This window comes from Marivita lacus (genome assembly GCF_014637725.1).
GTDB lineage: Bacteria > Pseudomonadota > Alphaproteobacteria > Rhodobacterales > Rhodobacteraceae > Marivita > Marivita lacus.
In genome coordinates this window covers 732,820-848,162 of sequence record NZ_BMFC01000001.1, presented here as the reverse complement: position 1 = coordinate 848,162, position 115,343 = coordinate 732,820, and the positions used below count along the sequence as shown (strand labels likewise).

107 protein-coding genes, 2 tRNA genes and 2 pseudogenes (2 of these 111 only partly in view) are annotated in these 115,343 nt (G+C 58.8%); 55 read left to right on the top strand and 56 right to left on the bottom strand.

Annotated elements, in window-relative coordinates; all coding sequences use genetic code 11:
- From IEV82_RS04110 to IEV82_RS04100, 3 genes are all read left to right on the top strand, one after another.
- A protein-coding gene (locus tag IEV82_RS04110) for a LysR family transcriptional regulator (RefSeq protein ID WP_188480662.1) crosses the window boundary here: on the top strand, positions 1-451 show its 3' portion. The gene continues 461 nt to the left of window position 1, outside the view; 451 of the gene's 912 nt are visible here — the last part of the coding sequence; its start codon lies beyond the left edge, outside the window; it ends in the stop codon at positions 449-451.
- 180 nt (positions 452-631) lie between these two features.
- Positions 632-1,615 (top strand): TAXI family TRAP transporter solute-binding subunit, encoded by a 984-nt coding sequence (locus IEV82_RS04105; RefSeq protein WP_188480661.1) that lies wholly within the window; start codon positions 632-634, stop codon positions 1,613-1,615.
- Between the two features lie 150 nt (positions 1,616-1,765).
- A complete protein-coding gene (locus IEV82_RS04100; RefSeq protein WP_188480660.1) occupies positions 1,766-4,039 on the top strand; it encodes a TRAP transporter permease in 2,274 nt (757 codons plus the stop codon).
- Positions 4,040-4,110: 71 nt separating this feature from the next.
- Here IEV82_RS04100 and IEV82_RS04095 read toward each other — a convergent pair whose 3' ends face one another.
- Complete coding sequence (locus IEV82_RS04095) at positions 4,111-5,103, bottom strand: aldo/keto reductase (RefSeq protein WP_188480659.1); 993 nt, start codon at positions 5,101-5,103, stop codon at positions 4,111-4,113.
- 270 nt (positions 5,104-5,373) lie between these two features.
- Between IEV82_RS04095 and IEV82_RS04090 the strand changes: the two genes are divergently transcribed.
- Complete coding sequence (locus tag IEV82_RS04090; RefSeq protein ID WP_188480658.1) at positions 5,374-6,813, top strand: site-specific integrase; 1,440 nt, start codon at positions 5,374-5,376, stop codon at positions 6,811-6,813.
- A gap of 139 nt (positions 6,814-6,952) precedes the next feature.
- On the opposite strand, the gene IEV82_RS04085 is transcribed toward IEV82_RS04090, so the two are convergent.
- Positions 6,953-7,420 carry a hypothetical protein gene (locus tag IEV82_RS04085; protein WP_188480657.1) on the bottom strand — a complete coding sequence of 156 codons (468 nt, stop codon included), beginning with the start codon at positions 7,418-7,420 and terminating at the stop codon, positions 6,953-6,955.
- Positions 7,417-7,812 (bottom strand): hypothetical protein, encoded by a 396-nt coding sequence (locus IEV82_RS04080; protein WP_188480656.1) that lies wholly within the window; start codon positions 7,810-7,812, stop codon positions 7,417-7,419. Before IEV82_RS04080 ends, IEV82_RS04085 begins: the two co-directional genes overlap by 4 nt.
- Before the next feature lie 371 nt (positions 7,813-8,183).
- Here IEV82_RS04080 and IEV82_RS04075 point away from each other — a divergent pair, with 371 nt between their 5' ends.
- Positions 8,184-8,981: a hypothetical protein gene (locus tag IEV82_RS04075; RefSeq protein WP_188480655.1), complete on the top strand. Its 798-nt coding sequence runs from the start codon at positions 8,184-8,186 to the stop codon at positions 8,979-8,981.
- A 31-nt stretch (positions 8,982-9,012) separates the two neighbouring features.
- On the opposite strand, the gene IEV82_RS04070 is transcribed toward IEV82_RS04075, so the two are convergent.
- Positions 9,013-10,323: a MobA/MobL family protein gene (locus IEV82_RS04070; protein ID WP_188480654.1), complete on the bottom strand. Its 1,311-nt coding sequence runs from the start codon at positions 10,321-10,323 to the stop codon at positions 9,013-9,015.
- A gap of 216 nt (positions 10,324-10,539) precedes the next feature.
- On the opposite strand from IEV82_RS04070, the gene IEV82_RS04065 reads away from it, so the two are divergent.
- Positions 10,540-10,887 carry a hypothetical protein gene (locus tag IEV82_RS04065; protein WP_188480653.1) on the top strand — a complete coding sequence of 116 codons (348 nt, stop codon included), beginning with the start codon at positions 10,540-10,542 and terminating at the stop codon, positions 10,885-10,887.
- A gap of 211 nt (positions 10,888-11,098) precedes the next feature.
- Here the strand turns inward: IEV82_RS04065 and IEV82_RS04060 are convergent, their stop codons facing one another.
- The 4 genes from IEV82_RS04060 to IEV82_RS04045 are packed head-to-tail and all read right to left on the bottom strand — an operon-like array spanning position 11,099 to position 18,469.
- On the bottom strand, positions 11,099-11,818 hold the full coding sequence (locus IEV82_RS04060) for a M48 family metallopeptidase (protein WP_188480652.1): 720 nt from the start codon (positions 11,816-11,818) through the stop codon (positions 11,099-11,101).
- On the bottom strand, positions 11,808-14,879 hold the full coding sequence (locus IEV82_RS04055) for a type I restriction endonuclease subunit R (protein ID WP_188480651.1): 3,072 nt from the start codon (positions 14,877-14,879) through the stop codon (positions 11,808-11,810). The genes IEV82_RS04060 and IEV82_RS04055 overlap by 11 nt, the downstream gene beginning before the upstream one ends.
- A gap of 42 nt (positions 14,880-14,921) precedes the next feature.
- Positions 14,922-16,037, bottom strand: a complete 1,116-nt coding sequence (locus IEV82_RS04050) for a restriction endonuclease subunit S (RefSeq protein WP_188480650.1) — start codon at positions 16,035-16,037, stop codon at positions 14,922-14,924.
- Entirely contained in the window at positions 16,034-18,469 is a 2,436-nt protein-coding gene (locus tag IEV82_RS04045; protein WP_188480649.1) for a type I restriction-modification system subunit M, read from the bottom strand. The genes IEV82_RS04050 and IEV82_RS04045 overlap by 4 nt, the downstream gene beginning before the upstream one ends.
- Positions 18,470-19,022: 553 nt before the next feature.
- Between IEV82_RS04045 and IEV82_RS04040 the strand changes: the two genes are divergently transcribed.
- Complete coding sequence (locus IEV82_RS04040) at positions 19,023-19,811, top strand: hypothetical protein (RefSeq protein ID WP_188480648.1); 789 nt, start codon at positions 19,023-19,025, stop codon at positions 19,809-19,811.
- A 249-nt stretch (positions 19,812-20,060) separates the two neighbouring features.
- On the opposite strand, the gene IEV82_RS04035 is transcribed toward IEV82_RS04040, so the two are convergent.
- The 5 genes from IEV82_RS04035 to IEV82_RS04015 form a co-directional block, all read right to left on the bottom strand.
- Positions 20,061-20,711: an MAE_28990/MAE_18760 family HEPN-like nuclease gene (locus IEV82_RS04035; protein ID WP_188480647.1), complete on the bottom strand. Its 651-nt coding sequence runs from the start codon at positions 20,709-20,711 to the stop codon at positions 20,061-20,063.
- Positions 20,712-21,818, bottom strand: a complete 1,107-nt coding sequence (locus tag IEV82_RS04030) for a DUF262 domain-containing protein (protein WP_188480646.1) — start codon at positions 21,816-21,818, stop codon at positions 20,712-20,714.
- Between the two features lie 441 nt (positions 21,819-22,259).
- The gene (locus tag IEV82_RS04025) at positions 22,260-22,913 is read right to left on the bottom strand and encodes a DUF2461 domain-containing protein (protein ID WP_188480645.1); all 654 of its coding nucleotides are present in this window, start codon (positions 22,911-22,913) and stop codon (positions 22,260-22,262) included.
- 427 nt (positions 22,914-23,340) lie between these two features.
- Complete coding sequence (locus IEV82_RS04020) at positions 23,341-23,514, bottom strand: hypothetical protein (protein WP_188480644.1); 174 nt, start codon at positions 23,512-23,514, stop codon at positions 23,341-23,343.
- Between the two features lie 216 nt (positions 23,515-23,730).
- A tRNA-Leu gene (locus IEV82_RS04015) sits at positions 23,731-23,816 on the bottom strand.
- A 151-nt stretch (positions 23,817-23,967) separates the two neighbouring features.
- On the opposite strand from IEV82_RS04015, the gene IEV82_RS04010 reads away from it, so the two are divergent.
- Positions 23,968-24,948, top strand: coding sequence for a complex I NDUFA9 subunit family protein (locus IEV82_RS04010; protein WP_188480643.1), 981 nt, complete (start codon positions 23,968-23,970; stop codon positions 24,946-24,948).
- A 50-nt stretch (positions 24,949-24,998) separates the two neighbouring features.
- On the opposite strand, the gene IEV82_RS04005 is transcribed toward IEV82_RS04010, so the two are convergent.
- Together IEV82_RS04005 and IEV82_RS04000 are read right to left on the bottom strand one after the other, a co-directional pair.
- A complete protein-coding gene (locus IEV82_RS04005) occupies positions 24,999-25,253 on the bottom strand; it encodes a DUF6455 family protein (RefSeq protein ID WP_188480642.1) in 255 nt (84 codons plus the stop codon).
- A 78-nt stretch (positions 25,254-25,331) separates the two neighbouring features.
- Positions 25,332-26,051: a M48 family metallopeptidase gene (locus IEV82_RS04000; protein WP_188480641.1), complete on the bottom strand. Its 720-nt coding sequence runs from the start codon at positions 26,049-26,051 to the stop codon at positions 25,332-25,334.
- A gap of 130 nt (positions 26,052-26,181) precedes the next feature.
- Here IEV82_RS04000 and IEV82_RS03995 point away from each other — a divergent pair, with 130 nt between their 5' ends.
- From IEV82_RS03995 to IEV82_RS03985, 3 genes are all read left to right on the top strand, one after another.
- Positions 26,182-26,421, top strand: coding sequence for a DUF8831 family protein (locus IEV82_RS03995; protein WP_188480640.1), 240 nt, complete (start codon positions 26,182-26,184; stop codon positions 26,419-26,421).
- 175 nt (positions 26,422-26,596) lie between these two features.
- Complete coding sequence (locus IEV82_RS03990) at positions 26,597-27,175, top strand: nitroreductase family protein (protein WP_188480639.1); 579 nt, start codon at positions 26,597-26,599, stop codon at positions 27,173-27,175.
- A complete protein-coding gene (locus tag IEV82_RS03985) occupies positions 27,160-27,897 on the top strand; it encodes an EI24 domain-containing protein (protein WP_188480638.1) in 738 nt (245 codons plus the stop codon). The genes IEV82_RS03990 and IEV82_RS03985 overlap by 16 nt, the downstream gene beginning before the upstream one ends.
- Here the strand turns inward: IEV82_RS03985 and IEV82_RS03980 are convergent.
- Together IEV82_RS03980 and mce are read right to left on the bottom strand one after the other, a co-directional pair.
- Positions 27,827-28,123 (bottom strand): DUF1467 family protein, encoded by a 297-nt coding sequence (locus IEV82_RS03980; RefSeq protein WP_188480637.1) that lies wholly within the window; start codon positions 28,121-28,123, stop codon positions 27,827-27,829. The genes IEV82_RS03985 and IEV82_RS03980 overlap by 71 nt on opposite strands.
- Before the next feature lie 35 nt (positions 28,124-28,158).
- Positions 28,159-28,563, bottom strand: coding sequence for a methylmalonyl-CoA epimerase (gene mce / locus IEV82_RS03975; protein WP_188480636.1), 405 nt, complete (start codon positions 28,561-28,563; stop codon positions 28,159-28,161).
- A gap of 125 nt (positions 28,564-28,688) precedes the next feature.
- On the opposite strand from mce, the gene IEV82_RS03970 reads away from it, so the two are divergent.
- On the top strand, positions 28,689-29,405 hold the full coding sequence (locus IEV82_RS03970; RefSeq protein WP_188480635.1) for a response regulator: 717 nt from the start codon (positions 28,689-28,691) through the stop codon (positions 29,403-29,405).
- Positions 29,406-29,448: 43 nt separating this feature from the next.
- Here IEV82_RS03970 and aspS read toward each other — a convergent pair whose 3' ends face one another.
- On the bottom strand, positions 29,449-31,227 hold the full coding sequence (aspS, locus tag IEV82_RS03965) for an aspartate--tRNA ligase (protein WP_188480634.1): 1,779 nt from the start codon (positions 31,225-31,227) through the stop codon (positions 29,449-29,451).
- Between the two features lie 40 nt (positions 31,228-31,267).
- A complete protein-coding gene (locus IEV82_RS03960; protein WP_188480633.1) occupies positions 31,268-31,444 on the bottom strand; it encodes a hypothetical protein in 177 nt (58 codons plus the stop codon).
- A gap of 79 nt (positions 31,445-31,523) precedes the next feature.
- Between IEV82_RS03960 and carB the strand changes: the two genes are divergently transcribed.
- On the top strand, positions 31,524-34,856 hold the full coding sequence (gene carB, locus IEV82_RS03955; protein WP_188480632.1) for a carbamoyl-phosphate synthase large subunit: 3,333 nt from the start codon (positions 31,524-31,526) through the stop codon (positions 34,854-34,856).
- Between the two features lie 109 nt (positions 34,857-34,965).
- Here carB and IEV82_RS03950 read toward each other — a convergent pair whose 3' ends face one another.
- Genes IEV82_RS03950 through IEV82_RS03920 form a run of 7 tightly spaced genes read right to left on the bottom strand, consistent with a single transcriptional unit; the run spans position 34,966 to position 42,687 of the window.
- Positions 34,966-36,408 carry an alkaline phosphatase family protein gene (locus IEV82_RS03950; protein ID WP_188480631.1) on the bottom strand — a complete coding sequence of 481 codons (1,443 nt, stop codon included), beginning with the start codon at positions 36,406-36,408 and terminating at the stop codon, positions 34,966-34,968.
- Positions 36,405-37,328 carry a sugar phosphate isomerase/epimerase family protein gene (locus IEV82_RS03945; protein WP_188480630.1) on the bottom strand — a complete coding sequence of 308 codons (924 nt, stop codon included), beginning with the start codon at positions 37,326-37,328 and terminating at the stop codon, positions 36,405-36,407. The genes IEV82_RS03950 and IEV82_RS03945 overlap by 4 nt, the downstream gene beginning before the upstream one ends.
- Position 37,329: 1 nt before the next feature.
- A complete protein-coding gene (locus IEV82_RS03940) occupies positions 37,330-38,211 on the bottom strand; it encodes an ABC transporter permease (RefSeq protein ID WP_188480629.1) in 882 nt (293 codons plus the stop codon).
- Complete coding sequence (locus IEV82_RS03935; RefSeq protein WP_188480628.1) at positions 38,208-39,140, bottom strand: ABC transporter permease; 933 nt, start codon at positions 39,138-39,140, stop codon at positions 38,208-38,210. The genes IEV82_RS03940 and IEV82_RS03935 overlap by 4 nt, the downstream gene beginning before the upstream one ends.
- Complete coding sequence (locus IEV82_RS03930; protein WP_188480627.1) at positions 39,137-40,093, bottom strand: ABC transporter ATP-binding protein; 957 nt, start codon at positions 40,091-40,093, stop codon at positions 39,137-39,139. Before IEV82_RS03930 ends, IEV82_RS03935 begins: the two co-directional genes overlap by 4 nt.
- Complete coding sequence (locus IEV82_RS03925; RefSeq protein ID WP_188480626.1) at positions 40,090-41,067, bottom strand: ABC transporter ATP-binding protein; 978 nt, start codon at positions 41,065-41,067, stop codon at positions 40,090-40,092. Before IEV82_RS03925 ends, IEV82_RS03930 begins: the two co-directional genes overlap by 4 nt.
- Before the next feature lie 54 nt (positions 41,068-41,121).
- Complete coding sequence (locus IEV82_RS03920; RefSeq protein WP_188480625.1) at positions 41,122-42,687, bottom strand: ABC transporter substrate-binding protein; 1,566 nt, start codon at positions 42,685-42,687, stop codon at positions 41,122-41,124.
- 666 nt (positions 42,688-43,353) lie between these two features.
- Here IEV82_RS03920 and IEV82_RS24160 point away from each other — a divergent pair.
- The 8 genes and pseudogenes from IEV82_RS24160 to IEV82_RS03885 form a co-directional block, all read left to right on the top strand.
- A pseudogene (locus tag IEV82_RS24160) lies at positions 43,354-43,677 on the top strand (ATP-binding cassette domain-containing protein); the annotation flags it as partial.
- 45 nt (positions 43,678-43,722) lie between these two features.
- A complete protein-coding gene (locus tag IEV82_RS24155; RefSeq protein ID WP_444543186.1) occupies positions 43,723-44,304 on the top strand; it encodes an ABC transporter ATP-binding protein in 582 nt (193 codons plus the stop codon).
- Positions 44,297-45,580, top strand: a complete 1,284-nt coding sequence (locus IEV82_RS03910; RefSeq protein ID WP_188480623.1) for an ABC transporter substrate-binding protein — start codon at positions 44,297-44,299, stop codon at positions 45,578-45,580. Before IEV82_RS24155 ends, IEV82_RS03910 begins: the two co-directional genes overlap by 8 nt.
- Before the next feature lie 65 nt (positions 45,581-45,645).
- Entirely contained in the window at positions 45,646-46,515 is an 870-nt protein-coding gene (locus IEV82_RS03905) for a carbohydrate ABC transporter permease (protein ID WP_188480622.1), read from the top strand.
- Positions 46,512-47,342, top strand: coding sequence for a carbohydrate ABC transporter permease (locus IEV82_RS03900; protein WP_373285166.1), 831 nt, complete (start codon positions 46,512-46,514; stop codon positions 47,340-47,342). The genes IEV82_RS03905 and IEV82_RS03900 overlap by 4 nt, the downstream gene beginning before the upstream one ends.
- Positions 47,343-47,351: 9 nt before the next feature.
- Positions 47,352-48,170 (top strand): sugar phosphate isomerase/epimerase family protein, encoded by an 819-nt coding sequence (locus IEV82_RS03895; protein WP_188480621.1) that lies wholly within the window; start codon positions 47,352-47,354, stop codon positions 48,168-48,170.
- Between the two features lie 702 nt (positions 48,171-48,872).
- Entirely contained in the window at positions 48,873-49,859 is a 987-nt protein-coding gene (locus IEV82_RS03890) for an ABC transporter substrate-binding protein (RefSeq protein WP_188480620.1), read from the top strand.
- A gap of 42 nt (positions 49,860-49,901) precedes the next feature.
- Positions 49,902-51,575 (top strand): ABC transporter permease, encoded by a 1,674-nt coding sequence (locus tag IEV82_RS03885; protein WP_229747653.1) that lies wholly within the window; start codon positions 49,902-49,904, stop codon positions 51,573-51,575.
- Positions 51,576-51,579: 4 nt separating this feature from the next.
- Here IEV82_RS03885 and IEV82_RS03880 read toward each other — a convergent pair whose 3' ends face one another.
- Positions 51,580-52,614, bottom strand: coding sequence for an ABC transporter ATP-binding protein (locus IEV82_RS03880; RefSeq protein WP_188480619.1), 1,035 nt, complete (start codon positions 52,612-52,614; stop codon positions 51,580-51,582).
- Between the two features lie 172 nt (positions 52,615-52,786).
- Between IEV82_RS03880 and IEV82_RS03875 the strand changes: the two are divergent.
- A pseudogene (locus IEV82_RS03875) lies at positions 52,787-52,879 on the top strand (IS5/IS1182 family transposase); the annotation flags it as partial.
- A gap of 49 nt (positions 52,880-52,928) precedes the next feature.
- Here IEV82_RS03875 and IEV82_RS03870 read toward each other — a convergent pair.
- A complete protein-coding gene (locus IEV82_RS03870; protein ID WP_188480618.1) occupies positions 52,929-53,570 on the bottom strand; it encodes a flagellar hook capping FlgD N-terminal domain-containing protein in 642 nt (213 codons plus the stop codon).
- A gap of 5 nt (positions 53,571-53,575) precedes the next feature.
- Entirely contained in the window at positions 53,576-54,964 is a 1,389-nt protein-coding gene (locus tag IEV82_RS03865) for a hypothetical protein (protein ID WP_188480617.1), read from the bottom strand.
- A 262-nt stretch (positions 54,965-55,226) separates the two neighbouring features.
- Between IEV82_RS03865 and IEV82_RS03860 the strand changes: the two genes are divergently transcribed.
- From IEV82_RS03860 to IEV82_RS03845, 4 genes are all read left to right on the top strand, one after another.
- The gene (locus IEV82_RS03860; RefSeq protein WP_188480616.1) at positions 55,227-56,498 is read left to right on the top strand and encodes a flagellin N-terminal helical domain-containing protein; all 1,272 of its coding nucleotides are present in this window, start codon (positions 55,227-55,229) and stop codon (positions 56,496-56,498) included.
- A gap of 66 nt (positions 56,499-56,564) precedes the next feature.
- Positions 56,565-56,936 carry a flagellar biosynthesis regulator FlaF gene (gene flaF / locus IEV82_RS03855; protein WP_188480615.1) on the top strand — a complete coding sequence of 124 codons (372 nt, stop codon included), beginning with the start codon at positions 56,565-56,567 and terminating at the stop codon, positions 56,934-56,936.
- A complete protein-coding gene (gene flbT, locus IEV82_RS03850; protein WP_188480614.1) occupies positions 56,933-57,337 on the top strand; it encodes a flagellar biosynthesis repressor FlbT in 405 nt (134 codons plus the stop codon). Before flaF ends, flbT begins: the two co-directional genes overlap by 4 nt.
- Positions 57,334-58,155, top strand: a complete 822-nt coding sequence (locus IEV82_RS03845; protein ID WP_188480613.1) for a DUF1217 domain-containing protein — start codon at positions 57,334-57,336, stop codon at positions 58,153-58,155. The genes flbT and IEV82_RS03845 overlap by 4 nt, the downstream gene beginning before the upstream one ends.
- Before the next feature lie 14 nt (positions 58,156-58,169).
- On the opposite strand, the gene IEV82_RS03840 is transcribed toward IEV82_RS03845, so the two are convergent.
- Entirely contained in the window at positions 58,170-59,516 is a 1,347-nt protein-coding gene (locus IEV82_RS03840) for a FliI/YscN family ATPase (protein ID WP_229747652.1), read from the bottom strand.
- Positions 59,517-59,590: 74 nt separating this feature from the next.
- Here IEV82_RS03840 and IEV82_RS03835 point away from each other — a divergent pair, with 74 nt between their 5' ends.
- From IEV82_RS03835 to IEV82_RS03795, 9 genes are all read left to right on the top strand, one after another.
- A complete protein-coding gene (locus IEV82_RS03835; protein ID WP_188480612.1) occupies positions 59,591-59,974 on the top strand; it encodes a FlgB family protein in 384 nt (127 codons plus the stop codon).
- A 10-nt stretch (positions 59,975-59,984) separates the two neighbouring features.
- Positions 59,985-60,374, top strand: a complete 390-nt coding sequence (flgC, locus tag IEV82_RS03830; RefSeq protein ID WP_188480611.1) for a flagellar basal body rod protein FlgC — start codon at positions 59,985-59,987, stop codon at positions 60,372-60,374.
- Between the two features lie 24 nt (positions 60,375-60,398).
- The gene (gene fliE, locus IEV82_RS03825) at positions 60,399-60,686 is read left to right on the top strand and encodes a flagellar hook-basal body complex protein FliE (RefSeq protein ID WP_188480610.1); all 288 of its coding nucleotides are present in this window, start codon (positions 60,399-60,401) and stop codon (positions 60,684-60,686) included.
- Positions 60,687-60,691: 5 nt separating this feature from the next.
- Positions 60,692-60,961, top strand: coding sequence for a flagellar biosynthetic protein FliQ (locus IEV82_RS03820; protein WP_188480609.1), 270 nt, complete (start codon positions 60,692-60,694; stop codon positions 60,959-60,961).
- Position 60,962: 1 nt separating this feature from the next.
- The gene (locus tag IEV82_RS03815; RefSeq protein WP_188480608.1) at positions 60,963-61,676 is read left to right on the top strand and encodes a flagellar hook-basal body complex protein; all 714 of its coding nucleotides are present in this window, start codon (positions 60,963-60,965) and stop codon (positions 61,674-61,676) included.
- A gap of 10 nt (positions 61,677-61,686) precedes the next feature.
- The gene (gene flgG / locus IEV82_RS03810) at positions 61,687-62,472 is read left to right on the top strand and encodes a flagellar basal-body rod protein FlgG (RefSeq protein ID WP_188480607.1); all 786 of its coding nucleotides are present in this window, start codon (positions 61,687-61,689) and stop codon (positions 62,470-62,472) included.
- A gap of 11 nt (positions 62,473-62,483) precedes the next feature.
- Positions 62,484-62,891: a flagellar basal body P-ring formation chaperone FlgA gene (flgA, locus tag IEV82_RS03805; RefSeq protein ID WP_229747651.1), complete on the top strand. Its 408-nt coding sequence runs from the start codon at positions 62,484-62,486 to the stop codon at positions 62,889-62,891.
- Between the two features lies 1 nt (position 62,892).
- Positions 62,893-63,624 (top strand): flagellar basal body L-ring protein FlgH, encoded by a 732-nt coding sequence (gene flgH, locus IEV82_RS03800; protein ID WP_188480605.1) that lies wholly within the window; start codon positions 62,893-62,895, stop codon positions 63,622-63,624.
- A gap of 116 nt (positions 63,625-63,740) precedes the next feature.
- Complete coding sequence (locus tag IEV82_RS03795; protein WP_188480604.1) at positions 63,741-64,145, top strand: flagellar basal body-associated protein FliL; 405 nt, start codon at positions 63,741-63,743, stop codon at positions 64,143-64,145.
- Here IEV82_RS03795 and IEV82_RS03790 read toward each other — a convergent pair.
- The 7 genes from IEV82_RS03790 to ubiE form a co-directional block, all read right to left on the bottom strand.
- Positions 64,142-64,558 (bottom strand): hypothetical protein, encoded by a 417-nt coding sequence (locus IEV82_RS03790; RefSeq protein ID WP_188480603.1) that lies wholly within the window; start codon positions 64,556-64,558, stop codon positions 64,142-64,144. The genes IEV82_RS03795 and IEV82_RS03790 overlap by 4 nt on opposite strands.
- Entirely contained in the window at positions 64,545-65,627 is a 1,083-nt protein-coding gene (locus tag IEV82_RS03785; protein WP_188480602.1) for an EscU/YscU/HrcU family type III secretion system export apparatus switch protein, read from the bottom strand. The genes IEV82_RS03790 and IEV82_RS03785 overlap by 14 nt, the downstream gene beginning before the upstream one ends.
- Positions 65,624-66,391: a flagellar biosynthetic protein FliR gene (locus IEV82_RS03780; protein ID WP_188480601.1), complete on the bottom strand. Its 768-nt coding sequence runs from the start codon at positions 66,389-66,391 to the stop codon at positions 65,624-65,626. Before IEV82_RS03780 ends, IEV82_RS03785 begins: the two co-directional genes overlap by 4 nt.
- 2 nt (positions 66,392-66,393) lie before the next feature.
- The gene (flhA, locus tag IEV82_RS03775) at positions 66,394-68,478 is read right to left on the bottom strand and encodes a flagellar biosynthesis protein FlhA (RefSeq protein WP_188480600.1); all 2,085 of its coding nucleotides are present in this window, start codon (positions 68,476-68,478) and stop codon (positions 66,394-66,396) included.
- Positions 68,478-69,089 (bottom strand): transglycosylase SLT domain-containing protein, encoded by a 612-nt coding sequence (locus IEV82_RS03770; RefSeq protein WP_229747650.1) that lies wholly within the window; start codon positions 69,087-69,089, stop codon positions 68,478-68,480. The genes flhA and IEV82_RS03770 overlap by 1 nt, the downstream gene beginning before the upstream one ends.
- Before the next feature lie 128 nt (positions 69,090-69,217).
- Complete coding sequence (gene ubiB / locus IEV82_RS03765; RefSeq protein ID WP_188480599.1) at positions 69,218-70,750, bottom strand: 2-polyprenylphenol 6-hydroxylase; 1,533 nt, start codon at positions 70,748-70,750, stop codon at positions 69,218-69,220.
- Position 70,751: 1 nt separating this feature from the next.
- Positions 70,752-71,504 (bottom strand): bifunctional demethylmenaquinone methyltransferase/2-methoxy-6-polyprenyl-1,4-benzoquinol methylase UbiE, encoded by a 753-nt coding sequence (gene ubiE, locus IEV82_RS03760; RefSeq protein ID WP_188480598.1) that lies wholly within the window; start codon positions 71,502-71,504, stop codon positions 70,752-70,754.
- Between the two features lie 84 nt (positions 71,505-71,588).
- Here ubiE and mutM point away from each other — a divergent pair, with 84 nt between their 5' ends.
- From mutM to IEV82_RS03715, 9 genes are all read left to right on the top strand, one after another.
- On the top strand, positions 71,589-72,440 hold the full coding sequence (mutM, locus tag IEV82_RS03755) for a bifunctional DNA-formamidopyrimidine glycosylase/DNA-(apurinic or apyrimidinic site) lyase (RefSeq protein ID WP_188480597.1): 852 nt from the start codon (positions 71,589-71,591) through the stop codon (positions 72,438-72,440).
- 65 nt (positions 72,441-72,505) lie between these two features.
- Positions 72,506-73,282, top strand: coding sequence for an enoyl-CoA hydratase (locus IEV82_RS03750; protein WP_188480596.1), 777 nt, complete (start codon positions 72,506-72,508; stop codon positions 73,280-73,282).
- 156 nt (positions 73,283-73,438) lie between these two features.
- Positions 73,439-73,702: a 30S ribosomal protein S20 gene (gene rpsT / locus IEV82_RS03745; protein WP_188480595.1), complete on the top strand. Its 264-nt coding sequence runs from the start codon at positions 73,439-73,441 to the stop codon at positions 73,700-73,702.
- 472 nt (positions 73,703-74,174) lie between these two features.
- The gene (gene dnaA / locus IEV82_RS03740; RefSeq protein ID WP_229747649.1) at positions 74,175-75,557 is read left to right on the top strand and encodes a chromosomal replication initiator protein DnaA; all 1,383 of its coding nucleotides are present in this window, start codon (positions 74,175-74,177) and stop codon (positions 75,555-75,557) included.
- Positions 75,558-75,711: 154 nt separating this feature from the next.
- Positions 75,712-76,830 (top strand): DNA polymerase III subunit beta, encoded by a 1,119-nt coding sequence (gene dnaN, locus IEV82_RS03735; RefSeq protein ID WP_188480594.1) that lies wholly within the window; start codon positions 75,712-75,714, stop codon positions 76,828-76,830.
- A gap of 29 nt (positions 76,831-76,859) precedes the next feature.
- Positions 76,860-77,969: a DNA replication/repair protein RecF gene (gene recF / locus IEV82_RS03730; RefSeq protein ID WP_188480593.1), complete on the top strand. Its 1,110-nt coding sequence runs from the start codon at positions 76,860-76,862 to the stop codon at positions 77,967-77,969.
- A gap of 107 nt (positions 77,970-78,076) precedes the next feature.
- Complete coding sequence (gene gyrB, locus IEV82_RS03725) at positions 78,077-80,494, top strand: DNA topoisomerase (ATP-hydrolyzing) subunit B (protein WP_188480592.1); 2,418 nt, start codon at positions 78,077-78,079, stop codon at positions 80,492-80,494.
- A 173-nt stretch (positions 80,495-80,667) separates the two neighbouring features.
- Positions 80,668-81,897 (top strand): acyl-CoA dehydrogenase family protein, encoded by a 1,230-nt coding sequence (locus IEV82_RS03720; protein WP_188480591.1) that lies wholly within the window; start codon positions 80,668-80,670, stop codon positions 81,895-81,897.
- A 35-nt stretch (positions 81,898-81,932) separates the two neighbouring features.
- Complete coding sequence (locus tag IEV82_RS03715; RefSeq protein ID WP_229747648.1) at positions 81,933-82,916, top strand: phosphotransferase; 984 nt, start codon at positions 81,933-81,935, stop codon at positions 82,914-82,916.
- Positions 82,917-82,936: 20 nt separating this feature from the next.
- On the opposite strand, the gene IEV82_RS03710 is transcribed toward IEV82_RS03715, so the two are convergent.
- From IEV82_RS03710 to leuC, 7 genes are all read right to left on the bottom strand, one after another.
- A tRNA-Pro gene (locus IEV82_RS03710) sits at positions 82,937-83,013 on the bottom strand.
- Positions 83,014-83,099: 86 nt separating this feature from the next.
- On the bottom strand, positions 83,100-84,080 hold the full coding sequence (locus tag IEV82_RS03705) for a DMT family transporter (RefSeq protein ID WP_188480589.1): 981 nt from the start codon (positions 84,078-84,080) through the stop codon (positions 83,100-83,102).
- Positions 84,081-84,100: 20 nt separating this feature from the next.
- Complete coding sequence (gene leuB, locus IEV82_RS03700) at positions 84,101-85,207, bottom strand: 3-isopropylmalate dehydrogenase (RefSeq protein ID WP_188480588.1); 1,107 nt, start codon at positions 85,205-85,207, stop codon at positions 84,101-84,103.
- Positions 85,208-85,264: 57 nt separating this feature from the next.
- Complete coding sequence (locus tag IEV82_RS03695; protein WP_229747647.1) at positions 85,265-86,188, bottom strand: endonuclease/exonuclease/phosphatase family protein; 924 nt, start codon at positions 86,186-86,188, stop codon at positions 85,265-85,267.
- Positions 86,189-86,229: 41 nt separating this feature from the next.
- The gene (locus IEV82_RS03690) at positions 86,230-87,066 is read right to left on the bottom strand and encodes a hypothetical protein (protein WP_229747646.1); all 837 of its coding nucleotides are present in this window, start codon (positions 87,064-87,066) and stop codon (positions 86,230-86,232) included.
- Between the two features lie 315 nt (positions 87,067-87,381).
- A complete protein-coding gene (leuD, locus tag IEV82_RS03685) occupies positions 87,382-87,987 on the bottom strand; it encodes a 3-isopropylmalate dehydratase small subunit (protein ID WP_188480586.1) in 606 nt (201 codons plus the stop codon).
- Positions 87,987-89,390, bottom strand: coding sequence for a 3-isopropylmalate dehydratase large subunit (leuC, locus tag IEV82_RS03680; protein WP_188480585.1), 1,404 nt, complete (start codon positions 89,388-89,390; stop codon positions 87,987-87,989). Before leuC ends, leuD begins: the two co-directional genes overlap by 1 nt.
- 273 nt (positions 89,391-89,663) lie before the next feature.
- On the opposite strand from leuC, the gene IEV82_RS23875 reads away from it, so the two are divergent.
- The 4 genes from IEV82_RS23875 (at position 89,664) to IEV82_RS03665 (ending at position 94,684) form a co-directional block, all read left to right on the top strand.
- Positions 89,664-89,795, top strand: a complete 132-nt coding sequence (locus tag IEV82_RS23875) for a hypothetical protein (protein ID WP_268236085.1) — start codon at positions 89,664-89,666, stop codon at positions 89,793-89,795.
- Positions 89,796-89,855: 60 nt separating this feature from the next.
- On the top strand, positions 89,856-91,190 hold the full coding sequence (locus IEV82_RS03675) for a mechanosensitive ion channel family protein (RefSeq protein ID WP_188480584.1): 1,335 nt from the start codon (positions 89,856-89,858) through the stop codon (positions 91,188-91,190).
- A gap of 69 nt (positions 91,191-91,259) precedes the next feature.
- On the top strand, positions 91,260-92,438 hold the full coding sequence (locus tag IEV82_RS03670; protein ID WP_188480583.1) for an acetyl-CoA C-acyltransferase family protein: 1,179 nt from the start codon (positions 91,260-91,262) through the stop codon (positions 92,436-92,438).
- A gap of 101 nt (positions 92,439-92,539) precedes the next feature.
- Positions 92,540-94,684, top strand: coding sequence for an ATP-binding protein (locus tag IEV82_RS03665; RefSeq protein ID WP_188480582.1), 2,145 nt, complete (start codon positions 92,540-92,542; stop codon positions 94,682-94,684).
- Here the strand turns inward: IEV82_RS03665 and yaaA are convergent.
- The 3 genes from yaaA to IEV82_RS03650 all read right to left on the bottom strand — a co-directional run bounded on the left by yaaA (position 94,669) and on the right by IEV82_RS03650 (position 97,915).
- Positions 94,669-95,448 carry a peroxide stress protein YaaA gene (gene yaaA, locus IEV82_RS03660; RefSeq protein ID WP_188480581.1) on the bottom strand — a complete coding sequence of 260 codons (780 nt, stop codon included), beginning with the start codon at positions 95,446-95,448 and terminating at the stop codon, positions 94,669-94,671. The genes IEV82_RS03665 and yaaA overlap by 16 nt on opposite strands.
- A 36-nt stretch (positions 95,449-95,484) precedes the next feature.
- Positions 95,485-97,539: a DNA helicase RecQ gene (recQ, locus tag IEV82_RS03655; protein WP_188480580.1), complete on the bottom strand. Its 2,055-nt coding sequence runs from the start codon at positions 97,537-97,539 to the stop codon at positions 95,485-95,487.
- An 82-nt stretch (positions 97,540-97,621) separates the two neighbouring features.
- Positions 97,622-97,915, bottom strand: coding sequence for a YggT family protein (locus IEV82_RS03650; protein WP_188480579.1), 294 nt, complete (start codon positions 97,913-97,915; stop codon positions 97,622-97,624).
- A gap of 137 nt (positions 97,916-98,052) precedes the next feature.
- Between IEV82_RS03650 and IEV82_RS03645 the strand changes: the two genes are divergently transcribed.
- From IEV82_RS03645 to arfB, 6 genes are all read left to right on the top strand, one after another.
- A complete protein-coding gene (locus IEV82_RS03645; RefSeq protein WP_188480578.1) occupies positions 98,053-98,604 on the top strand; it encodes a thioesterase family protein in 552 nt (183 codons plus the stop codon).
- A 54-nt stretch (positions 98,605-98,658) separates the two neighbouring features.
- Positions 98,659-99,999 (top strand): MFS transporter, encoded by a 1,341-nt coding sequence (locus tag IEV82_RS03640; RefSeq protein ID WP_188480577.1) that lies wholly within the window; start codon positions 98,659-98,661, stop codon positions 99,997-99,999.
- Positions 99,996-100,919, top strand: coding sequence for a penicillin-insensitive murein endopeptidase (mepA, locus tag IEV82_RS03635; protein WP_188480576.1), 924 nt, complete (start codon positions 99,996-99,998; stop codon positions 100,917-100,919). The genes IEV82_RS03640 and mepA overlap by 4 nt, the downstream gene beginning before the upstream one ends.
- 6 nt (positions 100,920-100,925) lie before the next feature.
- On the top strand, positions 100,926-101,771 hold the full coding sequence (locus tag IEV82_RS03630; RefSeq protein WP_188480575.1) for an esterase-like activity of phytase family protein: 846 nt from the start codon (positions 100,926-100,928) through the stop codon (positions 101,769-101,771).
- 91 nt (positions 101,772-101,862) lie between these two features.
- Positions 101,863-102,492 carry a queuosine precursor transporter gene (locus IEV82_RS03625; RefSeq protein WP_188480574.1) on the top strand — a complete coding sequence of 210 codons (630 nt, stop codon included), beginning with the start codon at positions 101,863-101,865 and terminating at the stop codon, positions 102,490-102,492.
- A gap of 261 nt (positions 102,493-102,753) precedes the next feature.
- Positions 102,754-103,176: an alternative ribosome rescue aminoacyl-tRNA hydrolase ArfB gene (arfB, locus tag IEV82_RS03620; RefSeq protein ID WP_188480573.1), complete on the top strand. Its 423-nt coding sequence runs from the start codon at positions 102,754-102,756 to the stop codon at positions 103,174-103,176.
- Positions 103,177-103,207: 31 nt separating this feature from the next.
- On the opposite strand, the gene IEV82_RS03615 is transcribed toward arfB, so the two are convergent.
- From IEV82_RS03615 to argH, 4 genes are all read right to left on the bottom strand, one after another.
- Complete coding sequence (locus tag IEV82_RS03615; protein WP_188480572.1) at positions 103,208-105,832, bottom strand: TIGR02302 family protein; 2,625 nt, start codon at positions 105,830-105,832, stop codon at positions 103,208-103,210.
- 36 nt (positions 105,833-105,868) lie between these two features.
- Entirely contained in the window at positions 105,869-107,134 is a 1,266-nt protein-coding gene (gene lysA / locus IEV82_RS03610; RefSeq protein ID WP_188480571.1) for a diaminopimelate decarboxylase, read from the bottom strand.
- Between the two features lie 117 nt (positions 107,135-107,251).
- Positions 107,252-107,569, bottom strand: coding sequence for a DUF2834 domain-containing protein (locus tag IEV82_RS03605; protein WP_188480570.1), 318 nt, complete (start codon positions 107,567-107,569; stop codon positions 107,252-107,254).
- A gap of 169 nt (positions 107,570-107,738) precedes the next feature.
- Positions 107,739-109,130: an argininosuccinate lyase gene (argH, locus tag IEV82_RS03600; RefSeq protein WP_188480569.1), complete on the bottom strand. Its 1,392-nt coding sequence runs from the start codon at positions 109,128-109,130 to the stop codon at positions 107,739-107,741.
- Between the two features lie 23 nt (positions 109,131-109,153).
- On the opposite strand from argH, the gene IEV82_RS03595 reads away from it, so the two are divergent.
- Positions 109,154-109,720, top strand: coding sequence for a TlpA family protein disulfide reductase (locus tag IEV82_RS03595; RefSeq protein WP_188480568.1), 567 nt, complete (start codon positions 109,154-109,156; stop codon positions 109,718-109,720).
- Positions 109,721-110,172: 452 nt separating this feature from the next.
- Here the strand turns inward: IEV82_RS03595 and IEV82_RS03590 are convergent, their stop codons facing one another.
- The 5 genes from IEV82_RS03590 to acsF form a co-directional block, all read right to left on the bottom strand.
- Entirely contained in the window at positions 110,173-111,489 is a 1,317-nt protein-coding gene (locus IEV82_RS03590; protein ID WP_188480567.1) for a UDP-glucose dehydrogenase family protein, read from the bottom strand.
- Between the two features lie 135 nt (positions 111,490-111,624).
- Positions 111,625-112,074 carry a c-type cytochrome gene (locus IEV82_RS03585; RefSeq protein WP_229747645.1) on the bottom strand — a complete coding sequence of 150 codons (450 nt, stop codon included), beginning with the start codon at positions 112,072-112,074 and terminating at the stop codon, positions 111,625-111,627.
- Between the two features lie 106 nt (positions 112,075-112,180).
- Entirely contained in the window at positions 112,181-113,395 is a 1,215-nt protein-coding gene (hemA, locus tag IEV82_RS03580) for a 5-aminolevulinate synthase (RefSeq protein ID WP_188480566.1), read from the bottom strand.
- A complete protein-coding gene (gene puhE / locus IEV82_RS03575; protein WP_188480803.1) occupies positions 113,385-114,203 on the bottom strand; it encodes a putative photosynthetic complex assembly protein PuhE in 819 nt (272 codons plus the stop codon). The genes hemA and puhE overlap by 11 nt, the downstream gene beginning before the upstream one ends.
- 93 nt (positions 114,204-114,296) lie before the next feature.
- Positions 114,297-115,343 carry the 3' portion of a magnesium-protoporphyrin IX monomethyl ester (oxidative) cyclase gene (gene acsF / locus IEV82_RS03570; RefSeq protein ID WP_188480565.1) on the bottom strand. It continues 105 nt past the right edge of the window, so only the last 1,047 of its 1,152 coding nucleotides appear in the window; its start codon lies beyond the right edge, outside the window — the gene reads right to left on this strand; it ends in the stop codon at positions 114,297-114,299.

The following is a 115,343-nucleotide window of genomic DNA, read 5'->3' as shown; positions in this document are numbered from 1 at the left end:
GCGGCTTGTCTACCATCATCTATTCTATGAAACGGCAGTTGTTGCCGTGCCGGAGGACCATCCGCTGGCAACAAGAAAAACCGTGACGGTCGAAGACATGGCGGATGCGCCCTTGATCGTACCCGAACGCAATTCACGCCCCCACAGCCATGACCTGACGATGAAGCTGTTCCTCGAAGCGGGGCTCACCGCGCGGGTTGCGCAGATTGCAGAGGAAAAGCAGACCATTGTCAGCCTGGTCAGCACGGGTATCGGTCTTGCCATCGTCCCACGCTGGGCGTCGCGTCTGGCAGTCGGTGGCGTCAGCTTCGTTTCGCTTGAACTGCCCGAGTCTGCGCGCAACCGTCTCGCCCTGTCCGCCGTCTGGGTTCGGGATGCCCGTCACCCGGCCCGGGACGCGTTCCTGAACGTGCTCAAGAACCGGCTTTCTGCGCTTGCGCAGACGGCTTGAGGCAGTCAAAAAACTTACTATTCAAATTTATTGAATAATTAAACCCCGCCAAGTTGGGGTCTTTTACCTTGAATTGATGATTTGCTTGCCTGTAGCCTTACGCCACGCGTCGCGGACCAATCCGCTATGGGACGCAAAATCAAAAAAGCGCCCGAAGAACGCACATAGTGGAGGAAAACAATGAAATTTACTACTTTGACAGGGACCGTCGTGGTTGCTGCGTTTACCGCGACGATGTCCGTCGCCCAGGATCGTGCAGGCTGGCCTGACAGCTTTACCGTTGGCACAGGGTCGCAAGGCGGCACCTATTTCGGCTACGGCTCTGGTTGGGCCGGTATCGTCGCGGACGAACTTGGCGTATCTGGCGGTGCCGAAGTGACCGGCGGCCCGATGCAGAACATGGCGCTGGTGCACACCGGCGACCTGCCCTTCGGCATGACAACAATGGGTCCTGCAGCGGAATCCATTGCCGGTTCGAACCCGATTGCCCCCGGTCTTCCGATGACCAATGCCTGTGCGATGTTCCCGATGTACCAGACGCCGTTCTCGGTCACGGCACTGTCGTCGTCCGGCATCACATCGATCTCCGACATCCCGGACGGAGCGCGTATTGGCTTTGGCCCTGCAGGGTCGACATCCGACACGTATTTCCCGCGCATGATGGAAGAACTGGGCGTCAACTTTGATCGTCGCAATGGCGGCTGGTCCGACCTTGGGGGCCAGCTTCAGGACGGTCTTCTGGACGTGATCGCCTTTGCAGCCGGTGTTCCTGTGCCTGCCGTGTCGCAGCTCGAAGTGCAGACGGATATCAACATCATCGAGTTCACCGAAGAAGAGCAGGCGCAGATCACTGCAGCCTTCCCGGTCGCGAATTTCGACATCTCGGCGGATGCCTACACAACACTCGAAGCGCCTGCACGGTCCGTGTCGATGTGGAACTTCGCAATCGCGAACTGCGATCTGCCCGAAACCTTCGTCTATGAAGTGGTAAACGCGGTCATGTCCGACAACGAGCGGATGGTGAACACGCACCGCGCGGCACGCTCGACTCTCCCGGAGTTCTGGGATCGCAACACCGTCATGAAGTGGCACCCCGGCGCGGCCCGGTGGTTCACCGAAAATGCGGGCGCATCGATCGGTGCCGACATGATCCACGGTGGATGATGACACATGATTTTCGAACGATGGGCCTCTTTCGTTCGAAAATCCTGATCAATCAGAACCGCGCCCCACTTGCGGGCGCGGTTTTCTTTCAATGATGGTCTTGCAAAGGTAACGTTCAGATCACCGAGGCCATCACCCGGGGAGGACACGATGACCGATTCCAAGAACCAGCTGGCCGACGACCTCATCCTAGCCGAAGGCGTGGATGAGGAGCCGATCGAGAGCAACCGGCGAATCTTCTCGGGGCGCGCCTACCTCGTGATGGCCGCGCTTTCGACGATTTATGCCGCGTTCCACATGATTGCTTTGAACGGGGTGTCAATTTCAGACTGGACCGGCATCGAAATCCCGATGCTTCCGCAATTCCCGTTGGAGACATGGAATTTCCGTATCGTTCACATCTCAGGTGCGCTGGCTCTAGGTTTCCTTCTGTTCTCGGCGCATACCTTTGCCGATGATGACACCCCGCAAAAGCAAACCCGTCTGCTGTCGATCGTGGCCCTGGTCCTGGCCATTCCGGCGCTGATCTCAGGTTTTACGGCATCGGGCTATCACGCGATGATCAACTCGGGCACCCTGCCGCAAATGGGCGGGCTGACCACATGGGCCGCCTTTCCCGGAACCGAGATTTACGCAAGCGAAGTCTGGTGGTTCGGCACACCGCTGCTGATCGCCACCTTCGGCGCCATCGTGACCGGTTGGGTCGAACGCCGCGAGCGCGAGGTCTTTGCAGCCTCGGATATCGTACTTGCGATCTGTGCCATCGTCATCGCAATCTACCTGATCGCCATTTACGGCACCGCTGCGCGCAACTCGGTCGGCACGCCGTTTGTGCCGATTGGTGTTGCTTTCGCTGCCACCGCTGGCTCTGCGTTGATCCTTGAGTTGACGCGGCGCGTGGCCGGCTTGGCCCTCGTGATCATCACAGGTATTTTCCTGCTCTACACATTTGTGGCGCACCTGCTGCCGGGCATTCTTGCCGTGCAAAGCGCCTACAGCTGGCAGCGGTTCTTTGGCCATGTCTATTCGGATGCCGGTATTCTTGGCCCGACCACTGCCGTGTCCTCGACTTACATTATCCTGTTCATCATCTTCGCGGCCTTCCTGCAGGCGTCAAAGGTGGGCGACTACTTCGTGAACTTTGCCTTCGCCGCAGCCGGCCGGGCCCGCGGTGGCCCGGCAAAAGTGGCAATCTTCGCCTCGGGTCTCATGGGCATGATCAACGGCACATCGGCGGGCAACGTGGTGGCGACCGGATCGCTGACCATCCCGCTGATGAAGAAGGTCGGCTATCACAAGAAGACGGCAGGTGCGGTCGAGGCGGCCGCATCGACCGGTGGTCAGATCATGCCACCGATCATGGGGGCAGGCGCTTTCATCATGGCCGAGATCACCGGCATTCCGTATCAGGAGATCGCCATCGCGGCGATCATCCCGGCGATCCTCTACTTCGTGTCGGTCTATTTCATGGTCGATTTCGAAGCGGCAAAGCTCGGCATGCGCGGAATGCGCGAGGACGAGCTGCCGAAGTTCAACAAGCTTGTGCGGCAGGTTTATCTGTTCATTCCGATCGTAATCCTGATCGCCGCTCTCTTCATGGGCTACTCCGTGATTCGGGCTGGCACGTTGGCTACGGTCGCGGCAGCGGTCGTGTCATGGTTCACGCCGCACCGAATGGGACTTCGGTCCATCCTCAAGGCGTTCGAACTGGCGGGGATCATGTCGATCCAGATCATCGCGGTCTGCGCCTGTGCGGGCATCATCGTGGGTGTGATCTCACTCACCGGGGTCGGCGCTCGCTTTTCGGCGGTGCTGCTGGACCTTGCCGGTGTGAGCCAGCTTCTGGCGCTGTTCTTTGCCATGTGTATCGCCATTCTGCTGGGCATGGGGATGCCGACCACGGCGGCCTATGCCGTTGCTGCATCAGTTGTCGCACCGGGTCTTGTGCAGCTTGGCATCCCGACGCTGACCGCGCATTTCTTTGTGTTCTACTTTGCGGTTCTGTCGGCCATCACACCCCCCGTGGCGCTGGCCAGCTATGCGGCGGCGGGGATCTCGGGTGCGAACCCGATGGAAACATCGGTGGCCTCGTTCAAGATCGGCATAGCCGCGTTCATCGTGCCCTACATGTTCTTCTACAACAGTGCCATCCTGATGGACGGAACATGGTTGGAGGTGATCCGTGCTGGCGTTACCGCAACGATCGGGGTCTTCCTGCTCAGTTCGGGCGTACAGGGATGGTTCCTTGGCGGTCGGTCAGTCTGGTTCCTGAGGGTCGCGTTGATCCTGGCCGCGTTGTTCATGATCGAAGGCGGGCTGATCACCGACCTGATCGGCATCGGCATCGCGGTGGGCACCTATTTCATCCAGAAAGTGCTGCATCCGCGCCCCGATGCGGTCATCCCTGTCAGAGGCGCCGACTGACCACAGATGACATCAACGAGAAAGGCCGGGCAGTGTTGCCCGGCCTTTCTCCATTCCGCAGGCTGTGCGCATCAGCAATACCCTTCCGGCCCGTTCCATTGAGCCTCGGAGTAACGGTCTCCATGCGCCCAACCCGCGGGAAGAATGCCTTCGATCTCTCTCATCATCTCAGGCGTCAGAGTCACTTCAGATCCTGAAACACATTCCGCGAGATGCTCGGGGGAGCGCGTTCCCGGGATCGGTATGATGTGCTCTCCACGTGCCAGACACCATGACAGCGCAAGCGCGGTCGCCGTCGTTCCATGATCGCTGGCATAGGCCTGAAACGCCTTGGCATAGGGCAGGTTGAACCCGAAATTCGGCTCCAGGAAGCGCGGATTGTTCTTGCGAAAATCCTTGTCGAGGAAGGTTGCAGGATCGGGGAGCACGCTCGACACCATGCCACGCGCGAGCGGCGAATACGCCACAAGTGTCACGCCCAGCTCACGGCAGGTCTGCAGCATCCCGAGGTCGGGCTGACGCGACCAGAGGGAATATTCACTTTGCACCACGTCCACCGGCCCGACTGCCGCGGCACGACGCAGCGAGGCAGGCGCGATTTCGGAAAATCCGATGCCCCCGATCTTGCCCTCGGCCTTCAGGGCCAAAAGGGTTTCCATGACCTCTTCGATTTCAAGATCCCGGTCGCGACGATGGACATAAAAGAGATCGACATGATCGATACCCATGCGAGACAGCGATCCCTCCAATTCGGAGCGCAGGTAATCCGGCTTGTTGTTGAAGCCGCGATTCCCGTGTTCCTTGTCGCGCCAGATGCCCGCCTTGGTGGCAATCGTGAAGCTCGACGAATCCCCTTTGAGAAACGAGCCGATGACCGCTTCCGAGATGCCGAGCCCGTAGACATTTGCCGTATCCAGTAGGTCGATCCCGAAATCGCGCGCAGCGCTGAGCGTGGCGTGGGACTCCGCCTCTGTGGTAGCGCCGTAGAAGCCGCCAAAGCTCATGCAGCCCAGCCCGATTTCCGAGACCAGCTTTCCCGATTGCAGCAAGCGTCTTTTCTTCACTGACCCATCCCCATCGTGATACCTGCGGCACCTGTCCGCGCGCGGATATCATCACGACAGGACCGAAAGGGAAACCCCGATCAAGACCATTCAGGCGGGTCAGATGATGTTCGGGGAAAGTGGTGCCCAGGAGACGCAAGCCTCTGGACTACAAGGTTTTTCCGTCCGGGCACATAAGTTCCCAGATTCTCGGAACAAACCGCTCCTCCCTCTCACGGGCGGGGTTCCTGAGAAACGCTCCATTGTGGAGCACTTTGTGGGTCAGTCCAAATGCCAAAGAATAGCAAAACCCCAGGCCTCAAGCTTCGAGGCACCGTCTACTATATCCGGGTCCGCGTCCCGGTTGCCTATGCCGACATCGAGCCGCGAAAGGAGGTTTTTCGGTCGCTCGATACGAGTGATCCAGTCGTTGCCCAAGCTAAGTGCGCCAATGCTCGGCTTGCTCTGCGGCTCGAGTGGGATGCGGCACGCGCTGCCGAAAAGGCCGATGTGCGGGCAGTTTTCGATTCATCAACCGAACTTCTGCGTTCGTGGGGTATGACGTTCAGTCCGATGAAGGACCTGCTCCATGGCGAAATCGACCAGTTGCTGGAACGGATCGAGAAGATCGCCAATATCGATCCGTCCTGCGCAACAGTGCCGGCATTGCTCGGAGCCGTCGATCTTCCTGATCATACGTTGAGCGAGATGGCCGAACGTATGCCAGAATTGAAGAAGGCCGAGATACGCGCGAAAAACGCACGTCAGAGACGCGAGTGGTGCGGGAACTTCACCCGAGCGGCAAAGGATTTCGCCGCGGAGATCGGAGAGCGGACGATCATGACAATCTCAGAGCAGGATGCCACAAACTACTGGGAATTTTGGAAGAAGCGGGCGCGTGAAGACGTCACGCCCAATTACGCGAACAAGCAGATCCGCTATGTCAGACAGATGATCGCCGCCCACTTCGAGGACATCCGCATGCCGGTGAGTAAGCGAGTCAACCCCTTCAAGGGGATGAGCGTATCAAAGAACGCATATGATTCTGCTGACAACGAGCGCTCGAAGCTGTCGCTCCCAGAAAAATGGATCAGAAACCGTTTGGTCGGCGGGAGAATCTTGGAACCGTTCAACCAGGAGGCCTCCGATATTGCAATCGTTGCAGCTGTCTGTGGGTGCAGGGCATCGGAGATTTATGATCTGCCGGCGGAGGATATTCACCTCGACGACCCCATCCCGCATCTGAGCGTCCGCGTCGTCTTAGAAGGCCCTGATGTTCGCGAGATCAAGGGAGCGTCCTCGAAGCGAGATATTGTCCTCCTCGGACCGGCGCTCGATGCTATGCGTCGGCATCCGAAAGGCTTCCCGAGGTATCGTGGGAAGGCCAGCTACTCTGGGAATGTGAACAACTTCCTACGCGAGAATCGCCTCTTCCCGGAGCTCCCGGCGGACTCAGAGGGAAAGTTCGTGATCAGCGGCACCCGACATTCTTTTGAAGACCGCATGAAAGTTGCGAAGATCCTAAACGAGGAACGGGCATTTATGATGGGGCACTCTATCGGCAAGGTCCGTGGTCGCCCTGTTTACGGCAGCAAGCTGGCTTTGCCCCTAAGGGCCTTATATCAGGAAATGATTACGTTCCCGACGGAAAGCTGGGTGCCGCGTCCGCGGGCGTTCCTGCGGAAGGAGATTGATCGCCTGCTCGAAGAACAGGGACATCTCCTCGAGTAATTCAGCCGCGTCAATTGGCGTGTCGACTGGAGCAGCAGGGAGATGATGATCGACACGCCAGCCTCCGGTGATCCTCCCGGAGGCTGGGACCTTTCGGGTCCTCAAGGGGCGGCGCCCCAAGAAGGGGCGCCGCCTTGGATCAAATGTCCAGCAGCTCATCCGCGACGCGCAGGGCACGCACGCCGTAGAGAACCGCAATGATCGCTTCTCGAACGCTTTGCAGATCATTAGCGCACCGGATGAGCGCATGGGTTTCATCGTCCGCGTAGAGGACTTCGTAGCCGCCACGATTGTGGTTTTCGTCCGCCTCCCACCCGATATACATCTCGGACTTGATCTTCGCGGCGAGCGATCCAAGAAACGTGCCCAGATCATCGGCGAATGCGCCTTCGAAGATCTCGGCTTTCTCGAGTCGTCGAGCGATATCCTGCGGAAACGTCCGCCGCGCCGGTGGCCACGCCGGTATGACGGTATCGCGTAGCCCGGCGGCGGCAATCTCTGCTTCGGCAATGGCGGAAGCTACGAGGCCGATCAGCAGATTGTTCGTCATCTCGGTTCCACCGAAGAGATCGGCGTTGCGGGCGGCAGATACATTTCTCGCACTCATGCTGCCACCTGCTGTGCGAAGACTGGCTCCAGCGAGCGACAATAGGTAGCCCGCACGTCGTCGAGCCCGTCTGCGAGCAGGCAAATCTCCTCGACGATTGGACTTGCAGTATCGAGCATCGCAAAGCGCGCGGCTTCGATCCGATCGGGATCGTGCACGTTCTCGAGCATCAACAGATCGATCAGGTCGTCGAGAGCCCGCATCGTGCGCCGCGTCGGTGTGCCAGGCGTGTCGAAGTCGTCGAGGACAGACTGCGCCAATCGAACGCCAGGCTGGCCGCCCAGCAAAGCGGCTGCATTCAGGAGCGCCTCCCTGTGATCTGCTGCGAAAGCCCGCAAGGAATCGAGTGCAACTGCTTGTCCGTTGTTGTCGTTTTGGATGAAGTCGAACATGGTATTTCTCCCAGTTTTGGAGTTTCCGGCGCGTTGGCCGGGTCAAGCGTTCGTTCGACATCCTTTTCCGTCTTATACCGCGTCTCGGTCCTTCCCATCGCGTCGGCTCTCGCAATGAGGAGCCGACGCGATGGGAAGGGCCAGCCCTCCTTAATTTTCTTGCTGATCTCTCAGGGCATCCTGGTCCGGACCTTGGCGACACTGAGCTTCAGGTCGGCGATAGAACGTGTCTGCTGTTCACACGGCCCCGGATTGACCGGTCGGCGGCAACCGACGCGATCGGCCAACAAATCTCTCTTGGTAAGTTTTTTCTTCCGGGCCTCGGGCGCCGTTACAACATACCGATCACCAGTCATTCAATGGAGATCAAGATGATCCTAAGACCTTCCAAATCGCCTCGCCTGCTGTCCACCGCTGCATCTGTGGCAGCATACGAAATCCGCGATGCCATTCGCGATATGCCGCTGAAGGAGTTGGAGCAGTTTGTCTGCCCCCTTTCCGGTTTCTCGATCGGCGTGCTGACTCAGGTCAAGTTCAACGACGATGGCGACTTCCAGAGCGTAAGCTTCGAAATTTCAGCCAAACCGGAGGAAATTCACGCCGATGAATTTCACTGTTACGTTTCCATAATCCGAGGATACTGGAAAATCGAACATGAGCTCGGAGAGGCTGCGGAAGATTTCTGGTTTAAACGCGAGGCGAATCTCCGGGCCAGCCTATTCGGCCGGGAGTTGGTTGGAATGAAGACCGAAGAGCTGGCAGCCGTGTCCCGATATCACAATAAACTACCCCCGGGCTTTCACGCGAAAGACCTCAATGATGCACTGCTGATCGCGTTGGCAAGTCGTGAACGAGAAGCTCGAAAAAATGACTCCAATCACGAAGAAATTTCGGCTTGGGAGAAATTGGAGCCGACGAAAAAAATTCTGGCGGACGAAGCCAAAGATGCGATCATGTGGTGGGAAAGTCTAACAGAATCTGATCGAAAACACCTTCCCGCCTATGATTACCGAACTATCACATGCGAGGCGCGCGCGATCTTCACATATCGGGACTTCATGGAGCAGAGGCGAGAAGTGTTGAAACAAAAAAATGTTGAGCTGGCATTCATCAATTCCGCGTTCCCGTTGAAAACGAGCTATTCTTCTCGAGCGAAGGTAACGGCGTAGGATGAAGAGTTGGGGCGCAGGATATTTCAAACTAACCTGCGCCCTTGAGCCGAACCCTCATTTTCTCTTTCCTGCGAACCCTGATCCGCTGTCCAGTCGCTGCGACAGTGTCGGGGTTCTCATATTCCTCCGGATCGATGTCTTGTTCGAATTCGTCCTCCTGCTCTTGGTCACTTTCGGGTTTAACGGGCGGAGACGAGCCCTGGTGATCATGTGTGCCGACAGCGTCTTCAGACGGCGCCTTGGCAGTATTTGCCCACACAATTGCTGCGTCGTAGCCCTCGCTTGGCGACGTTGTAAGATCGATCGAACCCGCTTCGTCCACTGCCTGACGTTTGTCTTGCTCCGTCTGGGCGTGGACTATCCGCACGGTATCTGTGTCGCGTTGCTTCTTGCGCTCGGCCTCGCGCGCAGCCGCAATCTTCTCGGAGCGCCCTGAGAGACGCGCCTTCTTTCTTTCCAGCGCACGAAGTGTCAACCAGCACGCCCAACGTTCCTCATTGCGGGCCTGCGCCTGCTCACGCTTGATAGCGGCCATTGGCATCCGCTGCGTGACGTCGTCACCAGCAGCACGTGCCTTTTGCGTCGTTCGCGGGCCAAGGTGATCTTGCGACTCCAGGCCCTCTGGTGCATCGCCAGCCTCCGCCATTGCCTTGTAAGATCGAAGATCGATCCTGGCATGCGAGCCGTTCCGCGCAAGCGCCTGGTTCGTCCTTCGCTGCCACTCGGCACGAATCTTGAGAAGCATCTCAGGGCCGGTCTTCAGATCGTCGAGCTCACGCGTTTTTTCTCCAAAGGCTCCTGTGTCGCGGTCTACTTTTCGCGTCGTGAACCTGATGTGTGCGTGAAAATTGCGGTTCGTCATCGCCGGATCGAACAATGCGTTGTGGAGTTCCTGTAGACCTTCCGCTGAGTGGCGATCGCGCCAGAGGCGCTTGCCCTCGATCGCATTGTTAAAGTTCGGCGCGTGGACCACATAATGCACCGCGACATGAAATTCGTCCCGCAACCAGCACGAGAATCCTTTGACGAGCCTGTGCTGTTCGGCGAGCGGCAGCTCAGCGGGCAGTGCCGGGCGAAGTTCCCGCGCCACCCTTGCGTTCCTCTTGATCTCCGCTTTCTCAGCGGCATTCCAGAGGTCTTCCGCGCTTTTCTCCCATCCAACCAGCCCCTCGGAGATGAGGCCGACCGCTGAACGGTAGTTGTAGCGGCGGCCCGTGCGTTCGTCGGTCATGCTCGTCCGCGCGGCGTAGGCGGCAGCCGCGACCGAGGAGCGCCCATCGGCGCGAGAGATGACGAGTAGCGGGCAATGGCTCGCCGGGTGGATGCGTTTGGGTTTCATGCATCGGAAGATCGCGCCTTCGCGTGGTCTTCGCTACTCGAGGCTCGCTGCCCAAGCGCGCAGGCAATCGAAGATTGCGTAACTGCGCCCTTGCCTTGCGCCGCGGGCCTTGCGGGGTCGCCCGACAAGTCCGGAAATTTCTTCATCGAATGAGGTGCGACCCACCGGGGTAGACACGATTTCCTCTTCGTCAATCATGCAACCAAAGGAACGGACATGTCGAAAATCAATAATCAGATTGCGAAGATCGAGAATGAGATGGCGCAGCGACGCAATCGCCTGCGGGATCTAAAGGCTCAAGCGACCAAGCAGGATCGCAAAGACGATGCGAGGCGAAAAATACTCTACGGTGCGGCCTATCTGGCAGCGCTGCCATCGCTCAGCGAGGACGCCCAAAAGCGCAGCCTTGAGCGCATCGAGGCGTGCATCACGAGGCCGAAGGATCGTGAATTCTTGGGCTTGGAACCGCTGAAGAATACGAACAGTGATAGCAAAATCTCCGAGGGCTCAGACAAGGAAGTCACAGCGGACTTGCCCTTCGTCAATCCCACCGGCACCGAATGATGTCACGCGCGTCGGACGAGCTTTCCCTGATCGGCCCGACACTCATGGAGGTGTCGCACTTTCTCCTGAAGTAGCTTCGCAGCAGATGCTTGAGCATCGGGTTGCTCCATCAGCCCAAGTATTAGCGGGGACCAAATACAATCTTGTTTTCCTTGATAGAAGGCAAAAAATCTGATGCCGTACTTTTCACATTGCGCGTTTTCCGCTTATGTCACTCCACCCAAGCCGCAAGTGGAAGTTCATTCAACTCTTGTCGAACATTTCTCCAGCGGGGGAGTTCCCTGTCCATGACGTCAGTAAACTTGCGATCATGCTTGGGCGAAACCAGGTGAGCGAGTTCATGCACGATGACGTAGTCAATGGCCCGCTCCGGTTTTTTTGCAAGCTCAGAGTTCAGCCAGATAATCCGTTTGTCGGCATTGCAGCTTCCCCACTTGGTTTTCATAGGGCGGATGCCCCATTTTCGCGGCCGTGCATCTATACGCGCAGACCAGTATTCGACACGCGGCGCAGACCATCTTCGGAGTTCTGCTTTCATCCAAGCCTCCATCCAGCGGCGCAACTGTTCCGGATCGCTGCCTTCGGGAACATTCAGCCGCAGTCTGTCACTGCCCTGCCTCGCGAACCGATGAACCTTCTTGTCCCATTCCTGAACTTCCAGCCGGATCGGCCTGCCAAACAGGTAATGCGTTTCTCCGGAGACATGGCGACGTGGTGGCTGTCGCTCTTGCTTTTGGAACTGCGCCTGCTTCCGTTTGATCCAAGGCATCCGTGTTAGAACGGCAAGCCGGACCGCGTCGTCGCTCAAGTGCTCTGGGACAGCGACCCTAACGCGCCCCTGGGGCGGGTAGCACCCGATATGCAAGTTCTTTATCTTCTTGCGAACGATCTCGACGTCGATATCGCCAATTTGCGACACTTCAGTATTCACTCTGGTATTTCAGGATCTCGAAGATCCGCTCCACTGTCTCCGGGTCATCAAGAACCTGCTCAAGGCAGCGTCTGACCTTTCTTTCTTTCATCGCATGGTCGCGCCAACCGAAGGGTGCTGTCTCACGCACAGCGCGATCAACCGCAAGGGATGCAGCTTCATCCCTGTCGAGGTTGTCGAATAGGGCTTTCTGACCAGCGCTCTTGACGGACGTGGGATAATCATTGCCGTGTCCTGTTTTCACATCACGAACCAGCGCCGCAATTCGCTCGAGATATTCGGCATATTCAAGGGCGTCTTCCCGCCGCTGCCGGACAAGATCGGTCAACAGCTCAGACATCTTTTCATAGAAGCGAGGGTTAACCGGTGTTTCCTCGATGATCAGCTTTCGAACGTTGTTCTCTATCGCCTCGGCCACGTTTTCGCGCTTGCGTTTCGAAGCTGCCGGCAGATCATTCACAGCATCGGCACCCTTGCTCTCTACCAAGTCAATGAGGCTGATGTCGTCGAGATGTGAAATAATCTGCGAGTCGTCTGCACGGATGTAGTTGTCGATCAGGTGCCGCATTGCCGGCTCATAGAGCTTCATGTCCACAGCGTCGCCGCTGTGCAGCCGGACCGCATCCCTGATCCCGATGGCGCGCTCCACTTCGCGGCGATGTTCTCCCAACTCCAGATCGTTGAAACTGGAACCCTCCGGTTCGGCTGCGATATTGGCGTAGGCCCGGGCATAACGGCCAGCGATCTTGTAGAGTGCCTGACGCCGGCGAGCTTTCTCTTCGGCATCGGGATCGTTTTCAATGCCTTGCGGGCTTGAGTAGTAGGCAAAGATCTCGTCATCGGATTTGGGCTGTTCCACACTGTCCATGAGGCCCAGCCAAGCGTCGCGTGCAATCCGCAGATCCTCGTCTGCCTGCTCGGCGCGGTCAGTGATCAGCCCTTCCACATCCTCCTTGTCGAAGGCATCGAAGGCTTCCGATGTATAGTCGTCCACAGCGCTCTCGATGTTCCGGAACAGGTCCTTGTAGTCGACGATATAGCCGAAATCCTTGTCGTCCCCGTCGAGGCGGTTCACCCGGCAGATTGCCTGGAACAGCCCGTGGTCACGCATCTGCTTGTCGATGAAGATGTAGGTTGCGGTCGGCGCGTCGAAGCCGGTCAAGAGACGGCTGACGACGATCAACAGCTTCATACGCCCCGGCTCTTTCTTGAAAAGCCGAAGCGACTCCTCCTCGTAATCCTCCTCCGAGGTCTCGCCCAGGAGGTCTGTGTAGACGCGGTGCACATACTGCTTCTCGGTCTCGCCCATCCCGGTCTCTTCGCCGGTGATCTCGGGCGCCGCGCGCTTGTAGGAAGTCACGATCGCGCATTTGTCGGCCAGCACGGACCCGGACTTGCGGAAGATCTCGAAGAACTTGCAAGCCTCGGGGATCGACCCCGCCACCAGCATGGCGTTTCCCATGCCTGCATTCAGGCGCGGCTTCATCTCCATATCCATGATGATGTCGTTGGCGATCTGCTCCAGCCGGTCGCGGCTCGACAGCACCCGTTGGAGCGTTCCCCAGCGTTGTTTGAGTGTCGCCTTGGCGATCGGCGTCAGGCCCTTTGTCTTCGCCTCGAACCAGGCGTCGATCTTGCCCGGGGCGCTGATCCGCTGGTCGATGTCGCGCGCCTCGTAGCGCAGGTCCAGCACCACGCCATCCTCAACGGCCTCGTCGAACCGGTAGGGCTTGCCTATATAGGGGCCGAAGGTCTCCAATGACGTTTCCTTGTCGGATTTCAGCAGCGGCGTGCCGGTGAAGCCGATGAACATAGCCTCGGGCAGCACTTGCCGCATGGCGCGCGCCAGCTTGCCCGATTGCGTGCGGTGCGCCTCGTCGATGAAAACGTAGAAATCACCGACAGGCGCGCCGATCTTGGCGCTCTGGATGTCCGAGATCATCTCGGCCATCTCGGTTTCCTCGCGCTTGCCGAACTTGTGGACAAGCGAGCAGACCACGCGGTCGGTCGGATCGGCCAGTGCGGCCATCAGGTCGGTGCCTGAGCGCGCACGGCGCACCTTGTCGCCAGTGCCGCCGAAAACGTCCTCCGAGATCTGGCGGTCGAGTTCCTTGCGGTCGGTAACGATCAGAATGCGCGCATCCGGTTGCGCCTCCCTGATCCAGCGCGCCAGCATTACCATGATCAGGCTCTTGCCCGAGCCTTGGGTTTGCCAGATGATCCCGCCCTCATGCGCCCGCACACGCTCCTGCGCGGCCTTCACGGCGAAATACTGGTTCACGCGGGCGATCTTCTTGATGCCGCCATCGAACAGGGTGAAGTCGTGGATCAGTTCGAGAAACCGATCCGGCGCCATCATCTGCGTCACGTCCCGGTCGAGGCGGGCGGTGATCACGCTCTTTTCCTTCCAAGCCAGCCAGTAGGGCTGTGGTGTCAGGATCGGGGCGTAGCGCAGTCCCTCGCTGTCATTCCCGGCGAAGGTAATCTGCACGGTGGTAAAGAAGTTCCGAATGAACTCGGGCCGCTGGTTGTCGAGCGTCTGGCGGATGCCTTCGCCGACGCCGACGGTGGATTTCTTCAGCTCCACCGTGCCAAGGGCGATGCCGTTGACGTAGAGCACCAGGTCGGGGCGCTTGTTCCAGGCCTTGGCGTCCTTGCCCTTGATGGCGACTTCTTCGGCGATCCCCATGTCATTGGCGGCCGGGTCTGCCCAGTCGATGAAGCGGACGGTGACGGGGGCCTCGCCCGGGCCGGGGGCGACAGCCACGCCGTAGCGGAGCATCTCGTAGAAGCTCTGGTTGGCCTCGTAGAGCTTGGTGCCCTCCATCCGCGCCTCGCGCTTCAGCAGCGTGATGGCCTGGGTGACGATCTCGAGCGCGTAGCCACGGGAGAGGAGCCAGGGGCGCAGCAGGTCCTCCTCGATATTGGTATTGCCCTCGCGTGTCTGCCAGTCGCCGAGGTAGCGCCAGCCGAGGCCGCCCATGGTGCCGGACCTGTCCCCGCACAGCAGGTCGATGACCCGGTATTGCGCCTTGCGCTCCGCCTCGCCGATCTTGCTCATGGAAACCTCTCCGCCCCGAAAATCACTCGTTGAAAAATGCCATCAGACCAGCCTGATCCGTCCGGTCAAAAGATTCTGCATCATGCCCTCCTTCAACTGCCGAGCTTTTTCGAGCCGGGTTCCGAGGGCCTCGATCTCGGCGTCGATGTCGGCAAAGACTTCCGCAATGGCTCGCTGTTCGTCGAGGCTCGGAAGCTTGAAGGCATGCTCAAAGGTGCGCCGCACCAAGACGAAAGGCTGGCCTGTCCCGCCCTTCACCCAGAAGTCCTCTTCATTCAGAAACAGGAATGCGAAGTCAGGGTCCAGTGTCGGTTTGCAGCGGACTACATGGGTATTCGCGATTGCGGTCCAACGGCCGCAGGCGCGAAAGGATTTCCCGCAACGCGACCCAACGGCCGACACGATAATCGCGTCTCCATTTTGTTCGTAGAAGTCGAGCATGAGGTCAGGCCCAGACGCGGTAAATGCTGGAAAATTGCCCGTCCTCCCTGATGCTTGTAGGGTTCCCTTGATCAGTGAGGAGTTACCTGCGCCATGAGTTGTGTGCTCGCTTAGTTGAGTGGTAACCCACTCCCCCGAGAACCCCGGAAGGCGGCGTTTGGCGGTCAGGAGGTCCTGCATCGCGCCCTGTTTGATGAGCCGCTTCTTGGCGATCAGCCGCTCCAGCCCCTCGATCAGCGCATCCGCATCCGAAAGCGCCTCGGCGATGGCTTCCTGTTCTCTGACGTTTTCGGGAATGAGGATTTCATAACTGCCAGCCTGTGGCCCGGTGAGCTGCGGTACACCAGTCGATTCAACCGCGAACTCAACTTGGGAATTGAGATATTCGGCAAGGTAGCGACCGTCGAACTGCGCGTTGGGCCAAACCACAAGCAATCGTCCAATCGCCGTAAACGGCTTTGATCTGAACTGAGAGAACCCGAGGGTTCCCCTGGCTGTGATGGTCAGGGCGCCAGCGGGATGCTTGGAAGTGGATGAGTAGCTATGGAATGCCTTCCGCTCTATGGCATTCGCATAGACCGGAAATGGATGTCGATCGGTCTCAACTGGCGAAGCCGTTTCGACATCGTAGTCGCCACCTGCCGTTATCCTCGCAAGTTCTCTAAGCTGAATGACGCGCCAGCCGCTGGGCGCCTCAAGCTCTGCCAAACTACTCATTGCGCGTAGCCCATTGCTGCAAGGTGAGCTTGCACACGCCCTTCGGCGTCTTTCATCATATTGATAGCCTCCGGCAAGGTGTGCCCATACCGCTCCGTCAGCACCCGCACCCTTGCCGTCAGTTGTTCCGTCCGAGCCTCGATCTCGGCTTCGATAAGTTCGGCGATGTCGGTCAGCCATTTGTCATCCACGATCAGCGCGCGGATCTCTTCCTTGGTCAGCTCTGGGTATTTCTTCAGCGTGGCCTTGGTCAGCGCCTCCTCGGCCTCCTTCACCGTCTTCTTCGCTGCCGTCTCGGCCGTCATCAGCTTGGCCACCTGCTTCAGAAGCTTCGCTTCCTCGGGCTCGGCCTCACCGGATTTCTGCCGCGCCTTGACCGAGGCCGCGGTCAGCTTGCCCGCCTCGGTCAGCGTTTCGGCCAGCAGCCCACCCTCAACGTCATGTTCCTCGACCAGTTCCTCGATCTCCCGGCCCAGTTCTTCGGCCTTCGCCTGTGCATCGTCCAGCGCCTGCTGCATCTCGGGGAAGAACCGCGCGACGATCAGCCGGGGCGGGATGACATCGGCCACGAGACGGACCTTGTTCACGGTCAGGTCGGCCTCTTCCAGCCATTTGACCTTGTTACCATCGACCTCCTTGCGCGCCTCGCGCAGTTCCTTCGCAGCCTCCCATCCATCGTGGGCGATGATGAAGACATCGTCCTGCATGGTCTTGGCCCAGTAGGACATGAGCCGCTGATAGGCCTCATACTGGTCGATCAGTGGCGCCTCGGCGAAGCGGGTCAGCATGTCCTCGGCAATTGTGTGGATCAGGTCCTTGGGCTTGTCGCCGACCTGGATGCCATCCATGAGCGGCGCGTTCTGCCCGGCCCAGCCGTCGAGGATGACATTGACACCGTCGCGGAAGGCGCCGAACTCGGGGTGGTTGCGTATCGTGGTGCGGACCTCCTCCGGTTCGACCAGCGGATCGGAATAGCCCGGGCGCGGGTTCGGCCCGAACAGCGTGGCGCGGATGCCCGGCATGACCTCCCAGAAATCAGCCAAGAGGTCGATGTCCCGGTTCGGGACGCCGCCTTTCAAGTGCGCCTCGATATCCTGGAGATCCTCTGGGTCGGAGCCGTCGATGTAGCGCGGGATGTTCAGGTTGAAGTCATTGCGCGTGATCTCGGCGAAGGGAACGAGGCGGGAGTAGCCCTTGATCTCGGCCTGACGGGTGTAGGCATCGGTGATCTTGTGGATGTCGCGCTCGCGCAGGCGGTTCTTGTTGCCATCCTTGGTGAAGCCGCGCGAGGCGTCGATCATGAAGACGGGGCGCTCGGCCTGCGCCTGCGATTTGTCGAGCACGATGATCGAGGCGGGGATGCCGGTGCCGTAGAACAGGTTCGCCGGCAGGCCGATGATCGCCTTGATGTAGCCGCGCTTGAGGATCTTCTCGCGCAGCTCGGCCTCCTTGTTGCCGCGAAAGAGCACGCCATGGGGCAAGATGACCGCGCTGGAGCCAGTGGCCTTCATGGAGCCGAGGATGTGCAGCAGGAACGCGAAGTCGCCGTTCTTGTCGGGCGGCATGCCGAGGTCGAAGCGCCCGAAGCGGGCGTCGCTGGTCAGGCCCGAACCCCAGGCCTTGGCCGAGAAGGGCGGGTTGGCGACGACAAAGTCGAAGGTCTGGAGTTCGGTTTCGGAGGCCTTGAACTGCGGCTCGCCGATGACGTCGCCCTGGGCAATCTCGGCATCCTCGCGCCCGTGCATGATCATGTTCATCTTGGCGAGGCCGCGGGTGGTGATGTCCATTTCCTGACCGTAGATGGTCAGGGGGATGTCGGCGGCATCGGCTGCCTTCAGAAGCAGTGAACCCGACCCGCAGGTTGGGTCATAGACGGTCTGCTTTGGGCTGGTCGCACGGCTGACCCCAGCGACTGCGGCGACTACGCGTGAGACCTCAGCTGGCGTATAGAACTGACCTTTGCTTTTGCCGGACTCGGTGGCGAAGTTACGCATCAGGTATTCGTAGGCGTCGCCGAGGATGTCATCGCCATCCGCCCGGTTGCGGCTGAAGTTCAGTTCCTCGCGGCTGAAAATGTTGATCAACGCAGTGAGCGTGGTGATCATCTTGGTACCACGTCCGAACTTCTCGGTGTCGTTGAAGTACGCGCGGTCAATGACGTTCTTGAGGTCGTTGGCTTCGGCGATCCCGGCGATGGCCGTGTCGATGCCTTCGCCGATGTCCTTGGTGCCGCGCAATTTTCGGAGGTCATCGAAGGAGCAGCCATCGGGCACTTCGATCAGCGCGTCCGGCTTCCCTGCGCGGTCGGAGACGTATTTCACGAACAGCAGTGTGAGGATGTAGTCCTTGTAGAGCGAGGCATCCATCCCGCCCCGGAGCTGGTCGCAGCTGTCCCACAGTGATCGGTATATGTCGGATTTCTTGATTGCCATGCTCTGCCCCAGAATTTCATTGTGGCGAAGCCTCTACCACGCCCTTCTAATTTTTCCCCATATGATCGAGGAAATTGCAGCAATTCAAGTCACGTGGAAGATCGTAAGAACAGTTCTTTGCACATGGCAGCTCGAAACCGCCGCGCGAGATCCCCAACCGCAAACCTCACCGTCGAGGGGTCGGCCGAGGCAAGTTAACCTCGTCACGCCTGTTCTACCGTGATGGACGCTTTCTTGGGGGTTCTTGGGGTTCCTGAGGTTCCAAGAGGTTCTCGTTTTTTTTTACCTTACAATTTCATAGCTTTGCGTATCGCACCCCGACAGTCGTCCGGATTTCTTAGGCAATATTTCCGGTTTTTCCGGCACATTCACGAAAATTTCGTCCAGCGCGCCGGTATCGACGGACGGAAACCGGCGCGTTTCAGCCGAGGACACGCGCCGATCAGACAATTTTGCGGTGGTTCCAGACATTCCTGCGGGGTCGCGAGCACATTTTTTTCTTCCGACAGCCTGAACTCGGACCGATCTCCCTCCTGACAAACGGAGAGAGCACATGTCAAAGCCCACAGAATACCTCATGCCAGAGAAATTAGTCGCGCTGGTCGAGCAAGCCAAGCCATCGTTGGGTCTATTACGCTTGTTTCACGCTTGCTACGCATACGTTGATCGAAATCCTCTTCTCGCGATCAACCTGGTGGCACTGACCGGAAAGCCAGCTTGCAGAGCAAGATGTTCGGATCTCTCAGCTATTACAGGCTCGCCAGGGGCCAAAAGCAGCACCTGGGTCACTGAGGTCGTCGAAGATGATGGATGGAAAGCGCTTTTCTCAAGGCTTGAAATTGACCCCAGTGGAATGGAGTTGTCATTCAAGTTCACACCAAATGTCGGCCAAGCCGCTCATAGAGGATCAGACAAGATAATTTTTGCAATGGTCGATGGCGAAGAGATCAGGAAAATCAGTTCCGCAAATGAAGCCCTGTTTTATATTAGAGCCGTTATGGTGAATCAAGCCGATTGGCCTGCTTTTGACATTCCTGGGATCTGCCCAGACAGCGCCCCTTGGACTGACAACCGTAAAAAGGCATGGCTTCGAATTGCGGCTCGGGTCAGCGAAAGAACAGGTCAGCATTACGTGATCATACCTCTACGCCATCCCTTGACCCGGAAGATCGTCCGGGTGCGCGTGAAAGCTGTCACCGGCTGGTCCCGATGGTCCCCAGGCTACCTTTTCCCTCGTCTGCCGTGCCCGCCCGTGGCCATAGTCAAGGATGGGTCCTATGTTTCTTTGAAGAACGGCGAGCTACGAGAGATGGTCAAATGGACTCGAGTGGAAGGACCTTAGAAGAACATTCCCAAACTTGTAGCAAAAAGTCATATCGCTTTAAGAGCCGGAGCTGAACGCGTTTTGCGCCATCGACTTACCGTTGTCGCCATTGCTGAGCCTCACCTACAGGTTGGCCGCCATGCCAACGTGGAAAACCGTTACGACGCATCGCACTCCACGAAGGGCGGAGAGCCGACCTTCGCTGCGCTCCGCTTTAATGACTGCAATGCGAAAGCTTTCCCGACGCTCGCCCGCTGTTGGAGGTGATCATGCTTCCTTTTGTAAATAGGAGTCTGTTGAGGCGCAATTTTCCACATCAGTTTTAAACCATCGCATTAGCATGATTACATCATCGTAAGTTTCCAAAAAGGAATCTCTTTCCACAGGAAGAAATTGACCATGCGCGATCTCATTTCGTCTGGCAAGCAAGGCCTCATCTATGAGATTGAAATACGGTTCGTACTTGCTTTCTGAAACTCCTGTTGCGGACAAAATGCTCAGAAATCTCTTACCATTAAGATTTGAACCCGTATCAACCTCTGTGGAGAATAAAAGCGGCTCGTCAGAGATCATCTTCTTAATTATGTCGCGGTAAACCCTTAGACCGAATACGTGATCTCTCGTCTTAGACAGCTCATCAATATCCCGCTTCACTGCAAGATAGGCAAAAGTGTCCGCGGCAACGGAAAACTTTGCCTTTTTGAAATTGACGTACTCCAAATAGTAGCTTGCACTTTTTTTAATGAAGCCTTCCCAATGAGCGTACAGCATGGAGATTCCCGCCCTAATGTAGGCGGATTCGGCTATATCTTTAGCCCCCATGATCTGCCTTCTTAGAAAGGAAAGCTCATGTATTCTCCAACTCAATTCTCGGTCGAGCGATTCTTGGAGGATGGCCAGCGTTCTAATCTTCACCATTTAAGGGCACATGAAATCTTTTGCCATGGGAAGTAGGTTTGCAAGCCTGGTAGTACCGCGAGTGCCGCCTCCCGAATTTGTCTTGAATACTTCGTCTTGCCAAAGCTCCCGAGCTCTACGCTGAACAAATTGGTCGGCATTGTCGTCGCCAAGCAGTTCAATGGCTTCGATGTTCTGATATACTCCATGTCCGATCACCTCAAAGACAGACATTAGGAACTTACCTCGGAAGTTCTGACCATCCCACCTTCTAAAAGAGGAGTCCCCAAGTGCTCGGTTGAGGATCTTAAATGATCGATTGAAGCGATCCGCTACAGAATCCCGATCAAGCGTCTGGCTTTCGGCCAATTTCAGGAGCGCCCGATCGAGATACTCGTGCACGTCAAGCCGCTTATTATATGGGATTTCAGAGAATGAAATAATCCGTAAAGCCAGCTCGACGCTCATTTGAGATTCTACTGCTGTTTCGGTTTGCGCGGTTACTGTCGTGAAGTCAGGGTTAATGGATAGTGCCTTGATCCACGCAAAGAAAGATGGATCGATCATCACCGCTACGCAATTTCGTATTTCTTGTTCAGATAGGCTCGCACCGCCTGTGTTCAATCTCTGAAAGAGCTCGAATTTTGCTGTTGCGTCACTTTCGGGCTGAAGAATCTCGACACGAATTCGAGATCTCTTGATCTGAATCTGAAGGGAGCCGCCCAATCCGTCATCTGAATCTTCGCTGGTTGGCTCCCATTTTTTTCCCGAAAGTGAAGGTAAGTAGGTTGTCCCTTCCAGAACCAATTCTCCAAGCTCTTCTGCCCGTTCACCCTGTAGTATCCCCATCATCTGGAAAATCGTTGATAGTCTTTGAAGGCCGTCTATCAACTCCCATACATTGTCTTCGCCTTGATATACAAACACCGGTGGAATTGGGATTCCAAGGAGCAAAGATTCAACAAAACGAGTTTTTCGTGTTTCGTCCCATCGAAACAGCCGCTGGTACTCAGGGTCGATTCGAAGCTCGCCATCTCGATACAAATTCGCTATCTCGCCTACCGACATCTCATAGCCGTCAGCTCGGATTTCTTTTCGCGCGATTGCGACTTCGTCAGCTAAGCTCAATTTATTTCCTCAATCAGTTTGCAGTGCTTAAGTGTTTGGCCGAGTGGCGATTTTTCGACCGTCCCTCGGCCTTCAAGAAGCGAAGCACGCTTCCCGAAGTTACATTGTGCGTCCTTAGTAGCCGGTTTGAAGTTGAGAGCCAAGCAACAGTGAATGGGTTGAGTCCTGAGCGGCTTGACCGGCAGGTGACGACTATCAGTTGTGTTGTGACTGGATGATCCACGGTTTGCTCAGAACGGCATCGGACGTGGAACGCATGAATGCCAAGTCGATTGATGGCCGATTGTTGACGCCAGACACAACGACCGGGACGACCTTCTGTTGTGAGTTGGGTGGAACCGGAAGTTAGTTATGGACAGCTTGAATGACCGCTCAGGGCCGGGAGTGATTGCTGATGGCAACGATAAGACCGCGATTACATGAAAAAGTCTGCCCGTTTAATCAGTCAAAGTATCGTACCAGCGGGCTGGCAGAGCGGAAGATATTAATCAACAGATCAATCACATCGTCGTTCAGAAGAAGCGCGTCTGACAGGTCTTTGCGACACCCCAAGCCAACCATTTTCAGATAGGGCGCTGCCGGATCGCTACGGTCAAATCCGTCTGGCACAGCCCCCAACGCCTTTCGTGTGCCAACCCCGTCTGGGAACACCTCGACGAACTCAGGTTCGGTCACGACGTCGTTCAGGCCATGCGGGTCATCGACCAAACGTGAGCGTAACCTTGCAAGGGCTGTCTTGGAGGGTTGAAAAAGCCCCGCCCCAGCGTGGCAATTCCCGGGTTCGATATGAAGGTAATATCCAACGTCTTCGGCAGGGTGACCTGCGTTAACGAACACATCAACATCCGTGCGGTACAGGCCAGGCCCGACGCGATCGCGCGCCTCCTGAAAGAATTTTGAGTAGCTTTGCCTGGGATTGAACTTTGCGTCAGCCACGGAAGGATCAAAGCGATTAGCATAGTCGTGCAGTGTTATGGCGATGCCCGCGAAATTGCGCAGAGCGTCATCGCGTTCCTCGCGGTGTGCATCCATCCAGGCTTTGCGGTTGTTCTTTGCGAGATCTGCAAGGAACATAAACGTTTCTGGCTCTACCATGGGCGCTGCTCCTTTTTCGCAGCTACCTCAAGGCTTACCTGCGTTTCGATTGTATCCTTGTAGGGTCAATTTAAAAGAACAGCCATGGACATGTTGGGCAACCGCTATGCTCCTAAAGGTCCGCTTCTGAGGCTTCGGAACGTGCCTTGTCGATTAAGCCGTTTGCGTACAAAGGGCCGGTCATGTCACAAGTATCCATGCTGCCTCCGCGAGGCTCAGCGTCATCGCACGCGTCGACTATGCCGTGCCGACGACAAATTTGGTGCCGCGACTAACACGACTGACCACCCCCAGAACGACAAACCCCGCCGTTTCAGACGGAGTCTCATCGTTGGGGTCCGGTCCGCGTCAGAGACCGACATTGCCGTCGGCATTGGTGATCTCCTGCTGTTCTTGAGTGAAGTAGAGGACGCATATCTCAGCGGTGCTATGCCGCATCCGCGATGATGCGGGCATAGTCGTCATCCAAGTTTTTTCTGGCTGCGATTTCTGCCTCGAGCTTCAAGACGACCGGGACGTATTTTCGACCGTCCGTCCGTGCGCGGACAATTAGTTTCATAACATCACGAAGATGCTCCAGCTTTTCGATCGAGACCTGCATGGCCTGCTCCCATAGTTGTTGATGGGAGGGACTTCGGACCGTTTGAAAAATTACGGAAACTGACGCGGCTCTGCCGCCAGCCTCGGACAAATTTTCGAAACATGTCGGGTCAAGGACGTGCAAAGAACGCGTGTGGAGCGTTTTGTGTAGCAGTTTTCGGAAGAAAGTCTGCAAAACATCAAGAAATCGAAGTTTTTGTTGTTTTTCGCTTGACTTTGGTGCCCAGGAGAGGACTCGAACCTCCACGGCCTTGCGGCCACTGGCACCTGAAGCCAGCGCGTCTACCATTCCGCCACCTGGGCAGGTGTCGTGAAGCAGGCGTGTAATCCTGTCCCGAAAGGGTGTCAACGGGGTTTTGTCAGCTTTTGAGGGTTGCTTTGCGGCAATCCAACACCTTGCCCGTAAGTGGCGACGGGGATACAGGTCAGACAAGCTATGACCGGGAGCAATCACATGTCGAAACTCGTCACGATCTACGGCGGCTCGGGGTTTGTCGGGCGCTATATTGTACGTCGGATGGCCAAGCTAGGTTGGCGTGTTCGCGTTGCCGTGCGGCGACCAAACGAAGCGCTTTTCGTGAAGCCTTACGGCGCGGTTGGCCAGGTTGAACCGATCCTGTGCAACATCCGCGACGACGCCAGTGTCCGCTCCGCGATGCAGGGCGCCGATGCGGTGATCAACTGTGTCGGTATCCTTGCAAAAAACGGCAAGAACACCTTTAAGGCCGTGCAGGCCGAGGGTGGCGCACGCGTGGCCCGGCTTGCGGCAGAGGCTGGTATTTCGACCCTCGTTCACGTGTCGGCCATTGGTGCCGACATGAAAAGCGAAAGCGACTACCAGCGCACCAAGGGCGAAGGCGAGGCGGCGGTGCTGAAGCATATGCCGAACGCCGTGATTCTGCGCCCCTCGATCGTGTTCGGGCCGGAGGATGAGTTCTTCAACCGCTTTGCGGGCATGACCCGGCTCGGGCCAATTCTTCCCGTTGTCGGTGCCGAAACGAAATTCCAGCCGGTTTATGTGGACGATGTGGCGCAGGCTGCAAGCATGGCTGCCACAGGGCAGGCCGCTCCGGGCATCTACGAGCTTGGCGGGCCTGACGTGAACACGTTCCGCGAGCTGATGCAGGAGATGCTCAAGGTCATTCGTCGCCGTCGGCTGGTTGTGAACATCCCGTTCTTTGCCGCGACCATCATGGGAGCCCTGTTCGATTTCGCCAACACCCTCAGCGGGGGGTTGATCCCGGCCATGGTCACCCGCGATCAGGTCAAGAACCTGCGCAACGACAATGTCGTGTCCGATGGCGTGAAAACCTTTGCCGATCTGGGGATCAAGCCTGTCGCGTTGGAAGCCGTGCTCCCCGACTACCTGTGGCCGTTCCGCCCCTCGGGTCAATATGCCGAGATCAAGGAAAGCGCCAAGAACCTGCGGACCTGAATTGGGGCTCGCAGCACCGCTTTAGCGCCGAGGCGTTCAGGCTTCTTGGGTCAGTCGGAAGCCAATTGGTCGAACAGAGCCCCGTTTCTGCAGTAATCGGGCAGGTTTAGCTGTGGTCCCGCACTGTTCAGAAGGCATTTGCAGGCGGTCGGCTGGGTACAGCCGAGGCAAAGGTTCACCGCCTGTTCGAATTGATCTTCCGAGAAGTCAGCGCGCAGAATCATCTCTTGCAGGTCAAGACCCTGACGGTCGGCCATTCCAAGAACAAGTTGCGTGTGCGCATCGCGTTTCGACGTAAAGGACATGACAAGGCTCCCCATTGTACTGTCTCAAGGGTAACTTGTGCTGCCACCTTCAGCCTTGATTCAGGTCAAATGCGGCTGTCAGAGCCCCGCAGCCGTCCGTCGCACGATGTCCATGCGGGCCGCATTGGGTGGGTGGGTGCCAAGGAACCGATTGCCTGGATCGGGAATCCTGTTGAAGAACTGCGCGCCCCGGATGGGGTTGTAGCCGGCACGGGCAGTGATGATCGTGCCAAGTTGGTCAGCCTCGAGTTCGAAATCCTTGGAATAGGTCCTCGCTCCGAGCGATGCCCCGATCTCTTCTGCGGATTGCACCACGGTTGCATCCCCACCGCCCAGCGCGACCAGTCCCGACAGGATCACGGCTCCCACGGCAGCGTTCTGCTGTGTGCGACCCAAGTGACCCAGCACGTGATGCGCCGCTTCGTGCCCCATGACGAACGCCAGTTCATCGGCATTGTCCACCGACGCGATCAAGGCGAGGTTGAAGGCAAGAATCGGACGGCCGGTGCGATCGACGGTCTGGAACGCGTTTGGCGGCATCCCCGGGCGATCATCCACAACGATCTGGAAGTCGCAATTGGCCGCAGGCGCGCGTTGACGGCATTCGCGTTCGGCCACGGGTTCCACGGTTTGTACGACGGCCACGAACTGCCTCGCGGCGATGCTGGCCCGGTTGCGCGCATCCTGATCCGAAAGCTGTGCAGGGGCGCTTTGCGGACGCGGTTGAACCTGCGACGCCGGTGCCGGAACATCACATGCCGCAAGGGCAAAAAAGGCCAAGAGAACGAGCCGACGCATCAAGACACTCCCTGTCATCAAGACACTTGAACTAAGGTCATCCTGACTGTCCTGCCAGCCCTGAATTTTCACCGGTGGATTTCCGCAGATGCCCTTGGCTTTTGCCGAAGCGTCGCGTTAGGCTTTGGTCATGTTTAGCATCGAACACGAATTCGACTCGACCGTGGTGACCCTTGTTGACGAAGGCGAAAGCCCGTTGCAGGAGGACGTCATCGTGAACGGGTTCGAAGAATGCATCACCGTTGAACAGTACGATCCACGCACGGACCGGGTGAACAGGATCACCTTTTCGATGTCCCAGATGCGCGACCTCGCTGCGTCCTTGTCGCTTCCTGAAGGCGTCTATTCCCGCGCTGACACACAGGGTTAAAACAGCCCGAAGTTCTTGCAGGCACATGAATATGGCATCGCGATGATTGTGATCGTCGTGATCTCAGTTTCGAGCTTGGCAAGGCTGTTCTTTGACAGGCTTTCAACTTATCACCCTCAAAGATATTCTTGGTGCACAGGATTGCATGGGTGCGACCGACGATGAAGGAGACGTGATGCCTGACGTGAACAATGCCGTGATGGAGTTTTTGCACACGCGACGGTCCCGTCCGGCAAAGCTCCTGCAGGCGCCAGCACCGGACCGGGAGGCTCTCAAGCCAATTCTCACGGCGGCTGCGCGGACACCGGATCATGGCAAACTCGAACCCTGGCGTTTTATCGTGCTTGAAAAACCCGCGCTTGACCGTCTTGCCCGGGCGGTTGACCATTGTGGGGCAGAGACCGGTCGGTCCGAGGAAGACATCGCAAAGGCGCGACAGCAATTCGCAGACAGCCCGCTTTGCGTCGCGGTGATCGAGGTGCAAAAACCATCCGAAAAAATCCCCGCGATCGAACAGACCTATTCGGCGGGCGCGGTCTGCCTTGCCCTGCTCAATGCGGCACTGGCTTCGGGTTGGGGCGCAAATTGGCTCAGCGGCTGGCCCTCGCATGACTGCGACTTCTGCCAATCGGCCTTGGGCCTTGTCGACAATGAACGCGTCGCAGGATTCATCCACATAGGCACCGCCTCGGCCGTGCCGCCCGAACGGCCCCGCCCAGATATCGACGCCATCACGACATGGCTCGACACGTGATCCTGCGAAGCTTTCTGCTGACCCTCCGCCAGTTGGGCGACCCTCGCTTCCGCAAGGTGCTGTTCCTGGGCATCGGCCTTGGCTTTGCGCTTTTGGTGGCGTTTTTCGCCGCGTTGATGTGGCTCCTGAGCGCATCTCTCGGACCAGAGTCAACCTTGCCGTTCATCGGCAACGTGACTTGGCTCGACGACCTGCTCAGCTGGACCGCGTTCATCTCGATGCTCGTTCTGTCGGTGTTCCTGATGATCCCGGTCGCATCGGCCATCACGTCGATGTTCCTCGACGATGTCGCCGACGCGGTGGAGGAACGGCACTACCCGCATCTGCCCAAGGCAGATCGTGTGCCGTTCTGGGACGCCCTGCGTGACACGGTGAACTTTCTTGGTGTTCTGATCGCCGCAAATATCTTTGCCCTGATCCTCTACGTGATGTTCCCGCCCTTCGCGCTGTTCATCTTCTGGGGTCTGAACGGGTTCTTGCTGGGCCGGGAATATTTCACGCTTGCCGCGATGCGGCGTGAAGGGCGTGCTGGTGCCAAGGCCCTGCGCAAACGCCATGCGGGAAAGATCTGGATCGCGGGCACCCTGATGGCGATGCCGTTGTCGCTACCGCTTGTGAACCTCGTGATCCCGATCCTCGGCGCGGCAACCTTTACCCACCTGTACCACCAAATTCGGGCGCAGGCCCCATCCGGCCAAAGAAGTCCAGATCGCGCACGGTGATCCAGCCGGACAAGATGATCCCGGCGATGACGATCCACAGGCCAATGCTGACAAACGTGGTGATCCAAGCTTTTTTCCTGAGGTTGTGAACCTCGGGAGACCCGGCATGCGTACCCGGGACGACTTGACCTAGATCGCCTTGCGTCTGCAACCGGATCGGAATGACGATCAGAAAGACCATGAACCAGATCACGGCGAATAGAACGATGGCAGAGGTGATGGACATGGGCGCGCTCCTTTACTCCCCTATGTGGGGTCGAGTCAGACTTGTTCCAGTTCCACGAGGCATCCATTGAAATCTTTTGGATGCAGGAACAGCACAGGCTTGCCATGCGCACCGATCTTTGGAGTACCATCGCCCAGAACACGCGCGCCGGTCTCTTTGAGATGGTCGCGGGCCGCGATGATGTCATCGACTTCGTAACACACGTGGTGAATGCCGCCCGACGGGTTCTTTTCCAGGAAACCGGCAATGGGGCTGTTTTCACCGAGCGGGTAGAGCAGTTCGATCTTCGTGTTGGGCAACTCGATGAACACCACGGTCACACCGTGATCGGGTTCGTCCTGCGGCGCGCCAACTTTTGCGCCCAGCGCAGTGCTGTACTGGTTCGACGCCGCTTCGAGATCGGGCACGGCAATCGCCACATGGTTCAAACGTCCAATCATGTTGTCTCTCCGTCCTGAGTTTCGCGGCTTATCCCCCGAGCGATATAATCAGACAAGAGGGCCGGGCGCATTAACGCCCTGTTAGCCTCACCCGCGCCAAAGTGAAGCGACTCATGGAGGGCGAAATGATTGATGATGACGCATTGAACCACCTGCAGCGACCAACAACGACACGACCGCTGCTTGGGCTGACCGTCCTTGCGGTCGAAGACAGCCTGTATGCCTGTGACGCGCTTCGCCTGATGTGCCTGCACAGCGGCGCACGCCTCAGGCGAGCCGATTGCCTGAAATCTGCGCGGCGTCATCTGCAGGTCTATCGACCCTCAGTGGTAATCGTCGATATGGGCCTGCCGGATGGCAACGGTGCCGAACTGATAGACGAAATGCGCAATGCCGTGCCACGGGTCGGCGTGATCCTCGCCTGCAGTGGCGATCCCTTTGCCGAAGACCTCGCCTATGCCGCCGGCGCAGACGGGTTTCTGGCCAAGCCGGTGGCAAATCTCGGCACGTTTCAGAACGCGATCCTGCAGCAACTGCCACTTGGTGCCCGGCCAAGCGGCCTACGCCCCATACGCAGCGACACGATCCAACCCGATCTTGTCGCGTTCCGAGAGGACATGGCCTATGTCGCTGAAATCTTGGGCAAGCCAGTCGATGCGCGGGCCATCGGCTACGTCACATCCTTCGTACGGGGCGTTGCCCTGACGGCCGAAGATGCGGCACTCGAACACGCGGCTTCAGACCTTGCACTTGCGCATTCACAGGGCGCACCGACGATTGGCCCTGTGTCCCGGTTGGCAGGATTAGTTCAATTGCGGGTGCAGGATGCCATCGCGATGTAAGGAAAAAGGCCGCTCTGGTCAGAGCGGCCTTTTGCTTCGACGATCAATTTTCTTTTGGAAGCACACGCAGACCCAGCTCCATGAGCTGATCGCTGGTCGCATCCGACGGCGCGTTCATCATGAGGTCTTCGGCGCGCTGGTTCATCGGGAACATGATGACCTCACGGATATTCGCCGTATCGGCCAGCAACATGACCATCCGGTCGATGCCCGCTGCACATCCGCCGTGGGGCGGAGCGCCAAAACGGAACGCGTTGACCATGCCACCGAACCGCTTGCGCACTTCTTCTTCGCCATATCCGGCCAGTTCGAACGCCTTGAACATGATCTCGGGCTTGTGGTTCCGGATCGCACCCGAAACCAGCTCGTAGCCGTTGCAGGCAAGATCGTACTGATAGCCCAGAACATCAAGCGGATCGCCCTTGAGCACATCCATACCGCCTTGCGGCATGGAGAACGGGTTGTGGCTGAAATCGACCTTGCCGCTTTCCTCATCTGCTTCGTACATCGGGAAATCGACGATCCACGCAAAGGCGAACCGGTCCTGTTCAGTCAGACCAAGCTCATTGCCGATCACGACGCGGGCGCGACCCGCGACCGCTTCAAAGTTTGACGGCTTGCCACCAAGGAAGAACGCGGCATCCCCGACCCCAAGGCCAAGCTGCAGGCGGATCGCCTCGGTACGTTCCGGACCGATATTCTTGGCCAGCGGCCCGGCAGCCTCCATGCCATCATCGCCGTCGCGCCAGAAGATATACCCCATGCCGGGCAGACCATCTTTCTGGGCAAAGGCATTCATTCGGTCACAGAATTTCCGGCTGCCACCACCGGGGGCCGGGATCGCGCGGATTTCAGTGCCGTCCTGTTCCAGCAGTTTCGCGAAGATCGCAAAGCCGGAATCACGGAAATGATCGGACACGACTTCCATCTTGATCGGGTTACGAAGGTCAGGCTTGTCGGTGCCATACCAAAGCGCCGCATCGCGATACGAGATTTGCGGCCAGACGGAATCCACCTTGCGACCGCCGCCGAATTCTTCGAACACGCCCTGCATGACGGGCTGGATCGTGTCGAAAATGTCCTGCTGGCTGACAAAGGACATTTCCAGGTCCAGCTGGTAGAAATCCGTCGGCGACCGGTCGGCGCGCGGGTCTTCGTCGCGAAAGCAGGGCGCGATCTGGAAATACTTGTCAAAGCCACTGACCATGATGAGCTGCTTGAACTGCTGCGGCGCCTGCGGCAGCGCATAGAACTTGCCGGGATGCAGTCGGCTCGGAACAAGGAAATCGCGCGCGCCTTCCGGGCTTGAGGCGGTGATGATAGGCGTCTGAAACTCGCGGAAATTCTGCGCCCACATTCGTTTGCGGATCGACGACACCACATCCGAGCGCAGCGTCATGTTGCGCTGCATCGCCTCGCGGCGCAGGTCGAGGAAGCGGTAGCGCAGGCGTGTTTCCTCAGGGTATTCCTGATCGCCGAACACGATCAACGGCAATTCTTCCGCGGCACCCAGGACTTCCATGTCACGGATGAAGACCTCGACCTCACCTGTGGGCAGCTTCGGGTTCACAAGGCTCGCATCACGCGCCTTAACTTCACCGTCGATACGGATACACCATTCAGAGCGGAGTTTTTCCACATCCGAAAACACCGGGCTGTCCGAATCGCACAAAAGCTGTGTGACGCCGTAATGGTCACGCAGGTCGATGAACAGCACACCGCCATGGTCCCGGATGCGGTGCACCCAGCCAGACAGGCGGACGGTCTGGCCAACATCGGCCTTGGTCAGATCGGCGCAAGTGTGGCTGCGAAAGGCGTGCATGTCGGATTCCCAATTCTGTATAGGTTTCAAGTCGCCCGGCTCAATGATGCAGGTTGCCGCAAAAGTCCAGCCATAGCGTGGGAATCGGCACGTCATGCGTGGCTAATGTGAACTGGCCAGCAGAAGAATGGCGACCGCAAATCGTGATTGGGCGGAACACCACTGGTTCAAATGAACGCTGCGGAAAAAACAGGGCTTCAATAGGCTTGAACGTCACCCGCGCATGTCTATAACCCGCTGGAATTTGCCCGCCGGGACAGCACCCGGCACGGATCCGCGCGAAACGAGGTGACCCAATGCCCAAACGTACCGATATCAAGTCAATCATGATCATCGGAGCAGGGCCCATCGTTATCGGCCAGGCTTGCGAATTCGACTACTCTGGCGCACAGGCCTGCAAGGCTCTGCGCGAAGAAGGCTACCGTGTCATCCTCGTGAATTCCAATCCTGCGACGATCATGACCGATCCCGGACTGGCCGACGCCACCTATATCGAACCGATCACGCCCGAGATCGTCGCGAAGATCATCGAACAGGAACGCCCCGACGCGTTGCTTCCGACGATGGGCGGCCAGACCGGGCTGAACACGTCCCTCGCGCTTGAAGAGATGGGCGTCCTCAAAAAATTCGGCGTCGAGATGATCGGCGCCAAGCGGGAGGCCATCGAGATGGCCGAAGACCGCAAGCTGTTCCGTGAAGCGATGGATCGCATCGGGCTGGAAAACCCGAAGGCGACAATCATCACTGCACCGAAGAAGGCCAATGGCAAGCCCGATCTTGACGCAGGCGTTGCCATGGCCCTCGCAGAGTTGGAGCAAATCGGCCTGCCTGCCATCATCCGGCCTGCCTTCACCCTCGGTGGCACAGGCGGTGGCGTAGCGTATAACCGCGAGGATTTTGTCCATTTCTGCCGGTCCGGCATGGACGCCTCTCCGGTAAATCAGATCCTGATTGATGAATCACTGCTGGGTTGGAAAGAATTCGAGATGGAAGTCGTCCGCGACAGCGCCGACAACGCCATCATCGTCTGCGCCATCGAAAACGTCGATCCGATGGGCGTGCACACCGGCGATTCCATTACTGTCGCACCTGCCCTGACGCTGACCGACAAGGAATACCAGATCATGCGCAACGGTTCGATCGCCGTGCTGCGCGAGATCGGCGTCGAAACAGGCGGATCGAACGTCCAATGGGCCATCAACCCGCAGGACGGGCGCATGGTCGTGATCGAAATGAACCCGCGGGTCAGCCGGTCCTCCGCACTGGCGTCCAAGGCGACCGGTTTCCCGATTGCCAAGATCGCGGCCAAGCTGGCCGTTGGCTACACTCTCGACGAGCTGGACAATGACATCACCAAGGTGACGCCCGCGTCGTTTGAGCCGACCATCGACTACGTGGTCACCAAGATCCCCAAATTCGCCTTCGAGAAATTCCCTGGCTCCGAACCCCACCTGACGACGGCGATGAAATCGGTGGGCGAGGCGATGGCGATTGGCCGGACCATTCACGAGTCGCTGCAAAAGGCGTTGGCCTCGATGGAATCCGGCCTCACCGGGTTCGATGAGGTTCACATCGAAGGAGCTCCCGAGAAATCCGCCGTCATCAAGGCGATCAGCCAACAGACCCCGGACCGGATGCGCACGATCGCGCAGGCCATGCGTCACGGCCTGTCCGATGACGACATTCACGCGACAACCATGTACGATCCCTGGTTCCTCGCGCGCATCCGAGAGATCGTGGAAACCGAAGACGAGGTGCGCGCAAGCGGCCTGCCTGCCGACGAGGCGGGCATGCGCGCGCTCAAGATGCTGGGCTTTACCGATGCGCGGCTTGCAACACTGACCGGCACAACGGAAAAGCAGGTGCGTGCCCGTCGTCTGAACCTGAACGTGAAAGCCAGCTTCAAGCGCATCGACACATGTGCTGCGGAATTCGAAGCGCAGACGCCGTACATGTATTCGACCTACGAAGCCCCGATGATGGGCGAAGTAGAATGCGAGGCACGGCCCAGTGACAGAAAGAAGGTCGTCATTCTGGGCGGTGGCCCCAACCGGATCGGCCAAGGGATCGAGTTCGACTATTGCTGCTGCCACGCCTGCTTCGCCCTCACCGAGGTCGGCTACGAAACGATCATGGTCAACTGCAACCCGGAAACCGTTTCAACCGATTATGACACTTCCGACCGCCTGTATTTCGAACCCCTGACATTCGAGCATGTGCTCGAAATTCTGCGGGTCGAACAAGAGAACGGAACGCTGCATGGCGTGATCGTCCAGTTCGGTGGTCAGACCCCGCTCAAGCTTGCCCGCGCGCTTGAGGCCGAGGGAATTCCGATCCTCGGCACCACACCGGATGCAATCGATCTTGCAGAAGATCGCGAGCGTTTTCAGGCACTTGTGACGAAACTGGGGCTGAAACAGCCGCATAACGGCATTGCATCGACCGGCGCACAGGCCATGGCCATCGCCGAAGACATCGGTTTCCCACTGGTCATCCGTCCGTCCTACGTTCTTGGCGGTCGTGCGATGGAAATCGTCCGGGACATGGGGCATCTTGAACGCTATATCAACGAGGCTGTTGTGGTCTCGGGTGATAGTCCGGTCCTGCTCGACAGCTACCTGTCCGGCGCCATCGAACTTGACGTCGATGCGCTCTGTGATGGCACGCGTGTCCACGTGGCCGGCATCATGCAACATATCGAGGAAGCCGGCGTGCACTCCGGTGACAGCGCCTGTTCGCTTCCGCCTTATTCGCTGTCTGACGATATCCTTGAAGAGATCAACCGCCAGACCGAAGCTCTCGCGCTAGCGTTGAACGTCGTTGGCCTGATGAACGTCCAGTTCGCGATCAAGGATGGCGAGATTTACCTGATCGAAGTGAACCCGCGCGCATCTCGCACCGTGCCCTTTGTCGCCAAGGCGACGGACTCGGCCATTGCGTCTATCGCGGCGCGGGTGATGGCGGGCGAACCGCTGACCAACTTTCCGATCCGCGATCCTTATCCCGAGAACGCGGACTACGACACGGTTTTGCCGCTTGCGGACCCGATGACTCTCGCGGACCCGATGATGCCGTGGTTCTCGGTCAAGGAGGCCGTCCTTCCCTTCGCCCGCTTTCCAGGTGTGGATACGATCCTCGGGCCCGAAATGCGGTCCACCGGCGAAGTCATGGGCTGGGATCGCTCCTTCCCGCGCGCCTTCCTCAAGGCACAGATGGGTGCGGGAAACCACTTGCCGTCATCGGGTAATGTGTTCTTCTCGATCAAGAATTCCGACAAGACGGATCAGTTGGCCGAAACGGCCCGCATTCTGGTTGAACTGGGGTTCACCATCGTGGCAACTTCGGGAACCGCGAAATTCCTGTCTGAACATGGCATAGATTGTGAGATCACCAAGAAGGTCTATGAAGGCCGCCCGAACATTGTGGACGTGATGAAGGATGGCGGGATCGATCTGGTCATGAATACGACCGAAAGCGCTGCCGCAGTCGAAGACAGCCGGGAAATCCGCTCGGTCGCGCTCTATGACAAGATCCCGTACTTCACCACAGCAGCCGGCGCACATGCCGCCGCGCTTGCGATGAAAGCACGGGAAGAGGGCGAACTGGTGGTCAAACCGCTGCAATCGTAGCGAAGTTGATGCCCGGCCAATCCAGTCCAACAGAGGGGTAACGCCATGTCGCTGGATGGCCGCAGACCCTGTGACCCGCTGAATTTGCAACCACAGTGGACTAGCCCTGCTACGCGCCCGCCGGTACCCGCCCCCCATAGTCGAGGTAGACGCGACCGTTGACCTTGTTCCTGTGCAGCTCTTGGCAGAACGCGCCACGGCTCTCACGGAAGGTTTCATGTTCAATGCCGCTTTGGCATGGTTCATGAACCGCCAAGGCTGCACCGGATGATGGCATGTCCACTCCGAGCAGCGCAGCCACGGTTGGGGCGATATCTACCAGGCCCACAGGTTTGGTATCCATGCCTGTCCGTCCATCCGGTGTCCCGATCACAAGCGTCGTGTTCATCTCGTGTCGGTTCAGCCCGCCATGCATCCCACCCCCAACGTCCACGCCCGCGATCAGACCGCCCTGCCCCGGCAATCCCCACGGATCAGCGTCATCCGAGGACCGCATCAGGAAAAACAGGTCGGGGCTGCGCTGATGTCCGTGGTGGACCAGCGACATGGGAAACGTACCCGGCAAACTGCCTGCAAGGGTTTCTTTGGCGAAGACCATGCCGATGTCCTCGCGAGACATCAGCCAGTCACACGCCGCCGAGACCAAGCCCATATCCCCATCGAGGCTACGCAATTCGCCCATGTTGCCACGGGTCAGCGCAAGGCGGTGGGTGGCATCGGGTCGGTGACTGGCGGGCAATCCATCGGCTTGCATTTCGCCCGTGATATCGGTCTGGCTGGTTGTCGTGATCTGGCCATGATCGGACATGGCGATGACCGCCGTGCGGCCTTCCATACCGTCAATGGCATCCAGGATATCGCCGAAGACCCTGTCGGCGGCGAGCATGACAGCGAGCGATTGTTCCGACCCAAGCCCGTAGTGATGCCAGGTCGTGTCGGGCTCCGGCAACCACAGCAGCGCAACCTCAGGGCCATCCTTGGTCAGGGCCATGTCGAGAAACGCGCGCCGCGCATAGTCGATCGTGTCGAATTTCGGCACATCCTGCGCAGGCAGCGGGCCAAGGGACGCAATCGCACGGCGCGCCGCCTCAGGTGTCTTCGTCGAAGCTTCTCCGTGAATGGAAAACGTCCAGTGCCCATGTTCCGCGACATCATGGTTCACCAGGTAGGACGATCCTGCTGACCCGGCATGCACCGCCCCCATGCGCAAACCCTGTGCGGCAAGCGCGTGGCCGAGGCTGACGCTCGTCACAACTTGCCCCTCGGCTGCCTTCAACTGCGACAGGTGATCGAAATTCGACGTGTCCAGAGGCGCGCCCTGTACGACGTTCGGCATGTGAAAGGCGTTGTTGACGATCCCGTGCACGCCCGGCCATTGCCCTGTGGCAAACGAAGTTGTCGCCACGCGGGTCATCGATGGGAAGACCGATCGCGCCTCGCGGAACCACAGGCCCCGGTTCGCGAAGGCCTCGAGGTTGGGCATCCGGCCCGCGATCATGTCTGGTCGCAACCCGTCGAAGACGATGATGACGACCCGATCCACCTGTTTCATGACTGTGCTCCGTTCACCGCGTCCGCAAAGGCCTTGGCATCAGAAAGCGTCTGCGCTTCTGCATGCGCGATGAAGTTCGTCTTGATCTCGATGACAACACGGGTGCCGGGGCGCACGGGAAGGGCTGCGGCCAGTGCATCGAAATCGACACGCCCGTACCCTTTGGGAGCGTGCATATCGCCCGTTCCAAAGAAATGCTGCTCATTTCGGCTTCCGGTGGGAAAACTCGCGGGCAGCCCGGTGCTGTCGGAAAAATGGATATGCCCGATCCAGGGGCCAAGCGCGATGCAAGCCTCCAGCATGTCGAACCCCCAAAGCCCCGCGCCCTGTTGCGCGTGGCTGATGTCCAGACAGGCGATCACGGCGTCATGATCGAGCCGCGCAAGTTGTTCAGCCAAGAAGCGCGGATCGAGCGAATAGGACGTTTCCTGTCCCGCAATCACCCGCGGATTGGGCGAGATGTTCTCGTAGGCGATCTGCACACCCAGCGCTGCGGCGCGGTCAGCGACCGGGCCAAGTTGATCCAATTCAAAGGCATAAAGCGCGGATTTCCGATCAACCCAAGTCTGCGGGTGTACCCGACCGGGATGCAGAACGACAGCCTTGGCCCCGATCTCGGCGGCCAGTTCCATCGATACAGTCGCAGCAAGCGACATGATATCGGCATGGGCCTCGTCCATAAGGTTGATGGCGATGGGGGCATGCATCGAATAGGCCAGATCATAGCGGGACAGGATCTCGCGCACCTCTGCCACGCGTTCCGGGATCAGCCGACAATCCACCACCGCGTCCAGCCCGACAGCGGTGATCTCGGCGCCGGTGCAGCCGATATCGACCATATGCGCCAGCCGTCGGTCCAAACGGCTCAGGTCACCATCGGCCATGCCGGTATTGAACCCGGTCGAAATGATATGGGTCATGTCAGTCCTCCAAAGACGGATCGAGCTTGCCGCGCAGCCAATCGCCCAGGATCGACATGCTCAGCGTGATGAAAAAGATGGTCAGGCCGGGCACAACGGCCAGCCACCAGGCGTTGATCAGATAGTCACGCCCCTCGCCCAGCATCTGGCCCAGCGATGTCATCGGCGGACGGATACCAAGGCCGAGGAAGGACAGCGATGTCTCGAAAAGGATGGTCGACGGGAAATTGACCGTCAGCTGCACCAGCAAGGGACCTGCGATATTGGGCAGGATGTGACGCAGATAAATCCAGCTGGGTCGCGCGCCCAGGCCACGCACCGCAAGGGCGTAGCCCTGTTCGCGCGCAGACAGCACAAGACCACGCGTGATCCGGGCATAGGTCTCCCAGCCATACAGCGCCATGATGGCGATGAAGATCACCATCGAATTCCCCAGAAAGGCAAGGATGGCCAAGGCGATGATGAACCACGGCATGGCGGCCTGAAAATCAACCAGACCCATGATCCCTTCGTCCCAGATCCCCCCCTTGTGCGCCGCCAGAAAGCCAAGCGCCACGCCCAGCACAGCCCCAAGACATGTGCCCAAAAGCGCGAGAAGCATCGAGGTTTGCGTTCCGACCAGAAGCCGTGAGAACAGGTCGCGGCCCAGGGTGTCGGTGCCTGCCGGATGTATCCAGGTGCTGCCTTCCAGCGGCACGGGTGGGGCCATGCGGTTCAGCAGATCGATGTGGTCAAAGGCGTAGGGCTGCACAACCTGCGCAAAAACCATCACGAACAGCATCAGCGCCATGAACCCGCCAGCGAGCAGCACAGTAACCGGAGTGTTCGAAAGCCGCCGGATCAGGCTGAACCTGCGACCATGTACAAGGCTGGTCGCAGTCATCGGGCACCTGCCTTTGCGCCGACGCGCACTCTTGGATCAAGCCAGCCATAGGCCAGATCGGTCAGCATATTGGCCACAACCATCGTGAAGGCGAGCAGGATCATGATGCACTGAACCACCGCAAGATCGCGCGCCGCGACGCTGCTGGTCAAAAGCCGTCCGATGCCGGGCCACGCGAAAACTGTTTCGGTGATCACCGCTCCGCCCAGCAATTCACCAACCTTGAAGCCAAGGATGGTCACCACTGGAATCGCGGCATTGGGCAACGCATGCAGGTTCACCCGACGCAGTGGCCCCGCACCTTTGGAGCGGGCGGTGCGCATGTAGGATTTGTTCAGGACGTCGATCATCGAAGACCGCGTGTAGCGCGCAAATTGCGCAGCGAAGCTGATCCCGAGGGTCGCGGCAGGCATGATCAGATGCGCCCAAGTGCCGGACCCGGAGGACGGCAGCACCCGCAGGTTCAATGAAAAGACGAGGATCAGAAGGATGCCGAGAAAGAAGTTCGGCATGGAAAACCCAAAGACCGACACCGCCATCACGACCCGGTCGATCCAACTGTCCCGGTACAGGGCGGCAATGATGCCCAGCGGGATGCCGATGGCCAACGAGATCAAAAGCGCGGTCCCGGTCAGCAGCGCGGTTTTTGGCACCCGGTCCCAGACCAGTTGAAACGCGTCCAGATTGTTGCGGAACGAGATCCCGAAATCACCCTGAAGCAGCGCACCGAGATAGCTCCAGTATTGGACCATGATGGGCCGGTCGAGCCCCCAGAGCTGACGATAGAAGTCTCGCGTCGCCTCGTCGATATCGTCGGGCAGCAGAACCAGCGTCGGATCACCCGACAGGCGCAGTACGAAAAAGACAAACGTGACCACCAACCAAAGGGTGGTGATGGCCCGCAGCGTCTTGGTCAGGAGCCAGATCATCCGAACGGCTCCGAAACAAGGTGACAGGCCACACGACGTTCGGCGACGCGGCGAAGCTCCGGTGCCTCCTTGCGGCAGTGGTCAACAGCAAGGGGACACCGTGGATGAAACCCGCATCCAGCCGGTGGATCGGCAGGGTTGGGCGGATCGCCCACCTCCAGCCTTATCGCGCGGCGCGTGGACGGATCAGGCTTTGGCGCAGCGTCAATCAGCACGCGTGTGTAGGGATGCTTGGGATCGGCAAACAGCTGGTCGCGCGGGGCGTCTTCGACAATGCGCCCCAGATACATGACCGCGACCCGGTTGGAGATATGCCGAACCACGCTCAGGTCATGGCTGACGAACACATAGCTCAGGCCGAAATCGCGCTGCAAATCCATCAGCAGATTCACGATCTGCGCCTGAATGGACACATCGAGAGCCGAGACAGGTTCATCCAGCACGAGGATCTCAGGCTCAAGCGCAAGGGCACGGGCAATGACCACACGCTGCAACTGGCCACCGGACAGTTCATGCGGGTAGCGGTCGGCCATAGCACCGAACAAACCCACCGCCTGCAAGGCGCGTTCGGCGCCGTCAAGCGGCAGGCCGTGGATGTGCAAAGGTTCCTCGACTTGCGTCCGCACGCTCATACGCGGATCAAGCGCACCCGCCGCATCCTGGTAGACCAGCTGCATCCGCCGACGCAGCGCACGCCACTCGGTTTCGGATACGCCAAGTGTTTGTTGCCCCTGAAGAGTGAGAACGCCCCGGTCTGCCGGGATCAACCCCAACAGCAACCGCGCCAAGGTGGATTTGCCGCAACCGCTCTCACCGACGATGCCAAGGGTCTCACCCTTGTTCAGGGTAAGGGTCACGCCATCGACCGCAAAAAAGCTGCGCGGTTTGCGCAGAAAACCTGCGCGCCCAACCTGATAGCTGCGGGCAAGATCGGTCGCTTCGAGATAACTCATGCGAAAACCCTCTTGGTCTTGACGGGGGCGGGAAGAACGTGGTGACAGGCCACACCTGCGTGCACGGTCGGGTCCACATCTCGGCAGAGCGCGCTTGCCTTGCCACAGCGCGGCGCGAAGGCGCAGCCTTGCGGCAAGGCGTCGATCGGGGGAACCGTACCGTCGATGGTGGTGAGCCGTACGCTCTGCCCTGTGGCGCCGGGCAACGCGCTCAGCAGGCCCTGCGTGTAGGGATGACGCGGTGCCGCAAACAGGCGGGCGACAGGTGCGATTTCGGCCATGCGACCCGCATACATCACAGCGACATCGTCGGCGCTTTGGGCCACAAGGCCCAGATCATGAGTGACGAACAGCACCGCCATGCCGAGGCTGTCACGCAGGTCTGAAATCAGGTCGATGATCTGCGCCTGGAGCGTGACGTCGAGGGCGGTTGTCGCTTCATCGGCGATCAGAACGCGCGGGTTGCCTGCAACCGCCAGCGCAATCATGGCGCGCTGGTTCATGCCGCCGGAAAACTGGTGCGGGTATTCGCGGGCGCGGCGTTCCGGATCGGGCAGACCGACGCGGCCCAGAAGGCGGATCGCTTCCCGGTCGGCTTCGGCACGGGTGGCACCTTCACGCAGGCGCACCGCTTCGGCCACCTGCCAGCCGATGCTGCGCACGGGGTTAAGACCCCCGGTGGCATCCTGAAACACGCTCGCGACGTGACGGCGCCGCAACTTTTGCGCCTGTGCCTCTGGCATCGTTGCCAGATCGGCACCTTCGAATTCGATCGAGCCCGCGCTGATGCGGGCGCGCCGGGGCAGAAGACCGGCGATGGCCAGGCACGACATGGATTTCCCGCAACCCGACTCGCCGACAAGGGCCAGCGTTCGACCCGGTTCGACCCTTAGGGAGACCCCACGAACGGGGCGCACTGCAGTGCCGCGGCGCCGTTCGATGGTCACTTCCAAATTGTTGACGGTGAGACCCATGTGCATTCCCGAATGATTGAGGACGGCCCCAATGCGGGACCGTCCGGGGTCACATCATTCGCCAATGCGAAGATTGTACGGGCGCAGGTCCATGTAATAAAGGCCGTAGGGCTTCCACGTGATGTCCTTGCGCATGGCGTAGGTTTCCAGCGGGTTGTAGAGCATCGTGCCCGGCGCTTCGTCCATCCAGATGTCCAGCGCGCCGCGGTAAGCCTGTTTGCGTTCATCCCAATCGGTGGATGCCACGATCACGTCGTGCAGCTCGTTGAACTCTGCCGGCGCGTCCCAGGCGCGGTCCGGAGACTGCTTGTTGTTCTGCACCTCGGAATCCGCACCCCATTGCGGGACGAACGATCCGGTGGGATCAGGCATGCGGTGCGTGTTCGACCAAGGACGGATATGCACGGTGCCTTCGGGATCGGTCACCTGGCTGAAGTTCTCGACCGGGTCCAGCTTGACGTTCAGGCCAACAGCTTTCCACATCTGCTGCATGGCCTGCGCGGCTTCGGTGGACAGCAGGTAGTAATTCAGCGGGAACTTGTAGACGATTTCCTCGCCGTTATAGCCAGCCTCGGCGAGCAATGCCTTGGCCTTTTCCGGATTATATTCGAACTCCGGGTAGTCCTCGATCCACATGGTGTAGGCCGGAAGCTGGTGACCATTGGGCGTGTAGTTCTTGTCCGCCCAGAGCGCCTGACGCAGCAGCGCACGGTCGATCGAGAGCGACAGCGCCTGACGCACGCGTTTGTCCTCGAGCGGGCCAGCGGTGTAGAAAACCAGCATGTGGGTGTTGTCCAGAACGATCTGTTCAACCTTGAGATCCTCGTAGGATTCGATGGTTGGAATCTGGTCTGGCGGGATGTTGACCGAGATGTCGTATTCACCCGACACAAGACCGGCAATCCGTGCGGACACTTCGGGAACCTGAACAAAGGTCACCGACTTGGCCGCTGGCTTGCCACCGAAATAGTCATCATGCGACGCAAGGCGGATGTATTCGCCTTCGACCCATTCATCCATCTTGTAGGGGCCAGTACCGACGGGATTGCGGGCAAAGGCGTCCTTGCCAACGGTCATGTAGTTCTTGGCGTTCACGACCCAGAAGGCGTAACCTGCAAGGCGCTGTTCCAGAAGGATGTCCGGCTCTTTCGAGACGACACGCACCGTGTACTTGTCGACCGGTTCGATATGCGACACGCTCAGCATGAAGCGACGCGCGGCACCGATCAGCGGGCTGTTTCCGTGGCCGCGACCCGGATTGAGCGAAAACACGACGTCATCCGAGGTCAGTTCGGAACCGTCGTGGAATTTGACACCTTCGCGAAGCTTCAGCTCGAGTATGCGATCGTCGATACGCTCCCAGCTTTCGGCAAGACCCGGAACGAGCTTGGATGCTGTGCCCGACCCATCGGCCAGGAAATCGCGGCGAATGAGGCTGTCATACATCGAGTAGGTGATGCGGACGGCAACGTTGCCCATTTCCTCGATGCCTTCGAGGCTGCCGGGTAGATTGTTGACGGCAACGACCAGATCGGGCCGCGTGTCGTCCTGTGCCATGACGGGCGCGGCTGTCAGAGTGACAGCAGCAACCGCAACGGCCTTGATGATGCTTTTCAGCATGGTGGTTTCCCCCAGAGGTTCGGTTTGGTGGTGATGGTGGTGTGCGCGTGTTCCGTCCTGACCATCCCGCAGACGGTGGTCGAAGAGTTCAAAGCGAGCCTTGTTTGATGGATCCCGTGTCGGGACGTCACGGCAGGACATGCGCGGTCGACATCTTCGTACGGTCGTTCGGTCAATTCCAAAGACGCGGGGACAAAGAATGCCTCTTGGCAAGACGCAAGATCGTCAGCGTCACAGAGACGGAACCGCGTGCCTGAATTTTGCGATATCAAGTGCCCAGTCACGGTGATTCATCCGAATGAATGTGTCAGCCTCACTGTCCACCCTCTTCGGTAACGAGAGTTCGAAACACATATGAACCTTTGATGACATCGGTGCTGGGACCGTCGATTGGGCGGAACCGAAGTTCTGAAAGGTCGAACCACCGGCTGAGATGCGCGGGCGCTCTCGGCGCTCTCGCGGTCAACCGAACGCTGTCACCATCGTGTCACATGCGTTCACTAGGTCGAGAGTGAAACCGAGTCAGGCCCGCATGTCATGCACATCACGTCTTCGCCCACGCATTCTGCAGGCGGCATCACGCTGCGTGGGCTTCAACGCCGTTTCGAGACATCCACCGCGTTGGACGATGTGTCCGTAAACCTGCCATCGGGTCGATTTTCGGTTCTCCTTGGTCCATCCGGCTGCGGGAAATCAACACTTTTGCGGCTGATTGCCGGGCTGGACACGCCGACCGCCGGGCAGATTTACGTCGATCAAACCGAAATCACCGCGTTGCCCCCATCGCAGCGCAACCTGTCGATGGTATTCCAATCCTACGCGCTGTTTCCGCATCTGAGCGTGGCCGAAAATATCCTGTTCGGCCTGTCGGTGCGCCGCGTGGCCCGCGCAGAGCAGCAGGCGCGGCTCGACCGGGTCGCGTCGATGATGGGATTGACCGACCTTCTTGCGCGGCGTCCTGCGCAGCTTTCTGGCGGTCAGCAGCAGCGTGTCGCACTGGCGCGTGCCGTCATCTCGGATCGTCCGATTTGCCTGATGGACGAGCCTCTTTCGAACCTCGATGCCAAACTGCGCGCCGAGATGCGCGTCGAAATCAGGGCGCTGCAACAGAGGCTGGGCCTGACGATGGTCTATGTCACCCATGATCAGGTCGAGGCGATGACAATGGCGGATCATATCGTGGTCATGAATCAGGGTCGGGTGCAGCAAGTGGCAAGCCCGCGTGATCTCTATGAAAACCCCGCGAATACCTTTGTGGCCCGGTTCATCGGCACACCGCCCATGAACCTGATTCCGGTCGCCTGCCTCGCCGAACCCGGCGCGCTGCCAGAAGGTGGCATGGTGGGAATCCGTCCAGAGGACATCGTGCTTGATCCAAAGGGCCTGCCTGCCCGGCTGGTGGGCGTGGAATATCTTGGCGCCGATCAACTGGCCGCCTTCGAGATCGGACCCGACGATCACCGGGTGCGTGTTCTGGTGCGTGTTCCTGCGCGCCATGCCTTGCCGGCGGACGGCCATGCCTTGGCATGGCCAGACAGCGCCGAGCATGTCTTCGGGCCTGATGGCCTGCGCCTTTCAGCTCTTCTTTCCCCCCTCAAGGAGCCTTCCCATGCTTGAACGACTTCGACTTGCCGCATCGACCTGCGCGGTTGCCCTGACACTGGGCTCTGCTGCGCAGGCCGTTGAACTGGAGTTCTATTTCCCCGTTGCCGTTGGTGGTGGCGCGGCCGAGATCATCCAGAAAATGACCGATGACTACATGGCGCAAACGCCCGACGTCACGATCAACGCGGTCTATAGTGGCAGCTATGCCGACACGACCACACGCGCAATCACCGCGTCACGCGGTGGCAACGCGCCGCAGCTTGCGATCCTCCTGTCGGTCGACCTCTTCGCACTGCTCGACGAAGAAATGATCCTGCCATGGGACGATTTCATTCCCGAAGCCGAGCAGGACGCGTTCTTCGGCGGCTTTTTTGACTCGTTCATGCGCAACAGCCAGACCGACGGAAAGACCTGGGGCATCCCGTTCCAGCGCTCCACACCGGTGATGTATTACAACAAGGAAGCCTTTGCTGCGGCTGGCCTTGACCCCGAAGCTCCGCCCGCCACCTGGGACGAACTGGTCGAGATGGGCAAGACCCTGACGGTGACCGATGCCAGCGGAACCGTGACACAATGGGGCGTGCGGATCCCGTCCTCTGGTTTCCCGTCCTGGCTCTTTACGGGGCTGGTTGCGTCGAACGGTCAGGACGGTCTGGCGAATGATGCCGGCACCGAGGTCTACTTCGACACGCCCGCCGTTGTCGAAGCGCTCGATTACCTGGTGTCCCTGTCGCGCGATCACGGCATCATGGAGCCGGGTATCCTTGATTGGGGCGCAACCCCGCGCGCCTTCATGGACGGTCAGACCGCCATCGCTTGGACAACCACGGGCAACCTGACCAACATCCGCACGAATGCTCCGTTCGATTTCGGTGTCGCGATGTTGCCCGCCAAGGAACGCCGCGGTGCGCCGACAGGTGGCGGCAACTTCTACCTGTTCGATGGCTCCACCCCTGAACAGCTTCAGGCGGCTGTCGATTTCGTCCGTTGGGCCACAGAACCCGCACAGGCCGCGCAATGGTCGATCGACACAGGCTATGTCGCGCCTCGCGCAGACACTTGGGAGACCGAGATGATGCAGGCCTACGCACAAGAGGTTCCCGGTGCGCTGGTTGCGCGTGATCAGCTGGAATACGCGGTTCCGGAACTGTCGACCTACCAGGGTCCGCAGGTGACGCAGATCATCAACGACAATATCGCGGCAGCGATTGTTGGTGACAAGACACCGGCACAGGCAATGGCCGATGCGCAGGCAGCGGCAGACGCCATTCTGTCAGCCTATCGTTAACCCTCGTATCTTCACCAAAAAAAGGCGGCCCAGACTTGGGCCGTCTTTCGTTCAAGGACAAATAAATGCACCGAGACTGGGGTCATGCTGCACTTCTGCTTTTGCCAGCGATGGTGCTGCTGTTTGCCTTCACCCACATGCCCGCGATCCAGACCGTGATCGACAGCTTCTGGTCGACCCCGCGCGGTCGTCGCCCCTCGGTATTCGTGGGGGACGCGAATTATCGCCGGATGCTGGCCGATCCGATCTTTCTGAAGGCAATGAGCAACAACGCGGTTTACGCGGCTCTGACCATTCCGGCTTCCATCGCGCTTGCCCTTGCCATGGCGATCTTCGTGCAGGGACGCATTGCGGGCCGCGCGTTTCTGCGGATGTCCTATTTCACGCCCACGGTGCTGCCACTGATCGCGGTCGCCAACATCTGGGTGTTCTTTTTTCTGCCGGGCTTTGGCCTTTTCGAGCAAATTCGCGAGGCTCTCGGGCTGAGTCCGCAAAACTGGATCGGTCAGCCCGCAACGGCGCTTTATGCCGTCACGGTGGTGTCTGTCTGGAGCCAGGCAGGCTTTTTCATGATCTTCTACCTTGCCGCCCTTCAAAACATTCCCGACAGCCTGCGCGAAGCGGCGGCGCTGGAAGGTACGTCGCGCTGGACGTTCTTTCGCAGGGTGACATGGCCTTTGTTGATGCCGACCACATTGTTCCTGTCGGTCAATGCAACCATCAATGCCTTCCGGACGGTGGACCATATTTTTGTGATGACCCAAGGCGGGCCGAACAACGCGTCAATGCTGTTGCTTTACTACATCTACGAGATCGGTTTCCGGTTCTGGGACACGGCCTACGCGGCCACACTGACCGTGGTGATGGTGGCCATCTTGGCCATCGTGGGACTGGGCCAGTTCTTTCTCATGGACCGTCGGATCCATTACAAATGAGCGTCATGGTCACAGATACCTCGCGGGTCGACCGCGCTCTGTTCGTGACGGGCGCGTGGGTGCTGGCGCTTATCTGGGTGCTGCCGCTGGCATGGGCCATCTGGTCTGCGATCCACCCGCCCGCATTCGTCACGCGGTTCGATCCCTTGGCACCGCTGACGGTCGAGAATTTTGTGGGCGCGTGGAATGCCGCCCCGTTCGGTCGCTACCTGCTGAACACCGTCCTTCTGGTCAGCTTGGTTCTGGGCGCACAGCTTTTGCTGTGTATCCATGCGGCCTTTGCCTTTGCGCGGCTGGAGTTTCCGGGAAAGAGCATCCTGTTCGCGCTTGTGCTTTTGCAGCTGATGGTCACGCCCGATATCCTGCTGGTGCGCAATTACGCAACTGTTGCGAGTCTGGGTCTGCTCGACACAATCCTTGCGATTGGCTTGCCCTATTTCGCATCCGCCTTCGCGATTTTCCTGCTGCGCCAGACGTTCAAGACCATTCCCAAGGAGTTGGACGATGCAGCCCGTGTCGAAGGTGTCACGCTTTTGGGGTTGATCTGGCGGGTCTACGTGCCGCTCGCCAAACCCACGATCCTTGCCTTCGCGCTGGTCTCGGTCAGCCACCATTGGAACAACTTTGTCTGGCCGTTGATCGTGACCTCTTCGGTCGAGACACGGCCGCTGACCGTGGGTCTGTCGATCTTTGCGACCACAGATAGCGGCATCGAGTGGTCGACCATCACGGCGGCGACGCTCATCACCTCTGCTCCGCTTCTTGTAGGATTTCTTCTGTTTCAACGCCAATTCGTGCAAAGCTTCATGCGCGCGGGCATCAAATAAGGACCAAACATGACACTTCCCCTACTGGGCACTGCCGTTACGCTCACCACCTATCCTGAAATCCGCGACTGGATCTGTGGACCCGGCCGCGCGATCGAAATCCAGGATTTCTGTGGCATCGGCGTTTTTGAGCGCGATCATTCGGACATGATCTCTGCATGGCACGGCCTGCTTGACGGGCATACAGGTCCGCGCTCGATCCACGGGCCGTTCTTCGGGCTGGATATCGCATCTCCCGATACGGAAGTGCGCGCAATCGTCCAGAAGCGCATGATGCAAGGGCTGGACGTGGCCGAGGCGCTTGGCGCGGACCTGATGGTGATCCACAGCCCGTTCACCCATTGGCACCAGCTCAATCGCGCGAATTATCCCGAGGTCTATCCCAGCTTGATGAGCTGCTCCGCCGATTGTCTTGCGCCCGTGCTTGCCCGCGCGGCAGACACCGGCTGCACCCTTGTGCTGGAAAACTGCGACGACACCGATCCTTTTGCGCGGGTCGATCTGGTGCGCGAGATCGGACATGGGAATCTGAAGGTGTCGATCGACACCGGCCATGCCGATATCTGCCACGGGCGCTATGATGCGCCGCATGTCGTTGATTTTGTTGCCGCAGCAGCTGGGTATCTGGGGCATGTGCACCTTCAGGATGTCGATGGGTATGCCGACCGTCACTGGCATCCAGGTGAGGGTCGCATTGCGTGGGGTCCGGTCTTTGCAGCCTTCGCAGCCCTGGAGGACTCCCCGCGCCTGACGCTGGAAGTACGCCGCGACCTGCATCGCTTGCCCGAAACAGTTTCACGGCTTGAGGCGCTGGGCCTCGCTTGCTGAGAGAGCGTTTTCTCGCGCTGAAGCCATAGCCAGCATTGCCGCTCATTGCGCCGCGTTGAGTCACTCAATGCGGCGCTTCGGTATTCCACCATGACGTTTTTTGGATTTGAGCTTCGGTATTTTTGTGGCTAATTGCCGAATATGTAACAAAAAGCGACTTCTATGAAGACCGACAACATCCTTTACATCGCAGAAACTGACGAATCCGGCCAAGTGGTCTGCGTGTGGTGCACAGACGCAAACAGATCGCGCCCAAAGCCCTTGCGGCTGCCGCTGAAACACCGCCCCGAGATCAAACCTTCGCAGTGTTCCGGAACAACCCCGTCCAACCTGATCAAATGGATGCAGGACCACGCCACCTGATCGCAGGCGCGATGATCAAATAGCGCGTCCCGTTTCCGGGTTGAAGAAGCGCAGCGCATGGACGGCGGGTCAGTAGAAGAAGACCGCGATCACGACAAGCTGCGGCAAGAGCAGCAAGGTCGGAAGCCAACGGTTCACAAAACCTGCGCGTTTCATCGCGTTATCTCCAATTGCTTGATTCGAAAGCGGCCACGCAGAGGCGCGGCCGCACTCGACAGTCGGGTTGGCGATGTCGACCCGGGCTTGTTCCTGACCGGGTCATGTGAGCGTTACATGCAACCGCTAAGCGCGTGGTGCTGATCACCCAAGGATTTGCACTCCAACATCAGGGGAAAAGACATGTACCGCACACTTATCGCAACCGTCGCGGCACTCGCCGTTTCCGGACCCGCCTTTGCGCAGAACACTGACGTCTCCGGCCGTCTGGTTCTTTACACCTCGCAGCCCAACGAAGACGCACAGCGCACCGTTGATGCGTTCAACGAAGTGTACCCGAATGTCGAGGTCGACTGGATTCGCGACGGCACCACGCAGGTCATGGCACGTCTCGAAGCCGAGTTCGCAGCGGTCGCTCCGCAGCCGGACGTGCTCCTCATCGCCGACATGGTCACGATGGAAGGGCTGGAGGCGCAAGGCCGTCTGCTCGCCTACGAAGGCGCCGATGTATCTGCCTATGACCCAGCGATCATGAATCTCGAAGGCTACTACTTCTCGACCAAGCTGATCACCACCGGCATCGTCTACAACACATCCGCACCCTTCGTGCCCGAAAGCTGGGCTGACCTGTTGCGCCCCGAAGCGCAGGGCCAAATCGTCATGCCGTCACCGCTTACATCGGGTGCGGCCACCATCCACATGGTGTCGCTGACCTCGCATCCGGACCTTGGCTGGAACTTTTACGAAGGCCTGGCCGAGCAGGGTACCAACCCGCAGGGTGGCAATGGTGGCGTCTACCGCGCTGTCGCCGGAGGTGAGCAGTTGTTCGGCATGGTCGTCGATTTCCTGCCGATCCGCGAAATCCCCAACGGTGCGCCTGTGGGCTTCGTCTTCCCGAAAGAAGGCGTCTCGGCTGTGACCGAACCGGCAGCGATTCTGTCGACAGCCCAGAACGTGCCTGCAGCGCAAGCCTTTATCGATTTTCTGATCTCACCTGAAGGTCAGCAATTGGCTGCAGACATGGGCTACATGCCTGCACATCCGGCGATTACCCCGCCCGCAGGCTTCCCGGCGCTCGACACGATCAAGCTTCTGGAGTTCGATCCGGCAACCGCTTTGGACAGCGCAGAGCAGGACCGCCTGCGGTTTGTCGAAATCTTCGGCGGCTGAGCCCTTTTGAGACTGACGAGATTTTCAGGGGGCGGTGAAGGGGTGACCCTTGCCGCCCTCGTTGTTTTTGCCGGGGTGCTGATGTTGGCACCTATGGCGCTGCTTCTGCAGACCGGACTGATGGCCGACGGGGTGCCGACACTGGATCCGATCCGCAACGCGCTTGACAGCCGCTCGGTCACGCGCGCCTTGTGGAACTCGCTGGAAAGTGCCGCCATTTCCGCAGTATTATCGTTGATTGTGGGTGTTGGTGTGGCGTTGCTGGTTGGGCTGACGACACTGCGCGGCAAGGCGGTCTTTACCTTCCTCGTGCTGATCCCGATGATGGTGCCGCCACATGTGACAGCGATTGCTTGGACACAGGCTTTGGGACCGTCTTCGCCACTCCTTGGGGCCTTGGGCCTTGCCCCACCCCCCGGCACACCGCACCCGCTTTATGGCAAGGAGGGCGTTATTGCGCTTCTCGCCGTGCAGCACATGCCCTTGGTGTTCCTTGTCGTGCTCGCTGCGCTGCGCACTCTGCCCCGCGAGATGGCCGAGGCCGCTCGGGTTGCAGGCGCTGGTCCGATCCGATTGCTCGGCAGGGTCATTCTACCATTGCTGGCACCTAGCCTGCTGGCCGCTTACGCGCTGGCTTTTGTGTCGGCTCTGGGAAATTTCGGCATCCCGGCGCTGCTGGGCATTCCGGGGCGCTATACAACCCTGCCGGTGCTGATCTGGCAACGACTGTCGAGTTTCGGTCCCACGATGCTGGCAGATGTCGCGGTTCTCTCGGCCCTCATGGCGCTGATCGCCATTGTCGTGATTGCCGTGCAGATGATGCTGTCGGCGCGCAGCCGGTCCGCCCTGATCGGCCCACCGCAGCCGCCCTTGCATCTTGAACTTGGCCGCCTGCGATGGCTTGCCGAAGCGGGGATGGTCCTGTTGGTGGCGGTCACGCTGGCCCTGCCGATGGCTTCGCTGTTCGGCACCGCGCTGGTGATCACCTACGGCTTGCCCCTGACCTTCGAGACCATGACATTGGCCAATTTCGAACAGGTCCTGTTGCGCCAGTCCGTGACGCTGCGCGCCTTTGCCAACTCAACGATTGCCGCAGGTCTGGCGGCGCTGGTTTTGGCGGGGCTGGCAACGATCCTGGCGCGGCTGTCCGCCGTGTCGCACAATGCGCGCCGGCGGGTCGGGATCGGGCTGACCGCGCTGGCCGAGATCACATACGCAATCCCCAGCATCGTCATTTCCATTGCCTTTATCCTGACTTTCCTGAAGCCGCTACCGATCCTCGACGTGTCACTCTACAACACACTCTGGATCATCGTGCTGGCCTATCTGTGCGCCTTTTTTGCAGTGGCGCTGAAACCGGTTTCTGCCGCCTGCCTGCAACTCGATCCGGCGCTGGACGAGGCTGCGCGGGTCTCAGGCGCAAACTGGGGACTGCGTATGCGCCGGGTGTACCTGCCGCTTGTCGCCCCTGCTACGGCTTCGGGCGCGATTCTTGTCTTTCTAACGGCCTACAACGAGGTCACGGTGTCCGCCTTGCTGTGGTCTACCGGGACCGAAACCATCGGCACCGTGATCTACAACTACGAAAACGGCGGCTACACGACGCTGGCCGCAGCGATGGCCGGGGTCACGGTGCTGGCCACGGTGTGTCTCATGGTGCTGCTCGACCTCTTTGGCCGCCGCCTGCCGCCCGGCGTTGTGCCCTGGCGGCTGTGATCCGTCATTCGGGCAAGAGCCAGCCATCCGAAACACACAAAGCCAATTCATCGCCCACTTGCGCGCGCCGCGGCAGGTGCAGAAGGAAGGGTTCAGTGAGGCCATCGACCGCCAGTTTCGCCTCCCAATAGCCGCCGCGATAAAGCACCGCCGTAACACGCCCAGTCAGCGCGCCCCCCTCTCCGTGCGCCGTGACGACCAGATCCTTGGGCCGGAACAATGCCAGTCGCGGCCCGTCTGCCCCACCCTCCCCCTGCACAGGCACCGGTTGCCCGGCCAAAGACACAACACCATCTGTCACGGTGACAGGGTGCACCACGCCTTCGCCGATGAATCGCGCGACCTCGGCCGAGGCAGGTCGCGCATAGACCTCGTCGGGCGCACCCACTTGCAGGAACCGGCCCGCCGCCATCACCGCCATCCGGTCGGCGACCGCCATCGCCTCGCGCTGGTCATGGGTAATGTAGACCGTGGTGGCCGCCGCCGCGCGGTGAAAGGCGACAAGCTCTTCCTCCATCGTGGCGCGCAGATGCGGATCGAGATTGGCCAAGGGTTCGTCCATGAGGATGATCCCCGCATCTTGAGCGAGGCATCTCGCAAGGGCCACGCGCTGGCGTTGGCCGCCGGACAGCTCCGCCGGTTTGCGCGAAGCGTAGTGCTCCAGCGCAACGGTGGTCAGATGACGTTCGGCCCGACGTGCTGCCTCGACCGCCCGAAGCCCGGCCGCCTCCAGCGGAAAGGCCACGTTGCCCCGCACGTCAAGATGCGGCCAGAGCGCGTAGGACTGGAACACGAACCCCACGCCCCGCGCTTCTGACGGCAGATGCAGGCCCGGGCCGCTGACCTGCTTGCCACCCAGCGCAATCTCCCCCGCATCCGCAACCTCCAGACCTGCGATCAGGCGCAGAAGCGTGGATTTGCCACAACCCGACGCGCCGACAATGGCAAAGAACTCCCCTGGTGCGATGTCGATGTCGATCCCGTTCACCGCCGGCTTGCCTGAAAACGACTTTCTCAAATCAGTGAGCGTTATCGACATGTCAGTGCGGACCTTTCTCGGCTGAACTTTCTGGAACCGGTTTCCTTGCAAGACTAACCCTTGGCGCAACTTAGCAACTGAATTTCTCAAGCGCGATGAGGGGACCACTTTTTCCATGATTTGCATAGCGCGTTGGCGATGGTGACAAGCTTTCATGCGACGGCATCAAGACGGCAGACTCAAGGACTGGCAGCACGTGGCTACACGCTGTCCCCAAGTCTTCCATTCAGCCATCGCCCTCGCTTTTATCGTTTTCTACTGGTGATGAATCCTGACCCTCGGGATCTCACGCAGTGATCAGTGGGTCTAAACGCTTAGCGCAATTTAGATACTTCAGTCTCCAATATTGTTGTACCATCCGAGAGAAGGAGTTCCGCTTGCGCCTCGCCAAATCGCACTTCCTCGACAATATTTCCAGTAGAAACCGATACATCCATCCGAGTGTCATCAGTTGCCCTACGAAGCTCTGCCGTGTATGAACCAACCGGAACCAGTCGTCCAATATTATCGGTTCCATCCCAATTCACAATATCCTGGCCATGCAGCAATGAACGCTCAGCTATAACGAACCCATCCGAATTTAAAAAAGAAAGCTTAAGTTCCTCATCAATTTCAGCTAACTCCCCAACCTCTAGAGTGATGCTTGATCCTGAAAATAGAAACGGCTTTTCATGATATGCCATGCGTCCGATCACAGCCGAATATGTCGCTATATTTTTATTTACTAAAGCCACACCAAGAGAGTCTATTTTTTGATTTGTAAGAGACTGCTGCTCAACCATTGAGAATGATGCCAACTGGCTTGCGAACTGGTCAGCTGCCATAGGGCTAAGTGGATCCTGATTTTGAATTTGCGTTGTGAGCATTCTCAAAAATGTCTCAAAATCTCCTGAGACTGCCAGTGGAAGCTCAACAGCAGCATTAACAGTCCTTGCACTTACAATAGAAGTATCCATTTATATTAGATCCTTTTATCGATACCAGAAAATACTGAGAATTCAAATTCAACCTGATCCTTGCATAGGATAGAACACTTTTCCGATTGAATATTTTCATATACACGTCTTTGTCTATCTTGCATCTCATTGCCTCCAGCTTGAAACAAAAAGTCATACCCTTCAATACCGAAATTTTTAAACGTCATTCTCAGATAGCTCTGCTTCTGCGCCATCAGATCAATAAGCTCTTGGCTTGACGACATAAACTTAACATCTGGTGAATCATTTTTTTCCTCAATACTTATTACTAATATTGACTCGAACTTGTCAAAATCCGCCTTCAACGATATATTGGATGGAATATTTAAACTCGGCTGACTATAAACATTCACTGTTTCACCTTGCTTTGATTTGTACGGGGTCAAGCCTTCAGGAATTTGGCCCCCACAAACCTCTGGTGCGATAGACTTTAGTAAACTTAGGTCAGACAGGCCTGAAGAAATTAACGCGGTAGATAATTCCAGTGGAAGTATTTTGGTCTTCCGCCCTTCCGTCGTCAAAGAGTCGACGTTTTCTCGACGGATCCATTGAAGGTCAGATGACACTGGACCTCTATCCAAAAAATCTGACAGAGTTTCGTGGCCCGCTTGCATGGAAAACAAAGAATTCTTAAGAGTACTATCAGCATTAGATTTACTTCTCAACAATTGGCTCATTTGATTCACATCGATGGAAGTTTTGGCCATGTAATCTGATTTTACCACAACTGGAAGATCAGATATATATTGATGGTGCGACCCATTAAATTCTTGACTCCTTATTGTACTCGACTCGTCATTTCGAACTAACATGCGCTCATCAAAAGAAGAATTGCTATTGATAATCTGATAACTGTCATCCTTATTTTGCACTTTATCTCGAAACATGATATTTTTATTCCTTGCATCAGGCGGTAGATCACCAATCTCGAAATGCAAATATCCATCAATCACTTCAGAGGCCAACATCAGGAAGCTCCCATCTTCTCGCTCCTGCTCAGAGATTGATTCTATCTCAAAATCATCATTACGATCTTCTGATTGAGTAGGTGCGAACAAAACCTTTATGCTATGTGGAGATCTTGACTCCAGAAGCCGCAAATGAGAGATAACCTGGTCTCTATGTCTGTGTTTATTTTTGTATTCTCGTCCAAATATTTTTTTGGACTCGATTTCTTGTGGAACATTTTCTTTATTTGAAGTTATTGCTTCAAATACTGCACCCAAGCTGGAAATAACTTCATGAAAGTTGTTGTGTTGGGGACGGGAAAGATGTTCACTATTTTGAACCTTTGATTCAACAGAAACAAATGACAATCCGTCAGGATTTGCAATCAACAAACGACTGAGCATATTTTGACTTTCGAGGGTCATTGAGCACCTCAATTGGTTCCATCAAACTATGCACCAGTATGACTAAAATTCCCTTAAGACGTGCATCCATTTACGTAAAATTTGTGATATCTACTTATTTCTCTATCGGAACATTTATGATCCCTTCACATTTATAGGCAATGTTGAAGTGGCACGCAATTCGTGGCGCAGGGATATCCCGGTAGTTGTCAGAATGACATTCAATCGTAAACCAAGACATGGTTTGCCTAACCATGTGCAAAGCACAGTTGAAAGGAACACAATGTCCAGCATTCTGACAAACAATGGCGCAATGGTCGCACTTCAAACCCTTAAATCGATCAATTCTCGGTTGACCGAAACCCAAAATGCGATTTCAACCGGGAAATCAGTTGGTACAGCGCGTGACAATGCTGCAGTATGGGCAATCTCGAAAGTCATGGAATCCGACGTGAAGGGGTTCCAAGGGATATCTGACAGCCTCAATCTTGGGGAATCGACGGTTGCGGTGGCCCGCAACGGTGCAGAAACGGTTACAGACCTCCTCACCGAGATGAAGGGCAAGATCGTTTCTTCACAAGAGCAGAACGTCGATCGTGCAAAAATTCAAACCGATATCGTAGCTCTGAGAGATCAAATCAACGCAGTCGTTGGTGCAGCTCAGTTCAATGGACTGAACTTGCTCTCGAACCGGGAAACCACGGCTGGGTCGGGCACAGTCAATGTTCTTGCGTCGCTTGACCGTTCCTCCTCCGGTGTTTCAGCGAGCGATATCGGCGTTGCAAAGAAAGACCTTGGAACATCGGAAAGCACCGTGACCGGTGGAACCGTTGCAAATCTGACGACCGCGGTGACACTAAACGCAACGCAAAGTGCATCCTTGGCAATCACGGTGCCTACTGGCGCTGGTCAGATCTTCAGCCTCGGATTGACCGGTACCGATGCAAACGGCGATAATTTCACACCGGCTGACTACACGACCGGGGCAACAACTGCGGATGCGCAAAAAATAATGTACATCGCTCGGGACGGTGACACCGCTGGTGATGTCGCCAAAGGACTTGCACAGGCTTTTGCCTTATATGCCGCGGAAGAGGGCCTCGACACGGACGTTTTCAATGTTTCGGCATCTGGAAGCAGCCTGACCGTGTCTTCAACAGTGACTGACGCTACGGACACGATCGCAGCACGAATCGATACTCTGACCAGCCCGACCGCAGTGACAATCGGTGGAGGTTTGGAAAAACTCAACGATATCGACGTAACCACTGATACCGGTGCGGATGCGGCACTGGTCGCCATTGAGTTCATGATCCAGACTGCAGTGGATTCTGCAGCTTCCTTCGGTTCGGCTCAAGGCAGGATCGAAACCCAGGCCAATTTCATCTCGAGCTTGACCGATTCACTCAAGTCTGGAATTGGAACTCTGGTCGACGCGGACATGGAAGAAGCGTCAGCTCGGTTGCAGGCGCTTCAGGTCCAGCAACAGCTGGGCGTTCAGGCGCTTTCGATCGCCAATCAGGCTCCCCAATCCTTGCTGTCGTTGTTCCGATAACCCGCGTTCGGGCCGTCTCGACGGCCCGAAACACCGTCGTAATGATGACAAGAATAGGTTGAGGCAATGGCGTCATATATGCACGCGTACCAGAGCTACGCATCTACACCGACCAAATCAACGAAAGACACCGAGATCGAGATCATCCTTGAAACCACTCGGCGTCTCAAGCGCGCTGATGAGACCCGTGATAAGGATTTTCCAACCTTTGCAGCGGCACTGCATGAAAATCGAAAACTCTGGATCACGCTTGCGGCAGATGTGGCAGATTCGCAAAATGGACTCCCACGCGAATTGCGCGTAAAAATCTTTTATTTGTCCGAATTTGTTCAAATATACACACGAAAGACTCTTGCAGAAGCACTCAGCGTTGATCCCCTTCTCGACATCAACCTTGCGATTCTGCGGGGGCTTGCATCCAAAAGGAACATGGAATGAGCGGTCTTGTCCTGAAACTTGGCCCAAAGGAAAGAGTTTTGATCAATGGTGCCGTAGTCGAAAACGGCGAACGTCGATCTCGGATTACCGTGCTGACATCAAAAGCAAACATCCTGCGTCTAAAAGACGCCATTCATCCGGACGAAGCCAATACACCCGTTCGACGCGCGTGCTACCTCGCTCAATTGCTGCTTAGCGGCGAGGTCGACTCTCAATCTCTTTGGGAACGGCTTTTTGGACAAGTTCATATCCTGTCAGAAATCTTGGGCGACCAACACAGTGCGACTCTTCTCCAGCAGGCAAAAGACGCAATAGGTGACCGCAACGCCTACACCTGTCTGAAGCTACTCCGGCAGTTGCTTCCCCTGGAGGCGCAACTCCTGTTGCGACACAAGCAATGACCTTTCAGCCATTTGTGTTGGGAACCGGTCTGTCAGGTTGGAGCATCCTCAACGCGACCCTCGCGACCCAAAAAGCAGCATTCAATGGAGCTGGTCAGACATCTTCGGATTCCGTATATTTTCGAGATCGCTTTGCGGACATCAACACGCCGGAAGATATTGTATCGGATAGACGGCTGATGCGCGTTGTTCTTGGGGCGTATGGACTCTCCAACGACATCGAGAACCGATATTTTATCAAAACAGTCATGGCAGAAGGCGCGATTGATCCTGATGCCCTTGCAAACAGGCTATCAGATCGTAGGTACAAAACCTTGGCGCAGGACTTCGATTTCTCGGTTGCACCACCCATGCACAAGCAAATACCCGGCCTTTCCAACAAGACAATCGAGAATTTCCAGAACCAGTCCTTTGAAATCGAGATTGGAAAGGCTGATGGTGACATGAGATTGGCTCTTGGATTTTCCCGCGAACTTAAAAATCTCTGGCAGACATCCAGTTCGAACAATTCTGGCTGGTTCCAAATTCTTGCGACACCTCCATTGAGAGAGGTGTTTCAGACTTCCCTTGGGCTTCCAACCGCATTTTCGCAGCTCGACATCGACGTTCAACACGAACGGATCCAAGACAAGGCGCGGCGCGTTTTTGGTACAAGTGACCTTTCCGAAATGACGAGTGAACAGCTTGTAGACCAAATTATCCGCCGTTTTCTGGGCGTGCGGCAGTCAGATGCCCTGAACAGCAGCACCTCTCTGCAAAACGCACTCACCTTGCTGAATGCAATTCCGAAACGTCCCGGCGAACTGGGCCAATTCTGATTCCACTGAAGCGGTCAGTCTTTCATGCCACCACACCGCAAAAGGCAAAGCCGCAAGGCCTCGAAACTCTCGCCAGAACCGCTGACCACTCGAGACATGCAGAATTCCGAGAAAATCCGGTCGAAGGCTATAGCCTTATCAAGTTCCGGATCAGTACCTGACGTATACAGGCCTGCATCGACAAGCGCTGAGGAGTCTTGATATTTCGATACAAGACGTCGGGCGCGCGCAATCAAGTCGTTCTCGACGGCATTGGCTGCCTCGGGCAAAGACCTTGAGACTGATTGCAAGATGCTGACCGCTGGAAACTGGCCCCTCTCCGCAAGCCTGCGGTCGAGAATGACATGACCGTCCAGAACACCCCGCAACATATCTGCAACGGGCTCATTCATGTCCGAAGCAGCAACCAATACACTGAAAATACCTGTGATGTCACCTGTTCCAAACCTTCCAGGGCCAGCCCGTTCGGCGAGTTTGGTGATCTGGGCGGGTGTGGATGGCGGAAAGCCCCTCAAACTCGGAAACGCGCCGGCAGATATCGCAGCCTCTCGGTGCGCCTCTGCGAACCGCGTGATCGAGTCGATGAAAAGCAGGACATGCTGGCCCGCATCCCGGAAAAACTCTGCAAGCCGCATCGCCGTCATGGAGCACCGCACGCGTGCGTTCGGGGAGGTGTCTGCACTGGCAGCGACCACAATCGCGTGCTTCAGTCCGGACTGACCCAGAACCTTTTGCGTAAAATTGTTGATTTCTCGCCCGCGCTCTCCGACCAGAGCTAGGATTACGACATCGGCCTCGATGGATTGCATGAGGTCGGACAAAAGCGTTGACTTGCCCACGCCCGATCCAGCGAAAATCCCGACACGTTGACCACGTGTGATGGGCAACATCGTGTTGAACAGATGAAATCCCGTATCCAACCTTTCTCCCAGCGACTTTCGGGAGACAGCAGGCGGTGGTTCGTTTTCTATTTCCAAAGCCACAGGTCCGGGAACCAAGGGCTTGCCATCCAGAGGCGTGCCGTAAGGATCAATGATGCGACCAAGCCATGACGGATCCGGATGGATCAAGGGCCGGCCACTCAACATCACGCGATCCGCCAAGGCAATGCGCTGCGGCAACGCGTCCGGCAACATCGTCAGGCCGTCGCCCGACAAGCACAGAACATCACCCATCAAGATGGATCCGTCATTCCGCAAAAGCCTCAATCGATCCCCCAACCGTGCTTCATCTTCCAGCCCCGACACACAGATCGTGTGGCCGTCCGTGGAAACCACCCGACCCACCGCGCGTGCCCGGTCGATATCCGAAACTTTGCTTTTGAGTTGAATCAATGAGGGATTGTGCATCGCGCGTTCCATTCAGGTTCTGACAACCCTTTCTAAAGGAATCAGGGTTAAGCCTTCGTTGAACGAAACGAGGGAGAAGCCCTGCAATGTTCCAGAATTTGGATGTGTTCAAAACTGCCATGTCGATGGCACGCCATGCCGGCCTCAAACAGGCACTGACGTCACGCAACGTCGCCAATTCCGATACCCCCGGATATCACGCCAGGACGATCAGACCCTTCGCTGACATGGTCGCCGGCAGTGGGTCTGGGTTTGACCTGCGGACAACGCATTCGGCTCATCTGGGGCATCGGAACGATGTGCAGACCACGGCTGTTTCATCGCGAACCAATGGCGATCCCAATGGAAACAGTGTCGTTCTTGAATCGGAAATCCTGAATTCCGTGGATGCCAAGCGTCAGCATGATCGCGCCCTGGCCGTCTACCGGGCGTCTCTCGGCCTGCTCCGCAGCGCATTGAGCAAGCAATAGGAGGATCGGCATGTCGGAATTTTCCAAGGCAATTGGCGTCTCTTCAAGCGGTCTCAAGGCACAGGCACACAGACTTCGGATCGTCGCGGAAAACGTGGCGAATACAGATACGCCCGGATACCGCCGCAAGACCGTGGCATTTTCCGAAGAACTCGAACGCTCTGGCATGGCGAAGGTCGCGCTTGAAAAAGTCGCTCTCGATCGCCACGCCGGAGAACGCATCTACGATCCGGGCCACCCGATGGCTGATCAATCCGGGCACTACACTGGGTCGAATGTCGATCTGATCGTCGAAATCGCCGACGCGCGAGAAGCACAGCGCAGTTACCAGGCGAACCTCAAGATGTTCGACCAAGCCCGCCAAATGTCTTCAGGCCTCATGGACCTGTTGCGCAAGTAACCCTTTCCAGAATGGAGAACACCAATGGACGTCAAATCGCTTTTCGCATCCCAGCAATATGCAGCCCTGAAACCCGCAACAGAGCCCGATCCCCGCGCCGCGATTGCGCAGAGCTTTGCCCGGATCACCGAAGATTTCGCACAGACGCTGGCCACAACAGAATCCGTCGCGATGGGGTCAATGTACGGTAACGCCGATCCCCACGCCCTTGTCGAGGCCTTGTCGCAATCACAATTGGCTGTCGAAACGGCCGTGACTGTCCGCAACAGGGTGGTCGAGGCATATCAGGAAATCCTGCGTATGCCGGTCTGAAGACGGTGCTGGGTGATGGCTACATTTACGACGTTCTGCGTGAAGCGCTGCGTATCGCAGTTCTGATCTCGGCACCCGTTCTTTTGGCCGCACTTGTCACCGGCGTTTCGATCGGGCTGTTCCAGGCACTCACATCCATTCAGGAAATGACCCTGACGTTCGTGCCCAAGTTGGTCGCGATGCTGTCGGTGTTCTGGGCGTCAATGAACTTCATGACGCAAAGCCTGATCGATTTCTTCCAGACCATCATCATTCCCTCAATTGCAGGAGGCTGACATGGAATCCGCAGGATATGTCACACTGACGCGTCAGTCCGGGCTGATGCGCGAAATGGAAATCATCGCGCACAACATCGCGAACGCCGCGACGACCGGGTTCCGGCAACAAGGTCTGGTGTTTTCCGAATACGTTCAGGCGGTTGAAGGCGGTGACAGCCTTTCGATGGCCGCCGCGCGGGTCAAGAAGACATCGACCGCCCAGGGCATTCTGACCCAGACAGGCAATCCCCTCGATCTTGCCCTCGAAGGAAACGGCTTTTTCCAGATCGACACGCCAAACGGCGTCCGGCTAACCCGCGCCGGCGCATTCAATGTGAACGCAGTCGGCGACATCGTGTCATCAGACGGCAACCCTGTTCTCGACATCGGTGGCGCGCCGATCAACGTGCCGCCGGGCGAGGCCGATGTGAAAGTCGCATCCGACGGAACAATCAGCCTTGGCGATCAGCTGCTAGGGCAGATCGGAGTCGTCGAACCGGAACCAGGCGCCGACCTCAAACGGGAATCCGGCGTCCTGTTCCAGACCGATGCAGCGCTTTTACCGGCGACCTCGGGTCTGGTGCTGCAAGGCCATCTGGAGGGATCGAATGTCGATGCGATTTCGCAATTGACGCGAATGATCGAAGTCCAGCGCGCCTACGAAATGGGTCAAAAGCTGCTCGACATGGATGACGAGCGCTCAAAATCCGCCCTCCAGACACTCATAAAGTAAAGGATCCACCATGCGCGCTCTCAAGATCGCAGCAACCGGAATGACCGCCCAGCAGATGCGGGTCGAAACCATCGCGAACAACCTGTCGAACATGAACACCACTGGCTACAATGCACGGCGGGCCGAATTTTCGGACCTCCATTACCAACAGATCGCCCGCGCCGGAACCGTGAACGCCGCTGACGGAACGGTCTTGCCGACCGGCGTTCAGGTTGGCCTCGGCGTACGTCCTGCCGCCGTTTCTGTACATCTGGCCCAAGGCTCCTTGAGCCAGACCAATTCGGACCTCGATCTGGCGATTGACGGCAACGGCTATCTTGAGGTCACGATGCCTTCGGGACAGGCTGGCTATACCAGGGACGGATCTCTCAAGCGCAATGCCGAAGGCCTGATCGTCACCTCCGAAGGGTTTCCAGTCGCGCCAGAAATCGTCATCCCACAGGACGCGCGCAGCATTTCCATAAACCCGGAAGGCGAAGTTTACGCCTATTTTGCCGAAACTGCAGAGCCGCAACTGCTCGGACAACTGAACCTTGTCGGCTTTGCAAATGCCAAGGGCCTCGAAGCGCTTGGTGGAAATCTCTTCGCCGAAACCGAAGCCTCCGGCGGTCCACTGGTGGCAACACCGGGTGAAGACGGGCTTGGCACACTGAGGCAAGGGTATCTCGAGGACAGTTCCGTTGATCCGGTCCGAGAGTTGACGGAACTGATCGAAGCCCAGCGCGGCTATGAGCTCAATGCCAAGGTCATCTCGGCGGTCGACCAGATGCTTGGTGCCACGACGCAGGTGCGGTGATGCGGTGTTTCTTGCCCCTTTGCCTCGTCTTGAACGGCCTGCCCGCCGTCGCGGACACCGTCTTTGCGCAGACGACCATCCGACCCCGCGAGGTGATCACTGCAGACGCGGTGTTCGTCAAAGACGTCGATACGACTGGTGCCGTGCAATCGCTCGAACAGGTCATCGGTGCCGAGGCGAAACACGCGATCTATGCGGGGCGACCGGTTCTGATCGCCAACATAACCCAACCAGCGGTCATCGAAAGAAACCAGCTTGTCGCGGCGACATTCGTCCTGAACGGTCTGACCATCGCCACCGAGGCACGTGCGCTCGAGCGTGGGGCCGTCGGCGACGTGATCCGCGCCATGAACATCACGTCGCGCAGCACCATCCGCGCCGAGGTGCTCGAGGGCGGCACCCTGAGAGTGTTGCCGTGATATGACACATCGCTTCCTCATTGCATCGGCCCTTTTGGTGGTGCTGCCGAATTGCGGCAGGCTGGACCATGTCGGGCAGGCACCGACCTTTTCACCGCAAACCCAGAGCGTTGAGCGGCAGGCCATGATCTATTCCGGCCTGCCAACCAAAACCGCGGACACATCCAGCTATCGGCAAGCCTCGTTGTGGAGCGGCGATGAAACATCGCTCTTCGGGGATCGCAGGGCATACTCGACCGGCGATATCCTGACCGTGATGGTCGAGATCGACGATGAGGCCGAAATTTCGAACACGACATCCCGGTCCCGATCCGCGCAGGAAAATCTTGGTGTGCCGCAACTCCTAGGCATTCCGCAACGCAGGAACAGTGCACTTCCGGAAGGGGCCAGCCTCGACAACGCCGTGGAACTCGAGTCGTCCAGCGCAAGTCAGGGGAATGGCTCGGTCCGGCGGAACGAGAAGCTGACACTCCGGATCGCCGCAACTGTGGTCGACGTGCTGCCCAATGGCGTTCTGCGGATCGAAGGCACACAGGAAGTCCGGGTGAATTTCGAACTCCGGGAATTGTTCGTATCCGGCTTCGTTCGTCGCGCCGACATCACGCGGCAAAATGAAATCACTTACGACAAGATGGCGTCTGCACGGATTTCCTATGGCGGGCGAGGACAGATCAGCGACGTGCAACAACCCCGGATCGGACAGCAAGTGCTGGACGCCATCCTCCCGTTCTAAACGCGAAAGGCCAATTGATGCTCAAGAAAATCATGCCGCTACTCGCCCTGATCCTCGGTTTGGCTGGCGGAGGTGCGGCCGCAATCTTTCTCGCGCCCCCGCCCGACGACCAACCTATGTCCCAAAATGAAGCAACCACCCCTGATGCGCTGTCGGAAACATCATCGGATGACCTTCAGGACGGAGCATCGGACAGCTTTGAAATCGTGAAATTGCCCAGCCAGTTCGTGGTCCCGGTGATTCTGGACAACCGAGTTCGTGCGATGGTGATACTGACCGTGGCGCTCGAGGTCGAGGTCGGTCAAGGAGACCGGGTTCGCGCGCTCGAGCCGAAACTCCGCGATGAATTCCTGGCCGAACTTTTCAGTTTGGCCGCCCTTGACGGGTTCAAGGATGAAATGATCTCTCGCAAAACGCTTGAACTGGTGAAACGTGCGCTCAGCGTCCGCTCAAGTGAGGTTCTGGGCCTTCAGAATGTAAATGTGCTTGTCACCGACATGGCACGTCAGGACGCGCTCTAAAGACGTTTTTTCATCTCGAACTGCACAAGCAGCGGGTCATCCTCGGATGTGGCTGCATCATTGGCCAACTGCTCGAGCCGCAATGACAAAGCCAGTTTCTGCCGAAGTGCCATTTTCAACTGTTCCTGAACATGTCCGCGTTGGATCGCCGCCTTTGCGAGAACCGGTTGCAACCTGCGCTGATCGTCCATCAACTTGTGCAGCCGCAATTCTCCGAACCTGAACGCAGCAGGATCCGCAGCTGACCTTTCCTGCAACGATGCGCCAAGATCTTGTTCCTGCTCGGTAATCGCCACCTGCCTCGACCGCAGTTCCTGCTTCATCACCAACTCTGTCGCAAGCCGTGCCTCAAGCGACTGAACCCGCGACTCGAGCACCTTGAGAACCTTGGAAATGCCGTTATCTTTGACCATTTTTCACCATGGCGTGAATGCGGCGGGCATAACCGATGGCGATGGCAACCGCCTTGTAATGCTTTGGTTCGATCATCGTGCCCACCTTTACCTTGGCATACAGCTCGCGTGCGGTGGCCGGATCGCGGTAGAGCGGCACACCGGACTGGATCGCGATCTCGCGGATCTTGCGCGCGGTTTCATCCGTGCCCCGCGCCACGCATTTCGGCACCGTGTCCATTTCGCCACCCCACTGCAGAGCGACAGCGAAATGGGTTGGGTTGGTGATCACGACAGAGGCTTTCGGCACGTCCAGCAACATCCGGTTGGTCGCAATTTCTTCGGCCTTGACACGCCGCTGATGCCGGATGTTTTCGTCACCCTCTTCGGTCTTGTGTTCGTCCTTCATTTCCTTGTGCGACATGCGGTTCTTGCGTGCATGGTCATGGACCTGCCAAAGCACATCAATAACAGCAAAGACCAGAAATGCGGCCAGCGTGCACCAGAGCCACCTGAGCGCGACCTCGTAGATATTCGCAAGCACCGCGTGCTCTGCTCGCACAATCAAGATTTGAAACAGCTCAAAACCGTCCCGGACAAAGACCGTCAGGAGGGCCACAAAGATCAGAAATTTGACAAAATTCTTTGCAAACTCGAACAGCCCGGACCATCCGAATTTTTTCTTGGCATTCGACAGAGGCGACAGGCGGTTCAATTTCGGCTTTACCTTGTCGGCAGTGAACAGAACCTGTTTCGTGGCAACCATCCCTACGATGATAAGGACGAAAGGCGCGGCGAAGAAGATGAGCACAAAGGGCACCAGCCAAGTGGTGACCGCGGCAAAGACGGCAACACCGTCAAGCACGGCTCGCCCGGACGCGGATCGGGCGACAAAATCGCGGATATGCTGAACGATATCGGTCATGTAACCGCGAAACATCAACTCTGTCGCAAGGATCAGAATCGACAAGGCCACCAGAGCGACAACGTCCTGAGACCGTACGATTTCGCCCTTCTTGCGCGCCTCCTCGAGCTTGCGCCGGGTTGCTTCATAAGGTTTGTCGTTCTGGTCTTCACCTGTCTCGCTCACGGTCGTCCACCGTAAGGCAGCATGAGAATGATCTGCGCTTTTTGCTGCCAGACGTCCAGCAACAGCTCGTGATGCTGATAGAGAAAATGGATCGAAAACAGCGCCACGAACGGGATGCCGATGAAGGACACCATGAATTGTGGCATGGCTTTGTTCACGAAGCCGATAAACAGGTAATAGACGAACATCACGCTGAGGAACGCTGATGACAGAATCACGGCGTGGTTGAAGATGAAATTCATCAACTCGCTCACCTTCGACGCGAAATAGCCAGTGATCCTTTCGATCGACGGAAATTCCAGGCTGTAGCCCGCGACAAAGGAATAGAGCATCTGGTCGGCCAGGCTTGTCGAGAACAGGATCGCGATTGCGGTCGTGGTCAGAAGATGGCTGATGACGGGCATCGGGGCCGTCGCATTCCCCAGCATCTGGGCCAGCGAAATCGACTGACTGATGATCGCACCCGCCTTTTCAATCAAAAAGATCATCCCGCGCGACATCAAGCCAATGAAGAACCCGATGGTTGTTTCACGCAGAAGAAACGCGAACAGTTGCGAACCGGACGGCGCGGTCTCGGGAAGATAGGGCGCGAGGACCGGTGCAATGGCCACCGCGAACAGTCCAGCGAACGACAGGCGGACACGCGCAGAGACGTAGCTTTCGCCGAAACCCGGGGCTAGGTAGATGGCCGGACCGATCCGCAGGAACACCGCACCGACCAGCCACATCTGGCTGTTGATCTCGGCGAAGAACCCCTCGATCACGTCTAGACCGTTATCGTGCCGACCAGCGCGGGCTTTGCGTCCAGGCCGATCTCTTCGAAGGCCATGACAGGGTTGCTGATGCCTTTGGCCGTCAGGATGCTGCGCAGGAACCTTCGACGCCGACCCGGCGTGACAAGAGCGGGGAAAACGCCGTTCTTGCTGGCGCGCGCCAATTCCTCCGCGATGCGTCTGGACAGGTTTTCAAAGTCCTTTGGCGGCAGAGCCACATCCGGTGCGCCCCGGTCGCTGAGCACTTCGCATTCCGCGAACCGCTTTTCCCAATCGGATGCCAGATGCACAAGCGGGATGGTCCCGTCTTCCCGGCGCATGGCCGCGACCAACTGGAACCCAAGCCTCTGGCGCACGTGCTCACAAATGGAGTCTGCCGAATGTCCCTGACCGCGTGTCTCGGCAATACCTTCGAGAATGAGCTGGAAGTTGCGGACTGACACCTGCTCATCCAGCAGGAGCTTGAGAACCTGCAACAGCGTGTCCATCGGCACCTTGTCCGGGATGGTCTGCTCGATCAGCACCCGGTTCGCCTCGGCGCGACCGGGATTGGACAGCGTCCCTAGTTCATCCAGAAGCCGCTTGAGGGACTTCATCGTCAGAAGACGGCCAAGGTTGCGCTTGATCACTTCGAGCAGGTGCGTGGCAAGAACTTCGCTTGGGGACACGACGGTCAGCCCACTCAGCTGCGCGTCCTCGCGTTCGGAATGTTGAATCCATCGTGCCGGCGCGCCGTAAACCGGTTCTTCCACATCTGTCCCGCTTGGAATTGACTTCGTATCCTCCGGGATCAGGGCCAGCATCAGGTCGGGATGCAGAACTCCGCGCGCGACCTCGACACCATGCACGCGCAAGACATACGTGCCATCCCGGAGCATGGCATCGTCGGTCAACCGCACTTCGGGCATGATGATCCCAAAGCTTTTGGCAATATGGGTCCTCATGTTGGTGATGCGGGAATCCAGCCCGCTGGCGGGATCAAGCACCATGTCGACGAGGTCGGGGGCGAATTCGACGTGAATGTCGTCAAGATCCAGAACATCGCCGATCGGGCGCTCGCGTGGTGTGAGGCTCGGTTTTTCCTTGGTCTCATCGCTCTCGGCGGCGTCGTCCCGACGGCTGACCCAATAGGCCAGCCCCCCAAGGATCACCCCACCGGTCAGGAACGGCACAACCGGCAGGCCCGGGACGAGCGCGAAAAGCACCATGAGCACACCCACCGTAGCAAGCGCCGCCGGATGGCGTCCCAGTTGAGATGTGATGGCCAGATCGGTCGATCCGGTGGCGCCACCCCGCGCGAGAAGAAGTGCGGCGGCAATAGAGATGATGACAGCGGGGATCTGCGTGACCAGCCCGTCACCGACCGTCAGGATCGCATAGGTCTCGAACGCGGCGCCGATGGGCATACCGTGTACGACGGTCCCCATGATGAGCCCGACGACGATGTTGAGCAGAGTGATCAATAGGCCGGCAACGGCATCCCCCTTGACGAATTTCGAAGCCCCGTCGAGAGAGCCGAAAAAGGTGGTTTCCTGCAATTCGCGTTCACGCCGCGCGCGCGCCTCGGTGTGGGTGATGGCCCCGGCTGCCATGTCGCTGTCGATGGCCAATTGCTTGCCCGGCATCCCGTCAAGCGCGAACCTCGCGCCCACTTCGGCCATGCGCGTGGCACCTTTCGTGATGACCACGAAATTCACGATCAGCAGAACGCAAAAGACCACAAGCCCCAGAAAGACGCTGCCGCCCATGACGAAATCGGCAAAGCCTTGGATCACGTTCCCCGCCGCGTCGGTTCCGGTGTGACCTTCGCCGATGATCAGCTTGGTCGAACTGATGTTCAGCGACAACCGGAGCATCAGGGATGCCAGGAGAATGGTGGGGAATGCGGAAAAATCGAGCGGCTTTTCCACAAACAGCGTGACCGTGAAGATCAGGATCGCAAGCGCAAAAGATGCAGCCAAACCGATATCGAGGATGAAGGCAGGCACCGGCAGGATCATCATGACAATGATCGCCATCAGCGCAACGGCGAGGATAACCGTCGGCTTGGCGAAGAGTTTTTGGACGGTCGCACCCATCAGTTTGTCCTTGGCAAAGCGATGAAGGGTTGCGCCTTGGCCATGTCGGACAGGAACAGCGATCCGGGTCTCGCCGTCCCGCCATGCCCCCAAGGTGAGCCGCCGGTTTGCGGCAATGTCATGTGACCCGGCTCAAGTTCGGCGACCCGGGTCAGGATATCTTGAAACTTCGCCTTGTAGCGCTCTGCATGTACCGGAGTTCGGCTGTGATAGGCGCCCGCAGCTTCGGTCCAGGTGCCGAATTCACGGTACAGCTGGGTCAGAAAGCGCCCAGCATAGAGCGCGTTGAGATCAGGATTGAACATATCGTCGAGCGATCGGAACCCGTCCGCATGCCAGCGGTAATTGATCTGGAAACACCCGATGTCGATATTCGACACCCCGTTTTTCACCTTGGAAAACACGTAAGACCTTGCGTCATCCTCGGTTTGGAACCACGACCCGTCACCTGCATGATTGACCGTCCAGGGCCAGGGATCACCGGTGTTTCCGCGCCCGGTTTCCAGCCGCGTGATCGTCAGCATGACATCCAGCGGAACACCTGTTTCAGCAGAAGCCCGTTGCGCCGCGACATCGCATAGGCTGGCATAAGACGCTGTCGCCAGTGTCACTGAAGCCAGCAAACCAAACACCACCGGTTTCGCCCAAATTCCGTTCAAATCACGGCCCTCGCATTCTGCGGTTTGGCAGAACGTACGGTCCGGAGGGTTAGGATTTGGTTACGAAGCCCGCGTCAAGTTTAGAAAAAGACTTCGACAATTGCCACAAGCCCACCACCGATCACGGCACCGACCAAGGCCCACAGTACAGCCGCCCGCGCCGGGTTCTTTTTCGGTTCGGGCGTGCCCTGGGCCTGTTCGATCAGCAGTTGCTCCATCAGGCCGGGAAGCCGAGGCCCGAAGCGCGCAAGAACAAGCGCGGTTTTTCCGAGATCCTTGGCAAAGGCCCGAGGACCGATGCTGGTCTTGATGTAATCTTCGACGATCGGCTTGGCGACGTTCCAGATGTTCATCTTGGGATCAAGCGACCGCGCCACGCCTTCGACAACAACCATGGTGCGCTGCAGCAGGATCAGTTCGGTCCGGGTTTCCATGCCGAACCGTTCGGTCACCTCGAAGAGATAGCTGAGCAGCCGTCCCATGGAGATCCGCGTTGCATCCATGCCGAAGATCGGCTCACCCACAGCCCGCAAAGCGCGCGCGAATTCATCCACATCGCGATCATTGGGCACGTAGCCCGCTTCGAAATGCACCTCGGCCACGCGTTTGTAGTCGCGCCGGATAAACCCATAGAGGATCTCGGCATAGACCCGGCGGGTGTATTCGTCGATATGGCCCATGATGCCGAAATCGAGGGCAATGATATCACCATTGGGCGCGACCTTGAGGTTGCCCTGATGCATGTCTGCGTGGAAAAACCCGTCGCGCAGCGCGTGTTGCAGGAAAAGCTGCAAAACCCGTTCGCTCAGCGCGACCCGGTCGTGACCTGCGGCATCCAGCGCATCGTTGTCACCAAGCGGCAGACCGTCGGCCCAGCTCATGGTCATGACGCGACGGCTGGACAGATCCCATTTGATCTCAGGTAGCTGGAACCCGTCATCCTGTGCCGTGTTCGAAGCAAATTCAGAGGCAGCGGCTGATTCAAGCCGCAAATCCAGTTCACCCATCACGACGCCTTCGAAATGGGTGATCACGTCCATGGGCCGCAATCGGCGGGAGGATGGCGACAAAAGCTCGATGAGGCTGGCGGCAAAATAGAAGGCGTCGATGTCCTTGCGGAAATCCTTTTCGATGTTCGGTCTCAGCACCTTTACCGCGACCGTTTCACCGGTCAGGGCCAGCTTTGCCTTGTGAACCTGCGCAATCGAGGCCGCTGCAACGGGCTCGCTGAATTCCGAAAACACCGTATCGACAGGAACGCCCAGTTCAGATGCGACCATCTGTTTTGCCTCTGCAACCGAAAACGGTGGCAGCTTGTCCTGCAAAACGCGCAGTTGTGTCGCCATCTCGTCGCCGACGACATCAGGGCGTGTGCTGAGAACCTGCCCGAACTTGATATAGGCCGGACCAAGGGCAGTCAGGGCGCGCGGCGCGGGCGGCACGGCAGGATCGCCATTGTACCCGAGCCACTTGAAGGGCCAGCCCAGCAATCTTGCGGCGACACGCAAGGGTTTTGGCGCATCGAAAGCATCGAGAACGACACCCATCGCCCCGGTACGCTCCAGCGTCGCGCCCGTACGGATCAGGCGCAGTATGTTGTGCGGCCCTCTCACGTCAGATTTTCCACCCCGAATGCAGGCAGGCGATCCCCATGCTCAGGTTGCGGTACTTGGCATTCTCGAATCCTGCGTGCCGGACCATCCCAAGAAATGTGTCCTGATCAGGAAACTTGCGGATCGACTCGACAAGGTACTGATAGCTGTCGCGGTCATTCGCGATCATCTGCCCCATGCGCGGGATGATGTTGAAGGAGTAAAGGTCATAGACCTTTTGCATCATCTCGTTGGGAATCTGGCTGAACTCAAGCACCATCAATCGGCCACCCGGACGCAGGACACGAAACGCTTCGTTCAGTGCTTCCTGAGGACGGGTCACGTTCCGGATGCCGAAGGAAATCGTGTAGACGTCGAACGTATTGGCTTCAAAAGGCAGATGCATCGCGTCACCGACCACCCAGTCAAGGCTGTCGCTCATCGCGTTCGCCTCGGCGCGCTTGCGGCCTTCGATCAACATCGGTTCGGTCAGGTCAAGCACCGTCGCATGGCCACGGCCCGCGCGCTTGAGAAACCGAAAGGACACATCCCCGGTCCCACCAGCCACATCCAGCAGCCGTTGTCCCGCGCGCGGCGCGAGCCAATCCATCATCGCATCCTTCCAGATGCGGTGGATGCCAAAGGACATGGCATCATTCATGACGTCGTATTTCGAGGCGACAGAGCTGAACACACCCTGAACGCGGCCCGCCTTTTCGCTTTCAGGCACATCCTGAAACCCGAAATGCGTGGTTGTTTGATTTTCGTCTGCCATAAGCCTTGCCGTTTCCCGTGCCAGACTTTCTTATAGAGCGCCCACCCGGCGATACAATGCGACGACACGAGCAGGACACCCAGAATGCCCGAATTACCAGAGGTTGAGACGGTTCGACGCGGGCTGGCCCCCGCGATGGAGGGCTTTGTCATTTCCCGCGCGCAGGTCAATCGCCCCGATCTGCGCTGGCCCTTTCCCGAAAACATGGCCGCACGTCTGACCGGAAAGCGGGTTCTGAGGCTGCGACGCCGGTCAAAATACATCCTGGCCGATCTCGACAGCGGAGAAACCGCGCTGATCCATCTGGGCATGTCCGGGCGGATGCTCGTGTCCGGCGATCCCTTGGGGCAGTTCGTGCATGGCCACCCGGCACCCGAAAAGCACGACCACGTTGTGTTCGAGATGGAGAACGGCGCGCGCATCACCTTCAACGATCCCCGTCGCTTTGGCGCGATGGATCTTTTCCCGACTGCTGACGGAGATTCTCACCCGCTTCTGGCAGCGATCGGCCCAGAGCCTTTGGGCAACAGCTTTGACGAAAACTACCTCGTGACGGCTTTGTTCAACCGCAACACACCGATGAAATCGGCGCTTCTCGATCAGAAGACGGTCGCGGGCCTGGGCAACATCTATGTCTGCGAGGCGCTTTTTCGGTCAAAAATTCATCCCGCCCGCGCCGCGCGCCGAGTGTCGAAAGACCGCATCTCGGGGCTTGTTCCTGTCATCCGGGACGTGTTGTCCGACGCGATCCGGGCGGGTGGGTCATCGCTGCGCGACTTCCGGCAAGCCGATGGAGAACTTGGATATTTCCAGCACAGCTTTGACGTTTACGGGCGCGAGGGCGAGCCCTGCCGCTCCGCCGACTGCCAGTCGACCATCCGCAGGATCGTTCAATCAGGACGATCCACTTTCTATTGTCCGACCTGTCAAAGATAACTTGAACGCTGCCCGGCAGATGCGTAAGGCTGCATCCCTGAGATCACCGAATGGAGCCCTCACTCATGGCTTATGAGACGATCATCGTCGAAATCGAAGATCATGTTGCCACCATAAAACTGAATCGGCCGGACGCGTTGAACGCGCTCAACAGTCAATTGTTGTCAGAGTTGGCAAGCGCTCTTGAAGATGCAGACGGCAACGAAAAGGTGCGGTGCATCATCCTCACCGGATCATCCAAAGCCTTCGCGGCAGGTGCCGACATCAAGGAGATGTCCGAGAAAACCTTCGTCGAAATGTTTCTTTCCGACTTTTTCGGATCGGAATCGCAAGCCGTGTGCAAGGTCCGCAAGCCGATCATCGCAGCTGTGTCGGGCTACGCGCTTGGCGGTGGATGCGAACTGGCCATGATGTGCGATTTTATCATCGCCGCGGACAGCGCCAAGTTCGGGCAGCCCGAAATCAATCTGGGTGTCGTCGCGGGAATCGGCGGAACGCAGCGTCTGACGCGCTTTGTCGGCAAGTCCAAATCCATGGACATGCACCTCACGGGGCGTTTCATGGACGCGGAAGAGGCCGAACGCTCTGGTCTTGTCAGCCGTGTGGTTCCAGCAAAATCCCTGATGGAAGAAGCGCAATCCGCAGCGTCCAAGATCGCCGAGAAATCCATGCTGGCGACCTTTGCGGTCAAGGAAGCGGTCAACCGCGCCTATGAGACAACGCTGAGTGAAGGTCTGTTGGCGGAACGGCGTCTGTTCCACTCGCTCTTTGCGACCGAGGACCAGAAAGAGGGCATGGCGGCCTTCCTCGAGAAACGCACGGCTCAGTTCCGCGACAGATAGGCGCGAAAAGAGGCCTTTTCACGAAGATCATCTGGGGCTATACGCCCCCGATACATGCGTGTGATGCCCGCTCAGGCAAGATTCGATCCGGTCGTTGGTTCCGGGCGTGCTGTCATATGCAACCCGATTTGAACGTAACGAACCAGGATAGATCACATGGCAAATTCGCCTCAGGCAAAGAAGCGCGCGAACCAGAACGAAAAGCGTTTCGCCATCAACAAGGCGCGTCGTTCGCGCATCCGCACATTCCTGCGCAAAGTCGAAGAAGCGATCGCTTCGGGTGACAAGGAAGCTGCAACCGCAGCGCTTCGCGCGGCCCAGCCCGAAATCATGCGCGGCGTGACCAAGGGCGTCTACCACAAGAACACCGCGTCTCGCAAAGTGTCCCGTCTCGCGGCACGGGTCAAAGCGATCGCCTGAGAATCGTCGGCTGACAAAACAGCAGTTTGAAATCAAGACGCCGTCTCGTTCGAGGCGGCGTTTTTTTATGGCTCTTGCGCAGGCCTGCACCGCTCCGAGATTCTTTTCCGGCTTTGCCTGAGTCAACAACGAAGTTCAGTTGCCGCACCTCTGCCGACCCATATAAACCTTTAGTGCGAGTCACGTCGCGCTGGGGGGACAGGCACCATCAGTACAGTTTCGAGACCTAAGAATGTCTCGAGTTTGGCCTGATGGCATAATTGGTACAAAATCAACCGCCTCGTCCATATTGATGCAAGGGCTGTAGCGAACTCCGTCTGCCAGGTGTTCGTCACCCCGATCTTGGTCATCCGGGTCCGTCCCGGAGAGCCTCGTTCATCGTTTCCAGAACGTGAGTCGAGGACGCCATATCTTTGGCTTCCGAATAGGGGACAGTGTGCGGATGCACATACAGACAATGGAACAGGGAAAAATGACGCAAGACCAGTGGGGATCGATTCGGGATGAGCTGCATCAGTCAATGGGGGCAAACTGCTTTCAAAGCTGGATCGAACCACTGAAATATGTCGGCGCAGAGGAAGGCATTGCGCGCTTCAACGTGCCAACCAACTTCCTTGGCAACTACGTGTCGCAGAACTACGGCGACCTTCTCCTGTCCAAGATCACACGGCTGAATCCGACGGTGAGGCGTGTCGTTTTCGATACCGTAACTGCTGCCAAGACTGCAGCCGCTTGCGCGTCAGCCCAGGATCACCAGCCCGAACCACTTGCGGCGCCACAGGTACAGACACGGCCTGCCTCATCACCCGACGCGCTGAACGGATCACCGCTGGACAAGCGGTTTACTTTTGACACCTTCGTTGTCGGCAAACCGAACGAGCTGGCACACGCCGCCGCCCGTCGCGTCGCCGAGGGCGGACCCGTGACGTTCAATCCGCTCTTCCTTTATGGTGGCGTGGGTCTTGGTAAAACGCACCTCATGCACGCCATCGCGTGGGAATTGCGAACGCGCCATCCGCACCTCACCGTGCTCAACCTGTCGGCAGAGCAGTTCATGTACCGCTTCGTTCAGGCGCTGCGTGACCGCAAGATGATGGACTTCAAGGAATTGTTCCGCTCGGTCGACGTTCTGATGGTGGATGATGTGCAGTTCATCGCCGGCAAGGACAGCACGCAGGAAGAGTTCTTCCACACGTTCAACGCGCTGGTTGACCAGCACAAGCAGATCATCATTTCAGCCGATCGCGCTCCGGACGAGATCAAGGACCTCGAGAACCGCATCCGTTCGCGCCTGCAAAGCGGTCTGGTCGTCGATCTTCACCCGACGGATTACGAACTGCGGCTTGGCATTCTTCAGGCCAAATCCGAAATGTATGCGCGGATGTATCCCGGCCTTGAAGTCGAACGTGGCATTCTGGAGTTCCTTGCTGCCCGCATCGTCAGCAACGTCCGTATCCTCGAAGGCGCGCTGACCCGGCTGTTTGCCTTTGCGTCGCTGGTCGGAAAGCCGATCTCGATGGACCTGACACAGGAATGTCTGACCGACATCCTGCGCGTGTCCGAACGCAAGGTGTCGATCGAAGAGATCCAGCGCAAGGTGGCTGACCATTACCTGATCCGTCATTCCGACCTTGTCGGTCCCAAGCGTGTGCGCACCTTCGCCCGCCCCCGCCAGATCGCGATGTACCTGTGCAAGCAACTGACCACACGGTCGCTGCCTGAAATCGGCCGCCATTTCGGTGGCCGGGATCACACCACGGTCATGCACGGCGTCCGCCGCATCGAAGAGCTCAGAAAACAGGATGCACAGATCGCGGAAGACGTTGAATTGCTCCGTCGTTCGCTCGAAGCCTGAGTCCCAGACACCACAAACGCGGCTGTCGCGTGACTTGCGACACGCCCGCCCTTGACCCTGCGCCCAATCCGGCCAAGAAATTGCAAAACAAGGGCTTGGAGAGCAACCCTGATGCGGGTTACTGTCGTCGTCCGGTCAGTCGGGGGATAAACGCATGAAATTCAGCATGGAACGCGGAACGCTGCTCAAGGCGGTGTCGCAGGCGCAATCCGTTGTCGAACGGCGCAACACCATTCCGATCCTGGCCAACGTCCTGATCGAGGCCGAGGGCGACACTGTCCAGTTCCGGGCAACCGACCTCGATATCGAAGTGGTCGACCGGGCCATCGCAAAGGTCGAACGCGCAGGCGCGACCACGGTATCCGCCGTTACCCTGCACGAGATCGTGCGCAAGCTGCCCGACGGGGCGCTGGTATCGCTGTCGGAAGACGGCACCTCCGGTCGCCTGACTGTCGAAGCAGGCCGGTCGAATTTTTCCTTGGCGACCCTGCCGAAAGAAGATTTCCCCGTGATGGCGTCGTCGGAGTACAGCGCGAACTTCTCGGCCCCTGCTCCGGTCCTGCGCAGGTTGTTCGACAAGTCGAAATTTGCGATCTCCACCGAGGAAACCCGCTATTACCTGAACGGCGTCTACATGCACGTGGCCGATGGCGAAGACGGCAAGGTTCTGCGCTGTGTCGCCACGGATGGCCATCGCCTCGCCCGGATCGATGCACCTTTGCCAAATGGCGCATCGGACATGCCCGGCGTGATCGTTCCCCGCAAGACCGTCGGCGAGATGCGCAAGCTGCTCGATGATGACGACATGCAGATTGCTGTCTCTGTATCCGAAACCAAGGTGCGCTTTGCCACACCAGACATCACCCTGACGTCCAAGGTGATCGACGGCACCTTTCCAGATTACACCCGCGTCATTCCGCAGGGCAACACGCGGCGCCTCGAAGTCGATGCAGCCGAGTTCGCCAGGGCTGTTGACCGTGTCGCCACGGTCTCGTCCGAACGCTCCCGCGCGGTCAAGTTGCAGCTTGACGAAGATCGTCTGATCCTGTCGGTCAACGCCCCCGACAGCGGTGCCGCCGAGGAAGAACTGGCTGTGGCCTACTCAGATGACCGTCTCGAGATTGGGTTCAACGCAAAGTATCTGCTCGAGATCGCCAGCCAAGTGGACCGCGAAAACGCCGTCTTCATGTTCAATTCCTCAGGCGACCCAACCCTGATGCGCGAAGGCAACGACACCAGCGCGGTTTACGTTGTCATGCCGATGCGGGTGTGACCACGCTGCACCTGTAACAGGGGGCGCTGTTGCCGCTTTACATCAACCGCCTCACGCTGTCGCATTTCCGTTCGCACCTGCACGTGTCGCTTGAGCCCGATGCACGTCCCGTCGTGTTGTTCGGACCCAACGGCGCAGGAAAGACCAATCTGATCGAGGCGGTGTCCCTGTTTTCGCCCGGACGCGGGATGCGGCGCGCCTCGGCGCAGGAGATGACCCGGCGACCCGAAGGCCTGGGTTGGAAGGTCGGTGGCCTGGTGAACACGCCGGAAGGTGTGCAAGAGATCAGCTTCCAGTCAGAGCAAGGCGCACCGCGTCAGGTCAGGATCAACGACAAACCCGCAGCACAGGCCCGGCTGGGCGAACTGATCCGCCTCCTGTGGCTGCTGCCGTCCATGGACAGGCTGTGGATCGAGGGTGCAGAGGGGCGGAGACGCTTTCTGGACCGTATGACGCTCAGCTTTTTCCCGGATCACGGTGACCAGTCTCTGACCTATGAAAAGGCGATGCGCGAACGCAATCGGCTGCTCAAGGACCAGGTACGCGACCCGATGTGGTACAAGGCGCTTGAGGCGCAGATGGCGCAGTCAGGTGCGGCCATCCATGCAAACCGTGTGCGCGCCCTCGACCGGATCGCCAATGCACAGGATCAGGCCAGCACGGAGTTTCCGGCGGCCCAACTTGACCTGATCCAGACCGAAGGCGAGATGCCGGAAACCGAGGATGATCTGCGGCTGGCCTATCAGGAAAGCCGATTTCGCGATCTGGCTGCAGGGCGCAGCCTTGTCGGCCCCCATCGCGCCGATCTTTACGGTGTCTTTGCCGCCAAGGGTGTTCCGGCAGCCGACAGCTCGACCGGGGAACAGAAAGCGCTGCTGATCTCGCTGGTGCTGTCAAACGCTCGCGCCCTCATCAAGGACTTTGGTGCACCTCCGATCGTCCTGCTTGACGAGGTGGCTGCACATCTGGATGCCCGCAGGCGGGCTGCGCTTTATGACGAGATTTGCGCGCTGGGGGCACAGGCGTGGATGACCGGAACCGGACCCGAGCTGTTCAGCGAATTGGGAGACCGGGCACAGTATTACGAAGTGACCGAGACAGACCAGGGCACGTCGGTTTTCCCCGGCGCCGTGCCCTGACAAACTGTCGGCACGCCAAATTCGCGAACCGCTAAATCTTGTGTCAGTCGCGTGACAACCCCTTGGCTTTGGCGTATAAAATCATCAGAAAAACGAAGGGTGAATTCATGGCAGACCCCGCACAGGTTCCGGAAGAATACGGCGCAGATTCCATCAAGGTTCTCAAGGGCTTGGAAGCTGTCCGCAAACGTCCGGGCATGTATATCGGTGATACCGACGACGGCTCTGGCCTGCACCACATGGTGTACGAGGTCGTTGACAACGGCATCGACGAGGCCCTGGCAGGTCACGCCGACTTCGTGCAGGTGAAAATCCACGCCGACAACAGCGTTTCCGTTCGTGATAATGGACGCGGAATTCCGGTCGATATCCACGAGGGCGAAGGCGTTTCGGCCGCCGAGGTCATCATGACCCAGCTTCATGCAGGCGGCAAATTCGACCAGAACTCCTACAAGGTGTCCGGCGGTCTGCACGGTGTGGGTGTGTCCGTGGTCAACGCCCTGTCCGATTGGCTGGAACTGCGCGTCTGGCGCAAGGGCAAGGAGCACATTGCGCGGTTCGAACGCGGCGATACCGTCAAGCACCTCGAAGTGGTCGGTGATGCAAATGGCAACAAGGGCACCGAAGTCCGGTTTCTGGCCTCGCTGACCACCTTTTCGAACCTCGAATACGATTTCCACACGCTGGAAAAGCGGTTGCGCGAACTTGCCTTCCTGAACTCCGGCGTGCGGATCATCCTCGAAGACGAGCGGCCCGCAGAACCAGTCAAGTCGGAACTCTACTACGAAGGCGGCGTGCGGGAATTCGTGAAATATCTCGACCGCTCCAAGGCACCGGTGATGTCCGATCCGATCTTCATGGTCGGTGACCGCGATGGCATCGGCGTCGAGGTGGCGATGTGGTGGAACGACAGCTACCACGAAACCGTCCTGCCCTTCACCAACAACATTCCGCAGCGCGACGGCGGCACGCATATGGCGGGCTTTCGCGGCGCGCTGACGCGGACCATCAACAATTACGCTCAGTCGTCGGGTATCGCCAAGAAGGAGAAGGTCAATTTCACCGGCGACGACGCCCGTGAAGGGCTGACCTGTGTTCTGTCGGTCAAGGTGCCGGACCCCAAGTTCTCCAGCCAGACGAAAGACAAGCTGGTGTCCTCCGAAGTGCGTCCCGCGGTCGAAAGCCTCGTGAACGAAAAGCTGGCAGAATGGTTCGAGGAAAATCCCATCGATGCCAAGCGAATCGTCGGCAAGATCGTCGAAGCGGCGCTGGCGCGTGAAGCGGCCCGCAAGGCGCGGGAACTGACCCGTCGAAAGACGGCGATGGACGTGAATTTCCTTGCCGGCAAGCTCAAGGATTGTTCGGAAAAAGACCCGTCACAAACCGAACTCTTCCTCGTCGAGGGTGACTCCGCAGGGGGATCGGCCCAGACGGGGCGGGACCGCCGCACTCAGGCGATCCTGCCGCTCAAGGGCAAGATCCTGAACGTCGAGCGCGCCCGGTTCGACCGGATGCTGGGAAGCCAGGAAATCGGCAATCTCGTGATGGCCCTGGGCACCGGGATCGGCCGCGACGAATTCAACATCTCGAAACTGCGCTACCACAAGATCGTCATCATGACAGACGCCGACGTGGACGGGGCGCATATCCGGACATTGCTGCTGACCTTCTTCTACCGCCAGATGCCGCAACTGATCGAAGGCGGCTATCTGTATATCGCGCAGCCACCGCTTTACAAAGTCATGCGCGGCAAATCCGAGGTCTATCTCAAGGACCAGACCGCGATGGAGGAATACCTGATCCAGCAGGGCACGGACGGCGCGCAGCTTTTGCAGGGCAATGGCGAGACCATTCTGGGCCAGGACCTTGTGCGCGTGGTCGAAGAGGCGCGCCAGCTCAAGCGCGTGCTGGATGCCTTCCCGACGCATTATCCGCGCCACATCCTTGAACAATCCGCCATTGCAGGGGCGTTTGTGCCCGGCGCTGTGGATGCCGACCTTCAAGGCGTGGCCGACAAGGTTGCGGTACGTCTGGACCTGATCGCACTCGAATACGAACGCGGTTGGCAGGGCCGGATCACGCAGGATCGCGGCTTCCGTCTGGCCCGTATCCTGCGCGGCGTCGAAGAGGTCCGCACGTTGGACGGCTCGTTGCTGCGCTCTGGAGAAGCCCGCAAGACCGGCAGCTTTACCGAAAGCCTGCAAGCAGTTTACGACAAACCCGCACAGCTGGTCCGCAAGGATCGCAAGCAAATGATTCACGGCCCCCTCGACCTTTTGAACGCGATCCTCGAAGAAGGCGAAAAAGGCCTGACCTATCAGCGTTACAAGGGATTGGGCGAAATGAACCCCGATCAGCTTTGGGAAACCACGCTTGACCCGGATGCAAGGACGCTCTTGCAGGTCAAGGTCGATGACATCGCCGAAGCCGATGACCTTTTCACCAAGCTTATGGGCGACGTGGTCGAACCGAGGCGTGAATTCATCCAGCAGAACGCGCTGAGCGTGGAAAACCTGGATTTCTGATCCAGTATTTCGAATTGGCTGCGCCAATCCGACAGGCTGGGGGCTCTGCCCCCAGACCCCCGAGGTATTTCTCAACCAGAGAAGCACAGGCGATGGAGCGGTTCGGCTCTGGTCGTTCGCCGAATCTGCCCGTACGATCACCCCAACGAGCAGTCGAGGGAGGACACGGACTCATGGATTTGGGAATGTCGGATCGCGTGCGCGCGCTGGTCGAACAGGTGCGCGACATGGTCGAAACCGAAATTGCGCCGCTGGATGCGGAATTCCATGCCGAGGTCGGCAAACACCCCTCGGGCGACCGCTTTCAGCACACCGATCGGCAGATCGAGATCCTTGAAGGGCTGAAAGCCAAGGCCCGCGGGCGCGGGTTGTGGAATTTCTGGCTGACCGCCAGCGACAAGGGCCACGGCCTGAGCACCGTCGAATACGCCTATCTTGCCGAGGAAATGGGCAAGGTGCACCTCGCCGCCGAGGTGTTCAATTGCAACGCGCCCGACACCGGCAACATGGAAGTGCTTGAACGCTACGGCGCGGAGTGGATGAAGGATCGCTGGCTCACCCGGTTGCTGGAGGGTGAGATCCGCTCGGCCTATGTCATGACCGAACCCGACGTTGCTTCGTCCGACGCGGCACAGCTGGCGTTCGAAGCGAAGAAAGACGGTGATGACTGGGTTCTGAACGGCGAGAAATACTGGATTTCCGGCGCAGGCGATCCGCGATGTGCGCTCTATATCCTGATGGCGTGCTCTGATCCCGACGCCTTCAAGCACAGCCGTCACACGATGTTCGTCATGGATGCCGACACACCCGGCATCGACGTGCTGCGCCCGATGCATGTCTTTGGTCAGGACGACGCCCCGCATGGCCACATGCATATCCGCTTCACCAATGTCCGTATCCCTGCCCGGAATGTCGTGCTTGGCGAAGGGCGCGGCTTTGAAGTGGCGCAAGGGCGTCTTGGGCCGGGACGCATTCACCATTGCATGCGCTCTATCGGACTGGCCGAAAAGGCGCTTGAACTGATGTGCCTGCGCGGTCTGCATCGCGAGGCGTTCGGCAAGCCGCTGGTCGAGCTGGGCGCGAATTACGACATCATCGCCAACGCGCGGATGGAGATCGAACAGGCGCGTCTCTTGTGTCTCAAGGCCGCGTGGATGATGGACACGCAAGGCACACGGGCGGCACAGCCCTGGATCAGCCAGATCAAGGTCGTGGCGCCCCTCATGTCGCTCAAGATCGTGGACGAAGCCATGCAGCTATATGGCGGCACAGGGATCAGTCAGGACACGCCGCTCTGGCGGATGTGGACCCATCTGCGCACGTTGCGCTTTGCGGATGGTCCTGACGCCGTGCACCGCCGACAGGTCGCCCGCGCCGAGCTGCGCAAATACAGCAACGGATGAGCGCGGCTTTCGATCCCGCGGCTATCGAGGCTTGGATGGCCACGCATGTACCCGGCTTTCGCGGGCCGATCACGGTCGAGAAATTCGCCACCGGTCAGTCCAATCCGACCTTCAAGCTGACCGCTGCATCGGGTGCCTATGTCCTGCGGCGCAAACCTCCGGGGCAGCTTTTGAAATCAGCCCATGCGGTCGACCGTGAATTCCGGGTGCAGCGCGCGCTTGCGGGCACGGATGTGCCTGTTGCGCGAATGCACGCGCTTTGCGAGGACGATGCAGTGATCGGGTCGATGTTCTACGTGATGGATCATGTGCCAGGCCGCACCTTTGTCGATCCGCGCTTGCCAGGCCTCAGTCCCGAAGATCGCGGCGCAGTCTACGACAACATGAACCGCGTTCTGGCGGCGATCCATTCCGTTGACCTGACAACCACCGGGCTGAGCGGTTACGGCCCTCAGGGCAACTACTACAAACGCCAGATCGACCGCTGGACCAAGCAATACCGTGCCACCGAAACCGACCCGATCCCGGACATGGATGCGCTGATCGACTGGCTGCAGGGCAATCTACCCGAGGATGATGGCCGCGTGACGCTGGTGCATGGCGACTACCGCATCGACAACCTGATGTTTGCCCCGGATCGCCCAGCCTGCATTGCCGTTCTGGATTGGGAGCTTTCCACCCTCGGCCATCCCTTTGCCGATCTCGCTGCGGTCATCATGCAATGGGGGCTGCCCACGGGCGATGCGGCCCGTGGCCTTGCCGGTGTAAACCGCGCGCCGCTTGGCATTCCCGAGGATCAGGCCTTCATCGACGCCTATTGCCAGCGCATGGGCCTGCCCGGAATCGGCCGGTTCGGGTTCTACCTTGCCTTCACCTATTTCCGTATGGCGTCGATTCTGCAGGGCGTCAAACGCCGCGCGCTGGACGGCAATGCATCCAACCCTGAAAAAGCACTGGAACTAGGGGCGTTTGTGCCAGCCTTTGCGGCGGGCGGGCTCGAGGCGGCGAAAACCGTCTGAGCCGGAAATGTCCTGAATACTGGTCGGGCTGAGAGGATTCGAACCTCCGACCCCCTGCTCCCGAAGCAGGTGCGCTACCAGGCTGCGCTACAGCCCGACCGTGCACGGGGACCTACTGCCCATGCGCGGATTTGACAAGGGTTGATTTCATTCACAGCTCGCATTCTCGCGCAGATCACCGCGTCATTCCTCGGTATCACGTCCTGCGCCACGGTCGCCGTTTCTGGACGAGCCCATCCAGCCACTCAGACGCAGGGTGGAGGGGGTTGCGATCCGGCTGCGGGTGCGCAGAACAGGCATGTGCTTGGACGCTCCGGCGCGGCTTTCGCGGAACACGATGAAGAGGCCCGACGCGATGATGATGGTAGCCCCGACAGCGGTATAAAAGTCCGTTGTCTCGCCAAAGAACAAAAGCCCGAAGACCGTCGCCCAGAGGATTTGCGAATACTGCATCGGGGCGACAATGGCCGCCTCAGCCGTGCGATAGGCCGAGATGATGATACGCCCTGCGATCCACGCCATCACGGAAATGATCGCGAGCATGCCCAGATCCTCGATCGGCATGGGCTTGTAGACAAAGGCAAGCCCCGCCCCCATGACCACGAAATTGCCCACCATCGGGTAAAGCAACATCACAACGGTGCGCTCCTCAGCACCGATCTTGCGCACCACGATCGACGCGAACGCCCCACTGAACGACGCAAGGATCGCGGCCCCATGTCCAAGCGTCAGTTCGGTCGATCCTGGCCGCAGCACGACCAACACACCCAGCAGGCCGACGATCACCGCCATCCAGCGTTGCCAGCGCACCGTTTCGCCAAGGATGGGAATGGACAGAACCGTGATCAGCAACGGGGTCGCAAAAAGGATCGCGTAGGTTTGCGTCAAGGGCAGCGCCGAGAAGGCATAGAACGCCGAATACCCCGTGACCACCACGCCGATTGTCCGTACTGCCATCCACCAGGGATGCACCGGGACCAGGGTCGCCGGTTTGGCGTCCCGCATCAGCATGATCGTGGCCAGAGGAAAGCTCAGCAGAACACTGAAAAAGACGATCTGAATGGGCGAGTAGGTCGCGCCGAGTATCTTGATGAACACGTCATGTGTTGCAAAAAGACCGAAAGAAATCAGGGCCAGCACAGCGCCTTTGAGGTTCGAAGACATGGCTGGCCCCTTTCTGGCGTTTACAGGCTCGCGTCCAGTGCCGCGACGATGGCATCGCCCATTTGTGTGGTCGACATCGGCGTGCCGTCTTCCGGACCCATCAGGTCGGCTGTTCGGGCACCATTGGCCAGAACCGTCTCGATCGCCGCTTCCAGCCGCGCCGCTTCGTCGCCCTGATCGAAGGAGTACCGCAACGCCATGGCAAAGCTGAGGATACAGGCGATCGGGTTGGCCTTGCCCTGACCCGCGATGTCGGGGGCAGAGCCGTGAACCGGTTCGTAAAGCGCCTTGGGGCGACCGTTGGCCATCGGCTGACCCAGGCTGGCCGAGGGCAGCATTCCAAGGCTTCCGGTCAGCATCGCCGCTGCATCGGACAGAAGGTCACCGAACAGGTTGTCTGTCACGATCACGTCGAACTGCTTGGGCCAGCGGCACAGCTGCATCGCGCCCGCGTCGGCATACATGTGCGACAGCTCGACATCCGGGTAATCCTCGTCATGGACCTTTTGCACGACTTCGCGCCACAGGATGCCGGACTCCATCACGTTGGCCTTCTCCATCGAGCAGACCTTGTTGCCGCGACGGCGCGCCAGTTCAAACGCCGACCGCGCCACGCGGTCAATCTCGGATTCGGTGTAGCGCTGGGTGTTGATGCCCACGCGCTCGTTGCCTTCTTCGAAGATGCCGCGCGGTTCTCCGAAATAGATGCCCGAGGTCAGTTCGCGGACGATCATGATGTCGAGGCCCGCAACCACCTCTTTCTTGAGCGACGAGAAATCCGCGAGCGCATCGAAACACTGCGCGGGGCGCAAGTTGGCAAAGAGATCCATCTCCTTGCGCAAACGCAGCAGACCCCGTTCGGGTTTCACGCTGAAATCCAGACTGTCGTATTTGGGTCCGCCAACAGCACCCAGAAGCACTGCATCGACCTCCTGAGCCTTGGCCATGGTGTCATCGTGCAAGGGCGTGCCGTGCTTGTCATAGGCTGCACCGCCCACGAGGTCTTCGCTCACGTCAAACGTCAGGTCACGCTTGGCGCCGTACCAGTCAATGACCTTGCGCACCTCGGCCATAACTTCAGGGCCAATCCCGTCACCGGGCAGTATCAAAAGCGAAGCGTTGCTCATCATGGGTTCCTTTGATCAACAGGGTTGCTCTTCGCGTAGACCCGCAAGCGCAAAGGGTCAAGGCAACGCCGCATCCCGGAGCTTCAAGTCAACGGTAATCAGGCTGTGCTGCTGGTCATCGATCACGGGCCAGACCCGCGCCGCGCCAATTTCGAACTCGGGCGAGGGCAAAACATAGGACACCCGCATCGGACCGGGCCTGTCCCAATGCGCCGTGATCTGGTCGGGAAGTGGATCAACAAGGCGCTGGTTCAAAAGGAACTGCCCCATCGCATCGCGGTAGCCATCGCCGCGATCCGGATCGAGATTGGTATTGACCATGAACACGAATGGCCCGGTTTCGTCGTTGATGATCTGCGCCCACAGGCGCAGCTCATCGCGATTGCGCCGGCCATTGCGATCCTCAAGACCATCGAACACCGGTGGCCCCGCATGCCCGATCAGCAAGGAAACAAATGCGCCGGTCCCCGTGTCAGGCAGGATCACCGGCACGATCCAATGACCCCCGCTGGACAGACGTTGAACATCCAGGCCGATATCGGCCTCGGTCACCAGCGCATCTGGAAGGTCGCGCCACAGGATGTCGTTGAAGGATCGCAGCCCTTCGGTGTCGATAGGGAATCGAGACAGGACGGCCAACGCCTCCTGTCCGGGAAACCGGCCAAAGGCCTGCGCATCCTCGGCCTCGCCCAGACGACCATCGCCATCCATGTCGAACGCAGTGGGAATCCCGGCGTTGGACCTCAGCGGCTGAACAAACGCATGGTCGCCATCGACAAGATCTGCAAAGGCGCGAAGGGTTGCGCCCGTCGCGTCATAGTCGAACCGCGTCAGAACGATGATGTCGGCATCTGCATCGGACAGCGCCTTCGCCACAGAGACCACAACGGCGTCTTGCCTGACCAGATCCCGCAACAGCAGGCCCGGACCATCGCGCATCAGCGGCACATGCCACAAGGCGACACGCAGGTCTCGCGCCATCGCGCAAGCGGCTGACATCCACAACGCGAGACATGCGCAGATCAGACCAGTTGCAATTCGTCTTCCTGCGCATAGGCGCGACGACGTTTCTCTTCGATCAGCGCGGCCACCCGGAACAGGGCGATCCCCCGCATCATCAAGGTCAATGGCAAGAAGGCCCACGCGCACAACACCCAGATCAGGATCTCCGGCATTGCCAGCACGGAGGGGTCGAACGTGCCGATCCACATCCGCAGCAAAGCCGGGATCAGGAATGGCAGCAAAAACCCTAACGCGAGATTAACATGCGCGTCCCTTTTCAGCCTGAACAGAACGTCCCGCCCGGATGTCGGATCGAACAGGGGCAGGTTGATCCAGAAGTTGAACGCCATCTTGCGGATCGGCCAGAAAATGAACCGGGCATGAACCCAGAACAGGAACAGGGCGATCAAGGACACCAAAAGCAAAAGGCTGGCAATCTCGACGGCAGCACCGACGTCGAACAGATTGTGCAGATCGGAAAACGCGATCGCCATCAACCGCACCGGCGAAAACGGGAAATCCAGAAGCCAAGCCGCGTCTTGGGCCAAGTTCTCCAGCAGCGTCGGCGCCAGATCGACAGCGCGCATTTCAGAGGCCATCAGCAATGACGCGAACCACACGCAGAAGAACAGCGCGAGAAATCGCAACCGGTTGAACGGCGGCGCATTCCGGAACTCGAGAAAGGTCGGATACTCGCTCGCATATTCCGCGAACGTCACCACGGCAGCCACCAGCGCAACAAGCGCTGCCATCTGGGCCGCGTCGCTCGACGTTCCTGGCAAGACCAATGACGGTATCACCACAAGAAACGCCATAAACAGCGCACGCACAGCTGATCCGATGATCCGCTTGACCACTCTGGTTTCCCTTCAATCCGGACGGACGCGATACGATGCCGCGACCTTGTTCCAAATTTCTGCCGCCGGAGCGACGGCCTGCCTCATTCTTGCCCCAGTTTTGCCCAAGTTCACCGGTTCGCTCAACTCCAGTCAGCGGGTGTCCCCGGGAAATCATTGGACTTGGCAGGAAACTGGTGCGCGTTTACATCACGGCGTGCCTTGAAATATGGCACAAGGCGACAAGCCTACAACATCTGGTAGGGTCTCGCAGAACCGCCGAAAAGCGAAAGGCCGCCCAGAAGGACGGCCTTTGTTCAACATCATCAAAGTTAGTCAGACCCAGGGACGCGCCTGTGCAGCTTGCGATTCAAAACTGTCGATGGAGGCGGCCTTTTCCATGGTCAGGCCGATATCGTCCAGCCCGTTCATCAAGCAATGCTTTCGGAAGCTGTCGAGTTCGAAGGAAAAGCTGTCACCATCCGAGCTGGTCACGGTCTGGTTTTCCAGATCGACCGTCATGCGGGCATTTGACCCCTTTTCGGCATCCTTCATCAGGACATCGACCGCACCTCGCGGCAGGGTGATTGGCAGAATGCCGTTCTTGAAACAGTTGTTGTAGAAGATGTCGGCAAACGAGGTCGAAATGACCGACCGGATGCCAAAATCCTTCAGCGCCCAGGGCGCATGTTCGCGTGACGACCCGCAGCCGAAATTGTCACCGGCAACAAGGATTTCCGCATCGCGGTATTGCGGCTTGTTCAGCACGAATTCCGGGATTTCCTTGCCGTCATCGTCGTAGCGCATTTCGTCGAACAGGTTCACACCCAGACCGGACCGTTTGATCGTCTTCAGGAACTGCTTCGGGATGATCATGTCGGTGTCGATATTCACCAGCGGCATGGGAGCCGCGATCCCGGTGAGCTTTTCGAATTTGTCCATCACATCATCTCCCGAACGTCAGTCAGTTTGCCAGTGATCGCTGCTGCCGCAGCCATTGCGGGAGACATCAGGTGCGTGCGGCCGCCGCGACCCTGACGACCTTCGAAGTTGCGGTTCGACGTGGCCGCGCAACGCTCGCCCGGCGCCAGCTGATCGGGGTTCATGGCAAGACACATGGAACATCCCGCAAGACGCCATTCGAAACCGGCCTCGATGAAGATGTCCGCCAGACCTTCTTCTTCGGCCTGCGCGCGCACAAGACCCGATCCCGGCACGACCATCGCCCGCTTCACGGCGATCTTCTTGCCTTTCAGGATTTCGGCAGCTGCCCGCAAATCCTCGATCCGGCCATTTGTGCACGAGCCGATGAAGACGGTGTCGATCTCGATATCCGAAAGCTTCTGACCCGGTGTCAGGCCCATGTAGTCGAGCGAGCGTTGTGCCGCGCCAACCTTGCCGCCTTCGAAACTGTCGGCCGACGGCACGTCTGCGGTGATCGGCAAGACGTCTTCGGGCGACGTGCCCCATGTCACCACGGGCGCTATGTCTTCGCCCTTGAGGGTGACCACCTTGTCCCAGTGCGCGTCTTCGTCCGAGAACAAGGTCTTCCACCATGCCAAAGCGGCTTCCCACTGTGCACCTTTCGGGGCATGCGGGCGGCCTTTGACATACTCGAATGTCTTTTCGTCCGGCGCGATCAGGCCAGCGCGGGCGCCGCCTTCGATGGCCATGTTGCAGACGGTCATGCGGCCTTCCATCGACAGATCGCGGATCGCTTCGCCGCAATATTCGATGACATAGCCGGTGCCGCCAGCGGTGCCGGTCTTGCCGATCACCGACAGCGTGATGTCCTTGGCTGTCACACCCGGCGCAAGCTTGCCGGTGATCTCGACCTTCATGTTCTTGCCCTTGCGCTGGATCAGCGTTTGGGTGGCCAGAACGTGCTCGACCTCGGATGTGCCGATCCCGTGCGCCAGTGCGCCGAACGCGCCATGCGTCGCGGTGTGGCTGTCACCACAGACCACGGTCATGCCCGGCAGGGTCCAGCCCTGTTCCGGTCCAACGATATGGACGATGCCCTGACGGACATCCGACACCGGGTAATAGTGAATGCCGAAATCCTTGGCGTTCTTGTCGAGTGCGGCCACCTGAATGGCGCTGTCTTCGGTCATGTTCTTGGGGTCTTCACGACCGGGCGTCGTGGGCACGTTGTGATCCGGCACGGCAATCGTCTTGTCCGGCGCGCGCACCGTACGACCGGCCATGCGCAGACCTTCAAAGGCCTGCGGGCTGGTGACCTCGTGAACGAGGTGACGGTCGATATACAAAAGGCAGGTGCCATCGTCGGCTTCATGCGCGACATGAGCATCCCAGATTTTATCATAGAGCGTCTTGGGGGACATCGGTCCTCTCCCTTGCTTGGCGAAAATGTGGTGTTGGATGGTCCGGGTTCGAGCGCAGGCCTATAGCCGCGCGAGCACCGTATGCGTCGCCCCGAAAAACCGTTCGCGCAATCGCGCGCGTTCATCCAGATCGAAAACCATTTCCATACACGTTGCCATACATCATCGCCCGGTCCTGCCGCAAGGGCGGCGCACGTGGTGCCGGACAATCCGCTCCATATCCAACTGATCCAAACCCCACTGTGCCACGTATCCTGAAACAAAAGGGGCTACATGCTGACAAAATTGAACATCATCAACCTCGGCCTGATCGCCGTCCTGTGCGCCGGCCTGATCATGCACGCCGCCGGGGCGAACACGGATCTGGGGCCCGTTGCGATCGCACTTCCCTTCACGGGGTCCTAACCGGTTGCACTGACAGCGCCGGGATGCGACCTTTCTCGCGCGCAATCAGTCGGAAATGGAATGGATCCCGAAGTCGCCTTGCCTGACTCACTGACCGAGGTCACACTCGATCTTTTCAGTTGGGCGGAGACGTTCCTGTCCAGCCTGCTGCGCCCGTGGAATGCCTACCAAGTTCTGATCGTGATCGGCGTTTTTGGTTTTGCGCAGCTGTTCAGCATGGTCATCAAGCCCCGGATGCATGACTGGATGCGCGGTCTGGAAGGTTGGCCCAAATGGCGGATGCGCGCGCTTGTGGTGTTCCATCGACGCCTGCGGATGGTGCTGTTTGTCGTGCTGATCTGGCTGGTTGTAATGGTCATGCGCGAGATCACATGGCCGTCGCGGTCTTATCTTCTTGCCATCGTCGCCAATCTCGCGACCGCCTGGCTGCTTATCGCCTTCGCGACGCGGCTGATCAAGAACACACTGCTGCGCGGACTCGTGCGCTACGGTGCATGGATCTGGGTCACCCTGTCGATCACCGGGCTTGCCGAAGACACGCAGAGAGTCCTCGACAGTCTGGCCTTCACCGTCGGAGAAACCCGCCTGTCCCTCTGGCTGGTGATACAAGCCATCGTCATCCTCGCATTACTTCTGACCGGTGCCCGTCTGATCAGCAGCACGACGGCCGCCACGATCCGGCGCAACGAAGACATCTCGCCGTCGATGCAGGTGCTTGCCATCAAGTTCATGCAAGTGCTGCTTTTCGGCGCTGCTTTCTTTCTTGGGTTGCGCCTAGTCGGCGTAGACCTGACCGGGCTTGCGGTCCTGTCCGGTGCAATCGGCGTGGGGTTGGGTTTCGGCCTGCAAAAAGTCGTGTCGAACCTCGTGTCGGGCATCATCATCCTGCTCGACAAGTCGATCAAACCTGGCGACGTGATCTCGCTCGGGGACACGTTCGGATGGATCAACAGCCTTGGCGCGCGCTATGTCAGCGTCGTGACACGGGATGGCAAGGAATACCTGATCCCGAACGAAGACCTGATCACCGGGCAGGTGGTGAACTGGTCCCACTCCAACGAATTCGTCCGGTTGGACATCTATTTCGGCACGGCCTATTCCGACGATCCGCATAAAGTGCGCAAGATCGCGATCGACGCCGCGACATCCGTGGAGCGCGTTCTGAGCTTCAAGGCTCCGGTCTGTCACATCGTCGGCTTCGGCGACAGTTCGGTCGACTACATCCTGCGTTTCTGGATTCGCGATCCGTCGGGCGGGCTGACCAATATCCGGGGCAATGTGTATCTGGCCCTGTGGGATGCCTTTAACGAACACGGCATCTCGATCCCGTTCCCACAGCGCGAGGTCAAGGTCCTCGAAGGCTCCCAGCTTGCGACAACGCGGCAGCACGACTGACGGAACGTTGCGGCTGACATGGTTCATCCGCTGTCACATACTGCGGGCAACAAAATGAGGGAGTTTCACATGGCAGACGATATCGTACTTCTTGACGGTGCGCGCACCGCAATCGGCACTTTTGGCGGGTCACTTGCTGCAACACCGCCGATAGACCTGGGTACAGCGGTTGCCAAGGCCGCGATGGAGCGCTCCGGCGTCGAACCCGGCCAGATCGGCCATGTCGTCTTTGGTCACGTGATCAACACCGAACCCCGCGACATGTACCTGTCCCGTGTCGCTGCCATGCAGGCGGGGATTCCCGACACCACTCCTGCAATGAACGTGAACCGGCTCTGTGGCTCTGGTGCGCAGGCCATCGTGTCGGCGGTCCAGTCGCTGATGCTCGGTGATGCGGACTTCGCCCTGGCTGGCGGTGCCGAAAGCATGAGTCGTTCGCCGTTTATCGTCCCCGATCAGCGCTGGGGCGCCAAGATGGGAGATATCCGCACGCTCGACATGATGCTGGGCGCTCTGAACTGCCCCTTTGGCACCGGGCATATGGGTGTCACCGCCGAAAACGTCGCTGCAGAGCATGACATCAGCCGCGATGCGCAGGACGCGTTTGCAATGGAAAGCCAGCAGCGCGCGGCCAAAGCCATCGAGGAAGGACGGTTTGCGAGCCAGATCGTGCCCGTCGACGTCAAGGTCAAGCGCGAGATGGTGCCATTCGACACTGATGAGCACCCCAAGGCCACCACGATCGAGGCTTTGGGGGGTCTCAAGACCGTATTCCAAAAGGACGGCACCGTCACCGCAGGCAATGCATCGGGCATCAACGATGGGGCTGCCGCCATTGTCCTGTCCACCGCCTCTGCCGCTGACCGCGCTGGTCTCAAGCCAAAGGCGCGCATCCTGGGCTATGCCCATGCGGGCGTCCGTCCCGAGGTCATGGGCATCGGCCCGGTTCCGGCAGTCGAGAAGCTGCTGGCCCGCACCGGCCTGTCGATCGCGGATTTCGACGTGATCGAAAGCAACGAGGCCTTCGCGGCGCAGGCGCTCGCGGTGAACAAGGGGCTTGGCCTTGATCCGGCAAAGGTGAACCCGAACGGCGGAGCGATTGCGCTGGGTCATCCGGTTGGCGCAACGGGCGCGATCATCACCATCAAGGCGCTTTACGAACTCGAACGCATTGGCGGGTCCAAGGCGCTCATCACGATGTGCATCGGCGGCGGTCAGGGCATCGCTCTTGCCATCGAATGCCTCTGACGGGCATCTCGAGGAAAGGACCCGGCCGACCATCAAGGCCGGGTTAATGCATTCTTCACCATGATCCCGGAAAGTCCTGATGGACAATGACGGAGGTCTGGATGAGCCTTGCCAACAAGCTGGCAGAGGAGCGGCGCGCGCGGTTGGGCGCAGAGCGTCTTCTCGAACTCAAACAGGCCGAACTTTTCGCCGCCAATCGCAAACTGGGCAACCACGCCCAGCAACTGAGCAACGAGATCGTCGAGACCCGCGCAGAAGTCGCCATGGTGCGTGGTGAAAACCAGCGGGTGAAAACCGAACTTGGCGTTGCCAACGAAAAGATCCAGATCGCCGAACGCCGCCTGTGGCATTCCATCGAGACCATTCAGGACGGGTTCGCGTTCTTTGATTCCGACAACCGCATGATCGTCGCCAACCGCGCCTATCTCGCGGTGTTCGAGGATCTCGAAGAGGTACAACCCGGCATCACCTATCCGCGCATCCTTCAGCTTTTGACCGAGGAAGGCATCGTCAATATCGGCAATGAACGCCCACCAGACTGGCGCGCGCGGATGCAGAACCGCTGGCAGCAGGACGATCCGGAACCGATGGAGATCCAGCTCTGGAATGGCGAACATATCCGGATTTTCGACCGTCGCAGTCCCTCGGGTGACGTGGTGAGCCTTGCTCTGAACATCACCGCAAGCGTCCACTACGAAGAACAGCTGCACGAAGCGCGCGAACGTGCCGAAGCGGCGAACCGCGCCAAATCGGCCTTTCTGGCCAATATGAGCCACGAGATCCGAACTCCGATGAACGGTGTCGTGGGCATGGCCGACCTGTTGACGGAAACCAATCTCGACAGCGAACAACGCCTGTTTGTAGAAACGATCAAACATTCGGGTGAGGCGTTGCTGGTCATTATCAACGATGTGCTGGATTACTCCAAGATCGACGCGGACAAGCTCATCCTGCACCCCGAACCCTTCGATCTTGAGCAGACCTTGCACGAAGTTCTGCTGCTTTTGCAGCCCAGTGCGCGGGCCAAGGGTCTGAACCTCCGGATCGACTACGACATCCTGCAACCGACCCGTTTCGTCGCCGACCCCGGCCGCATCCGACAGATCGTGACGAACCTGATGGGAAATGCCGTCAAGTTCACGCTCGAAGGTCAGGTCCTGCTCCGCGTGGTCGGAGAAGCAGCAGAGAACAACCGGACGAAACTCAGCATCACGATCGAAGACACCGGAATCGGGATTGCGCCTGACAAGGTCGATCACGTGTTCGGCGAATTCAATCAGGTCGAAGATGACCGCAACCGCCAGTTCGAAGGCACCGGCCTTGGTCTGTCCATCACGAGGCGTCTTGTCGACCTGATGGGGGGCACGATCTGGGTCACGTCGGAAAAGGGCGTGGGAAGCTGTTTCGGCTTTTCGGTCACCCTGCCTGTCGATCGGCAGAGCGGGGACGCACCGCTGACGCTCGATCCACAGATCCAGCGCATTCTGGTGATCGAAGACGCGGACAAGACCGAAATGACGCCGCTCATCAACCAGATCAGCGCCTTGGGCGGCGCGTCCGAGCTTTGCACCGATCCGTCGCGATTGACCAAGGACATGCTGACCTCTGCCAGCCTGACGATACTCGGGCTGGAACCGGACAGTCGGTTGTTCGAACCGACCATTGTCGCTTTGCAGTCGCTTGGATCGGACACGCCTGTCCTATCCCTGTCGCATGACCCCAAGCGTGTGGCCGAAGCCGGGCTGCCACAGGTGGAAACGATCCAGCGCCCCTATGCCCGCGCGGCACTCTTCGATGCGATCATGTCCGTCGCGGCTCGGAAACCCCGAAACGATCCCCCCACACACAAGACCCCGTCGAACCTGCCCAAGATCCTTCTGGCCGAGGACAACCGAACCAACCAGCTTGTCTTTCGCAAGATGGTCAGCAAACTTCAGATCGACCTTCGCACGGCAAATGACGGGTTCGAAGCGGTCACTGCTTTCGAGGAATATCGCCCCGACGTGATCTTCATGGACATCTCGATGCCCGGTATGGATGGCAAGGAAGCAACCGCCCGCATCCGCGCAATGGAGGGCAACGGGCCGAATGTGCCCATCATCGCCGTCACCGCCCATGCCCTTGATGGCGACCGCGACATGATCCTTCATGCCGGGCTGACGGACTATCTGACCAAACCGCTGCGCAAGGATGCGTTGATCGAAACCCTCGGGCGCTATTGCCCGGCCCTTCAGCTCGCCTCGTAGGGGCGCACGAAAACCGGTTTGTCCGGTTCCGACAGGTCTTCGCGATAGCCATAACCCCCGAGGTCGAAATCAAGGATACCTTCTGCATCGGTCAACCGCCGTTGGATGACAAACCGGGCCATCGACCCGCGCGCCTTCTTGGCAAAGAAGCTGACGATCTTCGGGCCCTTGCCGTCACCCTTGTCCTCCATGAACGCGGGTGTGACGATCCGCAGGCCCAGCGGTTTGGGTGGCACTGCCCCGAAATATTCCTGACTCGCGCAATTGATGAGCGTGTCGGTGTGCAACTCCTCGGCCTGCGCCTTGAGTTCCTTGGAAATCTGGTCGCGCCAGTAGTCATAAAGATTACCGCCGCGCCTTGTTTTCAGCCGGCTACCCATCTCAAGGCGATAGGCTTGAATCCCGTCCAACGGACGCAGCACGCCATACAGACCGGACAGGATCCGCAGGTGATCCTGCGCCCAGCGCAGCTCGTCCGCGTCCAGCGTACTGGCTTCGAGCCCCTGATAGGTGTCCCCCGCAAAGGCCAGCGCGGCCGGACGCAGGTTGTCGTGCGTTGGCGCATCCTCGAAATCGCGGAACCTGTCGCGGTTCAGCTTGGCCAGATCGTCGCTCAGGTCCATCAGCGCCTTGAGATTGCCCAGCGTCAGATTGCGCGCCGATTTGGCAAGCCGGTTCGCGTCGTCCTGAAAGACCGGTTCGGTCATGGTCACGTCACGCTCGGACCAGTCAAGCCGTTTGGCCGGGGAAATCACGACGAGCATGGCAGCACCTTTTTTGAATTCGCAGTCTCGGTTGATTTAGTCCGCAGCCCGCAAAACGTCCAGAAAGGTCTCGGCAAAGCGGTCGGCATGTCGGTCGCCGATGATGCGGGCAATCCCGCTTTCGTCACGCGGCCTGCTTTGCGCCAGCTTGGCGAGTTGCCCTGCATTGCACGACATCGGCTTGAGCGTGCCACAGGCACCACGCACCAGATGCGACTGCGCGCTCAGCAGCGCGTCATAGACCCCACCCGCAGTACTGGTGGCCAGCTTGCGCCGCGCGGGATGCGTATCCGGCACCTCTCCGGCGATCACTTGCAGAAATGCGCGCCCGTAGCGTTCCAGCTTCTTCGCCCCCACACCGTTGATGCGCGCCATATCATCCAGCGTGGCGGGTCGCGTCTCGGCCATCTCGATCAGGGTCTTGTCGGGAAAGATCACGTAGGCGGGAACCGTTTGTTCCTCGGCCAGCGCGCGGCGTTTCGCCTTCAGCGCCGACAGGAGCGGCGCGTCTTCGTCGCTGACCAGCGTGTGCACCTGCGGGCGGCGTTCACTCGCCGCTTCGATGCTGTCGCGGCGCAGGCTGATCGACGCTTCACCACGCAGGATCGGGCGGGCGGCGTCGGTCATCACCAATGCGCCATGCCGTTCGGCATCGGGGCGCATCAGGTCATGCCCCATCATCTGACGGAACACCGCCTGCCATTCGCCCCGCTTAAGCTCTGTTCCCACACCAAATGTGGGCAGACTGTCATGGCTGCGCTGAATCACTTTTTCTGTCTTGGTGCCCAGCAAAATGTCGATCAGGTGCCCCGCGCCAAAGCTTTCTCCGGTGCGCAGCGCGGCCGAGAGCGCCTTGCGCACCGCTTCGGTGCCATCGAACACCTCGGCCGGTTTGTCGCACAGATCGCAATTCCCGCACGTGATTTCGCTTTCTTCAAAATACCCTAGCAGCGTCTTGCGACGACATTCCAGCGCCTCGGCCAACCCCAAGAGCGCGTTCAGGCGACCGTGATCCGCGTGGCGGCGTTCCGGCGGAGCCGTGCCCTCATCGATTTGGGACCGGCGCAAGCGGATGTCGTCGGCTCCATAGAGCGTCAGGGTTTCCGCGGGGGCACCGTCGCGTCCGGCACGACCGATTTCCTGGTAATACGCCTCGATGGATTTCGGCAGATCGGCATGGGCCACCCAGCGAATGTCAGGCTTGTCGACCCCCATGCCAAAAGCAACGGTGGCAACGACGATCAGCCCGTCTTCGGTGGCGAACCGCGCTTCGACGCTCCGGCGCGCGTCCGGGTCCATGCCGCCATGATAGAAACAGGCGCTGTGACCTTCGGCATTCAGCGCCTGCGACAGTGTTTCGGTCTTGGCCCGCGTGCCGCAATAGACGATGCCGGACTGATCCTTGCGCGCGGCTGCGAATTTCAGGATCTGGTCCCGCGGCTTGTTCTTGGGCGCGAACATCAGGTGGATGTTGGGGCGGTCGAACCCGCGCAGGAACGTTGTCGGGGGATGACCATCGAACAGGCGCATGACGATTTCGTCCTGCGTTTCCCCATCCGCCGTGGCGGTGAACGCGGCCAGCGGCACGTCGAGCGCCCGGCGCAATTCGCCGATGCGCAGATAATCGGGGCGGAAATCATGGCCCCACTGGCTGACACAATGGGCTTCGTCCACGGCGATCAGCGACACGCCCGCCTGTTGCAGCATCCGCTGCGTCCCGCTCGAGGCAAGGCGTTCGGGCGCGAGATACAGCAGCTTGAGCGCGCCGGAATGCAGCATGTCCCAGACGGCGTCGTTTTCCGCGTCGGTATTGGCCGAGGTCAGCGCGCCGGCATTGACGCCCGCTTCCCGCAATCCACGCACCTGATCGCGCATCAGGGCAATCAGCGGGGAAATGACAACCGTCACGCCATGGCGCACCAGAGCAGGCAATTGGAAACACAAGGACTTGCCGCCACCGGTCGGCATGATGGCCAACACGTTTTCGCCCTGTGCCACAGCCTCGACGATCTCGGACTGGCCGGGACGGAAGCTGTCGAAACCAAAGACGTCGCGCAGAATCAAATCTGCGTCGGACATATCGCGCGGCATGGGTGACCTGTCAGGTTCTTACTACATCTGCTCTTGTTCTGACAGTCTCATACTAAGGATGCGTGAACAAGCCTTAGAGACATCAGAAGCTGTAGAAGAACCCGGCATTGTTCTGCAGCAAAATCCGTAACACATAGACCCCGATCAACGCCACCAGAGGTGCAAGGTCGATGCCGGACATCGGCGGCAGGATACGGCGCAGGCGCGAATACATCGGCTCGAGCAGCCGGTTCAACCCGTCCCAGATCTGCGCGACAAAGGGCTGACGCAGGTTCAAGACCTGGAAATTGATCAACCAACTCATGATCACGTGGGCGATGATGAAGAACCACACGATATCGAGAAGCAGCATCAGGATCTGGTAGAGCGATTGCATCGAATGGATTTCCCTTGTCAGTGACTTGCCCAGAGGTAGGCGCAACGGCCCGGAAGAACAAGACAGGGCGGTTGCCGCGAGGTCGCGGTTGATGTGATCCGGCAGCAGGTCGACTAAGCCTGCAACAGGAGGACCCGATGTACCCGTTCATCCGCATGGCGCTTGGCATCTGGAAAGCGCGCAAATCCCCGAAGCTCGGACCATTCGCCACCTATGTGTCGCAACATCGGTGCTGGCCCTGGGACATCGACATGTGGATGGAGCTCAACAACGGCCGGACATTGACGCTTTATGATCTCGGGCGCATTCCGATGGCACAAGCCAATGGCCTGATCGACGTGATCAGACGCGAACGCTGGGGGCTGACGATGGCAGGGGTTGTCGTACGGTACAGGCGCCGCGTCCGTACGTTCGAAAAGTTCGAGATGCGCAGCCGGTTGCTGTGCTGGGACGACCGATTTCTCTACATCGAACAGTCGATGTGGAAAGGGCACGACGAGTGTGCAAACCACGCCGTCTACCGCTCGGCTGTGACAGACAGAAACGGGATCGTTCCGACCAGCCGCGTTATCGCCGCGATGGGTATGGAGGATACAGCCTCGCCCGAAATGCCCGATTGGGTGGCAGACTGGCTGCGCGCCGAGGACGCCCGGCCATGGCCGCCGATGCAAGACGCCGTTTCGCCCTGACGACGCTTGCCGCGCTGGGGTTTCGCACCCATAACCTCCGCAGGGGGATTTGGCATGGCGAACGCTTCATTGCGCAAACGGATTTGGGGCTGGTTCTTTTTCGACTGGGCCAGCCAGCCGTACAACACTCTTCTCATCACCTTTATATTTGCCCCCTACATCACCGAACTGTTGGGCGATGGCACCGCCGCGCAGTCCGCGTGGGGGTTCGGGATCGGCGCTGCCGGCATCGTGATTGCGCTGCTGGCCCCGGTGCTTGGCGCGCTGGCCGACACAGGTGGGAACCGCCTGCGCTGGATCTGGCTGTTTTCGGTCATGTATGTTGTCGGAGCCGCCGGGCTGTGGTCCGCCGCACCCGGCGACTACAACCTTGTCCTGATCCTGTCCTTCTTTGCCATCGGCATGATCGGGATGGAGTTCGCGACGACCTTCACCAACTCCATGTTGCCGGACCTTGGCCCACCCGAACAGATCGGGCGGATCTCTGGCAACGGCTGGGCGTTCGGCTATCTTGGCGGTCTGGTGGCACTGGTGATCATGTTGCTGTTCTTTGCCGAAAACTCCGCAACAGGACGCACACTGATCGGAATGGAACCGGTTCTGGGCCTCGATCCAGAGGCGCGCGAGGGCACACGGTTCGTGGGACCGCTGACGGCGATCTGGTTCATCGTGTTCATGATCCCGTTTTTCCTGTTCGTGCGCGATCCGAAGTCCGCAACAGCCCCAAAAGGCGCAGTCAAAAAGGCGCTGACCGACCTCAAGTCCACCTTGTGGCACCTGCCGCAGGACCGGTCGCTCTTTGCGTATCTCGGATCGGCGATGTTCTACCGGGACGCGTTGAACGGGATGTATGCATTCGGAGGCATCTATGCCGCCGGTGTCTTGGGCTGGAGCGTTCAGAACGTCGGCATCTTCGGCATCATCGCCATCATCACCGGGGCCATCGCTGCATGGCTGGGCGGCATGGCGGATTCCCGGTTCGGGCCCAAACCGGTGATCGTGTCCTGCATTCTTGCGCTGACAGCCATGGCCGTCGCCATCGTTCTGATTTCCCGGGACGCAATGTTCGGAGTTCCACTGCCAGAGGGATCGACCCTGCCCGATATCGCGTTCTACATCATCGGTGCGGTGATCGGTGCGGCCGGGGGCGTGATCCAGTCGGCCAGCCGCACGATGATGGTCAGGCAGGCCAATCCCGCACGCATGACCGAAGCGTTCGGATTATACGCACTATCTGGAAAAGCGACCAGTTTCCTGGCACCTTTGCTCATCGGGGTCACCACTTACGCCACCGGCTCGCAACAATTGGGCGTGAGTCCCGTGATAGGTCTTTTCCTGATCGGCCTTGTGTTGTTAGTCTGGGTCAACCCGAACGGGAGACGAGCAGCGTCATGAAACGATTTTCAATCATTCTCGGACTGGCCTTTCTGCTGACAGCCTGTGGCAACGACAGTGGTTCACCCAGCGCAGACGCGACATCGGTAAGCAGTCCGCGTGTCAGCAGCGTTCTCAGCACCCGGCAGGCCAAACAGCTGTTCGGCGGCATGGAAAACGGGTCAAGCCAGACACCCGCAGCTTATGGCAGCTATGCCAAGGGCTGTGCTGCTGGGCAGGTGCAATTGTCCGAAACCGGACCGACCTGGCAGGCGATGCGCCTGTCGCGGAACCGCAACTGGGGTCTTCCGATTACGGTCGATTTTCTTCAGGATCTGTCGCGCATCGCCGCGCAGGAACCGGGCTGGAACGGCATCTATGTCGGCGACATCAGCCAACCGCGCGGCGGACCGATGCTGACAGGGCACGCAAGCCACCAGATCGGACTGGATGCCGATATCTGGATGCTTCCGGCGGCCAATCTGAACCTGAGCCGCACGGATCGCGAAAACATTTCGTCCATCTCGATGCGCCGGTCCAATGGTGCCTTCATCAATGACCAATGGACCAAGTCACATCACAACATCATCAAGGCAGCCGCCAGCGATCCTAGGGTCTCGCGCATCTTCGTGTTCCCCGGAGCCAAGGTTGCCATGTGCAATGCCGAAACCGGAGACCGAAGCTACCTGAACAAAATCCGCCCCTGGTACGGGCACCACTACCATTTCCACGTGCGACTGGCCTGCCCCCGCGGCATGACAGGTTGCGTCGATCAAGATGCGCCGCCGCGCGGCGATGGGTGTGACGACGCGCAGCAATGGGTCAACAACATCCTCAATCCACCGCCGCCCGATCCGAACGCACCCAGACCGGTTCCGAAGCGCGAATTGACGCTTGCGGATTTGCCCGGACAATGTGCTGCCGTGCTGGCCTCAAACTGACATGTCTTGAGCACTGATCGCGGTTTGGGAAACAACAGCCACGCGGCCCGGTTCCTGTCGTCCTATCACTGGACAAAAGAGCGTGACGGCTTTGGCGGGTATTCCGGGATCACACTTGCCCCGGATGGCGCTGGATTTGTCATGCTCAGCGATCGCGGACACCTGATCGAGGGGACGATCTTTCGGCATGGGGACCGGATCATCGGCGTCCGCAGCGCCGAGATGACCCCGTTGGATTTTCCCGACAGCCTGTTCGCACATCCCTCGATCCGTGACACCGAAGGCTTGGCCCGTGATGCGGAGGGTCGTCTTTATGTGTCGTTGGAAAGCGACAACCGCGTCCTGCGCCGTGACCTCGACGGCACATGGTCCGCTTTGCCGACGCATCCCGATATCCAGTCACTGCCCAACAATCGCGGACTCGAAGCCTTGGCGATTGCTCCGGATGGCACGGTCTACGCGCTGCCTGAATATTCCCAAGACCTTCAATCGCCGTTTCCTGTGTTTCGCTTCCGAAGCGACAAAGGCTGGGATCAACCCATGTCGATTTCCCGCGATGACGGGCTGCTTCCGGTGGGCGCGGATATCGGTCCAGATGGCAGGCTCTATGTCCTTGAACGCGGCTTTACAGGGTTCGGGTTTTCCTCTCGGGTACGGCGATTCGACATATCACCGGGCGACGGGGTTCCGGGCGAAACCCTTTTGACGACAGAACCGCGCCAACACGACAACCTCGAAGGGCTGGCGGTATGGGCCGCGTCTGACGGGTCATTGCGGCTGACCATGGTGTCGGACGACAATTTCCTGTTCCTGCAGAAAACCGAGATCGTCGAATACGCAGTCTGCAAATAGCTTGTCTGTCCCGGAGCGGCGCTATATGCGTCCCGCCATTCCCGAATTTCGGGAATCAAGTCCCCGCAACCTTGGCAAAACGGGAGTCACAATGACCCGCACACATATTCCTGGCATCATTGCCATGGCCCTCATCGTGTTGGCCTCCAACATCCTTGTCCAGTTCCTGTTCGGAAACTGGCTGACATGGGGAGCCTTCACCTATCCTCTTGCCTTTCTCGTCACCGATGTGATGAACCGCCTCTACGGCCCCAGCGCCGCGCGCCGGGTGGTCTTTGCCGGATTCATCGTCGGCGTGATCTGTTCGCTGATCGGCACACAGATCCAGGGCGAATTCGGCCCGCTCGTCACCTTGCGGATCGCACTCGGCTCGGGCATCGCGTTTCTGACGGCGCAACTTCTGGACGTGTCGATCTTTGACAAGATGCGCGATGGCGCATGGTGGCGCGCGCCGCTTGCATCCACGCTGATCGGCGCGTCGGTCGATACTGCGCTGTTTTTCAGCATCGCGTTCTCGGCAAGTCTGAGCTTTATCGAACCGGCAAACGACGTTTCATGGGCGGGCGAAATGCTCCCGATGCTGGGCGTTGGCCCGGTGGCCCCGCTTTGGGTGTCTCTGGCGGTTGCCGACTGGATGGTCAAGATCGCGTTGGCCTTGCTGGCACTGATACCATTTCGACTCATCGTTTTGCGTTTTCGTGAAAAAGCGGCCTTTTCGTAAGAAAAGGGTTGCACCCCGCGCAAAGCCTGTCACGCTGAAGATGCGTTTTATCAACAGCTGAAAGGAGGTGATCCAGTGTCGAGAGAGGTATTGGAGAGAGGTGTCGGAACAGTTCGAGAGGCAAGCATCTAGGGCAGCCCCTGGGTGATGAACCCATCGAATTGGTGTGGAACCTAACCGAACCCCACCTCCGTAAGTCTCGAAGGGTCGCCCATGTGGCGGCCCTTTTTGTGTGATCCCCCGCGCATTATGGTACTGGCCATGCTTCAGATTTCAGACCGCATCACCATCGAAGACTGGGAACTGACGGAACAGTTCATCCGTGCGTCCGGCCCCGGCGGGCAGAACGTGAACAAGGTCTCATCAGCGGTGGAACTGCGCTTTGAGGCGGATCGCTCTCCCAACTTGCCGGGTCCGGTGAAAACCCGCCTGCGCCGGATCGCTGGGCGAAGATGGACCAAGGAGGGTGCGATTGTCCTTCAGGTCGACGAGACACGGTCTCAGGCGCGCAACCGTGATATTGCACGAGATCGATTGAAAGAGATGATCGTTGCTGCGCTGACCCCACCCAAACGGCGGGTCGCCACGAAACCGACACTGGGATCAAAGAAGCGACGGCTCAAGGAAAAGAAGGTGCGGGGTGAGGTGAAATCACTCCGTGGCAAGATTGACCCGGATACATGATCCGGGCCGCATGTTTGCCCAGGGCGCCCGATCAGAACCGGTCAAGCAACCGTTCGAGGTACTCAAGCTCTTCCTCTGGGCGTTCGCCCTCACCGGAGCGGCGCCGAATCTCATCCAGAAGCTCGCGGGCCCGACGATACACATCCTCACCCTGCAGCAAGTTCTCGTTCGACCCGATCTGACCATTGGACCCAGTGTTCCGACCCAGCGGATCGCGCTGCTGGCCCGGATCGGCGCCTTCCGCCATTCCCTGCTGACCTTGGCCCTGCTGTTGCTGTTGGGCCATAGCCTCGCCAAGATTGCGCATCCCCTCGCGCAGCGCTTCCATTGCCTCGGACTGGTTGTCGATGGCACCGGCAAGGTCATTCTCGCGCAGCGACTCTTCGGCACCTTCCATGGCTCCTTCGGCCCGATCCAGCGCCTCACGCGCCGCATCGCCCGACTCGGTCCCTGCTCCGGGCAGGTTTTGCGATTGACGGTTCAGTTCATCGCGCAGCGCGCGCTGCCGCTCGGCAAGACTGTCCTCAAGGCTTTGGCCTTCGCCATTCTGCCCTTGCCCCGGTTGCTGCCCCTGACCTTGGCCTTGACCCTGCTGTTGACCCTGACCCTGCTGGCCGGGTTCTTGCCCGGGCTGCTGACCCTGTTGCCCTTGCTCGCCCTGCTGGCCTTGTTGACCCTGCTGGCCCGGATTGAACTGTTCCTGCAAATCGCGGAACGCCTGATCTGACAACCCCTGCTGCTCGCGCAGGGTTTCCGCAAGACCTTCCATCGCCTGATCACCCGGAGACTGGCCCTGCTGGCCCTGACCCTGGGTGACCTGCATGTTCTCCATCATCTGGCGCAGTTGTTCGAGAGCTTCCTGAGCTTCGGCCATGCGGCCCTGCTCCATCAACTCCTGGATGCGGTCCATCATTTCCTGCAGGTCGTTCTGGCTCATCTCCATCATGTTCTGGTTCTGAGTCATTTCCTGATCAGGGTTGTCCTGCTGGTCTTGCTGCGCCTGACGGGACAATTGGCGCAGGTAATCGTCCGTTGCATCGCGCAATTCCTGCATCAGTTCGGCGATTTCCTGATCAGATGCCCCATTGCGCATCGCCTCGGACAGACGGTCCTGCGCGCGTTGCAGGCGCTCCAGCGCATCCTCAAGATCACCTTCTTCGAGCCGTATCGCCAAATCCCACATGGCCTGCGCAATCTCGGCTTGCTGATCGTCGCTCATTGTCACGCGGGACAAGGCCTCGACACGGCGCATGATGGTGCGCAGGCGCAGGAAATCAGTACTGGAGCGGAACACATCGTCCGGCCGATGCGAAATCGCGCGCATCAACATCGCCACATCGTCGGCATTCTCGCGGTTCCACAACAACGACCGGCGCAGGTCGATGATCGCGCTGGCCATCGGATCGAAGAACCGACGCCCCGGCAGGGCGATCACTTCGGGTGCCGCCTCACCGATCTGGTCCGCTTCGTCGGTCACGGTCAGGCTGATGGAGACCGGCAGATTGGCCCATGGATGTTCGGAAAAATTGTCGATCAACGTTTCGGTGAATTCGGACCGATCACCCGCAATCGGCATAGGAAGTGGCAGCTCGATGACCGCTCGCGGTTCAGGCTCGATCCGCAAGCCGTAGCGCCGATCAACGTCGTCCAGCGCAAGTTCGATCCGCGCGGTGCCAGCCGCAACGCCGTAATCATCTCGCGCTGTAAACGGGATCTGCGCTTCGCCCTCGTAACTGACCTCGATCTCGCCATCGCGGGCCACCTCGGGTGCACGGTCGGGAGTAGCAACAACTTCCCAAACCCGGCCGCCCGGCCCTTCGATCTCGAGTTGCCCAGACCGGGTGACCGTGAATTCTTGCGCTGTGCTTGTCGATACCGCGACAAGTTCTTCCGGTGTGGCGGTTGGTGATGCCCGGTTCGAGACGGTCTCTGTCACGCTTAGAACACCGACCTCGCCATAAAAGCGCAGAGTGACCCGGCTGCCTTGGGGCGTTTCCAGACGCGCATCCCGAATGTCGTTCAGGTAAATCGACGGCCGACCCGTGTAATGCGGCGGCTCCAGCCAGCCTTCCCACGTGGGACCGGACGCAAGGTCTGATCCGGTCGGGCCCATGGCCGAAACGGTTTGCACCTTTAGAAGCGAGCCGAATATGGCCGCGACCAGGAAGGCCAGCACCGCGACATAGCGCAGTGCGAACGGGTCGGCCCGTGAGACACGCAGATCAGGCTCCGCAGCCTTGGCGTCTTTCAAACGTGCAACCATTCGGGCCTGGTGTGCGTTCCAGACGGCGAGCGAGGCCGGATCACCCGCACCGATCGCCTGACTGTCCATCGCGGCAAGGATCGGGTTCCCGGGCAGCGTTGCGTCCAGCCGCGCCAAGGCCGAAGCCTCTGTCGGCACGTAAAATCGGCGCACACCGCGCGCCAGCGCCCAAACCGTCGACACGGCGGCCAAAGCCAGAAAACTCCAGACCGCTTCGGCCGGCAGATGATCCTGCAACCCCAGCATGAGGAAGGCCAGACCGGCGAACAGAACCGACCAGAATGGCCAGAATGCGCGCACGATGACCTCTGATCCCATCCCCAAACGGGTCAGGAACAGGGGCCTGCGCAAGGCCGTATTGATCTCGGTGGGCAGTTCATCCCGTGCGGTCATTCCGATCTCCCGGTTTGATGACCGCAGGTGAATGCCTCACAGCCATGGGGGGATGGTATCTCGGTTTATGATTTCGTCAAAGTCGGGACGCGCCCGGATGACAGCGAATTGATCACCCTTTGCCAAAACTTCGGGCACAAGGGGCCTTGTATTGTACTCACTGGCCATCACGGCACCATAGGCACCCGCAGATCTGAAGGCCACGAGATCCCCTGCCCGCAGCGGCGGCATCATGCGATTCTTGGCAAAGGTATCGCCGGATTCGCATACAGGACCAACAACATCGTAGGGCTGATGTTCAACACCGGGTGCCGGTTCGAGAATCGGCACAATATCATGATGGGCGTCATACATGGCCGGACGAATAAGGTCGTTCATCGCCCCGTCAAGGATCAGGAACTGCCGTCCTTCCCCCTGCTTGACGTAGATCACCCGGCTGACCAGAATCCCCGCATTCCCGGCAATCAGGCGGCCCGGTTCGATCTCGATCTCGCAGCCCAGATGGCCCACAGTCCGCTTGATCAGCGCGCCGTAATCCGACGGCAGGGGCGGTGCCTGGTTGGTACGGGTGTACGGGATACCAAGCCCCCCGCCCAGATCAAGCCGCCGAATGTTATGTCCATCCGCGCGCAACTGCTCGGTCAGTTCCGCAACTTTCTGATATGCCAGTTCATAAGGGTCCAGTTCGGTCAGCTGAGAGCCGATATGCACGTCGATCCCGATCACGTCGATCCCGGGCAGACTGGCCGCTTCGGCATAAACCGCACGCGCCTTCGAGATCGGGATCCCGAACTTGTTCTCGGATTTGCCGGTGGCGATCTTGGCGTGGGTCTTGGCATCAACATCGGGATTCACCCGGATCGTGATCGGCGCGATCTTGCCCAGACTGGCTGCAACTTCGGAAATAACCGCCAACTCGGGTTCGCTTTCGACGTTGAACTGGCGAATCCCACCTTCCAGCGCTGCCTTTATCTCCGGGCGCGTCTTGCCCACGCCGGAAAACACGATCCGATCACCGGGCACGCCCGCCGCCTTGGCCCGGGCGTATTCGCCGCCGGACACGACATCCATGCCTGCGCCCAGATCTGCCAGCGTCTTGAGAATCGCCTGGTTGGATGCCGCTTTCATCGCGTAGCACACCATGTGCTCCATGCCGTTCAACGCCTCATCGAAGAGCTGGTAATGGCGCGTCAAAGTTGCCGTCGAATAGAGGTAGAACGGCGTGCCGACCGCCGCCGCGATATCCGCAACAGGCACGTCTTCTGCATAAAGCTCGCCGTCACGATACAGGAAATGGTCCACACACGCCTCCAGAACAGACCGCGCTGCAGTAGCGCAGCATGGAGTATTGCGCCAGCCCTTGCGTTTTCACTCCGAGTATAAGCCGCGTCCGCTTGGCCGACGCCCCGAAAACCCGGCTCAGGTGATCGGCTTCGAGCGCAGGAACAGGTAAAGCGGCAATCCGCAGCTGACCCCGATGCAATAGGTGGCCGGGATCGCGATCAACGCCACCCAGTTCCGACGCACTGCGACCTCTGCGATGATCCAGATGGTCAGCGATATGGCGGCGATCGTCAGATCCCAGGTCAGGCCGGTTGTTGAATCGTTGACGTACCACGCATCAATCAGCGCCCCGAGACTCCAGTCATTGGCAGAAAGGTACGACATGAAGTAATACATCGGGTGAATGGTGCCCCATATGGCGAGGGCAAGATAGATCCAGCGCATGGGCGACATCAGAAGCGTGCTCCCAGTGTAACGGGCCCTGATCGCAAGGAAACACCTGTCGAGCTGTGCAGACCGTCCGACCCGACAGACAGTGTCGTGTTGAGCGACGGCGTAATGGGTGGGCCATCTGCGCCACAGGCCGCTAGCAGGGCCAAACCGGCAATCAGGGTGACGGTTTTCATTCAAGCACCTCTTTCCAGCGCGCGACCTGTTCCCGAACCCGAACCGGGGCGGTGCCGCCATAGCTGGTGCGGCTGGCCACCGAGTTATGGACGCCCAGCACGTCGAACACATCGGCGGTGATCGCTTCGTGCACCGACTGCATGTCCTCAAGGCTCAGATCAGGCAAATCGCATCCCTTCTGTTCCGCCATCGCCACCAGTGACCCGGTGACATGGTGCGCGTCCCGGAAAGGTAGGTCGAGCGTCCGCACAAGCCAGTCCGCCAGATCGGTCGCCGTTGAGAACCCGGCAGAGGCCGCCGCCTCGAGGTTGGTGCGATTGGCGGTCATGTCCTTGACCATGCCCTCCATCGCGGCGAGCGCGAGCATCCAGTTGTCGGCGGCATCAAAGACCTGTTCCTTGTCTTCCTGCATGTCCTTGGAATAGGCCAACGGCAGACCCTTCATCACCATCATCAGCGCGACATTCGCCCCGAAAATCCGCCCGACCTTGGCGCGGATCAGCTCGGCCGCGTCAGGGTTCTTTTTTTGCGGCATGATCGACGACCCGGTCGAAAAGCGGTCGGACAGCGTGACGAACCGGAACTGCACCGACGACCAGATCACCAACTCTTCCGCAAAGCGGCTGAGGTGCATCGCGCTGATGCTGGCGACACTCAGGAACTCCAGCGCGAAATCACGGTCGCTGACCGCATCCAGGCTGTTGGCCATCGGCCGGTCAAAGCCCAGCGCCAGAGCCGTCATGTCCCGGTCGATGGGAAAAGACGTGCCGGCCAAGGCTGCTGCGCCCAAGGGCGATTCGTTCATCCGCTTCCGCGCGTCCTGCACGCGGTTCAGGTCGCGGGCGAACATCTCGACATAGGCCAACATATGATGGCCCCATGTCACCGGCTGCGCGGTCTGCAAATGGGTAAATCCCGGCATCACCCAATCCGCGCCCATCTCGGCCTGTGCCACAAGCGCGCTGATAAGGGCCGTGAGGCCCGAAGAAGCGGCATCCAGTTGATCCCGCACCCAAAGCCGGAAATCCGTCGCCACCTGATCGTTGCGCGACCGGCCTGTGTGCAAACGGCCTGCGGGTGCGCCGATCACTTCTTTCAACCGCGCCTCCACGTTCATGTGGATGTCTTCCAAAGCGGTCGAGAACTGAAATACGCCTGTTTCAATCTCTGACAATACGGTGAGCAAGCCTTCCCGCATCGCCTCGGCATCGCTAGATGTTATGATGCCTTGCGCGGCAAGCATTGCGGCGTGAGCTCTCGAGCCGGCGATGTCCTGTGCTGCCATACGTTTGTCGAACCCGATCGAGGCGTTGATTGCCTCCATGATCGCATCGGGTCCAGCGGCAAAGCGGCCGCCCCACATCTGGTTCGAGGATTTGTCGGACATGGTCTTACCCCTTCGGAGGGAAAATGAAGAAAATTCTTGCCGCCATCCTCTATACGGGCCTCGTGTCGCTTGCAAATCCCGCGCTGGCCGATCTGGCCAAAGCCGAGGCCATGCGTGAAGGCGACATGAAGAAACTGACGTTCCACAGTGACGCGCAACCCGCCGGAACTGCGGAATTCACTACGTTTGACGAGGCACCCATGTCCTTGGAACAGTACAAGGGCAAGTGGGTGCTTCTGAACTTCTGGGCCACCTGGTGCGCGCCCTGTCGCAAGGAAATGCCGATGCTGTCAGAATTGCAGACCGAATTCGGCGGCGCGGATTTCGACGTGGTGACAATCGCCACCGGTCGCAATCCTCCTCCCGCGATGAAAGCGTTCTTTGACGAGATCGGCGTGGACAACCTGCCGCTCTACCGCGATCCGCAATCCGGACTGGCGCGGGAAATGGGGGTTCTGGGCTTGCCGATCACCGTGATCCTGAACCCCGAAGGCCAAGAGGTTGCCCGGATGCGCGGCGATGCCGACTGGGCTTCGGACAATGCAAAGGACATCCTGCGCACCATTCTCGGCAAAGACACGGCTGGCTGAAACCCCTCGAACAGTCAGCAGGAGCTTCGGACATCTCCCGGGCACACGGCGCTTCACCTCGTCGAATGGTTGTAGCTGCCATCCGCGCCCCCGCGCGTGCCTTGGAGTATGTTCAGGTCCGAAGCTCCTGAGCTGTTTCGGTGCAGTCACCATGCGCCACATATCCGCGCAACGCGCAGTCCGTGAGCAAAATGAGAGAGTGGACAGTGTCAGAGACCTGACGCATGGACACACCTTGGTTCGAGCCCCCGCCCGACAGGTCTGTTCTTGGCAGAAATGTGGCGGATGGCAAAGCGTTTCGCCTTATTCGGCTGCTTGCGCCCTGAAACCGCGAACAATTGGTCGAAGCACACAGCCTTTGTCCGAAAGCCGCGCTTTAATCCCGCCACATTTCCGACTCAATAACTTCGTTGCTCGGCAATCCCGAAAGAATCACATCGAGGCTTCTGCCCTCAGGAAAACCCGATCCGCCCAACGCTGTCATAGGCGACAAAACCCGCATCTCGCGCGACGGTCGCATTGTAGATGTTGCGAAGGTCGGCCATCGCAGGGCGCGTCATGCTCTCGGCGATCTTGCCCAGGTCGAGGGCACGGAACTCGTTCCACTCGGTCAGCAGCACGATGAGGTCAGCGCCCGTGGCGGCGTCATACGGATCGTCCTGCCATTGTACGCCCGGCAGCAACACTTCCCCCTCGTGCTGGCCCTGCGGGTCACACACGCGCACCTTCGCGCCGCCCCCGACAAGAGCAGGAACGATGGTCAGTGACGGTGCATCGCGCATGTCGTCGGTGTTGGGTTTGAACGTCACGCCCAGCACCGCGATCGTCTTGCCGTTGAACGATCCGTCACAGAGGTCCTGAAGCTTTTCGATCATGCGCCGCTTCATGTCCTCGTTCACCGCGATCACGGCTTCGGTGATATACATCGGGCTGGCGTGTTCCTGGCCGATCCGGGCCAGCGCCTTGGTGTCCTTGGGAAAACACGATCCGCCATAGCCCGGCCCCGCATGCAGGAACTTGTTGCCGATGCGGTTGTCCATCCCCATGCCTTTGGACACCTGTTTGACATCCGCACCGACCTTTTCGCACAGTGCTGCGATCTCGTTGATGAAGGTGATCTTGGTCGCGAGGAACGCATTGGCCGCGTATTTGATCATCTCGGCGGATTCGAGGTCCGTTGTCACGATGGGAAAATCGCGCAGGTAGAGCGGGCGGTAAATCTCGCTCATCACTTTTGACGCGCGGTCGCTTTCCACCCCGACCACAACCCGGTCAGGTTTCATGAAATCGTCGATTGCCGCACCTTCGCGCAGGAACTCCGGGTTGGAGGCCACGTCGAACTCAAGCTCCGGATTGGCCGCGGCAACCACCTCGCGCACCTTGCGGTTCGTGCCGACCGGCACCGTCGATTTCGTGACAATGACGACGTAGTCCTTGGCCGCCCTTGCGATCTCCTCTGCGGCCGCCATCACATAGGTCAGGTCGGCATGCCCATCGCCGCGGCGCGTCGGTGTGCCAACGGCGATGAACACCGCTTCGGCCCCCTCGATGGCAGACGCCAGATCAAGCGTGAAGGCCAGACGACCCGCCTCCACGTTCTTGGCCATGAGCGCATCGAGACCGGGCTCGTAGATCGGCACCTCGCCCCGCTCCAGCATGTCGATCTTGCGCTGGTCCTTGTCGACGCACACCACGTTGTGACCGAAATCGGAAAAACACACGCCCGACACCAGACCAACATACCCGGTCCCGATCATCGCAATTTTCATGGCACTGCCCCTGTTGTTCTTGGGCCGTGTTTTGCGCGAGTGGTCCGGAGTGGTCAACTGTGCTGCGTCGCTGCCTCAAAAGAAAAGGGCGCGCTGTGGCAGCGCGCCCCAATCTCCAGCTGTTTTTCAGACTTGTTAAGAGCCCGATCCTGTGCCTTCGTGTACCGTATCGGCATCTGGGCTGACCGTCACGAGATAAGCGTAGACATCTTCCATACCACTGCGCAGGCGGTACGACATCTTCGACCGTGCACCGCTGTCGTCAAGGTATTCCGCAAGGAAGCCCTTGGGGTCCTGCACGTAGGCGACAAAGGTCTCTTCGTTCCAGACGAGACCAGCCTCACCGGCTGCCACCAGGCTGTCACCATAGCGGAAATCTTCGACTGTCCCGGCCTTGCGACCGATGATGTTCCAAAGGTTCGGACCTGTGCGGCCGCCCTTTACGATTTCCGTGCCATCCTCCGCCACGATCATGTGGCAGGACTTGCACTTGTTGAATTCTTTTTCGCCGGCAGACGCATCCTGTGCAAAAGCAGCACCGGATCCGGCCAGCAGCATGGCCGCAGTAGCGATCATCAACTTCATTGTTGAACTCCTCTCTCGTGTTCGGCGCAACCTAACGCGCTCTTGCCATGTTAACCAATAGCAAACATCTGTTGTGCGGTAACACCTAACCGGAGGCCCGTTGAAGTCAAGCGACCTGATGGGCGATCGCGCACTGTTTCCAAAGGGTTGAGAGCGCCTGAACAAGGTGTTCGATATCTGCGTCCGAATGTAGCGGGCCTGGCGTGAAGCGCAGACGCTCGGTTCCCTTGGGCACCGTTGGATAGTTGATCGGCTGCACGTAGATTCCATATTCCTGCATCAGGATGTCCGCGAGCATGCGGCATTTGACCGGATCCTTGATCATCACCGGGATGATGTGGCTCGGATTGTCGAGATGCGGGATACCCATGTCATCGAGACGCAGACGCAGTTTGGCAACCTGGATCTGCTGGTTGCGCCGTTCAGTGTCGCTTGTCTTGAGGTGCTGGATCGATGTCCGTGCTGCCGCTGCGACTGCCGGGGGCAATGCGGTGGTAAAAATGAACCCGGACGAAAAGGACCGGATGAAATCACACATCGACTCGGACCCGGTGATGTAGCCGCCCATGACACCGAATGCCTTGCCCAGCGTTCCCTCGATCAGGGTGATCCGGTCGGCCAGACCTTCACGCTCGGAAACGCCACCTCCGCGCGGGCCGTACATGCCGACCGCATGCACTTCGTCAAGATAGGTCATCGCGCCGTGCTTTTCGGCCACTTCGACGATCTCTTTCATCGGGCAGATGTCGCCATCCATCGAATAGACAGATTCGAAGGCCACGATCTTGGTCGCGTTCGACGGCAACGCCGCCAGCTTGCGATCCAGGTCTTCGGGATCGTTGTGCTTCCAGATGACCTTGTTGCAGCGCGCGTGGCGGATGCCTTCGATCATCGACGCATGATTGAGCTCGTCCGACAGGATCACCGCATCGGGCAGGCGCGACCCGAGGGTCGACAACGCAGCCCAGTTCGACACGTAGCCCGAAGTGAAGAGCAGCGCTGCTTCCTTGCCATGCAGATCGGCAAGTTCGGTCTCCAGCAACTTGTGCTGATGGTTCGTCCCGCTGATGTTGCGCGTACCACCGGCACCGCAGCCGTTTTCGGCCACTGCATCCTGCATGGACTTGATAACCTTGGGATGCTGACCCATGCCGAGATAGTCATTCGAACACCACACGGTCACTTCGTCCGGGCAGTTGTCATCATGTGACTTCGCCTTGGGAAACGCGCCGCATTTGCGCTCCAGTTCTGCGAATATGCGGTAATTCCCCTCTTTTTTAAGGGCATTGAGCTGGGCATTGAACAGGCTGTCAAAGTCCATGGGCGTCCTCCGTTCGTATCGTCTTGTCTTGTTGTTTTGGTTTGGACGCCGGGATCATCCAGCGCCAGAGCTTCTCGTCGGGCAGCGGCAGAACCATGAACCAGTGCTCGAGCAGCGCGAGCGCGGTCATGGCCGCCAACAGGGCAAAGCCGATCGTGTCCCCAAGGGACTCGGCGAAATAAAGCCGTTCAAGCCAGCAGGCGACGGCAAAGGTCAGCGCGCTGACAGAAATCGGGAACAGCCAGTTCATCTTGGCATAGCGAAAATGGCTGGGAAGATGCGCAAGCGGCAGCGGCAGGAATTCGGTGTTGATCTTGGGCACACCGAGGAACAGGTTCAGCTTGGCCGAGACCCGCGCAAAAAACAGCACTGCAAACGTCCAGAACCCGAAGGTGTTGACCGCATCCTGGGTGAACAGCCAAAGCCCGATCAGCGTCGTCGCCAGAAGCATCTCGTGATAGGCGATGGTGCCCCAGGCACGAATGAACCGCTCCCACTCGGGAATATCCGGCTTGCATTCATGCACATTCGGCCCCGTGATCGTGCCGGTCAGAAAGGCCATCTCGATCCAGGCCCAAAGCGCAAGCGCAGCAAGAAATGCCTGATACGCCGCAACGGTGCTGTCCAGATGCGCCGTGCGCCAGATTCCGTAAGCCCCGAGAAAGAACACCGGCAACGCGATCCAGGTCAGTGCCTGTCCAAATCGCGCGCCATGCCGGTCCGAGTATTTGACCACCATCAGGATTGCACCGGTGGAAAACCACCAGACAAAAAGTGCCACGAGGGCTGCAATCCATGGATCAGTCAACACGCGGTCTTTTCCTTCTTCTTTTTCCAAATATGCCGGGGGTGTGGGGGGCTGGCCCCCACGCGGTCGCCGCCGACAGGCGGCGAAACCGCTTTAATATGCGGGCACGAGTCGTGTGATTTTCGGAACCTTGTGCTTGTTCGCAGGGATCGCATAGAGCGACACAAAGCACGATGCCGCCTTCGCCGATCCGAGCCATTCCTTGATCTTGCCGCCCAGACCACCTTGCTTCTTGCCATAGGCAATCTGCACATTGGCGCGCTGCAAACGTTCCAGCGTCGGCTGCCAACGAGGATGTTCGATATCCAGCGTGATCGGGAAGATCTGCTTGGTCAGCTCGGATGTCTTGGTGAAGACCTCATGCGCGTACCAATCCGGATCGACGCCAAGGGCCTTGTGGAACGCGGGGCGCTGGTGATCGCGGACATACATCGTGGCATAGACGGCGGTCAGGAAGAACTTGATCCACAGCACGTTCCTGCCGGAGGTCAGCTTGGGGTCGGTCTTCATCAGAAGCGCGAAGGCTTCGCCATGGCTGAACTCGTCGTTGCACCATTCTTCGAACCACTTGAAGATCGGGTGGAACCGATGCTCGGGATGCTCCTGAAGGTGACGGAAGATCGTGATGTAACGGGCGTAGCCGATCTTTTCCGACAGGTAGGTGGCGTAATAAATGAACTTGGGCCGGAAATAAGTGTATTTCTTCGATTGCGTCAGAAAACCGAGGTTCACCCGCAGGCCCGCTTCGCGCAGCGCGTCGTTGATGAACCCGGCATGCCGGGCCTCGTCGCGCGCCATCAACTGAAACAGCTGGGTGATGTCCTTGTTGTTGCCGCGCCGCTTCATTTCCTTGTAAAGCACGCAGCCCGAGAACTCGGCGGTACAGCTCGAGATCAGGAAATCAATGAACTCCTTCTTGAGCTGCGGCTCCATGTTCTCCCAATCGACATGGTCCCAGTCTTCGTTCTTCTTGAAGTGGCCCTTGTTCGGGTCCGCTTCCATCTGGGCGATCAACTCGTCCCATTCGGCGCGGATTCCATCGACATTGATCGCATCCAGCTCGTCGAAATCCGTGGTGTAGAAACGCGGCGTGAGCAGCGTGTTCGCCATCGCGGTTTCAGTCGCGAACTTGTCGTCGTA

Bases quoted from the DNA above. Each gene is read 5' to 3' on its own strand.
- IEV82_RS04105 (WP_188480661.1), top strand. From the start codon at position 632: ATGAAATTTACTACTTTGACAGGGACCGTCGTGGTTGCTGCGTTTACC.
- IEV82_RS04100 (WP_188480660.1), top strand. From the start codon at position 1,766: ATGACCGATTCCAAGAACCAGCTGGCCGACGACCTCATCCTAGCCGAA.
- IEV82_RS04090 (WP_188480658.1), top strand. From the start codon at position 5,374: ATGCCAAAGAATAGCAAAACCCCAGGCCTCAAGCTTCGAGGCACCGTC.
- IEV82_RS04085 (WP_188480657.1), bottom strand. From the start codon at position 7,420: ATGAGTGCGAGAAATGTATCTGCCGCCCGCAACGCCGATCTCTTCGGT.
- IEV82_RS04080 (WP_188480656.1), bottom strand. From the start codon at position 7,812: ATGTTCGACTTCATCCAAAACGACAACAACGGACAAGCAGTTGCACTC.
- IEV82_RS04075 (WP_188480655.1), top strand. From the start codon at position 8,184: ATGATCCTAAGACCTTCCAAATCGCCTCGCCTGCTGTCCACCGCTGCA.
- IEV82_RS04070 (WP_188480654.1), bottom strand. From the start codon at position 10,323: ATGAAACCCAAACGCATCCACCCGGCGAGCCATTGCCCGCTACTCGTC.
- IEV82_RS04065 (WP_188480653.1), top strand. From the start codon at position 10,540: ATGTCGAAAATCAATAATCAGATTGCGAAGATCGAGAATGAGATGGCG.
- IEV82_RS04055 (WP_188480651.1), bottom strand. From the start codon at position 14,879: ATGAGCAAGATCGGCGAGGCGGAGCGCAAGGCGCAATACCGGGTCATC.
- IEV82_RS04050 (WP_188480650.1), bottom strand. From the start codon at position 16,037: ATGAGTAGTTTGGCAGAGCTTGAGGCGCCCAGCGGCTGGCGCGTCATT.
- IEV82_RS04045 (WP_188480649.1), bottom strand. From the start codon at position 18,469: ATGGCAATCAAGAAATCCGACATATACCGATCACTGTGGGACAGCTGC.
- IEV82_RS04040 (WP_188480648.1), top strand. From the start codon at position 19,023: ATGTCAAAGCCCACAGAATACCTCATGCCAGAGAAATTAGTCGCGCTG.
- IEV82_RS04035 (WP_188480647.1), bottom strand. From the start codon at position 20,711: ATGGTGAAGATTAGAACGCTGGCCATCCTCCAAGAATCGCTCGACCGA.
- IEV82_RS04025 (WP_188480645.1), bottom strand. From the start codon at position 22,913: ATGGTAGAGCCAGAAACGTTTATGTTCCTTGCAGATCTCGCAAAGAAC.
- IEV82_RS04020 (WP_188480644.1), bottom strand. From the start codon at position 23,514: ATGCAGGTCTCGATCGAAAAGCTGGAGCATCTTCGTGATGTTATGAAA.
- IEV82_RS04010 (WP_188480643.1), top strand. From the start codon at position 23,968: ATGTCGAAACTCGTCACGATCTACGGCGGCTCGGGGTTTGTCGGGCGC.
- IEV82_RS04005 (WP_188480642.1), bottom strand. From the start codon at position 25,253: ATGTCCTTTACGTCGAAACGCGATGCGCACACGCAACTTGTTCTTGGA.
- IEV82_RS04000 (WP_188480641.1), bottom strand. From the start codon at position 26,051: ATGCGTCGGCTCGTTCTCTTGGCCTTTTTTGCCCTTGCGGCATGTGAT.
- IEV82_RS03995 (WP_188480640.1), top strand. From the start codon at position 26,182: ATGTTTAGCATCGAACACGAATTCGACTCGACCGTGGTGACCCTTGTT.
- IEV82_RS03990 (WP_188480639.1), top strand. From the start codon at position 26,597: ATGCCTGACGTGAACAATGCCGTGATGGAGTTTTTGCACACGCGACGG.
- IEV82_RS03985 (WP_188480638.1), top strand. From the start codon at position 27,160: ATGGCTCGACACGTGATCCTGCGAAGCTTTCTGCTGACCCTCCGCCAG.
- IEV82_RS03980 (WP_188480637.1), bottom strand. From the start codon at position 28,123: ATGTCCATCACCTCTGCCATCGTTCTATTCGCCGTGATCTGGTTCATG.
- mce (WP_188480636.1), bottom strand. From the start codon at position 28,563: ATGATTGGACGTTTGAACCATGTGGCGATTGCCGTGCCCGATCTCGAA.
- IEV82_RS03970 (WP_188480635.1), top strand. From the start codon at position 28,689: ATGATTGATGATGACGCATTGAACCACCTGCAGCGACCAACAACGACA.
- aspS (WP_188480634.1), bottom strand. From the start codon at position 31,227: ATGCACGCCTTTCGCAGCCACACTTGCGCCGATCTGACCAAGGCCGAT.
- carB (WP_188480632.1), top strand. From the start codon at position 31,524: ATGCCCAAACGTACCGATATCAAGTCAATCATGATCATCGGAGCAGGG.
- IEV82_RS03950 (WP_188480631.1), bottom strand. From the start codon at position 36,408: ATGAAACAGGTGGATCGGGTCGTCATCATCGTCTTCGACGGGTTGCGA.
- IEV82_RS03945 (WP_188480630.1), bottom strand. From the start codon at position 37,328: ATGACCCATATCATTTCGACCGGGTTCAATACCGGCATGGCCGATGGT.
- IEV82_RS03940 (WP_188480629.1), bottom strand. From the start codon at position 38,211: ATGACTGCGACCAGCCTTGTACATGGTCGCAGGTTCAGCCTGATCCGG.
- IEV82_RS03935 (WP_188480628.1), bottom strand. From the start codon at position 39,140: ATGATCTGGCTCCTGACCAAGACGCTGCGGGCCATCACCACCCTTTGG.
- IEV82_RS03930 (WP_188480627.1), bottom strand. From the start codon at position 40,093: ATGAGTTATCTCGAAGCGACCGATCTTGCCCGCAGCTATCAGGTTGGG.
- IEV82_RS03925 (WP_188480626.1), bottom strand. From the start codon at position 41,067: ATGGGTCTCACCGTCAACAATTTGGAAGTGACCATCGAACGGCGCCGC.
- IEV82_RS03920 (WP_188480625.1), bottom strand. From the start codon at position 42,687: ATGCTGAAAAGCATCATCAAGGCCGTTGCGGTTGCTGCTGTCACTCTG.
- IEV82_RS24155 (WP_444543186.1), top strand. From the start codon at position 43,723: ATGGACGAGCCTCTTTCGAACCTCGATGCCAAACTGCGCGCCGAGATG.
- IEV82_RS03910 (WP_188480623.1), top strand. From the start codon at position 44,297: ATGCTTGAACGACTTCGACTTGCCGCATCGACCTGCGCGGTTGCCCTG.
- IEV82_RS03905 (WP_188480622.1), top strand. From the start codon at position 45,646: ATGCACCGAGACTGGGGTCATGCTGCACTTCTGCTTTTGCCAGCGATG.
- IEV82_RS03900 (WP_373285166.1), top strand. From the start codon at position 46,512: ATGAGCGTCATGGTCACAGATACCTCGCGGGTCGACCGCGCTCTGTTC.
- IEV82_RS03895 (WP_188480621.1), top strand. From the start codon at position 47,352: ATGACACTTCCCCTACTGGGCACTGCCGTTACGCTCACCACCTATCCT.
- IEV82_RS03890 (WP_188480620.1), top strand. From the start codon at position 48,873: ATGTACCGCACACTTATCGCAACCGTCGCGGCACTCGCCGTTTCCGGA.
- IEV82_RS03880 (WP_188480619.1), bottom strand. From the start codon at position 52,614: ATGTCGATAACGCTCACTGATTTGAGAAAGTCGTTTTCAGGCAAGCCG.
- IEV82_RS03870 (WP_188480618.1), bottom strand. From the start codon at position 53,570: ATGGATACTTCTATTGTAAGTGCAAGGACTGTTAATGCTGCTGTTGAG.
- IEV82_RS03865 (WP_188480617.1), bottom strand. From the start codon at position 54,964: ATGACCCTCGAAAGTCAAAATATGCTCAGTCGTTTGTTGATTGCAAAT.
- IEV82_RS03860 (WP_188480616.1), top strand. From the start codon at position 55,227: ATGTCCAGCATTCTGACAAACAATGGCGCAATGGTCGCACTTCAAACC.
- flaF (WP_188480615.1), top strand. From the start codon at position 56,565: ATGGCGTCATATATGCACGCGTACCAGAGCTACGCATCTACACCGACC.
- flbT (WP_188480614.1), top strand. From the start codon at position 56,933: ATGAGCGGTCTTGTCCTGAAACTTGGCCCAAAGGAAAGAGTTTTGATC.
- IEV82_RS03845 (WP_188480613.1), top strand. From the start codon at position 57,334: ATGACCTTTCAGCCATTTGTGTTGGGAACCGGTCTGTCAGGTTGGAGC.
- IEV82_RS03840 (WP_229747652.1), bottom strand. From the start codon at position 59,516: ATGGAACGCGCGATGCACAATCCCTCATTGATTCAACTCAAAAGCAAA.
- IEV82_RS03835 (WP_188480612.1), top strand. From the start codon at position 59,591: ATGTTCCAGAATTTGGATGTGTTCAAAACTGCCATGTCGATGGCACGC.
- flgC (WP_188480611.1), top strand. From the start codon at position 59,985: ATGTCGGAATTTTCCAAGGCAATTGGCGTCTCTTCAAGCGGTCTCAAG.
- fliE (WP_188480610.1), top strand. From the start codon at position 60,399: ATGGACGTCAAATCGCTTTTCGCATCCCAGCAATATGCAGCCCTGAAA.
- IEV82_RS03815 (WP_188480608.1), top strand. From the start codon at position 60,963: ATGGAATCCGCAGGATATGTCACACTGACGCGTCAGTCCGGGCTGATG.
- flgG (WP_188480607.1), top strand. From the start codon at position 61,687: ATGCGCGCTCTCAAGATCGCAGCAACCGGAATGACCGCCCAGCAGATG.
- flgH (WP_188480605.1), top strand. From the start codon at position 62,893: ATGACACATCGCTTCCTCATTGCATCGGCCCTTTTGGTGGTGCTGCCG.
- IEV82_RS03795 (WP_188480604.1), top strand. From the start codon at position 63,741: ATGTCCCAAAATGAAGCAACCACCCCTGATGCGCTGTCGGAAACATCA.
- IEV82_RS03790 (WP_188480603.1), bottom strand. From the start codon at position 64,558: ATGGTCAAAGATAACGGCATTTCCAAGGTTCTCAAGGTGCTCGAGTCG.
- flhA (WP_188480600.1), bottom strand. From the start codon at position 68,478: ATGGGTGCGACCGTCCAAAAACTCTTCGCCAAGCCGACGGTTATCCTC.
- ubiE (WP_188480598.1), bottom strand. From the start codon at position 71,504: ATGGCAGACGAAAATCAAACAACCACGCATTTCGGGTTTCAGGATGTG.
- mutM (WP_188480597.1), top strand. From the start codon at position 71,589: ATGCCCGAATTACCAGAGGTTGAGACGGTTCGACGCGGGCTGGCCCCC.
- IEV82_RS03750 (WP_188480596.1), top strand. From the start codon at position 72,506: ATGGCTTATGAGACGATCATCGTCGAAATCGAAGATCATGTTGCCACC.
- rpsT (WP_188480595.1), top strand. From the start codon at position 73,439: ATGGCAAATTCGCCTCAGGCAAAGAAGCGCGCGAACCAGAACGAAAAG.
- dnaA (WP_229747649.1), top strand. From the start codon at position 74,175: ATGACGCAAGACCAGTGGGGATCGATTCGGGATGAGCTGCATCAGTCA.
- dnaN (WP_188480594.1), top strand. From the start codon at position 75,712: ATGAAATTCAGCATGGAACGCGGAACGCTGCTCAAGGCGGTGTCGCAG.
- gyrB (WP_188480592.1), top strand. From the start codon at position 78,077: ATGGCAGACCCCGCACAGGTTCCGGAAGAATACGGCGCAGATTCCATC.
- IEV82_RS03720 (WP_188480591.1), top strand. From the start codon at position 80,668: ATGGATTTGGGAATGTCGGATCGCGTGCGCGCGCTGGTCGAACAGGTG.
- IEV82_RS03715 (WP_229747648.1), top strand. From the start codon at position 81,933: ATGGCCACGCATGTACCCGGCTTTCGCGGGCCGATCACGGTCGAGAAA.
- IEV82_RS03705 (WP_188480589.1), bottom strand. From the start codon at position 84,080: ATGTCTTCGAACCTCAAAGGCGCTGTGCTGGCCCTGATTTCTTTCGGT.
- leuB (WP_188480588.1), bottom strand. From the start codon at position 85,207: ATGAGCAACGCTTCGCTTTTGATACTGCCCGGTGACGGGATTGGCCCT.
- IEV82_RS03695 (WP_229747647.1), bottom strand. From the start codon at position 86,188: ATGGCGCGAGACCTGCGTGTCGCCTTGTGGCATGTGCCGCTGATGCGC.
- leuD (WP_188480586.1), bottom strand. From the start codon at position 87,987: ATGGACAAATTCGAAAAGCTCACCGGGATCGCGGCTCCCATGCCGCTG.
- leuC (WP_188480585.1), bottom strand. From the start codon at position 89,390: ATGTCCCCCAAGACGCTCTATGATAAAATCTGGGATGCTCATGTCGCG.
- IEV82_RS23875 (WP_268236085.1), top strand. From the start codon at position 89,664: ATGCTGACAAAATTGAACATCATCAACCTCGGCCTGATCGCCGTCCTG.
- IEV82_RS03675 (WP_188480584.1), top strand. From the start codon at position 89,856: ATGGATCCCGAAGTCGCCTTGCCTGACTCACTGACCGAGGTCACACTC.
- IEV82_RS03670 (WP_188480583.1), top strand. From the start codon at position 91,260: ATGGCAGACGATATCGTACTTCTTGACGGTGCGCGCACCGCAATCGGC.
- IEV82_RS03665 (WP_188480582.1), top strand. From the start codon at position 92,540: ATGAGCCTTGCCAACAAGCTGGCAGAGGAGCGGCGCGCGCGGTTGGGC.
- yaaA (WP_188480581.1), bottom strand. From the start codon at position 95,448: ATGCTCGTCGTGATTTCCCCGGCCAAACGGCTTGACTGGTCCGAGCGT.
- recQ (WP_188480580.1), bottom strand. From the start codon at position 97,539: ATGCCGCGCGATATGTCCGACGCAGATTTGATTCTGCGCGACGTCTTT.
- IEV82_RS03650 (WP_188480579.1), bottom strand. From the start codon at position 97,915: ATGCAATCGCTCTACCAGATCCTGATGCTGCTTCTCGATATCGTGTGG.
- IEV82_RS03645 (WP_188480578.1), top strand. From the start codon at position 98,053: ATGTACCCGTTCATCCGCATGGCGCTTGGCATCTGGAAAGCGCGCAAA.
- IEV82_RS03640 (WP_188480577.1), top strand. From the start codon at position 98,659: ATGGCGAACGCTTCATTGCGCAAACGGATTTGGGGCTGGTTCTTTTTC.
- mepA (WP_188480576.1), top strand. From the start codon at position 99,996: ATGAAACGATTTTCAATCATTCTCGGACTGGCCTTTCTGCTGACAGCC.
- IEV82_RS03625 (WP_188480574.1), top strand. From the start codon at position 101,863: ATGACCCGCACACATATTCCTGGCATCATTGCCATGGCCCTCATCGTG.
- arfB (WP_188480573.1), top strand. From the start codon at position 102,754: ATGCTTCAGATTTCAGACCGCATCACCATCGAAGACTGGGAACTGACG.
- IEV82_RS03615 (WP_188480572.1), bottom strand. From the start codon at position 105,832: ATGACCGCACGGGATGAACTGCCCACCGAGATCAATACGGCCTTGCGC.
- IEV82_RS03605 (WP_188480570.1), bottom strand. From the start codon at position 107,569: ATGTCGCCCATGCGCTGGATCTATCTTGCCCTCGCCATATGGGGCACC.
- argH (WP_188480569.1), bottom strand. From the start codon at position 109,130: ATGTCCGACAAATCCTCGAACCAGATGTGGGGCGGCCGCTTTGCCGCT.
- IEV82_RS03595 (WP_188480568.1), top strand. From the start codon at position 109,154: ATGAAGAAAATTCTTGCCGCCATCCTCTATACGGGCCTCGTGTCGCTT.
- IEV82_RS03590 (WP_188480567.1), bottom strand. From the start codon at position 111,489: ATGAAAATTGCGATGATCGGGACCGGGTATGTTGGTCTGGTGTCGGGC.
- IEV82_RS03585 (WP_229747645.1), bottom strand. From the start codon at position 112,074: ATGAAGTTGATGATCGCTACTGCGGCCATGCTGCTGGCCGGATCCGGT.
- hemA (WP_188480566.1), bottom strand. From the start codon at position 113,395: ATGGACTTTGACAGCCTGTTCAATGCCCAGCTCAATGCCCTTAAAAAA.